This window comes from Streptomyces sp. NPDC034037, assembly GCF_055575715.1.
In genome coordinates, this window is the sequence record NZ_JBVISC010000001.1 from 165,514 (window position 1) to 279,322 (window position 113,809).

The 113,809-nt window shown below is 72.1% G+C and carries 96 protein-coding genes and 1 tRNA gene (2 of these 97 running past the window's edge); 35 read left to right on the forward strand and 62 right to left on the reverse strand.

The window, feature by feature from the left end; all coding sequences use genetic code 11:
- A protein-coding gene (uvrA, locus tag ACZ516_RS00820) for an excinuclease ABC subunit UvrA (protein ID WP_469007874.1) crosses the window boundary here: on the reverse strand, positions 1 to 1,978 show its 5' portion. Its footprint begins 1,154 nt before the window's first position; the window shows 1,978 of its 3,132 coding nt (coding positions 1–1,978); the start codon lies at positions 1,976 to 1,978; the stop codon falls past the left edge of the window.
- 227 nt (positions 1,979 to 2,205) lie between these two features.
- Here uvrA and ACZ516_RS00825 point away from each other — a divergent pair, with 227 nt between their 5' ends.
- Both ACZ516_RS00825 and ACZ516_RS00830 read left to right on the forward strand, forming a co-directional pair.
- Positions 2,206 to 2,898 (forward strand): maleylpyruvate isomerase family mycothiol-dependent enzyme, encoded by a 693-nt coding sequence (locus ACZ516_RS00825; protein ID WP_469007875.1) that lies wholly within the window; start codon positions 2,206 to 2,208, stop codon positions 2,896 to 2,898.
- Positions 2,899 to 2,908: 10 nt separating this feature from the next.
- A complete protein-coding gene (locus tag ACZ516_RS00830; protein WP_469007876.1) occupies positions 2,909 to 3,565 on the forward strand; it encodes an MBL fold metallo-hydrolase in 657 nt (218 codons plus the stop codon).
- A 36-nt stretch (positions 3,566 to 3,601) separates the two neighbouring features.
- Here ACZ516_RS00830 and aroQ read toward each other — a convergent pair whose 3' ends face one another.
- Positions 3,602 to 4,075, reverse strand: coding sequence for a type II 3-dehydroquinate dehydratase (gene aroQ, locus ACZ516_RS00835; RefSeq protein WP_469007878.1), 474 nt, complete (start codon positions 4,073 to 4,075; stop codon positions 3,602 to 3,604).
- A 76-nt stretch (positions 4,076 to 4,151) separates the two neighbouring features.
- Here aroQ and ACZ516_RS00840 point away from each other — a divergent pair, with 76 nt between their 5' ends.
- Positions 4,152 to 5,201, forward strand: a complete 1,050-nt coding sequence (locus tag ACZ516_RS00840; protein ID WP_469007879.1) for a S66 family peptidase — start codon at positions 4,152 to 4,154, stop codon at positions 5,199 to 5,201.
- 41 nt (positions 5,202 to 5,242) lie between these two features.
- Here ACZ516_RS00840 and ACZ516_RS00845 read toward each other — a convergent pair whose 3' ends face one another.
- From ACZ516_RS00845 to ACZ516_RS00870, 6 genes are all read right to left on the reverse strand, one after another.
- Positions 5,243 to 6,343, reverse strand: a complete 1,101-nt coding sequence (locus ACZ516_RS00845) for a calcium:cation antiporter (protein WP_469007880.1) — start codon at positions 6,341 to 6,343, stop codon at positions 5,243 to 5,245.
- Between the two features lie 118 nt (positions 6,344 to 6,461).
- Positions 6,462 to 7,466: a TerC family protein gene (locus tag ACZ516_RS00850; RefSeq protein ID WP_361084429.1), complete on the reverse strand. Its 1,005-nt coding sequence runs from the start codon at positions 7,464 to 7,466 to the stop codon at positions 6,462 to 6,464.
- A gap of 289 nt (positions 7,467 to 7,755) precedes the next feature.
- Positions 7,756 to 9,963: a TerD family protein gene (locus ACZ516_RS00855; RefSeq protein WP_469007882.1), complete on the reverse strand. Its 2,208-nt coding sequence runs from the start codon at positions 9,961 to 9,963 to the stop codon at positions 7,756 to 7,758.
- 83 nt (positions 9,964 to 10,046) lie between these two features.
- The gene (locus tag ACZ516_RS00860) at positions 10,047 to 10,625 is read right to left on the reverse strand and encodes a TerD family protein (protein WP_469007883.1); all 579 of its coding nucleotides are present in this window, start codon (positions 10,623 to 10,625) and stop codon (positions 10,047 to 10,049) included.
- A gap of 165 nt (positions 10,626 to 10,790) precedes the next feature.
- On the reverse strand, positions 10,791 to 12,944 hold the full coding sequence (gene uvrB, locus ACZ516_RS00865; protein ID WP_358586490.1) for an excinuclease ABC subunit UvrB: 2,154 nt from the start codon (positions 12,942 to 12,944) through the stop codon (positions 10,791 to 10,793).
- 62 nt (positions 12,945 to 13,006) lie between these two features.
- Positions 13,007 to 13,912 carry an MHYT domain-containing protein gene (locus tag ACZ516_RS00870; protein WP_358586488.1) on the reverse strand — a complete coding sequence of 302 codons (906 nt, stop codon included), beginning with the start codon at positions 13,910 to 13,912 and terminating at the stop codon, positions 13,007 to 13,009.
- Positions 13,913 to 14,186: 274 nt separating this feature from the next.
- On the opposite strand from ACZ516_RS00870, the gene ACZ516_RS00875 reads away from it, so the two are divergent.
- The 3 genes from ACZ516_RS00875 (at position 14,187) to ACZ516_RS00885 (ending at position 17,137) form a co-directional block, all read left to right on the forward strand.
- Positions 14,187 to 15,083 (forward strand): glycerophosphodiester phosphodiesterase, encoded by an 897-nt coding sequence (locus ACZ516_RS00875; protein WP_358586486.1) that lies wholly within the window; start codon positions 14,187 to 14,189, stop codon positions 15,081 to 15,083.
- 50 nt (positions 15,084 to 15,133) lie between these two features.
- A complete protein-coding gene (locus tag ACZ516_RS00880; protein WP_469007884.1) occupies positions 15,134 to 15,679 on the forward strand; it encodes a methylated-DNA--[protein]-cysteine S-methyltransferase in 546 nt (181 codons plus the stop codon).
- Between the two features lie 189 nt (positions 15,680 to 15,868).
- Entirely contained in the window at positions 15,869 to 17,137 is a 1,269-nt protein-coding gene (locus ACZ516_RS00885) for an MFS transporter (protein WP_469007886.1), read from the forward strand.
- 63 nt (positions 17,138 to 17,200) lie between these two features.
- On the opposite strand, the gene ACZ516_RS00890 is transcribed toward ACZ516_RS00885, so the two are convergent.
- Both ACZ516_RS00890 and ACZ516_RS00895 read right to left on the reverse strand, forming a co-directional pair.
- Positions 17,201 to 17,566: a cupin domain-containing protein gene (locus ACZ516_RS00890; RefSeq protein ID WP_358586480.1), complete on the reverse strand. Its 366-nt coding sequence runs from the start codon at positions 17,564 to 17,566 to the stop codon at positions 17,201 to 17,203.
- A 67-nt stretch (positions 17,567 to 17,633) separates the two neighbouring features.
- Entirely contained in the window at positions 17,634 to 18,068 is a 435-nt protein-coding gene (locus ACZ516_RS00895) for a VOC family protein (RefSeq protein WP_469007887.1), read from the reverse strand.
- 101 nt (positions 18,069 to 18,169) lie between these two features.
- Between ACZ516_RS00895 and ACZ516_RS00900 the strand changes: the two genes are divergently transcribed.
- Together ACZ516_RS00900 and ACZ516_RS00905 are read left to right on the forward strand one after the other, a co-directional pair.
- On the forward strand, positions 18,170 to 19,075 hold the full coding sequence (locus ACZ516_RS00900) for a pseudouridine-5'-phosphate glycosidase (RefSeq protein WP_469007889.1): 906 nt from the start codon (positions 18,170 to 18,172) through the stop codon (positions 19,073 to 19,075).
- 7 nt (positions 19,076 to 19,082) lie between these two features.
- The gene (locus ACZ516_RS00905) at positions 19,083 to 19,988 is read left to right on the forward strand and encodes a carbohydrate kinase family protein (protein WP_469007890.1); all 906 of its coding nucleotides are present in this window, start codon (positions 19,083 to 19,085) and stop codon (positions 19,986 to 19,988) included.
- Positions 19,989 to 20,270: 282 nt separating this feature from the next.
- Here the strand turns inward: ACZ516_RS00905 and ACZ516_RS00910 are convergent, their stop codons facing one another.
- Complete coding sequence (locus tag ACZ516_RS00910; protein WP_469007891.1) at positions 20,271 to 21,101, reverse strand: methyltransferase domain-containing protein; 831 nt, start codon at positions 21,099 to 21,101, stop codon at positions 20,271 to 20,273.
- Between the two features lie 147 nt (positions 21,102 to 21,248).
- Here ACZ516_RS00910 and ACZ516_RS00915 point away from each other — a divergent pair, with 147 nt between their 5' ends.
- Positions 21,249 to 22,394, forward strand: a complete 1,146-nt coding sequence (locus ACZ516_RS00915) for a magnesium and cobalt transport protein CorA (protein WP_358586375.1) — start codon at positions 21,249 to 21,251, stop codon at positions 22,392 to 22,394.
- A gap of 58 nt (positions 22,395 to 22,452) precedes the next feature.
- Here the strand turns inward: ACZ516_RS00915 and ACZ516_RS00920 are convergent, their stop codons facing one another.
- The 3 genes from ACZ516_RS00920 to ACZ516_RS00930 form a co-directional block, all read right to left on the reverse strand.
- Complete coding sequence (locus tag ACZ516_RS00920) at positions 22,453 to 22,872, reverse strand: CBS domain-containing protein (RefSeq protein ID WP_468749508.1); 420 nt, start codon at positions 22,870 to 22,872, stop codon at positions 22,453 to 22,455.
- A gap of 115 nt (positions 22,873 to 22,987) precedes the next feature.
- Positions 22,988 to 23,410, reverse strand: a complete 423-nt coding sequence (locus tag ACZ516_RS00925) for a PPOX class F420-dependent oxidoreductase (protein WP_358586371.1) — start codon at positions 23,408 to 23,410, stop codon at positions 22,988 to 22,990.
- A gap of 60 nt (positions 23,411 to 23,470) precedes the next feature.
- Positions 23,471 to 24,103: a nucleoside/nucleotide kinase family protein gene (locus ACZ516_RS00930; RefSeq protein ID WP_361084461.1), complete on the reverse strand. Its 633-nt coding sequence runs from the start codon at positions 24,101 to 24,103 to the stop codon at positions 23,471 to 23,473.
- 147 nt (positions 24,104 to 24,250) lie between these two features.
- Here ACZ516_RS00930 and ACZ516_RS00935 point away from each other — a divergent pair, with 147 nt between their 5' ends.
- Positions 24,251 to 24,730, forward strand: a complete 480-nt coding sequence (locus ACZ516_RS00935; RefSeq protein ID WP_469007893.1) for an anthrone oxygenase family protein — start codon at positions 24,251 to 24,253, stop codon at positions 24,728 to 24,730.
- Positions 24,731 to 24,742: 12 nt separating this feature from the next.
- Here the strand turns inward: ACZ516_RS00935 and ACZ516_RS00940 are convergent, their stop codons facing one another.
- From ACZ516_RS00940 to ACZ516_RS00950, 3 genes are all read right to left on the reverse strand, one after another.
- Positions 24,743 to 25,540 carry an SAM-dependent methyltransferase gene (locus ACZ516_RS00940; RefSeq protein WP_469007895.1) on the reverse strand — a complete coding sequence of 266 codons (798 nt, stop codon included), beginning with the start codon at positions 25,538 to 25,540 and terminating at the stop codon, positions 24,743 to 24,745.
- Between the two features lie 78 nt (positions 25,541 to 25,618).
- Positions 25,619 to 25,939, reverse strand: coding sequence for a DUF397 domain-containing protein (locus tag ACZ516_RS00945; protein WP_358586364.1), 321 nt, complete (start codon positions 25,937 to 25,939; stop codon positions 25,619 to 25,621).
- A gap of 1 nt (position 25,940) precedes the next feature.
- Positions 25,941 to 26,801 carry a helix-turn-helix domain-containing protein gene (locus tag ACZ516_RS00950; RefSeq protein ID WP_358586362.1) on the reverse strand — a complete coding sequence of 287 codons (861 nt, stop codon included), beginning with the start codon at positions 26,799 to 26,801 and terminating at the stop codon, positions 25,941 to 25,943.
- A 227-nt stretch (positions 26,802 to 27,028) separates the two neighbouring features.
- On the opposite strand from ACZ516_RS00950, the gene ACZ516_RS00955 reads away from it, so the two are divergent.
- Together ACZ516_RS00955 and ACZ516_RS00960 are read left to right on the forward strand one after the other, a co-directional pair.
- A complete protein-coding gene (locus ACZ516_RS00955) occupies positions 27,029 to 27,460 on the forward strand; it encodes an ATP-binding protein (protein ID WP_361084474.1) in 432 nt (143 codons plus the stop codon).
- Positions 27,461 to 27,802: 342 nt separating this feature from the next.
- Positions 27,803 to 28,234 carry a hypothetical protein gene (locus ACZ516_RS00960; protein ID WP_469007896.1) on the forward strand — a complete coding sequence of 144 codons (432 nt, stop codon included), beginning with the start codon at positions 27,803 to 27,805 and terminating at the stop codon, positions 28,232 to 28,234.
- Between the two features lie 35 nt (positions 28,235 to 28,269).
- On the opposite strand, the gene ACZ516_RS00965 is transcribed toward ACZ516_RS00960, so the two are convergent.
- From ACZ516_RS00965 to ACZ516_RS00975, 3 genes are all read right to left on the reverse strand, one after another.
- Complete coding sequence (locus tag ACZ516_RS00965) at positions 28,270 to 28,482, reverse strand: hypothetical protein (protein WP_358586358.1); 213 nt, start codon at positions 28,480 to 28,482, stop codon at positions 28,270 to 28,272.
- Between the two features lie 174 nt (positions 28,483 to 28,656).
- Positions 28,657 to 29,340, reverse strand: a complete 684-nt coding sequence (locus ACZ516_RS00970; protein ID WP_361084478.1) for a DUF899 domain-containing protein — start codon at positions 29,338 to 29,340, stop codon at positions 28,657 to 28,659.
- A gap of 161 nt (positions 29,341 to 29,501) precedes the next feature.
- On the reverse strand, positions 29,502 to 30,587 hold the full coding sequence (locus tag ACZ516_RS00975) for a phosphatidylinositol-specific phospholipase C domain-containing protein (protein ID WP_469007898.1): 1,086 nt from the start codon (positions 30,585 to 30,587) through the stop codon (positions 29,502 to 29,504).
- Between the two features lie 238 nt (positions 30,588 to 30,825).
- Here ACZ516_RS00975 and ACZ516_RS00980 point away from each other — a divergent pair, with 238 nt between their 5' ends.
- Entirely contained in the window at positions 30,826 to 31,320 is a 495-nt protein-coding gene (locus ACZ516_RS00980) for a DUF3574 domain-containing protein (RefSeq protein WP_469007899.1), read from the forward strand.
- A gap of 502 nt (positions 31,321 to 31,822) precedes the next feature.
- Complete coding sequence (locus ACZ516_RS00985; protein WP_358913929.1) at positions 31,823 to 32,407, forward strand: DUF4291 domain-containing protein; 585 nt, start codon at positions 31,823 to 31,825, stop codon at positions 32,405 to 32,407.
- 7 nt (positions 32,408 to 32,414) lie between these two features.
- Here the strand turns inward: ACZ516_RS00985 and ACZ516_RS00990 are convergent, their stop codons facing one another.
- Complete coding sequence (locus ACZ516_RS00990) at positions 32,415 to 34,181, reverse strand: SWIM zinc finger family protein (protein WP_469007901.1); 1,767 nt, start codon at positions 34,179 to 34,181, stop codon at positions 32,415 to 32,417.
- Complete coding sequence (locus ACZ516_RS00995) at positions 34,178 to 37,105, reverse strand: DEAD/DEAH box helicase (protein WP_469007902.1); 2,928 nt, start codon at positions 37,103 to 37,105, stop codon at positions 34,178 to 34,180. The genes ACZ516_RS00990 and ACZ516_RS00995 overlap by 4 nt, the downstream gene beginning before the upstream one ends.
- Positions 37,106 to 37,786: 681 nt before the next feature.
- On the opposite strand from ACZ516_RS00995, the gene ACZ516_RS01000 reads away from it, so the two are divergent.
- The 4 genes from ACZ516_RS01000 (at position 37,787) to ACZ516_RS01015 (ending at position 41,710) form a co-directional block, all read left to right on the forward strand.
- On the forward strand, positions 37,787 to 38,773 hold the full coding sequence (locus ACZ516_RS01000; protein ID WP_469007903.1) for a metallophosphoesterase family protein: 987 nt from the start codon (positions 37,787 to 37,789) through the stop codon (positions 38,771 to 38,773).
- A 13-nt stretch (positions 38,774 to 38,786) separates the two neighbouring features.
- A complete protein-coding gene (locus ACZ516_RS01005) occupies positions 38,787 to 40,118 on the forward strand; it encodes an MFS transporter (protein ID WP_469007905.1) in 1,332 nt (443 codons plus the stop codon).
- Positions 40,115 to 41,134: a TolB-like translocation protein gene (locus ACZ516_RS01010; RefSeq protein ID WP_469007906.1), complete on the forward strand. Its 1,020-nt coding sequence runs from the start codon at positions 40,115 to 40,117 to the stop codon at positions 41,132 to 41,134. Before ACZ516_RS01005 ends, ACZ516_RS01010 begins: the two co-directional genes overlap by 4 nt.
- A gap of 123 nt (positions 41,135 to 41,257) precedes the next feature.
- Positions 41,258 to 41,710: a GNAT family N-acetyltransferase gene (locus tag ACZ516_RS01015; RefSeq protein WP_469007907.1), complete on the forward strand. Its 453-nt coding sequence runs from the start codon at positions 41,258 to 41,260 to the stop codon at positions 41,708 to 41,710.
- A gap of 173 nt (positions 41,711 to 41,883) precedes the next feature.
- Here ACZ516_RS01015 and ACZ516_RS01020 read toward each other — a convergent pair whose 3' ends face one another.
- The 5 genes from ACZ516_RS01020 to ACZ516_RS01040 form a co-directional block, all read right to left on the reverse strand.
- Positions 41,884 to 42,882: a glycoside hydrolase family 6 protein gene (locus tag ACZ516_RS01020; protein ID WP_469007909.1), complete on the reverse strand. Its 999-nt coding sequence runs from the start codon at positions 42,880 to 42,882 to the stop codon at positions 41,884 to 41,886.
- Between the two features lie 816 nt (positions 42,883 to 43,698).
- Entirely contained in the window at positions 43,699 to 44,652 is a 954-nt protein-coding gene (pip, locus tag ACZ516_RS01025; RefSeq protein ID WP_469007910.1) for a prolyl aminopeptidase, read from the reverse strand.
- Between the two features lie 19 nt (positions 44,653 to 44,671).
- Positions 44,672 to 45,862, reverse strand: coding sequence for an MFS transporter (locus ACZ516_RS01030; protein WP_469007911.1), 1,191 nt, complete (start codon positions 45,860 to 45,862; stop codon positions 44,672 to 44,674).
- A 33-nt stretch (positions 45,863 to 45,895) separates the two neighbouring features.
- Entirely contained in the window at positions 45,896 to 46,618 is a 723-nt protein-coding gene (locus ACZ516_RS01035) for a uracil-DNA glycosylase (protein ID WP_358588002.1), read from the reverse strand.
- A gap of 67 nt (positions 46,619 to 46,685) precedes the next feature.
- Entirely contained in the window at positions 46,686 to 48,251 is a 1,566-nt protein-coding gene (locus tag ACZ516_RS01040) for a YfcC family protein (protein WP_469007913.1), read from the reverse strand.
- Positions 48,252 to 48,394: 143 nt separating this feature from the next.
- Between ACZ516_RS01040 and ACZ516_RS01045 the strand changes: the two genes are divergently transcribed.
- Positions 48,395 to 48,892, forward strand: a complete 498-nt coding sequence (locus ACZ516_RS01045) for an RNA-binding S4 domain-containing protein (RefSeq protein ID WP_361081545.1) — start codon at positions 48,395 to 48,397, stop codon at positions 48,890 to 48,892.
- Between the two features lie 222 nt (positions 48,893 to 49,114).
- Here the strand turns inward: ACZ516_RS01045 and ACZ516_RS01050 are convergent, their stop codons facing one another.
- Positions 49,115 to 49,540, reverse strand: coding sequence for a DoxX family protein (locus ACZ516_RS01050; RefSeq protein WP_469007914.1), 426 nt, complete (start codon positions 49,538 to 49,540; stop codon positions 49,115 to 49,117).
- 256 nt (positions 49,541 to 49,796) lie between these two features.
- Here ACZ516_RS01050 and ACZ516_RS01055 point away from each other — a divergent pair, with 256 nt between their 5' ends.
- Positions 49,797 to 50,069, forward strand: coding sequence for a DUF6343 family protein (locus ACZ516_RS01055; protein ID WP_469007915.1), 273 nt, complete (start codon positions 49,797 to 49,799; stop codon positions 50,067 to 50,069).
- A gap of 62 nt (positions 50,070 to 50,131) precedes the next feature.
- Here the strand turns inward: ACZ516_RS01055 and ACZ516_RS01060 are convergent, their stop codons facing one another.
- The 4 genes from ACZ516_RS01060 to rpsA all read right to left on the reverse strand — a co-directional run bounded on the left by ACZ516_RS01060 (position 50,132) and on the right by rpsA (position 53,894).
- Positions 50,132 to 50,521 (reverse strand): tetratricopeptide repeat protein, encoded by a 390-nt coding sequence (locus ACZ516_RS01060; RefSeq protein WP_358911180.1) that lies wholly within the window; start codon positions 50,519 to 50,521, stop codon positions 50,132 to 50,134.
- A gap of 111 nt (positions 50,522 to 50,632) precedes the next feature.
- On the reverse strand, positions 50,633 to 51,232 hold the full coding sequence (gene coaE / locus ACZ516_RS01065) for a dephospho-CoA kinase (protein WP_469007917.1): 600 nt from the start codon (positions 51,230 to 51,232) through the stop codon (positions 50,633 to 50,635).
- 23 nt (positions 51,233 to 51,255) lie between these two features.
- A complete protein-coding gene (locus ACZ516_RS01070; protein WP_358588029.1) occupies positions 51,256 to 52,194 on the reverse strand; it encodes a PAC2 family protein in 939 nt (312 codons plus the stop codon).
- Between the two features lie 188 nt (positions 52,195 to 52,382).
- Positions 52,383 to 53,894, reverse strand: a complete 1,512-nt coding sequence (gene rpsA / locus ACZ516_RS01075; protein ID WP_358588030.1) for a 30S ribosomal protein S1 — start codon at positions 53,892 to 53,894, stop codon at positions 52,383 to 52,385.
- Positions 53,895 to 54,248: 354 nt separating this feature from the next.
- Between rpsA and ACZ516_RS01080 the strand changes: the two genes are divergently transcribed.
- Positions 54,249 to 55,070, forward strand: coding sequence for a class I SAM-dependent methyltransferase (locus tag ACZ516_RS01080; RefSeq protein ID WP_358588032.1), 822 nt, complete (start codon positions 54,249 to 54,251; stop codon positions 55,068 to 55,070).
- 4 nt (positions 55,071 to 55,074) lie between these two features.
- The gene (gene hrpB / locus ACZ516_RS01085; RefSeq protein ID WP_469007918.1) at positions 55,075 to 57,645 is read left to right on the forward strand and encodes an ATP-dependent helicase HrpB; all 2,571 of its coding nucleotides are present in this window, start codon (positions 55,075 to 55,077) and stop codon (positions 57,643 to 57,645) included.
- 18 nt (positions 57,646 to 57,663) lie between these two features.
- Here hrpB and pgfA read toward each other — a convergent pair whose 3' ends face one another.
- The 4 genes from pgfA to polA all read right to left on the reverse strand — a co-directional run bounded on the left by pgfA (position 57,664) and on the right by polA (position 64,043).
- Positions 57,664 to 58,662, reverse strand: a complete 999-nt coding sequence (gene pgfA, locus ACZ516_RS01090) for a cell envelope lipid trafficking protein PgfA (protein WP_469007920.1) — start codon at positions 58,660 to 58,662, stop codon at positions 57,664 to 57,666.
- 19 nt (positions 58,663 to 58,681) lie between these two features.
- Positions 58,682 to 58,816 carry an SPW_0924 family protein gene (locus ACZ516_RS01095; RefSeq protein WP_358584757.1) on the reverse strand — a complete coding sequence of 45 codons (135 nt, stop codon included), beginning with the start codon at positions 58,814 to 58,816 and terminating at the stop codon, positions 58,682 to 58,684.
- Between the two features lie 211 nt (positions 58,817 to 59,027).
- The gene (locus tag ACZ516_RS01100) at positions 59,028 to 60,800 is read right to left on the reverse strand and encodes a lytic transglycosylase domain-containing protein (RefSeq protein ID WP_469007921.1); all 1,773 of its coding nucleotides are present in this window, start codon (positions 60,798 to 60,800) and stop codon (positions 59,028 to 59,030) included.
- 489 nt (positions 60,801 to 61,289) lie between these two features.
- Complete coding sequence (gene polA / locus ACZ516_RS01105; protein ID WP_469007922.1) at positions 61,290 to 64,043, reverse strand: DNA polymerase I; 2,754 nt, start codon at positions 64,041 to 64,043, stop codon at positions 61,290 to 61,292.
- Positions 64,044 to 64,167: 124 nt separating this feature from the next.
- Here polA and ACZ516_RS01110 point away from each other — a divergent pair, with 124 nt between their 5' ends.
- The 9 genes from ACZ516_RS01110 to ACZ516_RS01150 all read left to right on the forward strand — a co-directional run bounded on the left by ACZ516_RS01110 (position 64,168) and on the right by ACZ516_RS01150 (position 74,139).
- Positions 64,168 to 66,447, forward strand: a complete 2,280-nt coding sequence (locus ACZ516_RS01110) for an FdhF/YdeP family oxidoreductase (RefSeq protein ID WP_469007924.1) — start codon at positions 64,168 to 64,170, stop codon at positions 66,445 to 66,447.
- Between the two features lie 76 nt (positions 66,448 to 66,523).
- A complete protein-coding gene (locus ACZ516_RS01115; RefSeq protein WP_469007925.1) occupies positions 66,524 to 67,015 on the forward strand; it encodes a PaaI family thioesterase in 492 nt (163 codons plus the stop codon).
- Positions 67,016 to 67,112: 97 nt separating this feature from the next.
- Positions 67,113 to 67,553, forward strand: coding sequence for a hypothetical protein (locus ACZ516_RS01120; RefSeq protein WP_469007926.1), 441 nt, complete (start codon positions 67,113 to 67,115; stop codon positions 67,551 to 67,553).
- The gene (locus ACZ516_RS01125) at positions 67,544 to 68,143 is read left to right on the forward strand and encodes a Tat pathway signal sequence domain protein (RefSeq protein WP_469007927.1); all 600 of its coding nucleotides are present in this window, start codon (positions 67,544 to 67,546) and stop codon (positions 68,141 to 68,143) included. The genes ACZ516_RS01120 and ACZ516_RS01125 overlap by 10 nt, the downstream gene beginning before the upstream one ends.
- Before the next feature lie 291 nt (positions 68,144 to 68,434).
- A complete protein-coding gene (locus ACZ516_RS01130; protein ID WP_469007929.1) occupies positions 68,435 to 69,682 on the forward strand; it encodes a branched-chain amino acid ABC transporter substrate-binding protein in 1,248 nt (415 codons plus the stop codon).
- A gap of 136 nt (positions 69,683 to 69,818) precedes the next feature.
- A complete protein-coding gene (locus tag ACZ516_RS01135) occupies positions 69,819 to 70,748 on the forward strand; it encodes a branched-chain amino acid ABC transporter permease (protein WP_358584773.1) in 930 nt (309 codons plus the stop codon).
- Positions 70,749 to 70,753: 5 nt separating this feature from the next.
- Complete coding sequence (locus tag ACZ516_RS01140) at positions 70,754 to 72,598, forward strand: branched-chain amino acid ABC transporter permease (protein WP_469007930.1); 1,845 nt, start codon at positions 70,754 to 70,756, stop codon at positions 72,596 to 72,598.
- 3 nt (positions 72,599 to 72,601) lie between these two features.
- Positions 72,602 to 73,423 carry an ABC transporter ATP-binding protein gene (locus tag ACZ516_RS01145; protein ID WP_358584777.1) on the forward strand — a complete coding sequence of 274 codons (822 nt, stop codon included), beginning with the start codon at positions 72,602 to 72,604 and terminating at the stop codon, positions 73,421 to 73,423.
- Positions 73,423 to 74,139 (forward strand): ABC transporter ATP-binding protein, encoded by a 717-nt coding sequence (locus tag ACZ516_RS01150; protein ID WP_358584779.1) that lies wholly within the window; start codon positions 73,423 to 73,425, stop codon positions 74,137 to 74,139. Before ACZ516_RS01145 ends, ACZ516_RS01150 begins: the two co-directional genes overlap by 1 nt.
- Positions 74,140 to 74,269: 130 nt before the next feature.
- Here ACZ516_RS01150 and ACZ516_RS01155 read toward each other — a convergent pair whose 3' ends face one another.
- On the reverse strand, positions 74,270 to 74,929 hold the full coding sequence (locus tag ACZ516_RS01155; protein WP_358584781.1) for an ANTAR domain-containing response regulator: 660 nt from the start codon (positions 74,927 to 74,929) through the stop codon (positions 74,270 to 74,272).
- A 92-nt stretch (positions 74,930 to 75,021) separates the two neighbouring features.
- On the opposite strand from ACZ516_RS01155, the gene ACZ516_RS01160 reads away from it, so the two are divergent.
- Positions 75,022 to 75,104: transfer RNA gene (locus ACZ516_RS01160), tRNA-Leu, on the forward strand.
- A gap of 44 nt (positions 75,105 to 75,148) precedes the next feature.
- Here ACZ516_RS01160 and pyk read toward each other — a convergent pair.
- Together pyk and ACZ516_RS01170 are read right to left on the reverse strand one after the other, a co-directional pair.
- A complete protein-coding gene (pyk, locus tag ACZ516_RS01165) occupies positions 75,149 to 76,585 on the reverse strand; it encodes a pyruvate kinase (protein WP_358584785.1) in 1,437 nt (478 codons plus the stop codon).
- 141 nt (positions 76,586 to 76,726) lie between these two features.
- Positions 76,727 to 77,449 (reverse strand): SIMPL domain-containing protein, encoded by a 723-nt coding sequence (locus ACZ516_RS01170; RefSeq protein WP_469007932.1) that lies wholly within the window; start codon positions 77,447 to 77,449, stop codon positions 76,727 to 76,729.
- A gap of 128 nt (positions 77,450 to 77,577) precedes the next feature.
- Here ACZ516_RS01170 and ACZ516_RS01175 point away from each other — a divergent pair, with 128 nt between their 5' ends.
- Positions 77,578 to 79,380 carry a bifunctional metallophosphatase/5'-nucleotidase gene (locus tag ACZ516_RS01175; protein ID WP_469007933.1) on the forward strand — a complete coding sequence of 601 codons (1,803 nt, stop codon included), beginning with the start codon at positions 77,578 to 77,580 and terminating at the stop codon, positions 79,378 to 79,380.
- 15 nt (positions 79,381 to 79,395) lie between these two features.
- Here ACZ516_RS01175 and ACZ516_RS01180 read toward each other — a convergent pair whose 3' ends face one another.
- From ACZ516_RS01180 to ACZ516_RS01205, 6 genes are all read right to left on the reverse strand, one after another.
- Positions 79,396 to 80,577 (reverse strand): GDSL-type esterase/lipase family protein, encoded by a 1,182-nt coding sequence (locus ACZ516_RS01180; protein ID WP_469007934.1) that lies wholly within the window; start codon positions 80,575 to 80,577, stop codon positions 79,396 to 79,398.
- 77 nt (positions 80,578 to 80,654) lie between these two features.
- The gene (locus ACZ516_RS01185) at positions 80,655 to 82,091 is read right to left on the reverse strand and encodes a lysine N(6)-hydroxylase/L-ornithine N(5)-oxygenase family protein (RefSeq protein ID WP_469007936.1); all 1,437 of its coding nucleotides are present in this window, start codon (positions 82,089 to 82,091) and stop codon (positions 80,655 to 80,657) included.
- Positions 82,088 to 83,503 (reverse strand): pyridoxal phosphate-dependent decarboxylase family protein, encoded by a 1,416-nt coding sequence (locus tag ACZ516_RS01190; RefSeq protein ID WP_361081596.1) that lies wholly within the window; start codon positions 83,501 to 83,503, stop codon positions 82,088 to 82,090. Before ACZ516_RS01190 ends, ACZ516_RS01185 begins: the two co-directional genes overlap by 4 nt.
- Before the next feature lie 274 nt (positions 83,504 to 83,777).
- Complete coding sequence (pepN, locus tag ACZ516_RS01195; protein ID WP_469007937.1) at positions 83,778 to 86,315, reverse strand: aminopeptidase N; 2,538 nt, start codon at positions 86,313 to 86,315, stop codon at positions 83,778 to 83,780.
- 73 nt (positions 86,316 to 86,388) lie between these two features.
- Positions 86,389 to 86,763, reverse strand: coding sequence for a chorismate mutase (locus ACZ516_RS01200; RefSeq protein WP_469008692.1), 375 nt, complete (start codon positions 86,761 to 86,763; stop codon positions 86,389 to 86,391).
- A gap of 116 nt (positions 86,764 to 86,879) precedes the next feature.
- The gene (locus ACZ516_RS01205) at positions 86,880 to 87,788 is read right to left on the reverse strand and encodes a helix-turn-helix domain-containing protein (protein WP_361081599.1); all 909 of its coding nucleotides are present in this window, start codon (positions 87,786 to 87,788) and stop codon (positions 86,880 to 86,882) included.
- Positions 87,789 to 87,931: 143 nt separating this feature from the next.
- Between ACZ516_RS01205 and ACZ516_RS01210 the strand changes: the two genes are divergently transcribed.
- The gene (locus ACZ516_RS01210) at positions 87,932 to 89,686 is read left to right on the forward strand and encodes a glycoside hydrolase family 35 protein (protein WP_469007938.1); all 1,755 of its coding nucleotides are present in this window, start codon (positions 87,932 to 87,934) and stop codon (positions 89,684 to 89,686) included.
- A 41-nt stretch (positions 89,687 to 89,727) separates the two neighbouring features.
- Here the strand turns inward: ACZ516_RS01210 and ACZ516_RS01215 are convergent, their stop codons facing one another.
- Both ACZ516_RS01215 and ACZ516_RS01220 read right to left on the reverse strand, forming a co-directional pair.
- A complete protein-coding gene (locus tag ACZ516_RS01215) occupies positions 89,728 to 92,814 on the reverse strand; it encodes an endo-alpha-N-acetylgalactosaminidase family protein (protein ID WP_469007940.1) in 3,087 nt (1,028 codons plus the stop codon).
- Between the two features lie 150 nt (positions 92,815 to 92,964).
- A complete protein-coding gene (locus ACZ516_RS01220; RefSeq protein ID WP_358577676.1) occupies positions 92,965 to 93,762 on the reverse strand; it encodes a S1 family peptidase in 798 nt (265 codons plus the stop codon).
- 249 nt (positions 93,763 to 94,011) lie between these two features.
- Between ACZ516_RS01220 and ACZ516_RS01225 the strand changes: the two genes are divergently transcribed.
- Positions 94,012 to 94,905, forward strand: coding sequence for a hypothetical protein (locus ACZ516_RS01225; RefSeq protein WP_469007941.1), 894 nt, complete (start codon positions 94,012 to 94,014; stop codon positions 94,903 to 94,905).
- A 9-nt stretch (positions 94,906 to 94,914) separates the two neighbouring features.
- On the opposite strand, the gene ACZ516_RS01230 is transcribed toward ACZ516_RS01225, so the two are convergent.
- The 15 genes from ACZ516_RS01230 to trpC all read right to left on the reverse strand — a co-directional run.
- The gene (locus tag ACZ516_RS01230; RefSeq protein ID WP_469007943.1) at positions 94,915 to 95,778 is read right to left on the reverse strand and encodes a pentapeptide repeat-containing protein; all 864 of its coding nucleotides are present in this window, start codon (positions 95,776 to 95,778) and stop codon (positions 94,915 to 94,917) included.
- A gap of 176 nt (positions 95,779 to 95,954) precedes the next feature.
- Positions 95,955 to 97,556, reverse strand: a complete 1,602-nt coding sequence (locus ACZ516_RS01235) for a DEAD/DEAH box helicase (protein ID WP_469007944.1) — start codon at positions 97,554 to 97,556, stop codon at positions 95,955 to 95,957.
- A 146-nt stretch (positions 97,557 to 97,702) separates the two neighbouring features.
- Positions 97,703 to 97,906: a cold-shock protein gene (locus ACZ516_RS01240; protein ID WP_055556530.1), complete on the reverse strand. Its 204-nt coding sequence runs from the start codon at positions 97,904 to 97,906 to the stop codon at positions 97,703 to 97,705.
- Positions 97,907 to 98,106: 200 nt separating this feature from the next.
- A complete protein-coding gene (locus ACZ516_RS01245) occupies positions 98,107 to 98,943 on the reverse strand; it encodes a carbohydrate ABC transporter permease (RefSeq protein WP_469007945.1) in 837 nt (278 codons plus the stop codon).
- On the reverse strand, positions 98,940 to 99,950 hold the full coding sequence (locus ACZ516_RS01250; RefSeq protein ID WP_469007946.1) for a carbohydrate ABC transporter permease: 1,011 nt from the start codon (positions 99,948 to 99,950) through the stop codon (positions 98,940 to 98,942). The genes ACZ516_RS01245 and ACZ516_RS01250 overlap by 4 nt, the downstream gene beginning before the upstream one ends.
- Positions 99,951 to 100,004: 54 nt before the next feature.
- On the reverse strand, positions 100,005 to 101,270 hold the full coding sequence (locus ACZ516_RS01255) for a sugar ABC transporter substrate-binding protein (protein ID WP_361081610.1): 1,266 nt from the start codon (positions 101,268 to 101,270) through the stop codon (positions 100,005 to 100,007).
- 290 nt (positions 101,271 to 101,560) lie between these two features.
- On the reverse strand, positions 101,561 to 103,021 hold the full coding sequence (locus tag ACZ516_RS01260; RefSeq protein ID WP_361081612.1) for a glutamate synthase subunit beta: 1,461 nt from the start codon (positions 103,019 to 103,021) through the stop codon (positions 101,561 to 101,563).
- Complete coding sequence (gene gltB / locus ACZ516_RS01265; RefSeq protein ID WP_469007948.1) at positions 103,014 to 107,582, reverse strand: glutamate synthase large subunit; 4,569 nt, start codon at positions 107,580 to 107,582, stop codon at positions 103,014 to 103,016. The genes ACZ516_RS01260 and gltB overlap by 8 nt, the downstream gene beginning before the upstream one ends.
- A 306-nt stretch (positions 107,583 to 107,888) precedes the next feature.
- Positions 107,889 to 108,620 (reverse strand): VIT1/CCC1 transporter family protein, encoded by a 732-nt coding sequence (locus ACZ516_RS01270; RefSeq protein ID WP_358697206.1) that lies wholly within the window; start codon positions 108,618 to 108,620, stop codon positions 107,889 to 107,891.
- A 211-nt stretch (positions 108,621 to 108,831) separates the two neighbouring features.
- Positions 108,832 to 109,797 carry a prolipoprotein diacylglyceryl transferase gene (gene lgt / locus ACZ516_RS01275; RefSeq protein ID WP_469007949.1) on the reverse strand — a complete coding sequence of 322 codons (966 nt, stop codon included), beginning with the start codon at positions 109,795 to 109,797 and terminating at the stop codon, positions 108,832 to 108,834.
- 84 nt (positions 109,798 to 109,881) lie between these two features.
- Entirely contained in the window at positions 109,882 to 110,661 is a 780-nt protein-coding gene (locus ACZ516_RS01280; protein ID WP_358583084.1) for a DsbA family protein, read from the reverse strand.
- A 62-nt stretch (positions 110,662 to 110,723) separates the two neighbouring features.
- Positions 110,724 to 111,539 (reverse strand): tryptophan synthase subunit alpha, encoded by an 816-nt coding sequence (gene trpA, locus ACZ516_RS01285; protein WP_469007951.1) that lies wholly within the window; start codon positions 111,537 to 111,539, stop codon positions 110,724 to 110,726.
- On the reverse strand, positions 111,536 to 112,819 hold the full coding sequence (gene trpB / locus ACZ516_RS01290) for a tryptophan synthase subunit beta (protein WP_358583087.1): 1,284 nt from the start codon (positions 112,817 to 112,819) through the stop codon (positions 111,536 to 111,538). Before trpB ends, trpA begins: the two co-directional genes overlap by 4 nt.
- A gap of 136 nt (positions 112,820 to 112,955) precedes the next feature.
- Positions 112,956 to 113,117 (reverse strand): tryptophan biosynthesis modulator TrpM, encoded by a 162-nt coding sequence (trpM, locus tag ACZ516_RS01295; protein ID WP_467464913.1) that lies wholly within the window; start codon positions 113,115 to 113,117, stop codon positions 112,956 to 112,958.
- A 9-nt stretch (positions 113,118 to 113,126) separates the two neighbouring features.
- Positions 113,127 to 113,809 carry the 3' portion of an indole-3-glycerol phosphate synthase TrpC gene (trpC, locus tag ACZ516_RS01300; RefSeq protein ID WP_358583088.1) on the reverse strand. Its footprint extends 127 nt past the window's final position, so the window shows 683 of its 810 coding nt (coding positions 128–810); its start codon lies off the right edge, out of view; it ends in the stop codon at positions 113,127 to 113,129.

A 113,809-nucleotide genomic window follows, 5' to 3' on the forward strand; every position in this document is an offset into this window, starting at 1 on the left:
AGAGGATGTCGTTGACCAACGTCGACTTGCCGGAGCCCGAGACGCCCGTGACGGCCGTGAGGACGCCGAGCGGGAAGGAGACGTCGATGTCCTGGAGGTTGTTCTCCCGGGCACCGTGCACGGTGAGCTGCCGGGCCGGGTCGGCGGGGCGGCGCACGTCCGGGACCGGGATGGACTTCTTGCCCGAGAGGTACTGCCCGGTGATCGACTTGTCGTTGGCGAGCAGCTCCTTCATGGAACCGCTGTGCACGACCTTGCCGCCGTGCTCGCCCGCGCCGGGGCCGATGTCGACCACCCAGTCGGCGACCTTGATGGTGTCCTCGTCGTGCTCGACGACGATGAGCGTGTTGCCCATGTCGCGCAGGCGTACGAGGGTCTCGATGAGCCGGTGGTTGTCGCGCTGGTGGAGGCCGATGGACGGCTCGTCCAGGACGTAGAGCACGCCGACCAGGCCGGAGCCGATCTGGGTGGCCAGGCGGATGCGCTGGGCCTCGCCTCCGGAGAGGGTGCCGGCCGCGCGGTTCAGCGAGAGGTAGTCCAGGCCGACGTCGACCAGGAAGCGCAGCCGTTCGTTGACCTCCTTCAGGACGCGCTCGGCGATCTTCTTGTCGCGGGCGCCCAGCGTCAGCTCGGCGAGGAAGTCCGCGCAGTCGCTGATGGACATCGCGGAGACCTCGGCGATGGACTTCCCCATGACCGTGACCGCGAGGACGATCGGCTTGAGGCGCGTGCCCTCACAGGTGGGGCAGGGCACCTCGCGCATGTAGCCCTCGAAGCGCTCGCGGCTGGCGTCGCTCTCGGCCTCGCTGTGGCGGCGCTTGACGAAGGGGACGGCGCCCTCGAAGGCCGTGGTGTAGACCCGCTCGCGGCCGTACCTGTTGCGGTAGCGCACCTCGATCTGCGTCTTGTGGCCGTACAGCAGGGCCTTCTTGGCGCGCTGCGGCAGGCCGGCCCAGGGCATGTCGGTGGAGAAGCCGAGGGCGTCGGAGAGGGCGCCCACCAGCCGGGCGAAATAGTCCTTGGTGTGGCCGTGCGACCAGGGGTGGATGGCGCCCTCGTCGAGCGACTTGTCCTCGTCCGGGACGATCAGCTCGGGGTCGACCTCCATGCGCGTACCGATGCCCGTGCAGTCGGGGCAGGCGCCGAAGGGCGAGTTGAAGGAGAAGGAGCGGGGCTCCAGCTCCTCGAACGACAGGTCGTCGTAGGGGCAGTAGAGGTGCTCCGAGTACATGCGCTCGCGCTCGGGGTCGTCCTCGGGCAGGTCGACGAAGTCGAGCACGACCATGCCCGAGGAGAGGCCGAGGGCGGTCTCCACGGAGTCGGTCAGGCGGCGCTTGGCGGAGTCCTTCACCGTGAGGCGGTCGATGACCACCTCGATGGTGTGCTTCTCCTGCTTCTTCAGCGTGGGCGGCTCGGAGAGCTGGATCGTCCGGCCGTCGACCCGCGCGCGGGAGTACCCCTTGGTCTGGAGGTCGGCGAAGAGGTCGACGAACTCGCCCTTGCGCTCGCGCACCAGCGGGGACAGCACCTGGAAGCGGCTGCCCTCGGGCAGTTCCAGGACCTTGTCGACGATGGCCTGCGGCGACTGGCGGGTGATGGGCCTGCCGCACTCGGGGCAGTGCGGCTTGCCGATGCGCGCGAAGAGCAGGCGCAGGTAGTCGTAGACCTCGGTGATGGTGCCGACCGTCGAGCGCGGGTTGCGCGAGGTCGACTTCTGGTCGATGGAGACCGCGGGCGAGAGGCCCTCGATGAAGTCGACGTCGGGCTTGTCCATCTGCCCGAGGAACTGCCGGGCGTACGAGGACAGCGACTCGACGTACCGCCGCTGGCCCTCGGCGAAGATCGTGTCGAACGCGAGCGAGGACTTGCCCGACCCGGAGAGTCCGGTGAACACGATGAGGGAGTCACGCGGGAGGTCGAGCGAGACGTTCTTGAGATTGTGCTCGCGCGCGCCACGGACGATGAGACGGTCGGCCACGCCGGTCCGCACCTTTCTAGAGAGAAGTGACAGGGACGAAACCCCGTCTTTCACAGACTAGGGCGAGCCACTGACAACGCCGGGCTGGTTCCCCGGTTCACCTGTGGAACACATCCGGACCGTCAAGAATGCCCGATGCCACGTCCGACCATATAGCACGCACATTCGATTACCGGGGTGACCTGGACACCTTCACCCGGACGTGTGACACAGCTATCGTCGGCCCCATGATTGATCATGTGCGCGACCTGGCGTCTGTACGTGACGCGACCGAGCGGCTGCTCACCGCAGCCGCGGAACTGAACAACGATTCGACCGCCGGCCCGTCACGGCTGCCGGGCTGGACCCGCGGCCATGTCCTCGCCCACCTGGCCCGGAACGCCGACGCGCTGGTGAACGTCCTCGCCGGCCGGCCCATGTATCCGAGCGCCGAGGCCCGGGACGCGGACATCGAGCGGGACGCCCCGAGGGCGCCGGCCGCACACCTCGCCGACCTGCGGGAGAGCGCGGCCCGCTTCGAGGCCGAGGCCGCCGTCCCCGCCGACTGGTCCCGCACCGTCACCCTGCGCAACGGCGTGACGGACTCCGCCTCCCGCGTGCCGTTCCGGCGCTGGGTCGAGGTCGAGCTGCACCACGTCGACCTCGGCGTCGGGTACGAGCTGGAGGACCTGCCGGCGGAGTTCGTCCAGCGGGAGATCTCGTTCCTGACGGCACGCTTCTCGGGGAACCCCGACGTGCCGCCCACCCGCGTCTCGGACGGCACGCGCGCGTGGAGCACCGGTCGCAAGGGCGCTCCGGACGACGCCACCATCACCGTCAGCGGCCCGGCGCCGGACCTGGTCGGCTGGCTCTCCGGCCGCCGCGACGGCTCCGCCTTGACGGCCGAAGCGGGCCTCCTGCCCGCCCTGCCCCCGCTATAGGCTGACGGACATGACGTACAGCGGAGCGGTGAAGGTCGGCGGGCCCGCGGATGTGCACGAGCTGCCGGACCTGATGATTTCGAAGGTCGCGGTCGGACCGATGGACAACAACGCGTACCTGCTGCGGTGCCGGGCCACCGGCGAACAGCTCTTGATCGACGCGGCCAACGACGCCGAGACGCTGCTGACGCTGATCGGTGACGACGGCATCGCGTCCGTCGTCACCACGCACCAGCACGGCGACCACTGGCAGGCGCTCGAAGCCGTCGTCACGGCGACCCGCGCGCGGACGTACGCGGGCCGCGAGGACGTCGAGGGCATCCCCGTGCCGACGGACGTGGCGGTGGACGACGGCGACACCATCCGGGTCGGCCGCGTCGAGCTGACCGCCCGCCACCTGGTGGGCCACACCCCGGGCTCGATCGCGCTCGTCTACGACGACCCGCACGGCCACCCGCACGTGTTCACCGGCGACTGCCTCTTCCCGGGCGGTGTCGGCAACACGTGGAAGGACCCGGAGGCGTTCACGAGCCTCATGGACGACGTCGAGACGAAGATCTTCGGGGCGCTCCCCGACGAGACGTGGGTCTACCCCGGCCACGGCGACGACACGACGCTGGGCGCCGAGCGGCCCCATCTCGCCGAGTGGCGCGCGCGGGGCTGGTGAGACGAGGAGGGTGAACCGGGGGGACGGGGGGACGCGTCACGCGCCGGCGGCCACCAGCGCCGCCACCCGCTGCACGGCGAACGCGTACCCCTGCACCCCGCACCCGGCGATGACACCGTCGGCGCGCTGCGAGACGTAGCTGTGGTGCCGGAACGCCTCGCGCTGGTGGATGTTGGAGATGTGCACCTCCACCACCGGCAGCCCGTCGCAGGTGTTGAGGGCGTCCAGGATCGCGACGGACGTGTGGGAGTAGGCAGCGGGGTTGATGACGATACCCGCGTGGTGCTCGCGCGCCTCGTGGATCCAGTCGACCAGCTCGCCCTCGTGGTTGCTCTGCCGCAGGTCCACCGTGCCGCCGTGCGCGGCCGCCGCCTCGGCACACAGGGCCTCGACGTCGGCGAGGGTGTCGGAGCCGTAGATCTCGGGCTGGCGCTGCCCGAGGAGGTTCAGGTTCGGGCCGTTCAGGATCATGATCGGGGCGGTGGCGAGGCTGCGGGTACCGAGGGTCATGGAGGAGGTCTATCACGCCGGTGGCGTGCGGCAACTCGCGTGCGCCCCCGGGGATCGCGCCCCTACGCTGCTGCGTATGACCATCGAGCCGCTGTATCCGCCCAAGCCCGCGCCCGGTGACCGCGTCGCCGTGATCTCGCCGTCCAGCGGCCTGCCGGAGCTCTTCCCCCTCCCCTTTGAACTGGGCCTGAAACGGCTGCGCGAGGAGTTCGGCCTCGAACCGGTGGAGTACCCCTCGACGCGCAAGATGGGCGCCACGCCCCGGCAGCGGGCCGACGACATCCACGCGGCGTTCGCCGACCCGTCCGTCAAGGCCCTGGTCGCGAGCATCGGCGGCGACGACCAGATCACCGTACTGCCGCACCTGGACCGCGAGTTGATCCGCGCGCACCCGAAGCCCTTCTTCGGCTACAGCGACAACACCAATCTGCTGGCCTTCCTCTGGCAGTGCGGCATCGTCGGCTACCACGGCGCGTCCGTGATGTGCGAGCTCGGCCGGCCGGGCGCGATGGCGCCCCTGACGGAGCGTTCGCTGCGCGCCGCGCTCTTCACGTCCGGGCCCTACGAACTGTCCCCCGCCGAGCGCTACCGCGACGTCGACCTGCCCTGGGAGGACCCCGCCCACTTCGTCGAGGAACCGCCGACCGAGCCCGGTGACGGCTGGTACTGGCACCGCCCCGAGCACGTCGTGGAGGGCCGCTCCTGGGGCGGTGAGCTGGAGATCCTCTCCTGGCTCCTGATGGCGGACCAAGAGGTCTCGCGGGACCTGTCGGCGTACGACGGCTGCGTGCTGTTCCTGGAGACCTGCGAGGAACTGATCAGTGCCGAGCGGGTGTTCCGCATCCTGCGCAACATGGGCGAGCGCGGTTTGCTGCACCGCTTCCCCGCCCTCCTGATGGGGCGGGCCAAGGCCTGGTCCTTCGCCAACCCCCAGGACGCCGAGGCGAAGGCGGCCTACGCGCATGAGCAGCGGGAGGCCGTGCTGCGGGCGCTCGACCTGTACGCGCCGCGGACCATGGCGGTCTTCGACGTGGACCTCGGACACACCGACCCGCAGGTGGTGATCCCCTACGGAGGGTTCGTACGGGTCGACGGGCCGGCGCGGCGCGTCACGGTGACGTACTGAGGCGACCGTTCGGCGACCGGCGCCCAACGGGGGGCCGGGCCCTACGGCGTGACCGCCAGCTCCAGGTACGCGGCGAACAGCACCAGGTGGACGCCGCCCTGGAGCGGGGTGGCGCGGCCCGGGACGACCGTGAGCGTGCCGACGATGACCGTGAGGGCGAGCAGCACCATATGGGTCGCGCCCAGGCCGAGGACGAGCGGCCCGGACAGCCACACGGAGGCGACCGCGACGGCCGGGATGGTCAGGCCGATGCTGGCCATGGCCGAGCCGAGGGCGAGGTTGAGGCTGGTCTGCACGCGGTCGCGGCGGGTGGCGCGCACGGCCGCGATGGTCTCGGGGAGCAGCACGAGCAGGGCGATGATCACGCCGACCACCGCGTGCGGCATGCCGGCGCTCGCCACGCCCGACTCGATCGTCGGCGAGACGCTCTTGGCGAGCCCCACCACGCCGATGAGCGCCAGCGCGAGCAGCCCCAGGCTGACCAGCGCCTGCCGCGAGGAGGGCCCCTCGGCGTGGCTGTCGGCGTCGATGACCTTGCCCTGTTTGGTGAGGGGCAGGAAGTAGTCGCGGTGGCGCACGGTCTGGGTGGTGACGAACAGCCCGTACAGGACGAGCGCGGCGACGGCGGCGAAGGTGAGCTGGCTGGTGGAGAACTCCGGGCCCTGCTTGGTGGTGGTGAACGTCGGCAGGACCAGGCAGAGGGTGGCCAGGGTGGCGACGGTCGCGAGGGCGGCGCCGGTGCCCTCGGGGTTGAAGACGGCGACGCGGTGGCGCAGCGCTCCGACCAGGAGGCAGAGCCCCACGATGCCGTTGCAGGTGATCATCACGGCGGCGAAGACGGTGTCGCGGGCGAGTGTGGAGCTCTTGTCGCCGCCGTCGGCCATGAGGGTGACGATCAGCGCCACCTCGATGATCGTCACCGCGATGGCGAGGACGAGCGAGCCGAAGGGTTCGCCGACGCGGTGGGCGATCACCTCGGCGTGGTGCACGGCGGAGAGCACCGCTCCCGCGAGGACCAGTGTCACCACGGCGACGACCACGCCGGGCAGGTCGCGCCCCCAGGTGAGGGCGAGGAGGACGACCGCGAGGAACGGGACCACGGTCGTCCACCGCATGACGAGCGCCCGGAGCCGAGTGACCATGGTTCGATGCTCCTCCGGGCGCTCGGGTGTCGCTACTCGGTGCCGCCCCCTGGGGCGGGTCGGTCGGGTGCGGGGGCGGGCAGGTGAGGGGTGGGCAGATGAGGGGACGGTCGGGCGGTCAGGCCTCGATGCTGTCCTTCTGGGTCTCCCCCGCGGCCGCGGCCTCGGCCGCCGCCTTCCGCTCCTGCTTCCTGGAGGCGATGAGGCTGGTGATCGTGGTGATCACCAGGACGCCGCAGATCACGGAGAGCGAGAGCGGGATGGAGATCTCGGGGACGTGCACCCCGGACTCGTGCAGGGCGTGCAGGACGAGCTTCACGCCGATGAAGCCGAGGATCACCGACAGGCCGTAGCTGAGGTGGACCAGCTTCCTGAGCAGTCCGCCGATGAGGAAGTACAGCTGCCGCAGACCCATCAGGGCGAAGGCGTTGGCAGTGAAGACGATGTACGGGTCCTGGGTGAGGCCGAAGATCGCCGGGATGGAGTCCATCGCGAAGAGCACGTCGGTGGTGCCGATGGCGAGCATGACGACCATGAGGGGCGTCATGATCTTCTTGCCGTTCCTGCGGATGAACAGCTTCGTGCCCTCGTACCGGTCCGAGACGCCGAACTTCTTCTCGACGGACTTCAGCAGGCGGTTCTCCTCGAACTCCTCTTCCTCGTCGTCGGAGCGCGCCTCCTGGATGAGCTTCCAGGCGGTGTAGATCAGGAACGCGCCGAAGATGTAGAAGACCCAGGAGAAGTTGGCGATGACCGCGGCGCCGGCGGCGATGAAGATCGCGCGCAGGACCAGGGCTATCAGCACGCCGAACAGCAGCACGCGCTGCTGGAGGTGGGAGGGCACCGAGAACTTCGCCATGATCAGGATGAAGACGAAGAGGTTGTCCACGGAGAGGGACTTCTCGGTGATGAAGCCCGCGAAGAACTCGCCGGACGCCTGGCTCTCCCCGGCGACCAGCAGGCCGACGCCGAAGAGCGCCGCGAGGACGATCCAGACGACCGTCCAGATTCCGGCTTCCTTGATCGACACGTCATGGGGCTTGCGCCCGATGAGGAAGTCGACCGCGATCAGGGCACACAGCCCTAGAACGGTCGCTACCCACACGGTCATTGAAACGTCCACTGCGCCTCCGGCGTCGTACGGCTACTGATCAGCGTCGTCGCTGCCGGAGGTCTCTTCCACCCGGGGCGGGCACCGCCGCGCCTCGGGCCGACGCCCCGGGACCGATGGCGGTCCGTATTGACGGGTACGTCGCAGTCGGGAGTACTCCCCTCCGCTGACACCAGAGTACGCGAAACACCAAGGATTGGTAAAGACGATGGCAAACAAAAGCCAAAAGCCCAGTTCGGCGGGGGCCTAAAGTCGCTTTACCGCTACGGCCGCGCCGCTCTTCGCGGGGCGGGCCGCGCCCTCACCGGCCGCCGGTGCGGCGGGCCGTGGCGACCCGGGCCAGGAGCTCTCGAAGGGTCTGGCCGCCGGGCGGGAGGACCGGTGGGTCGTACGTCCAGGTGTGGCCGACCCAGGGATCGGCGAGGTGGTCGTCGGGCACCGGTGTCAGGCGCAGGAGGGCGCGCCACAGCGGGTCGAGCAGCGGGCCGTACTCGGCGGCGTCCTCGCGGTCGGCGACCATCATGAGGTGGACCCCGACGGCCGGGCCCTCGTCCGCGAGGTAGCGCAGCCGGGTCACGGCGCGGTCGTCGAAGCCGTGGGGGAAGTCGTTGACGATCAACAGCTGCTCGGCCGTGTCCAGGTCCGGGGGCAGCGCGTCGGCGGCGCCGCCGCGGATCGCCATCTGCACCAGGTCGACGCGCCGGGTGAGCCGGGCGAGGACCTCGGTGACACCGGCCGCGCCGGACGCCGGGGGCCCGGCGAGGACATCGGCCGTGACCAGCGGGGCGAGGGCGGCCGTCGCGGCGCCCGCCGGGTCGATGACGTGCACCTGGAACTCGCGCGGCGGGTGGACCGCGAGCAGCCGCGCGGCGTGCACGACCGCGGTGTCCATGGCCAGGCGGCGCAGCTCCACGGGGTCGGTGCGGTGGTTGGTGAGGGCCTTGCCGCTGTCGATCCACAGACCGCGCTCCAGCGGCAGCCGCACCAGCATCGGGATGCGCAGGCCGGGGCGCTCGGGGAGGTGGAGGTCGCCGAGGCGCAGGGCCATCGGGACCTCCATGGGCGCGCGGTAGGCGTGCCAGACGGGGCTGCTCCACGCGGCGAACGCCGGGGGCAGGGCGGGTTCGACGACGTCGGCCTCGGCGGTGAGCTGGGCGAGGTCGCGGTCGAGGGCCGCCCTGGCCCGGCCGACGAGGTCGGCGTGCCGGGCGCGGGCGCGCTCGCGGGCGGCGCCACCGGCGCCGCCGATGCGGCTGCGGGGGTCGTCGAGGACCTTGTCCAGCTCCTGCTCCCTGCGGGAGTCGGCGAAATCAACGGCGCTTCGGTAGGCCGCCGTGGTGCGGGCCAGGTCCTCGAACATGCCCCATACCTGGTTGTAGAGCCGCTCGTCCATGGACCAGCCGGTGGCGTCACCCGCGACGGGCTGCGCGGGCCGACCCGGCTCGGCGGGAGGGTTGGCGGGAGGCGGTACCGGGGGCGCGGTGGCCCGGCGGCCCGGGTGCGTGTAGTCGACGGGGCCGCCACCTGCCGCCCTGTCGCCCGCGGTGGCGGGGGCTGCGGGGCTTTCGCCGGCCGGCCGCCGGGGAGGCGGGGCGGAGGGCCCTTGGGCCGGGCCTTGGGGGGCGTGGTCCGGGTGGGCCGGACCCTGGTGGCCGTGATGGGCGGGGCCCTGGTGAGCTGGGTGTTGGGGAGCCTGGGCCTGGCGGGCTGGGTCCTGGTGGGCTTGAGCCTGGCGGGCCGGGCCCTGAAGGCCGTGGTAGGCCGGGCTCTGGGGAGCTGGGTCTTGGTGGGCCGGATCCTGGCGAGCCAGGTTCTGGTGTCTCGGGTCCTGGTGCGTCGGGTCCCGCCGGGCCGGGTCCTGATGGGCGGGGTGGGCCGTGCCCTGGTGGGCCTGGGCCGTGGGGCCTGTGCGGGGGTCTTCGGTGAGGTGGGGCGGGGGCGGGGGCACGGAGCGGGCCAGGCCTTGGGCCACGGTGTCGTCGATGGCGGCCGCCAGTTCGCGGGCCTCGGGCAGGCCCTGGTCGGCGAGCATCTCGGCGAGGCCGCCCGCGTACCCCTGGCCGACGGCGCGGACCTTCCAGGCGCCCTGGCGGCGGTACAGCTCCAGGGCGATGACGGCGGACTCGGCGTCGAGGCCGGTGAGGGTGAAGCCGGCGATCTCGGTGCCGTCGAGGCCGGTGACGGCGACGAAGGGGGCGGCGAGGCCACGGAAGGTGGCCGGACCGGCGACACCGAGAGGCAGCGCCAGCAGGACGTCGACCCGGTGGACGGCGTCCGGCAGGGCGTCGAGGTCCACGGCGAGGCGGTGGTCGGCGGCGGCCTGCCGGGACACCTGGAGGCCCGGCAGGGCGGGCGAGCCGGGGTGGGCCACCCACTCCACGCCGCGCACCTTGCCGTGGGCGTCGCTGAGGGTGGCCCCCGCCACGACCGGCCTGCCGGCCGAGACGCGGATCTCCAGGCGGGACCCGGGCAGCGGGTGGTTCTGCCCCCGCACCAGCTCGGCCGTCATCGCGTTCGTTCCCCCTCGTACGTACGGACGTGCCGCGGCCGGCGCCCCGGAGCGCCGCCGCGTGTCTACAAGTGCGGCAACGGCTACAGGTGCGGCAGCATCGAGGGCATCAGGTCCTGGAAGGTGCGGCCGTTGGCGGGGTTGCCGAGGGCCGTCATCTGCCAGCCCGCGCCCGCGCGGTGGACCTTCGCCATGATCTGGGCGGTGTACTGGCCGCCGCCGTCGAGGGTGTAGCGGGCCAGCTCCTGGCCGTTGGTCTCGTCGACCAGGCGGCAGAACGCGTTCTGCACCTCCTGGAAGGTCTGGCCGGTGAAGGAGTTCACCGTGAAGACGATCTGGTCGATGTGGACGGGGACCCGCTGGAGGTCGACCAGGACCGCCTCGTCGTCCCCGCCCTTGCCGACACCGCCGACGAGGTTGTCGCCGGTGTGGCGCACCGAGCCGTCCTGGCTGACCAGGTGGTTGAAGAACACGACGTCGACCGGCTGCTTGTCGGCGAAGAGGACGGCCGAGGCGTCCAGGTCGATTTCGCGGGTGCGGGTGCCGAACAGGCCGCGGCGCGGGGCCGCCTGCCACCCGAGTCCCATGCGCACCGCGGACAGGGCGCCCCCGTCGTCCTTCTGCAGGCTGATGGCCTGACCCTTGGTCATGTTGACCGTCACGCGCTGTCCCCTCTCGAACTGCCTGGGCAACCGCCTCTCGCGGTTGCCCGGCAGCCTATGCAGTGCGGGTCGCCGCGGTGCCTCGCGGGCCGCACATTGTGGCGGTCCTGCAACAGAGCGGCCGACGGGCCGCTCCCCCCTCCCCCAGCCGTGCTTCCGGGCCCGCTAGGCCTGGCCGGCCTCCTTCATCTGCCGCAGCTCCTTCTTCATCTCCGACACCTCGTCGCGCAGTCGTGCGGCGATCTCGAACTGCAGGTCGGCGGCGGCCGCGCGCATGCGTGCGGTCATCTCCTCGATCTGCTCGGCCAGCTCGGCCGCGGGGCGGTCGGTCGGGACCTGTGCGCCCTTCTTGCCCTTGGCCTTGGCGGAGGTGGCGGCCTTGCCGGCCTTGGCCGCCTCGCCGCCGAGCGCGGGCACCGGCGCCTTGGCGCCCTTGCCCGCCTTCGGCTTGCGGTAGTCGGAGCCGAGCAGCTGTTCGGTGTCGACCTCCTCGCGCGCGATCGCCGACACGATGTCGTTGATCTTCTTGCGCAGCGGCTGCGGGTCGATGCCCCGCTCCTTGTTGTACGCGATCTGCTTCTCCCGGCGGCGGTTGGTCTCGTCGATGGCCTTCTCCATCGCCGGGGTGATCTTGTCGGCGTACATGTGGACCTGGCCCGAGACGTTGCGCGCCGCGCGGCCGATGGTCTGGATCAGGGAGGTGCCCGAGCGCAGGAAGCCCTCCTTGTCCGCGTCGAGGATCGCCACCAGGGAGACCTCGGGCAGGTCGAGGCCCTCGCGCAGGAGGTTGATGCCGACCAGGACGTCGTACTCACCGGCGCGCAGCTCGCGCAGCAGCTCGACGCGGCGCAGGGTGTCGACGTCGCTGTGCAGATAGCGGACCTGGATGCCCAGTTCCAGGAAGTAGTCGGTGAGGTCCTCGGCCATCTTCTTGGTGAGCGTGGTGACCAGGACGCGCTCGTCCTTCTCGGTACGGGTGCGGATCTCGTGCACCAGGTCGTCGATCTGCCCCTCGGTGGGCTTGACGACGACCTCGGGGTCGATCAGGCCGGTGGGGCGGATGATCTGCTCCACGAAGCCGTCGCCGCGCGACAGCTCGTACTTGCCCGGGGTGGCCGACAGGTAGACGGTCTGGCCGATGCGGCCGAGGAACTCCTCCCACTTCAGCGGGCGGTTGTCCATGGCGGAGGGCAGCCGGAAGCCGTGGTCGACCAGGGTGCGCTTGCGGGAGGCGTCGCCCTCGTACATCGCGCCGATCTGGGGGACCGTGACGTGCGACTCGTCCAGGACGAGGAGGAAATCCTCGGGGAAGTAGTCCAGGAGGGTGTTGGGGGCGGTGCCGGGGGCGCGGTCGTCGAAGTGCATGGAGTAGTTCTCCACGCCGGAGCAGGAGCCGATCTGGCGGAGCATCTCCAGGTCGTACGTGGTGCGCATGCGCAGACGCTGCGCCTCCAGCATCTTGCCCTGCTTCTCCAGCTCGGCCAGGCGCTCGGTCAGCTCCTTCTCGATGCCGGTGACCGCCTTCTCCAGGCGCTCCGGTCCCGCCACGTAGTGCGAGGCGGGGAAGACGTACAGGTGGTCGTCGTCGCTGATGACCTCGCCGGTGAGGGGGTGGAGGGTGGAGAGCGCCTCGATCTCGTCACCGAACATCTCGATGCGGACGGCCAGCTCCTCGTAGACCGGGAAGATCTCGATGGTGTCGCCGCGGACCCGGAAGGTGCCGCGGGTGAACGCCAGGTCGTTGCGGGTGTACTGGATGTCGACGAAGCGGCGCAGCAGCTGGTCGCGGTCGATCTCGTCGCCCACCTTGAGCGGGACCATGCGGTCGACGTACTCCTGCGGGGTGCCGAGGCCGTAGATGCAGGAGACGGAGGCGACCACGATCACGTCGCGGCGGGTCAGCAGGGAGTTCGTCGCGGAGTGGCGCAGCCGCTCCACCTCCTCGTTGATCGAGGAGTCCTTCTCGATGTAGGTGTCCGACTGAGGGACGTAGGCCTCGGGCTGGTAGTAGTCGTAGTACGAGACGAAGTACTCGACGGCGTTGTTCGGCAGCAGCTCGCGGAACTCGTTCGCCAGCTGGGCGGCCAGCGTTTTGTTCGGCGCCATCACGAGCGTGGGGCGCTGGAGCTTCTCGATCATCCACGCGGTGGTGGCCGACTTGCCGGTGCCGGTCGCGCCGAGGAGGACGACATCCTTCTCACCTGCGCGGATGCGCCGCTCCAGCTCGGCGATGGCCGCCGGCTGGTCGCCGCTTGGCTGGTACGGACTGACGACCTCGAAAGGTGCCACCGTGCGTTCGATCTTGGATACGGGCCGCATGGAATCCACCGTACGACCCAGCACTGACAACCGGGCCGGATCGGCCGCTCAGCGGTGCTTCCTCACCAGTTCTGCGGCGTGCGCGAGCCGGGCCGTCGGCTGCCGCGGCGGGGTGCGGGGACGCGCCGGAGGCCCGGGCGCCGGTCGGGGTACGAGCGGGCCGGGTGGCGGGGACGGGCCGCGCCGCCGGGAGGAGCGGGCCGGCCGGTCTGCGCGCGGTTCCTGGGGTCCTGGTGGCCGCCCATCACCATCAGCGGGTCGCACATCACGATGACGCCCGCCAGGAGCAGGAAGGCGAGGGGGCCGATCATCATCGGCGCGAGGATCTCGGCGGGCGAGGCACCGGCGGGCTCGGCGCCCGGGCCGTGCAGATGGACGCTGAGGGCGGCCATTCCGGTGTAGTGCATGCCGCTCACCGCCAGGCCCATGACGAGGCTGGCACCGAGGCTCCACAGGAAACCCCTGACCTGTGCGGCCGCCCAGAGCGCGGTGGTGGCGGCGACCATGGCGATCACCACGGACGCGGCGACCGTGAGGGTGTTGTACTCCAGCGTCCCGCGAAGACGCATACCGGCCATTCCCAGGTAGTGCATCGACGCCACGCCAAGGCCCGTGATCGTCCCGCCGGTGAACAGGGCGGTGCCGGTGGCGCCCCGGTAGCCGACGATGAAGATGCCGATGCCGACCATGAGGATGGCCACGGCGAGACTCGCGAAGGTCAGCGCCTTGTCGTAGTGGATGGGCGCCTCCTCGACGGTGAAGCCCATCATCGCCACGAAGTGCATGGTCCAGATCCCGGAGCCGATCGCGGCCGAGCCGAGCGCCAGCCAGCCGGGCCGCCAGGAGTGGGCGAGGAGCAGCGATCTGGTGGTGCAGCGCAGGCCGAGCGCTCCCCCGAGGCAGGCCATGACGTAGGCCACCACAGGTGTGACGACTCCGTAGCTGAACCCGTCGACCGTGCCCTGCATGCGCGGTAGCCCTTCCACCTATGGTGACCAAATGCCCTTGATCGCCCCATTTGCCCTCTGCCGTCGGCCGGCTGAGAGACCGTCGGCTGAGGCTGAGAGTAAAGCTCACTCCGGGACGCCCGACCGATTTTCCGGCAAACAATCGCGTCACCCGCGCGCGGGGTCCTCGACTTCGGCGACTCCGTTCAACGTGTGGCCATCCTGCACCTGTTTTCCGTTGGCCGTGGACTGTCACTCTCGACCGGTCCGCGATCTCACGACGCGAGGAGTACCCGTGTACGCACGCGCTGCCGCTGTCACCACCGCCGCCCTCCTGGGGGCCGGTGCGCTCGCCGTCCCCGCCGCTCCCGCCTCCGCCCGCACTCCTGCGGCGGTGCGCACGGCCGACCACGACAGACCGCTGGTCGTGGCGCACCGCGGGGCCTCCGCCTACGCCCCGGAGAACACCCTGGCGGCCATCGACAAGGCCCGCGACATGGGATTCCGCTGGGTGGAGAACGACGTCCAGCGCACCAAGGACGGCGAACTCGTGATCATGCACGACGACAACCTGAAGCGGACGACGAACGTCGAGGAGGTCTTCCCCGGCCGCGCGCCGTGGAAGGTCGCGGACTTCACCGCCGCGGAGATCGCGCGACTCGACGCGGGCAGCTGGTTCAGCCCGAAGTACGCGGGTGAGCGGGTGCCGACCCTCAAGCAGTACATGCGCCGGGTCTCGCACAACCACCAGAAGCTCGTCTTCGAGTTCAAGAAGCCCGAGCTCTACCCGGGCATCGAGAAGCAGGGCCTCCAGGTGCTGCGCGACACGGGCTGGCTCGACAAGCACCACGTCAAGAGCAAGCTCGTCGTCCAGAGCTTCAGCGCCGACAGCGTGCGGACCGTGCACGCGCTGCGGCCCGACGTGAAGACGGGCTTCCTCGGCACCCCGTCGGTCGCCGACCTGCCCGCGTACGCGAAGTTCTCCGACCAGATCAATTCGACGCACACCTCCATCTCCGCTCCCTACGTCGCCGCGATCCACGCGCTCAAGGGCCCGCACGGCAAGCCCCTGGAGATCTTCACCTGGACCGTCAACGACACCGCCGGCGCGGTGCGCGCCGCGAGCTTCGGTGTGGACGGGATCATCAGCAACGCGCCCGACGTCGTCCGCAGGGCGCTGGAGGACGACTGAGGCACCGCTAGGCGGACGCGTTGTCAGTGGGCGGTCGTACGGTGGTCGGCATGAACGAGGACCAGCGTCAGGCCGTGTGGGCCGTCGTCGGCAGCGACATCGGCCCCCTGCTGCTCACCGCGACCGGTGAGGGGCTCGTCATGGTGGCCTTCCACGCCACGGACGACGTGCGGGACAGGACCCTGGAGCGGCTGGGCACCCGGCTGGGCGCCGAGCCGCTCCACGCGCCGGACTCCCCCTTGCTCGCCGAGCCGATACGCCAGCTCGCGGCCTACTTCGCGGGCGAGCGGCGCGACTTCGAGCTGCCGCTGGACTGGTCGCTGATCTCCGGCTTCAACCGCCAGGTGCTGCGGGAGCTCGCCGCCGGCGTCCCGTACGGGTCGGTGGTGGGCTACGGAGACCTGGCCCGTCGCGTCGGCCAGCCGGGCGCGGCACAGGCCGTGGGCGTCGCGATGGGCTGCAATCCCCTGCCGGTCGTGGTGCCGTGCCACCGCGTGGTGGAGAGCGACGGGGGCATCGGCGGCTTCGGCGGAGGCCTGGAGACCAAGCGGCGACTGCTCGCGCTGGAGGGGGTCCTGCCGCAGCCGCTGTTCTGAGTCCCTGGCAGGGGCCTGCCTCAGCCGCTGTTCTGAGGCCATGGCGGGGGGCCTTCCGCAGCCAGTGGCCTGACGCCGTGGCGGGGGTGATTTCGCGGGTCCGCGCAGAGGGACCGCGGGGATGCTCGCGCGGTGCCGTGCCGACGTAACCCTGTTCCGTGTCCCTCGCGCCCCTGGCACACTGCGTCAGTGACCAACACCGTCGACGCCCCTGACATACCCGCGCCGGAGTCGCTGCCCGCCTTGCGACGCCGCACGACCGCAGTGCTGATGACCAGTCAGATACTGGGCGGGCTCGGGATACCGATCGGCATCGCGCTGGCTCCGGTGCTCGCCACCGAGGTGAGCGGGACGGAGGCGCTGTCGGGCCTCGCGCCCACCGCGTCCGTGGCCGGCACGGCCCTGCTCTCGCTGCCCCTCGCCGCGCTGATGACCTCCCGCGGACGGCGTGCGGGGCTCGTCCTCGCGTATGTGATCGGCGCGTGCGGCGCGGGGCTCGTGGTGCTGGCCTCGGTCGTCGGGAGTTTCGCGCTGCTGCTGCTCGGCATGGCCGCGTTCGGCGCTGGCTCGCTGGCCAATCTGCAGGCCCGGTTCGCCGCGGCCGACCTGGCCGAGCCCGAGCGGCGGGGCCGCGCCATCTCGCTCGTCATCTGGGCCACGACCATCGGCTCGGTGCTCGGCCCGAACATCGCCGCGCCCACGAGCCGCGCCTTCTCCGGCACCGCCATCCCCGAGGAGGCCGGGCCGTTCCTCTTCGCCGCCGGGATCTTCGCCGTCGCCGCGCTGGTGGTGGCGGTGCTGCTGCGCCCCGATCCGCTGCTCACCGCCCGCGCCCTGGCCCCGCGGGAGGACGAGAACGCGCAGAGCCGCTCGCTGCGGGCCGGTGTCGCCGCGGTGGCCGCCTCGCCGATGGCCCGGCTCGCGCTGGTGACGGTGACCGTGTCGCACACGGTGATGGTCTCCATCATGGTGATGACCCCGGTCGACCTGGGGCACCACGGGGCGAGCCTGCAACTGGTCGGCCTGGTGATCAGCGGCCACATCGCGGGCATGTACGCGTTCTCGCCGGTGATGGGCTGGCTCGCCGACCGGTTCGGCCGGCTGTCCGTGATCGGCCTGGCGGTGGGGCTGCTGTGCTGCGCGGCGCTCCTGGCCGGGACGGCGGGGCCCAGTCACGGCCAGACCGCCGCCGGCCTCTTCCTGCTCGGCCTCGGCTGGTCCGCGGGCCTGGTCTCCGGTTCCGCGCTGCTCACCGACTCGGTGGCACAGCCGGCCCGGGCCGCGGTGCAGGGCCTGTCGGACCTGACGATGAACGCGGCGGCCGGCGTCGGCGGTGCGCTCGCGGGCCTGATCGTCGCCCGGGCGAGCTACGGCTGGCTCACCCTCGTCGGGGTCTGCGTCCTGCTGCCGATGGCCGCGCTCACCGTCCGCAGGGCGGTGTCGCCCGGGAAGGCGTGACAGGTCCGCGGGCCGGGGGGCTCGGGGTCGGTGTCAGGGGCAGGGTCAGGCCGAGGGCAGCGGTCAGGGCAGCGTGATGTGGTACGCCTTGCGCAGCGTCTCGTGCACCGTCCAGGTCGTCCGGTCGCCCTCGCGCAGTACGGCCGCGTCACCGGGGCCGATCTCCAGCGTGTCGCCGCCCTCGACCTCGACGGTGGCGCGGCCGCTGACGACCACGAAGAGTTCGTTCGCCTCGGTGTCGGTGACCACGCCCGGCGTGATCTGCCAGATGCCGCGCAGCTGCTTGCCGTCGGCGGACTCCCACAGCACCTTGCCGGTCACCTCGGGGGAACCGGAAACGATCTGTTCCGGATCGAGCGGCTCGGCCTCCAGTTCCACATCCGGAATATGGACGGCAAAAGACGCGACACTCTGATCATTCGTGGTCATGGCCGGTCACCCTAGCCGGGCGCTCGGACGGGACCCGAACGGGGCCCGCGTGGGGCCCCGGCGGACGTCAGCTCTCGTCGTAGTGGCGGGCCTCGAAGATGTTCCCGTCCGGATCACGGAAGTAGAAGCTGCTCGGGGCCTTGCCGAGAGCGCCGAAGGAGTCGTGCGAGAAGTCCGACACCGGCGTGCCGTTCTCCTCCAGGCGGGCGCGCAGCGCCTCGAAGTCGGCCTTCGGGAACGCCAGACAGACGTGATTGACGGGGTGGCCCGCGCTCTTCTCGGCGTCCGGAAGGACGCTCATGCGTTCCGCGAACGTCAGCGGGGCGAGGTCGAAGATGGTCTCCTCATTGACCCGTACGGACGGGAAGGCCGCCTTGCCGGCCGTGAACTGCTCGACGCGCAGGGGCTCCAGGCCCACCGTCTTCTCGTAGAAATCGACTGCCGCCAGAGGGTCGCGCACCCACAGGACGATGTGGTCGAGACGGGTCGTGTTATTTGCCATGCCCCAAGGCTGCTGTCCCGCGCGGTGTCCCGCAAGGGGGTTTGGCGGGGCCCGCCGCCCGCCAGGGATGAGGGGAGACCCGACTGGCAGGAGGCAGGCCCGTGTTGGTGGTGTCCGACGAGGTGCGGGCGGCCGTCGCCCGGCGACGCGCCGTGGTGGCCCTGGAGTCCACGATCATCGCGCACGGCCTGCCGCGGCCGCGCAACCTCCAGGTGGCGAAGGAGCTCGAGGCGGCCGTGCGCGAGGAGGGCGCCGTCCCCGCGACCATCGCCGTCCTGGACGGCAGGCCCCACGTCGGCCTGGACGCGGGGCAGTTGGAGCGGGTCGCGCGCGGGGACGGCATCCGCAAGCTGGGCCACCGCGATCTGCCGCTCGCCGTGGCGACGGGGGCGAGCGGGGCGACCACGGTGTCGGCGACGGCGTCACTCGCCGCGCGCGCGGGCGTGCGGGTGTTCGCGACCGGCGGGCTCGGGGGCGTGCACCGGGGGTGGACGGTGACGCAGGACGAGTCGGCGGACCTGGGGCTGCTCACCCGCACCAGGGTCACGGTGGTGTGCGCGGGCGTGAAGTCGATCCTGGACGTGGGGGCGACGCTGGAGCGCCTGGAGACGCTGGGGGTCGCGGTCGCCGGGTACCGGACGAACCGTTTCCCCGGCTTCTACCTCGTCGACTCCGGGCACGGCGTGGACTGGACCCTGGACAGTCCCGAGGAGGTCGCCGACGTGATGGGGGCGCAGGACGCGCTCGGTGGGCCCGACGCGGCGCTGATCGTGGCGAACCCTGTGCCGTCCGAGGAGCAGCTCGATCCCGCGCTCCACGCGCGCGTGCTGGACGAAGCGCTGCGGGACTGCGAGGAGCGGGGGATCACGGGGCAGGCGATCACGCCGTTCCTGCTGGACCAGTTGACGCGTCGGACCCGAGGGGCGTCGCTGGAGGCCAACCTCGCGGCGGTCCGGGGCAACGTACGGCTCGCGGGGCGGGTCGCCGCGGCCTGGGCCGGGCGCTGAGGTCCGGGTGGCGCCGCGCTCGGCCCAGGGTCTGCTCATCGTCGGGGACGTCGTCACGGACATCGTCGCCCGGCACCGTACGCCGCCGGTGCCGGGCACCGACACGGCCGCCGCCATCCGGACCGTGCCGGGCGGCGCGGGGGCCAATGCGGCGTGTTGGGCGGCGCGTTGGGGTGGGCCCGACGTGCGCCTGCTCGGCCGGGTGGGTGCCGACTCCGCCGCGTGGCACGAGGCGGCCCTCACGCGCGCGGGGGTGTGGCCCCGGCTCGTCGTCGACCCGCGGGCGCCGACCGGGACGGTGATCTGCCTGGTGGACGAGGACGCGGGTGCCGAGCGGACGTTCCTCACGGACAGCGGGGCCGCGCTGCGGCTCTCCCCCGCCGACTGGTCGCCCGAGCTGCTCGACGGCGTGGCGTGGCTGCATCTGTCCGGCTATCTGTTCTTCGCCGGGTCTAGTCGGGCGGCGGCCGGGGCGGCGCTGGCTTCGGCACGCGCGCGTGGCGTGCCGGTGAGCGTCGATCCGGCGTCGGCGTGGTTCCTCGGGGAGCTGGGCGTGGAGCGGTTCCTCGCGGCGGCGGAAGGGGTCACCGTGCTGCTGCCCAGCCGGGACGAGGCGGTCCTGCTCACCGGGCTCCCCGATGCGGCGGACGCGGCGGTGGCGCTCAGCCGCCGGTTTCCCGTGGTGGCGGTCACCTCGGGCGCCGAGGGGGCGGTGGTGGCCCGGGGCGGCGAACTGGTCGGGCGGGTTGCCGCGGTGCCCGCGCGGGTGCGGGACACGACGGGCGCGGGTGACGCCTTCACCGGGGCGTTTCTCGCCTCGCGGCTGGCGGGGGCGGGGCTCCTGGAGGCAGCGACGGAAGGCTGCCGGGCGGGCGGCGAGGCGGTACAGAGGATCGGAGGACGCCCGGCCTGAGGAGCGCGTGCGTCATGGCGCCCGAGCACCGACGGCCCCCGCGCCGGCCGTAATCCGCGCCGCCGCCCCACGCCCCCGCGCAAGTCAGCCCTCCGCGGCGGCCGCCACGCGCATCGCTGCTTCACGCCCCTCCGCCAGTCGGCCCCCCGCGCCCCTTGCGCCGCCTCACGGCTCGACATACGCCTGCGCCAGCCGCCCCCCCCTTACGCGCATAAACTCCCCGCGCCCCGCGAGGGGTGGGCCCCCGCGCCCCTGGAGGCGCGGGGTGGGGCTTTGCGCGGGTTACTGCTTTCTGCCCCACGCCGAGATCAGCGGCGGGGTCGCCACGTCCAACGTCTGTGTGGCGATGTCGGACAGGTGGCCGTCGATGTCGTCCGGGGTCGCCAGGCCCGCCGCGATCAGATCGGGGCGGAGCTGCTGGAGCGTCGCGGTCTCCAGGGCCGCGCAGGCCGGCGAGGCCAGCGGGAAGTACGCGTCGGACTCCACCTGGCGCAGGCCGGCCTCGCGCAGCAGGCGGGGCAGCCGGCGGCCGTACGCGAGGTCGGCGCCGCGCCCGGCCAGCAGCGTGCGCACGGCGTGGCGCAGCCGGTTGGCCGTCTCCTGCGCGGGGCCGTACTCGTCGGGGCAGGCCAGCGGCTGGAGCGCGGGGTCGGCCTCCTCGATCAGGAGTCTGCCGCCGGGCCGCAGCGCCCTGAGCATCGACTTCAGGGCGTGCTCCTGGTCGGCGACGTCGGCCAGGACGAGCCGGGCGTGCACCAGGTCGAAGGATTCGATGGGCGGCGGGTCGGCGGCGACGTCGTGCGTGCGCACCGCGAGAGGTGAGCGCGCGGCCCGGGTCTGCCAGGAGATGTCGATGTCCGTCGCGAGAACCCTGCCGGTGGGGCCGACCCGCTTGGCGAGCCATGAGATCACCGACGTGCCGCCCGCGCCCACCTCCCAGCAGCGCCAGCCGGGTCCGATGCCGAGGCGTTCGATGTGCCCGAACGTCGTGCGGTCGAAGAGGGCGGCGTGGGCGGCGAAGTCCTGCTTCGCCTGGGCCTGGCGGGCGTCGGAGAGCTGACGGGGGTCGGGGAGCTGCCGAGGGTCGAGGAGGTGGCCGTCGATTCGCGTCATGACCGAATTATCACTATTTTCACGCTTGCTCCCGGTAGGCGGAACCGGACATTCCGGAGTGGAATGCTCCGTTCCCACAGGCACCGGCAGAGTCGGCGACCACCCTGGCAGACTGGCACGTCACGTCATCAGCGCGAGGAGCCCCACATGTCGATGACAGGCAACCTGCGGAAGGTCGGGAGCCTGGGCAAGGCCGGAGGTCTGCGGAAGGTCGGCGGCCTGCGCAGAGTGGCCCGCCTGGCCCGGCGCGGCGCGCGCGTCGACCTGAGCCACCCGGCCCGCTCCCCGCTGGGCTCCTCGGTGGTGAACTGCGTGACGTACCGCAAGGGAGTGCGCAGGACCGCGGGCCGGGACCTGGTCGAGTCCGTGGAGGCCGTCCGCAAGTCCGACGACGGCTTCGTCTGGCTGGGGCTGCACGAGCCGACGGAGCAGGAGTTCGCGGGCGTCGCCGACCTCTTCGACCTGCATCCGCTCGCCGTGGAGGACGCGGTGCACGCGCACCAGCGCCCCAAGGTGGAGCGGTACGACCACACGCTGTTCGCCGTCTTCAAGACCGTCTGCTACGTGGAGCACACCGAGCTGACCGCGACCAGCGAGGTCGTGGACACCGGCGAGATCATGGTCTTCGTCGGCCGCGACTTCGTCATCACGGTCCGGCACGGCCGGCACGGCTCGCTCGGCCCGCTGCGCGAGGAGCTGGAGGCCTCCCCCGAGCAGCTGGCGCAGGGTCCGGCCGCGGTGCTGCACGCGATCGCGGACCAGGTCGTGGACGACTACCTCGCGGCGACGGACGCGGTGCAGTCGGACATAGACCAGGTCGAGATGGCCGTCTTCGCCCCGGACGGCGAGCGGCTCGACCCCGGCCGCATCTACCAGCTCAAGCGCGAACTGCTGGAGCTGAAGCGGGCGGTGGTGCCGCTGGGCCGCCCGCTCCAGGTGCTCGCCACCCAGCCGATGCGGGTCATCGCCCCGGAGATACAGGCGTACTTCCGGGACGTGGACGACCATCTGAAGCGGGCCACCGAGCAGATCGCCGCCTTCGACGAGTTGCTCAACTCGATCCTCCAGGCGCACCTGGCCCAGGTGTCCGTCGCGCAGAACGAGGACATGCGGAAGATCACCGCTTGGGCGGCGGTCGTCGCGGTGCCGACGATGGTCTGCGGCATGTACGGCATGAACTTCGATCACATGCCGGAACTGCACTGGCGGTTCGGCTATCCGCTGATCATGAGCCTGGTCGCGACGGCCTGCCTGGCGCTGTACCGGGGGTTCCGGCGCAGCGGCTGGCTGTGACCCCGTCCGCCGGCCGGGCCTGACTCCAGGCGGTCGATCCGGAGCGGGGGCCGGCCGGTCAGCCCTTGGCGTACACGCTCTCGACCCAGCCCGCGAGCTGGTCCTCGTTGAGGTGCTTGGCCAGGTCGGCCTCGCTGATCATGCCGACGAGCCGCTTGTTCTCGATCACCGGCAGGCGGCGGATCTGATGGCCCTGCATCTCCCGCAGGACCTCGTCGACGTCGGCGCCCGAGTCGATCCAGCGCGGGGTGCCCTTGGCCAGGGAGCCGGCGGTCACCTGCGAGGGGTCGTGCCCCATGGCCACGCAGCCGATCACGATGTCGCGGTCGGTGAGGATGCCGCAGAGCCGTTCGCTCTCGTCGGCGATGGGCAGCGCACCCACGTCGAGTCGGCGCATCAGCTGGGCGGCGCGGTCCAGGGTCTCGTGCTCGGGGATCCACTGGGCGCCCCGGTGCATGATGTCTCCGGCGGTGGTCATCGCTGCCTCCCGTGCCGGGCGGTGTCCGGAGCGGCGCGAGCGCGCCGATGGTCCCGGCGCCCTTCATTCTCCCGGGGCCCTCGACGCCCCGCATCCGGAGAGCCGGGCGGGGACCCTAGGGCGTGAACGTCAGGATCTTGTGGGGGATCACCCGGACGATGACCCGGATCTCGTCGTCCTTCTCGGCCGGCGGATCGACGCCCAGGTACTTGTGCGACAGCTCGTGCGGGAGCCGCTTGCCCTCGTCCGGCAGGATCTCGGCGACGCCGCGGATCTCGGCCGAGGAGTAGGGGTTCGCGAGGTCGTAGACCGAGATGCTGATCCGCGGGTCGCGTTCGAGGTTGCGGACCTTCTGGCGGCCGGCGGTGGCGGAGAACAGCACGGCGTCGCCGTCCCGCTTGATCCACACCACGGAGTTGTGCGGCGCGCCGCCGGGGCCGAGCGTGGCGACGCTGGCGAAGTTCTTGGCGTCGAGCAGAGCGCGGACGGATTCGCCTAGGGCGACGGGACGGGGGCTCACCTTGGGGTTCGGCGTCATGATCACACCCTATCTATATGCACGTGCATATAGATAGGGGTTTCGGGGAACTGGTCGGGGTCAGCCGCTCCACGCCGGATGGAGCGGGTCGTCGGCCCGCACCACCACGTCGGCCGTGGCGGCGGGGTCCGCCTCCTCCTCGTACCGCTCGAAGGCCGGAAGCGTCCACCGGTCCCCCTCCGGCGTGCGCCGCCGCAGGGCGCCCGCCGAGAGACGTACGTGCACCGTCAGGTCGAACGGGAACCAGTGGCCGAGCAGCAGCGGGCCGTGCAGCAACAGTACGCCGGTGGGCGGCAGTTCGACGTAGGCGCTGCGGGTCGCCCGGTCGGTCACCGGGTCCCAGAGGTCGGGCAGCACACGGCCGGTGCCGTCCGGATCCAGCGGCCCGAGCACCTCGCGCCACAGGGCGCCGGTGTCGAACCACCCGCTGTAGTACGCCTCCACGTCGCGGCGCCCGTACTCCAGCCGCACCGAGGCGGGCCGCAGGAACCCCTCCTCGGCGACCACGAGCGAGGTCCGGCCGCGCAGGCGCAGCGCGTCGCCCACCCGCCGCGCCAGTTCGCCGGTGCCGCTCGCGGGCGCCCCGTCCACGGCGACGCGGGGCCAGGGGCTCCCGTCGGCCGGTTTCAGGTCGAGCAGGCGGTCGGCGAGGGTGTCGGCCAGGCGTTCCCAGGTGATCGGTTCGAGTCGCACGGACCCATGATGCCGTCAGCCCCCGGCGGTGCTTTTGGACGATCCGGGGCGGCCCGCGCAATTGACTTGTGGTGACACGGGGCGCCGTGGAGGATCGCTCGCGGCCCGCCGTCCCATGTAACGGCCCTACTCACCGCGGGAGTTGCCATGATCGACGGACCGTATTTCGTCCTCACCGTGCTCGGGGCGCTCGCCTGCGGCCTCGTCGCCGGGGTCTTCGCCGCGTTCTCGACCTTCGTGATGAAGGGGCTGGCCGCGCTGCCCCCGGCGCGGGGCATCGCCGCGATGAACGCGATCAACGTGACCGCCGTCGGGCCGGCGTTCATGGCCCTGTTCCTGGGGGCGACGGGGCTCTGCGCGGTGCTCGCCGTCGTGACGTTCGTGCTCTGGCCGCAGGACGGCACCGCCGAGCTGCTGCTCGGGTGCGCGCTGCATCTGTTCGGGTCGTTCGGCGTGACCGTCGTCGCGCATGTCCCGCGCAACGAGGCCCTCGCCGAGGTGGACCCCGACAGCGAGGTGGGCGCGGCGTACTGGCGTGCTTACGTCCGCGAGTGGACCGCCTGGAACCACGTCCGCGGCATCGCCTCCCTCGCGGCGTCGGCGTGCTTCCTGCTCGCCCTGACGTGAACCCGCCCCGCCTCAGACCTTGCGGCCCACCGCCCCGTATCCGGGCGTGGGGCCCTGGCCGGTGTCCGGTGCCCACTCGCCCAGTTCCGGCTTCCACCGGTCGATGACCGTCACTCCGGGGTCCACCATCTCGTACCCCTCGAAGAAGCGCTCCACCTCGGCGCGGGTGCGCAGGGCGAGCGTCATGCCGCGCGCCTTGTAGAGCTCCGCGGCCTGCCGCGCGGTGTCCGGGGTGAAGTCGCCCGTGCCGTGCGACAGCAGCAGGTGGCTGCCGGCGGGCAGGGCCCGCATCAGCCGTTCGACCAGGTCGTAGGCGCCGTCCTCGTCCGAGATGAAGTGCAGCAGCGCGACGAGCGACAGGGCGACGGGCCGGTCGAGGTCCAGGGTCCGCGAGGCCTCTTCCAGGATCTTCCCGGGCTCGCGGAAGTCCGCCTGGATGTACTCGGTGACGCCCTGCGGCGTGGAGCGGAGCAGCGCCTCGGCGTGGGCGAGGACGATGGGGTCGTTGTCGCAGTAGACGACGCGGGTCTCGGGGGCGATGCCCTGGGCGATCTGATGGAGGTTCGGCTCGGTCGGTATGCCCGTGCCGATGTCGAGGAACTGCCGTACGCCCTGTCCTGCGAGCCAGCGCGTGGCGCGCTGCATGAACGCGCGGTTGGCCCGCGCCGTCGTCAGGACCCGCCCGTCCAGGGCGACGAGCTGACGGCCCATCTCCTCGTCGACCGGGTAGTTGTCCTTGCCGCCCAGGAACCAGTCGTACATCCGTGCGGGGTGCGGCTTGCTGGTGTCGATGTACGACGGGTCCGTCATGCGTACTCCAGACGTCGGCGGCGGAGGGGTGGACGGGCGGGAGCGGGGGCAGGAGAGCGCGGGTCAGGAAGGCACGGGTCAGGAGAGCAGGAAGTCCGCCTCGCCCGCCTTCGCTCCCTGGATGAACGCGTTGATCTCCCCGTGCGTGTAGATGAGCGCGGGGCCGTCGGGGTCGGCGGACTGGCGCACCGCCACCCTGCCGTCGGCCAGCTTCATGGCCTCCAGGCAGTTGCCGCCGTTGCCGCCGCTCCACGGCTTGTGCCAGCCGTCGTTGCCGAGGTCGCGGGCGGGCATGCCGTTGTAGATGCGGGACTCCCCGCGCGACTCGGTGCGCGAGTCGTCGCGGGCTCCGGGGGATCGCGGACCGGCTGGGCGGCTTCCGGCTCGGTGTCGGTCCATGTCACAGCTCCTTGCGGACGTCCCGGAGGATGTCCTTCGTGCGTTGTGCCGTGGCGGCCTGCGCCGCCATGCGGTCCATGACCTCCAGGTGGGTTGCCACCTCTTTGCGCGCGTCCAGGTAGACGGCGCCGGTCAGGTACTCGCTGTAGACCATGTCGGGCAGCTCCGCCATGGCGAAGCGGAAGAGCACGAACGGTCCGTACGTTCCGGGGTGCGGGCCCGCCGCGAACGGCGCGACCTGCAAGGTCACATGGGGCATCTCGGTCGCTTCGAGCAGCCGGTCGAGCTGCTCGCGCATCACCTCGGGGCCACCCACCGGCCTGCGCAGCGCGGTCTCGTCCATCACCACCCACAGCCGGGGCGCGTCCTCGCGGGTCAGCAGCGCCTGACGCTCCATGCGCAGCGCCACGTACCGCTCGATGTCGGCGGGCCGGGTCTGGCCGATGGCGCCGGAGCGCATCACGCCGCGCGCGTACTCCTCGGTCTGGAGCAGGCCGGGCACGAAGTGCGGCTCGTAGGACCTGATGAGGCTGGCGGCGCCCTCCAGGCTGACGTACATGCTGAACCAGCCCGGCAGGATGTCGTGGAACCGCTGCCACCAGCCCGGCTTGTTGGCCTCCTCGGCGAGGGCCACGAAGGATTCGGCCTCGTCGTCGGGGACGCCGTAGGCCTTGAGGAGCAGCTGGAGGTACGGGATCTTCAGCGCGACCTCGGCCGTCTCCATGCGGCGCACGGTGGCGGGGGCGACGCGCAGGACCTTCGCCGCCTCCTCGCGTTTCAGGCCGGCGCTCTCGCGCAGGTCCTGCAGGCGACGACCGAGAACGACCTGGCCGACGGTCGGCGCGGACCGCGGTTCGCTCACGTCTCCTACCTCCACCCGACTCCGCTTGCCAACTCACACCCCGCCGAGAGTTGTTGTCAGCAGTGTGCCATGCGCCGTCTCGGAGGGACACGCCACTGTGCACTTTTCAGAGTGGGTCTTGCCAAGGTGTTCGGGGCGGGGCGATAGTGGAGAGCGTGACTCCGCCCGCGCCGTTAGGAACCGAAGCCGCCGAAGGCCGTCTTGGTGTTCTCACCGAGCATCCGCCTGTGAGCGTTGCCGAGGTCTGCGTCAGTTTCGCTCTCGTCCCACGACCCGGCTCCGTAGCTCAGGCCAGACGGCTGATGCTCACGCGGCTCGGCGAGTGGGCGGTGCGGGACGACGACGCCTGCGACGCGGCGGCACTCGTCCTCTCCGAACTGGTCACCAATGCCGTGGTGCACACCGCGAGCCGGCGGATCATCTGCGAGATATGCGCGGACACGGAGAAGCTGCGAATAGCCGTGCGTGACGAAGGCTGCGGTTCAGGGATGCCGCGCCCGGTGCACAGGGGGGCCGACGAGGAGCACGGGAGGGGATTGCTTCTCGTCGACGCGGTGAGCAGTGCGTGGGGCGTCCACGACGCGGGGCCCGGGATCGGGCGAACGGTGTGGGCGGAGTTGCGGCGGACGGCGGCGGCACAGGTGTCGGTGTCCGCGTAGACCGCGGTGGTAGGGCGCGTACGACAACGCGTGCGCGCGGACCGAGCAACGGCGCGTACGACAACGCGTAGGTATGGACCGAGTAGCGGCGCGTGCGGGCACGTACGCGTGAACCTGGTAAGCGGCGCGCACGGCGTGTGCGCGCGGACCGAGTGACGGCGCGCACGGCGTGTGCGCGTGGACCGAGTGACGGCGCGCACGGCGTGTGCGCGTGGACCGAGTGACGGCGCGGCCGGACCAGCGGCGCCGGCGCGTGCGGGAACGCGTGCGCGGGGAAACGGGTGAGTCGAGCGTGGCAGTGATGCGGGCGGGGGGCATGTGAGCGCGGGTACGGTGCGGCCGTTGGAACTGAACACCTTGGTCCGTCTCTCCCGGCGGCGTAGGCACGCCGGGGATCTGCCACCGCCGCCCGTGCGGCTCGACCTGCCGGCGGGGATGACCGAACCGCTCGGCTGCGACGCGGTGGCCGTCCCCGCGTCCCTCGGCCCCCGCCTGATGTCCCGACTGCCCCGCGTGGGGTGCGTGTACGAGGACGGGCCGCGCTGGTGGTGGATCGTTCCCGCGGACTCCGACGTCGCCATGGAGTGGCCCGCGCCGGTCGCCTACTCCGCGGGCGCGGTCGTACGGGACGGCGGGCACCGGCCCCCCGTCCTGATCAACCGGCCGGAGGGCGACGTCCCCTACACCCCGCCGATCCCGCTGTACCTGGCGCTGTGCCGGGCGACGGGGACGACGCCGGGGTGGTCACGGACGGGGGCCGTCCCGCCGCGCTGAGCGGAAGCCGGCTCCGGCGCGCCCTGTGACGCGGGTCACGCCCGTGCCGCGCGGGCCTCCCCGGGCTCGCGCACGATCACCAGGAAGGCGTCCGAGGCGAGGTCCATCACGACCTCCGCCCGCTGCCCCTCCTGGCGGCGGGCGTGGGCGAAGTCCTCCGCGGGCCACGAGCCGCGGGGCCCGCCCGCGGGAAACCTCCGCAGCACCACGCGCCGGTTCACCCTGTCCGCGTTCACGTTCGTGTTCATGCCTGTCCCCCGTGCGGTTCGTCCGGTTCTGCTGTGGAGAACGCGCGTCGGGCCCCCAAGGGCTCGCGACGTAACCGAACCGACACCGAGTCGAGGCGTTTCCAGGGTTCTCCCGGGGTTCTCCCGGGCTTCTGCCGGGGCCGCGCCCCTCAGTCCTGCCGGGGGCCGGGGACCTCAGTCCTCGTACTCGTCGTGGTAGCGCACCCGGGCGCTGCCCGCCGGGGCGCCGAGCGCCGACGAGCGCCCCTTCGGCTCCTCCCACTCCTCCTGGCGGCCGAGCGCGGTGAGGTCCAGGAGGCTGGTCGTGGAGCCGATGCCGTCCAGACCCCGGGCGAACGTCGCGTACGTGTGGTGGATCCGGTCGCCGTCGCGCAGGAAGCAGTTGATCGCGGGCACGTCGTACGGCTCCTCGTCGAAGGACGCCTGGAAGTCGTGGTTGAAGTCGCCGCCGTTGGTCGAATACCAGGGCACCGTCCAGCCCATGCGCGCCTTGAAGGTGAGCAGCGCGGTGTACGGCGCGCGGGAGACGGCGACGAAGTTCGTGCCCCGGGCCCGTAGATGCGAGAGGTGCCCGATCTGGTCGAGGAACGCGGAACAGCTGCGGCAGCCCGCGTCCCACTCCGGGGCGAACATGAAGTGATAGACGATCAGCTGCTCGCGGCCGTCGAAGAGGTCGAGCAGGGTCGCCTTCCCGTCGGAGCCGTCGAAGTAGTACTCCTTGTCGACCTCCACCATCGGCAGTTCGCGGCGCGCGGCGTTGAGCGCGTCGCGCGCGCGGGTGGCGGCCTTCTCCCTGGCCAGCAACCGCGCACGTGCGACGAGCCACTCCTCGCGTGTGACGACGTCCGGAAGTCCCATGGTGTGTCTCCTCCACCCTTCGGGCGCGTACTTCGGCGAAGGGTGGACCGGCGGGGTGCGCGGAACTCATCGCCCGGCGGCGGGAAACACGGGAAAAAGTTGCGGACTCCCTTGCGCCGCAGGTCAGCCGGGTGTCGTACGACCGACCTGTGCGGCCCGGTTCAGCCGCGCGGCAGGACCGTCGAGAGGACCCCCGGCAGCGGGTACCAGTCGGCCGACACGATGCTGGCGTGCCGGCGGGCCAGCAGGGCGACCCGCTCCTGGGCCTGTGCCTCGGTGGGGCGGGTCCCGTCGATGGCGGGGGCCACGTTGTGGGCGTCGGTCATGACGACGAGATAGCGCCGGTCGGCGTACCACCGCGTGTCGATGCCCCCGCCCGCGTACGCGGCGGCGTCCCCGTCGAACACCACGAACCACGGCCGGATCGACGCGTCCGCGTACCGCCCGCGTGGATCGCCCGCCTGCGCGCCCAGCACGGCGGGGAAGGCGGCGGCCCGGTCAAGGCGGCCCGCCGCGGCGAGGTCGCGCAGATGGGTGGCGTACTCGCGGTCGGTCCACAGGGTGTCGGCGGGATTGCCCTGCTCGACGGTGCCGGGGATCAGCTCGACCACGAACTTCCCGGCCAGCTCGGCGCGGCTCGGCCAGCCCTTGTCCCGCACGGCGTCGTCGAGGGTGGCGTGTCCGGCGGCGAGCCGGCCCGGCCGGTACACGGCGTCACCGAGCACGCTCGTCAGGAGCGCGTCGAGGTCGGCGGGGCCGCGCCCGTACCTGCCCTGGAAGCCGTCCTTCAGTTCGACCTTCACCAGGAGGGGCCGGTGGCCGGGGTGGGCGTCGTGCCAGGCCCGTATGTCCCGCAGGCAGCCGGCGAGGCTCTGGTTGCGGGACTTGGTGCGCAGTTCGCCGGGGTTCTGGGCGTTCTCGCAGTTGTTGTCGTTGCCGACCGGGTTGCTGTGCGAGACCCGCCAGCCACCGCCGAACACGTTGGTCCAGACGTCCAGTTCGAGCATCGCCGCGCCCGAGTCGAGGGCGTCGGCGAAGTAGGGGTACTTCGCCTTCTCGTACGCGTTGTGCAGGCCGACGCCGGTCGTGGCCGCGTACGCGGAGTCCGGCGCGGGGTCCTCGGCGCCGACCGCGGTGCCCGTGCCGCCCCCGAGGACGCTCCAGGCGGCGACGGCTCCCACCAGCAGCCCCACCACTTTGCCGCGCACCGCCACGCCCACCGCCCCCTCACGTACCGCTTCCGTCAAGTGAGGGGCACCGTAGGGGAGTCGGGTGACGTGTGGGAAGACGGCGTCTTACGGCTTCGGGCGCCCCGGGCCGAGCGGGACGCGGCTTCGCGCTCTCGCCGCGTCACTCGCCGGGCGGTGCTGGCGGGCCTCGCGGCGTAGCGCCCGGGGCCCGGCGGGCGAGTCCGCTACGGTGTGCGGCCGACAGGGGGCGTTCACCGGGGTGACGTCCTCGCCCGCCGCCGAAAGGGACCGCTTCATGGCCGCAACCCGTCTCTCCCGCCTCACCCGTACCCGACTCGCCGTGGCCGGCGCCGTGACGGCGGCCCTGGCGGTCGGCGCGCCGGCGGCGTACGCCTCGCTGGACGGCGGGTCACGGCCGTCCTCCTCGGCGGCGGCCGCCACGTCGACGGTCGCGCGGGGCAAGCCCTTCACCGAGACCCGGCTGTTCTTCGGCACGGAGCGCCCCGACGGCGGACCGGCGGTCACCGACAAGCAGTTCATGGCCTTCGTCGACAAAGAGGTCACGCCGGGCTTTCCCGACGGACTGACCATCCAGGACGGGCGCGGGCAGTGGCGCGACTCCCACGGCAGGATCGAGCGCGAACGCTCGTACGAACTGATCCTGCTGTACCCGACGGGCGAGGCCCGCGAGCGGGACGCCTTGATCGAGGAGATCCGCAGCGATTACGAGAAGGCGTTCGCGCAGGACTCGGTCGCACGGCTCGACGAGCGAACCCGGGCGGACTTCTGAGCGGGGCTTTTGGGCGGGGGGCTTTGGGGCGGGGCGGGCTGCTGGGCCGGGCAGGCCTCTGGGCCGGGCGGCCCTCTGGGCCCGGCAGGCCTCTCGGCCCGGCAGGCCTCTGGACCGAGCAGGCCTCTCGGCCCGGCAGGCCTCTCGGCCCGGCGGGCCACTGGGCCAGGCAGGCCACTGGGCCGGGCACAATTCTCGGCCGGGCAGGCTTGGGCCGGGCAGGCTTGGGCCGGGCAGGCCTCTGGGCCGGGCAGGCCTCTCGGCCGGGGCGGACCCTGGGCCGGGCAGGCCTCTCGGCCGGGGCGGACCCTGGGCCGGGCAGGCCTCTCGGCCGGGGCGGACCCTGGGCCGGGGACGAACCCTCGACCGGACTGGCCCCTCGGCCGGGCAGGCTTCTCGGCCGGGCGGGCTTCTCGGCCGGGCGGGCTTTGGGGCGGGGCGGGCTTGGGGCGGGGCGCAATTCGCTGGCGGATTGCCGGCCGTACCGCCAGGCTGGGCTGCCATGACGCACCAGATCCGCGCCCTGCACACCGACTCGACCCTCACCGTCTACCAGGCGTACGACCCCTCGATCGGCCTCCCCGCTGCCCGCACCGGCCGCTTCCCCGCCGCCTGGAAACGGGACCGCATGACGTGGATCAAGCCGTCCTTCCTCTGGATGATGTACCGCTGCGGCTGGGCCCTGAAGGAGGGTCAGCAGACGGTTCTGGCCGTCGAGATCACGCGCGAGGGCTTCGACTGGGCGCTGCGCCACGCGTGCCTCTCCCACTACGCGCCCGACGTGCACCCCGACCAAGCCGCCTGGAAACGCGCCCTGCGCGAGTCTCCCGCCCGCGTCCAATGGGACCCGGAGCGCGACCTGCGCCTCGCCCCGCTCCCCCACCGCTCCCTGCAGCTGGGCCTGGCGGGCGAGGCGGCCCGCCGTTACGCGGACGAGTGGACGGTGTCGATCACGGACGTCACCGACCGCGCCCACGCGATCCACGCCCTCGTACGCGACGGCGACCTCACCGCGGCCGCGCGGCTCCTCCCCCTCGAACGCCCCTATCCGACGCCCGGCGACCTCCTGGCGCACCTGGCCGCCTGAGACGCCCTCAGCTCCCGAGCACCGCCGTGAGCGCCCCCACCACGTCCCTGTCCGCCTCTCCCTCCGGCCACCAGTCGTCCGCGCCCGGGTCGCTGCGGTAGGGGTACCAGCGGCCGTCGTGACCGTAGCGGAGCTGGAGGGAGGCGTCCTGGTTCGTCAGGGTGTTGTGGTGGATCGTCATCCGGGGGAGGTCCGCCTCGGCCAGGGCGCCCCGGGCGCGGTCGAAGGGGCCCGCCGGGGGGTCCCAGGGGGTTTCCAGGACCGCCAGGCCCTCCTCGCCGCCCTGCCGCCAGGCCGCCGCCGCCCGGGAGAGGTCGGCCGGGGTGCTGCCCACCGAGCGGGCCAGTGCGGCGAATTGGCGGCTGAAGGTGCGGCGGCCCGTGAGACCGGGATGGGAGGCCGCGAGGCGGACCGCGTCGTGCCAGGGGGAGGCGGCCGTGAAGGGGTCCGTGCCCGCGGTGAGGAAGGCGAGGGCCCGGGCCGCCGCGTCCGTGATCAGGAACTCCAGCGACGCCGCGTCCGGCGCGCCGGGGAGGGAGGGCAGCACCGGAGGCTCGCCCGGGTGCGGCGGGGGCGGCAGCGGGGGCGGGGGCGCCGGGCGGTACTCCGCGGCCAGCGCGTCCCGGGCCGGGATGCCGGGCAGGGGTACGAGGAGGCCTGCCTCCCCGGCCCCGGAGGCGACGGGCGTGGAGTCGGCCGACGGGGTGGTGACGGAGCGGGACGCGGTGGATCCGGGGGCGGTGGACCCGGGGCCGGTGGATCCGGGGGCGGTGGATCCGGGCTCGGTGGACCCCGGGGCAGTGGGCCCGGGCGCGGTGGACCTGAGGGCGGTGGACCCGGGGGCGGGTGACGCGGGGGCAGTGGCTCCCGAAGCAGTGGACCCGAGGGCCGTAGATCCGGGGGCGGTTGACCCGGGAGCAGTGGACCTGAGGGCGGTGGACCCGGGGGCGGGTGACGCGGGGGCGGTAGCCCCCGAGGCAGTGGACCCGAGGGCCGTGGATCCGGGGGCGGTTGACCCGGGCACGGTGGACCCGCGGGCGGTGGACCCGCAGGCAGCAGACCCCGAGGCGGTGGGCCCGGAGTCGGGCGTGATGAAGGCGGGGGTGGCGAGGGTCGACTGTTGTTCCGCCGCCGCCATGCGCGCGTTGCGGCGGGACAGCTCGTCCAGGAGGTCCTGCTCCTCGCCGCCGCGCAGCAGCATCAGGACGAAGGGGTCGGCGTCCAGGAGACGGGCCGTCTGATAGGCGAGGGCGGCGGCGTGCTTGCAGGGGTGCCCCCGGTCCGGGCAGGTGCAGGACGGGGCCAGCTCGCGGGCGCCCGGCAGGAGCGGGACGTCCGCGCGGTCCGCCGCCTCGGCCAGCGCGTGCGGCATGTCCTTGTCGAGCAGCGCCGCGATGTGCGCGGGGTCCGTGGCCACCGCGTCCAGGAAGCGGTCCCAGTGGGCGGGGAGCATCGTCCGCAGGCGGATCTCGGCGCGGTAGGGGCGGGGGCGGCTGCCGTGGACGTACGCCACGATGCGGCCCGGCGCGACGGTGATCGTGTCGACCGCTCCCTGGCGGGCGTACGCACGGCCGCGGACCAGACGGGCCCGGTCCAGGGCGCTCTCCTCCAGCGCGTCGATCCACGCGTTCCCCCACCACGACGTGGCGAAGGGCGCGTGGGGGTCGGGGTGCGCGGGCAGGGCGGGGAAGACGCGGCCGCTGCCCATGCGGCTCGTCTCGCTCATCCCGCTCGCCCGGCCGAGGCCGCCGCCCCGGGGAACACGTCCGTTCACGTCGTCCTCCGCAGGGCCACCAGGTCGGACAGTTCCGCGTCGGACAGCTCGGTGAGCGCGGATTCGCCGCCCTCGCCGAGTACCGCGTCCGCCAACGCCTTCTTCGCCGCGAGGAGTTCGGCGACGCGGTCCTCGACCGTGCCCTCCGTGATCAGGCGGTGCACCTGGACCGGCCGGGTCTGCCCGATGCGGTACGCGCGGTCGGTGGCCTGTTCCTCGACGGCCGGGTTCCACCAGCGGTCGTAGTGGATGACGTGTCCCGCGCGGGTGAGGTTGAGGCCGGTGCCGGCCGCCTTCAGCGACAGGAGGAAGACGGGGACCTCGCCCGACTGGAAGCGGTCCACCATCTCCTCGCGGCGCGCGACCGGCGTACCGCCGTGCAGGAGTTGGTTCGCGATGCCCCGGGACGTCAGGTGCCTCTCCAGGAGGCGGGCCATCTCCACGTACTGCGTGAAGACCAGGACGGCGCCGGCGCTCTCCGACTCCGTGAGGATCGTGTCGAGGAGCTCGTCGAGCAGCTCCAGCTTGCCGGAGCGGGGTCGCCCCGACCGCGTGGTGAGCGCGCCGTCCTTCAGATACTGCGCCGGGTGGTTGCAGATCTGCTTCAGCGCCATCAGCAGCTTCATCACCAGGCCCCGGCGGGCCATGCCGTCGGAGGCCTCGATGCGGGCCAGCGTCTCGCGCACCACCGCTTCGTAGAGCGAGGTCTGTTCGCGGGTGAGGGTGACCGGGTGGTCGGTCTCGGTCTTCGGGGGCAGTTCCGGGGCGATCCCGGGGTCCGACTTCTTGCGGCGCAGGAGGAAGGGGCGGACCAGGCGGGAGAGGCGGGCCAGCGCCTCGTCGTTCTCCGCCCGCTCGCCGCCCTCCACCAGGCGCGCGTGCCGGGCGCGGAACGCCTTCAGGGGGCCGAGGAGCCCGGGGGTCGTCCAGTCGAGCAGGGCCCACAGCTCGGAGAGGTTGTTCTCCACGGGGGTGCCGGTGAGCGCGACGCGGGCCGGGGAGGGGATGGTGCGCAGCGCCTTCGCCGTCGCCGCGTGGGGGTTCTTGACGTGCTGCGCCTCGTCGGCGACGACCAGGCCCCAGGGCCGGGCGGCCAGCTCGGGCGCGCTCGTGCGCATGGTGGCGTACGTGGTGAGCACGAAGCCGCCGGTCAGTCCGGCGAGGCTGCGGCCGGGGCCGTGGAAGCGGCGCACCGGCACGCCCGGCGCGAAGCGTTCGATCTCGCGCTGCCAGTTGCCGAGCAGCGACGCGGGGCAGACCACGAGCGTCGGGGCGGGGTGTGCCCGGTGGAGGTGGAGGGCGATCAGCGTGATCGTCTTGCCGAGGCCCATGTCGTCGGCGAGGCAGCCGCCGAGGCCGAGCGAGGTCATGCGGTCCAGCCAGGCCAGGCCCCGCAGCTGGTAGTCGCGCAGGGTCGCGTGCAGGCCGGGCGGCTGGTCGAGGGCGTCGAGGTCGTCCGTCACCCGCTCGCGCAGCCGCGCCAGGGCGCCGATGGGCACGGCGGGCACCTGTTCGCCGTCGACCTCCGCCGTGCCGGTGAGGGCGACGGACAGGGCGTCCACCGGGTCGAGCAGGCCGAGGTCGCGCTTGCGTGCCTTGCGTACGAGTTCGGGGTCGACCAGGACCCACTGGTCGCGCAGGCGGACGACGGGGCGGTGCGCCTCCGCCAGCAGGTCGAGCTCCGCCTCGGTCAGCGGCTCGGCCGGCTGGTCGCCGAACGCCAGCTGCCAGCGGAACTGGAGCAGTTGCTCCGTCTTGAAGAAGTCGAAGTTGTCGGCGGCGGTGCCGGGCGCGGGGCGGACGACCGCCGTCGCGGTGAGGCCGCGGGTCAGCTCCCTCGGCCAGTGCACGGCCACCCCCGCCGCGCCGAGCCGGCCGGCCGCGGCGCCCAGCAGGTCGTACAGCTCCTCCTCGCTCAGCGGCAGCACGTCGGGGCGCGGCCGCTCCAGGAGGCGGGCGAGCGGCGGCCACACGCGGGCGGCGCGGCGCAGGGCGAGCAGGGTGTCGACCCTGGCCCGCGGGCCGAAGTGGCCGGCGGCTTCCGCCCAGAGTCCGGGCACGTCGGTCACCAGTGAGGGGTCGGCGAGGCTGTGCACCTGGACGACGGCGGCCGCGGGGCTGGCCACCGCCGCGCGCGGCACGCCTTGGCGGGCGTCGCCTCCCTCGCCCCCGGGCGACCCTTGCGCACCGGAGCGGCCTCTTCCGGCCCCTTGGACCCCTTGGGCCTCTTGGGCCTCGGCGCCCGGCAACGCCTCCGCGTCGGGGCTCGGCTCGTCATCCCCCCGGTCGAACACCTCGTGCGCCCGCAGGTCCAGCCGCAAGGACACCCGGACCCCGGCGTCCATGCCGGCCGCGACCTCCGCCGCCCACTCCCGGGCGCCCGACAGGCGCTGCGGCTCGCGCGCCGCGAAGGGTGCGCCGACCGCGTACGCGGCCGCGGGCGTGCGGGGCAGGGCGTCCACCACCGCGTCCACGAAGGCCCTGACCAGGGCGAACGGCTCCGGCAGCAGCAGCGGGCCGGCGCCCGGCAACGGCACGGCGTGCCCCTCGGCGGGCAGGGCCGCGGCGATGGCACGCAGGTGCGTCACATCGGCCTCGTCCAGCGGGCCCGCCCGCCACGCGTCGAGGTCGCCCGCGGTGAGGCCGGGCAGCAGTCGACCGCGCGCGGCCAGGTGCAGCGCGTGCCGGGCGGCCGCGGCCCAACAGGCGGCGGCCGGGTGCGGGTGAGCGGCACGCAACAGAAGCGGCACGGCCTCCCCCACCGGCAGGAACAACGCGGACACGGTCCGGGAACGGGCACCTTTGCCGTGCCGCCGAGCCACAACAAGCTCACCCCGCCGAGCCTCGGACACCCCGGCGCCCACCACGCCCCGCCCGGCGCCAGCCGCGCCCGCGCCAAGACCATCCCGCCCGCCACGGGACACCCCCGCACCGGGACCGTCCGACCCAGCACCGGACCCACCCGCGCCAGAACCGTCCCGCCCGACGCCAGACACCCCGGCACCCGACCCGCCCCGCCCGACACCAGCCGCGCCCGCGCCAAGGCCACCCCGCCGGCCACTGGACGCCCCCGCACCGAGACCGTCCGACCCAGCACCGGACCCACCCGCGCCAAAACCACCCCGCCCGGCGCCGGGCGCCCCGGCGCCAAACGCCCCCGCCCCAAACCCGCCGTCCCCCTCGCCGCCCCCCGGCAGCTCTCCTCCGTCCGGCCTCCAGAACGCGACTCGGCCCTCCCTCGGTGCTTCCGCCGGGAGGAAGACCGCCGCGCAGGTGCGCACGAGGGAGGCCTGGTCGGGCGTCATCGCCGTCGCCACCCGCACCGTCTCCGCCGTCATCGCCGCCACCTCCCTCAGCCCCTGCTCACGCCACCGATCCCCTGCTTTCGCCACCCTAGGCGAGACCACTGACAACCCGACCGGACGTCCCTCGGGCCACCCGTCCGGCGCAGCCCGACGCCCCTGGAAAGCCGCTCAAGCACTCCCTCCCCGCACTGGAAGGAAAGTTTCCTAACAATTGCCGTCCATGTTATTGACGCGCACATGTCCGATCGCCAGGATTCCCCGAGACGGCCCGGCACCCCCACGCCAACCGAGGAGACGGACATGTCGTCCACCCCCCGCGTCACCCCCACCCGCACGCCCAACTCCCGCTCGCACAGGGCACGTTGGGGCATCCCCGTCGCCATGGGAGCCTCGCTCGCCCTCGTCGGCGGCGTGCTGCTCTGGTCCCCGGCCGGGCAGGCCGAGGCCGACGCCGCCACGGCCGCCTCCCCCGGCGCCGGGCCCCGCGCCGGCTTCACCGCGGTCGCCGCCGGTGACATCGCCGAGCAGTGCACCGCGAGCAGCAGCAGCTGCAAGCACCCCAAGACGGCGGCCCTGGTCAAGCAGATCAACCCGTCCTTCGTGATGACCATGGGCGACAACCAGTACGACGACGCGCGCCTGAAGGACTACAAGAACTACTACGACAAGACCTGGGGCGCCTTCAAGAGCAGGACCCGCCCCGTCCCGGGCAACCACGAGACGTACGACCCGGCCGGCCCGCTCAAGGGCTACAAGTCCTACTTCGGGTCCATCGCCTACCCCGACGGCAAGAGCTACTACAGCTTCGACCAGGACAACTGGCACTTCATCGCCCTCGACTCCAACAGCTTCGACGACGAGGACCAGATCGACTGGCTCAAGGACGACCTCGCCGCCAACTCCAGGAAGTGCGTGGCCGCGTACTGGCACCACCCGCTCTTCTCCTCCGGCGAGCACGGCAACGACCCCGTGGGCCGCCCGGTGTGGAAGCTGCTGCAGCAGCACAAGGCCGAGCTGGTGCTCAACGGCCACGACCACCACTACGAGCGGTTCGCGCCGCAGAACGCGGACGGCAAGGCGGATCCGAACGGCATCGTGGAGCTGCTCGGCGGCATGGGCGGCGCCCACCCGTACGACATCGAGGAGGTGCAGCCCAACAGCCAGAAGCGGATCACCAAGACCTTCGGTGTCGTCAAGCTGAACTTCACCGACACCGGGTTCTCCTGGAACCTCGTCGCCGCGGACGGCTCGACGAAGGACACCAGCCCTTCGTACGCCTGCCGCTGAGAAGACGAGCGCCATGTACCTGGCCACCACCGACGCGGTCGCCAAGGCCTCGGAGAAATCCGGGGCCCGGCGCGGCCGCGTCGCCGGACCCGTCCTCGCGCTCGGCGCGGTCAGCCTGGTCACGGACATCTCCTCCGAGATGGTCACCGCCGTCCTGCCGCTCTACTTCGTCCTCCAGCTCGGCCTCTCCCCACTGCAGTTCGGCTTCCTCGACGGCCTCTACAACGGCGTGACCGCGCTCGTGCGCCTGGCCGGCGGGTACGCCGCCGACCGGGGCGGACGCCACAAGCTCGTCGCCGGGAGCGGCTACGCACTCTCCGCGCTCTCCCGGCTCGGCCTGCTCCTCGCGGGCGGTGCCACCGCCGGCATCGGCGCGGCGCTCGCCGCCGACCGGATCGGCAAGGGCGTGCGGACCGCGCCGCGCGACGCGCTCATCTCGCTGAGCAGCCCGCCCGACGCGCTCGGCCGCGCCTTCGGCGTGCACCGGGCGATGGACACCACGGGCGCCCTGCTCGGGCCGCTGGCCGCGTTCGCCCTGCTGTGGGCGACCGCTGACGCGTACGACGCCGTGTTCGTCGTCAGCTTCTGCTTCGGGCTGCTGGGGGTGCTGACGCTGGTCGCGTTCGTGCCCGGCCACCGGGAATTCGCGCCTGGCCACCGGGAATTCGCGCCCGGCCACCGGGAGTTCGTGCCGGGGCAACGGAAGCAGGCGGCCTCGGGGCCGGTGAACCCCCGAAAAGGGGCCGGCCCGACTCCGCCGCGCGCCAAGGTGGTCGACCTGCTCCGCGTCCCGGCCTTCCGGCGCGTCCTGTTCGCCGCCTCGCTGCTCGGCGCGGCCACCATCGGTGACGCGTTCCTCTATCTGCTCCTTCAGCGGCGGCTCGACTTCGCCGTGTCGTGGTTCCCGCTGCTCCCGCTGGGTGCCGCCGCGGTCTATCTGCTGCTCGCCGTACCGGCGGGGCGGCTCGCCGACCGCGTCGGGCGCCGCGTGCCCTTCCTCGCCGGGCACGTGGCGCTCCTCGGCGGGTACGTCCTGCTGCTCGCACCCACCGACGGGCGGCTGCTCCTCGTCGGCGTACTGCTCCTCCTCGGCGTCTTCTACGCCGCCACCGACGGCGTCCTCATGGCCCTGGCGGCACCGTTCGTGCCGGGTGAGCGCCGGGCCTGCGGGATGGCCGTGCTCCAGACCGGGCAGGCCCTCGCCCGGCTGGCCGCCGCCGCCGGATTCGGCGCGGCCTGGACGCTGTGGGGCGTCGGGCCGGCGCTGACCTGCGCGGTCGTCGCCCTGGCGGTGGCGCTCGCGGGCGCGGCCGTGCTGCTCCCTCGTACGGAAAGGCCCTCATGACCGTGTCCGCTCCCCTCACCCGGCGCTCGCCGCGCTCCCGGATCGTCGCGGTCACCGTGGTCGCCGCCGTCCTCGTGGGCGTCGCCGTCGCGTACACCCTGCATGCGGCGCAGCGCGCCCGGTCGGCCGACACCACGTCGGCGTTCGGCCTGGACACGGGGCAGCTCTACTTCCGGAGCACCGAGGCGGGCGCGGGCCGCGTCGCCCGGCTCCCCGTGTCCGGCGCGGCGGCCCGCAAGGACGCCCGCACCACCGGTGGCCCGTCCTGCGAACGGTTCTACGCCGCCGCCCGCACCGGCCTGTGCCTGCAACGCCGCTCCGGGATACCGCCCAAGGCGTACGCGGTCGTCCTCGACGCACGGCTGCGCGAGAAGCGCCGCATCGCGCTGACCGGCATCCCCAACCGGGCCCGCGTCTCCGCGTCGGGCCGGATGCTGTCCTGGACGATGTTCGCCACCGGCGACTCCTACGCGGGCTCCTCCTTCTCCACCCGCACCTCGATCCTGGACACCCGCACCGGCTACCTCGTCAAGAACATGGAGGAGATCCCCCTGACCCTGCGCGGCCGCCGCTACCACGCCCCCGACGTCAACTACTGGGGCGTGACCTTCGCCGAGGACGACAACCGCTTCTACGCGACCGTCTCGACCAAGGGCCGCACCTACCTCGTGCGGGGCGACATGCGGAAGTGGGCGGCCACCGCGCTGCGCGAGAACGTCGAGTGCCCCTCCCTCTCCCCCGACAACACCCGCCTCGCCTTCAAGAAGCGCGTACGGAAGGGGACTTCACACCCGTGGCGGCTGTACGTCCTCGATCTCCGTACGCTGCGCGAACATCCGGTCGCCGAGCGGCGGAGCGTCGATGACCAGGCCGCCTGGCTGGACGACCACACCCTCGCGTACGCGCTGCCGGGCGAGGGGGGACGGAAGTCGGACATCTGGTCGGCGCCGGCCGACGGCTCGGGGAAGGCCGCGCTGCTGGTGCCGGGCGGGAGCTCACCGGCGGCGGTGCGCTGAGCCGGCGTGGCGCCGGTGGGGTGGACGTCCCCGGGGGCGCGGGCAACCGGTGCGGTGGGCGCCCCTCGGGGGCGCGGGCAAAAGGGGATGCGGCGCGCCCCCGGGTTCGCACATGATCGCTCCATGACCACCCCGATCGACCTGCGCCCGGCCACCGCTTCCGACGCCGCCGCCGTCACCGACGTCTACCTGCGCTCCTACGACGCGGCGCTGCCGACCGTGCGGCGGGCGCACTCCGACGCCGAGGTGCGGCAGTTCTTCGAGTACGTCGTCGTGCCGGGCGGCGGCACCTGGCTCGCCCGGTCGGCGGGCGAGGCCGTCGGCATGATGGTCCTCGACGGGGACGAGCTGAGCCAGCTCTACCTCGCCCCCGAGTGGCGGGGGCAGGGCATCGGCGACCGGTTCGTGGAACTGGCCAAGGACCGCAGCCCCGAGGGGCTCTGGCTGTGGACGTTCGAGATCAACGCCCCGGCCCGGCGGTTCTACGCCCGCCATGGCTTCACCGAGGAGGAACGCACGGACGGCTCGGCCAACGAGGAACATGAGCCGGACATCCGCTGCGTCTGGCGCCCCTAGGGCGTGTGGTGAAAGTCCCGTCTGCCTGGCGACGCCTGGCACGCACCCTCGCCGCGTTGTCGGGATCACCCCGATACCACCAGTATCGGGGCGACCCTCCGCCTTGCGAGCGCACGCACCAGACGCCGCCAGGCCCGCCCTGCGGGCGGACGACGCTACTTTCACCACACGCCCTAACTTCGCGCCCGGCGGGCGAGGCCCAGCGCGTACTCCGGCCACCACTGGCCGGCCTGTGGGCCGCCCCGGCAGGTGCCGTCGGACTCGCCGGGGCGTTTGATCCACAGGTACGCGTCGAGGGCGGGGTCGCCGGTCGCGGTGGTGGGCGGGGTGCCGAGCGCGCGGTCCGGCGGATTGCACCAGGCCTCGGTGCCGGTGTAGGGGCCGTTGCCGTTGCGGCTGCTGTCGACGACGAAGTGCTTGCCCCCGCCGAGCGCCGCGGCGACCCGGTGCCCGTACTCCGCGCTGACCTCGTTGGTGTGGAAGTTGGAGACGTTCAGAGCGAAGCCGTCGGCCTCGTCGATGCCGGCGCTGCGCAGCGGGGCGACCAGGCGCTGCGCCTCGGGGATCCAGCCGGCGTTGCCCGCGTCGAGGTACACCTTGGTGTGCGGGCGGCTCTTGAGGCGTCGTACGGCGTGGGCGAGCAGTTCGTAGCGCTCGGCGGCGTCCGCCCCGGGGCAGCCCGCCACCATGTGGGCGACGGCGTCCGGTTCCACGATGACGTACGCCTCCGAGGTGCCGAGGCCCGAGGCGAACTCCTCGATCCACCCGCGGTAATGGGCCGCGTCGCGGGCGCCGCCCTTGGAGTAGGCGCCGCAGTCGCGCTGCGGGATGAAATAGGCGACGAAGACGGGGGTGTGCCCCGTGATGGCCGCCGCCTGCGCGTGGGCCCGTACGACGGCGCCGGGCGCCTCCTCGCCCGGCCACACGGCCTGGGGCCGCGTCGCGATGCGGTCGATGAGCAGGGCGTCGTCGAGGCGTCCGGCCGCGCGCCACTGGGCGGCCTGCCGGGCGGCGTAACTGGTCGGGTCGACCCAGAAGACGGGTGCCGCCCCGGGCGGGGCACCCGCCGCCGTGCCACCGGTGGCGGCCGCGCCGAGGAGGAGGGCGGCGGCGACGATCAGTCGGGAGAGCGGGAATCGGGGGCGTGCGCGGCGAGAGGACGGCAGGGTCACCGGGCGGCTCCGGGCGGTCGGCGCCGGACCTGCCCGGCGCGGTTCCCCGGAGTCTGCGGGCGCCCCGCCCCCGGCCACGGCCGAACCCCCTCCGGAACCCGAAAAAACCACTCTCCCGGCGGCGTGTCCAACACGCCGCCCGCCCCAGACCGGCTCGCCTAACCCGGCCGCCGGACTGACGTCCCTCGCCCGGCCAGCGGGCCGGTGGGCCGGTGGGCCGGTCGGCCGGTGGGCTCGTCGGCCCGTTGGCCGGTGGGCCAGTGGGCTCGTGGGCTGGCCCACCCGTGGGCTGGCGGGCACATCGGCCTGGCCCCTGTCGGCCCCTGGGCTGGTGGGCCGGCGGGCCGGTGGGTCCCTGGGCCGGTGGGTCCCTGGGCTGGCGGGCTGGTGGGCCGGCGGGCACGTCGGCCGGTGAGCCCGTGGGCTGGTGGGCTGAGCCCGTGGGCTGGCGGGCACGTTGGCCGGTGCGCTCGTCGGCCTGGCGCCTGTCGGCCCCTGGGCTGGCGGGACGGTGGGCCGGTGGGTCCCTGGGCCGGTGAGCCAGTGGGCTGGCGGGCACGTCGGCCGGTGGACTCGTCGGCCTGGCGCGGCACGTCGGCCGGTGGGCCCCTGGGCCGGTGGGCCCCTGGGCCGGTGAGCCCATGGGCCGGCGGGCACGTCGGCCGGCGGACTCGTCGGCCTGGCCCCTGTCGGCCCCTGGGCCGGTGGACTGGCGGGCTCCTCGGCCTGGCGGTCCGTGGGCCGGTTGGGCCGGCCGGCTAAGTCTTCGGCCGGCCGGGGCTGGTCGCGGGCCCGGAGGGCTCGTCGGTGGGGGCGTCAGTTCGGGCGGAATCGGTCCGCCGCCCTCGTCAGTTCCGCCGCGATCCCGCGCGCCCCCGCGTTGTGGCCCGCTTCGTCCACGAGGACCAACTCCGCCTCCGGCCAGGCCCGCTGGAGCCGCCACGGGGTGCCGAGGAGGTTGCCGAAGTCCAGGGTGCCCTGGACGATCACGCCGGGGGTGCCCCGCAGGGAGGCGGCGTCGCGCAGCACGATCCCGTCGCCGCCCAGCCAGTGGTCGTGGGCGAAGTAGTGCGTGACGGTCCGGGCGAAACCGGCCCGGAAGGCCGCGTCCTCATAGCGGGGCACGGAACGCGGCGGCGCCGGCACGCACGCCGTCTCCCAGTCCGTCCAGGACCGCGCCGCGGCGGCCCGCACCGCCGGATCCGGCGACTCCAGGAGCCGGTTGTAGGCGGCGGCGAGGTCCCCGTCCCGGTCCTTTTCCGGCGCACCCCCGCGAAAGGCCCGCCACGCCTCGGGGAAGATCTTGCCGAGGCCCCGCGTCAGGAGGGCGACCTCGGCGCGGCTGCCCGTGGCGAGCCCGGTGAGGATCAGCTCCGAGACCCGGTCCGGGTGCGTCTGCGCGTACCGCAGTCCGAGCACCGACCCGAACGACACCCCCCACACCAGCCACCGCTCGATGCCCAACTGCCGCCGCAGCAGTTCGAGGTCGGCGATCAGGTGGGGGGTGGTGTTGACGCTCATGTCCGTCGCCGGGTCGCTCGCGTGCGGCGTGGAGCGGCCGCTGCCCCGCTGGTCGAGCAGCACGATCCGGTAGGCGTCGGGGTCGAAGTACCTGCGGAAGAACGGCGTGCAGCCGGAGCCGGGCCCGCCGTGCAGCACCACCGCCGGTTTGCCGAGCGGATCGCCGCAGGTCTCCCAGTACACGTGGTTGCCGTCGCCGACGTCGAGCATGCCGTGGTCGTAGGGTTCGAGGTCCGGATAGAGGCCCATCGCGGCACCCTAGGGCGTGTCAGAGCGCCTTCGTGTTGCGCATCCGCCCGTAGGCGTAGACGCACCCGGCGAGCGCGAGGTCGGACAGCAGCATGAAGCCGATGGAGTACGAGTCCTTGGCGCTGTAGATGGCGCCCATGACCAGCGGTGGGAGGAAGCCGCCGAGGCCGCCCACGGCGCCGACGATGCCGGTGACGGAGCCGACCTGCGGTTGCGGGGTGACCTGGGAGACGAGCGCGAAGACGCTGCCGCTCGCGGTGCCGAGCCCGGCGGCCATGACGAGGAAGCAGATCGTGCCGATCGGGTACAGCTTCGGGTCGAAGGCCTGGACGACGGCGAAGAGCGCGACCACGGCGAGGGCGACCGAGGTGACGGTGGCCGGGTGGATCCGGTCGGAGAGCCAGCCGCCGACGGGCCGGAAGACGACGGTGACGAGCGCGAACCCGGCCGCCTTGGTCCCTGCGTCGGTGGGCGAGAGGTCGTACCAGGTCTTCAGATACGTCGGCAGGTACACCCCGAAGGCGACGATGCCGCCGAAGCCGATGGCGTACAGCGCCGACAGCTCCCAGGTGACCCGCAGCCTGCTGGCCTGCCCGAGCCGGGTGGTGAGCGCGCTGGTGGGCACGGGCCGGTCAGGGCGGTCGGTGATGAGCAGAGCGGCGAGCACCGCGAAGGCGGCCAAGGCGATCGCCACGACGACGAAGGGCAGGTTGTCGCCGTGCTCGGCGATGCGCGGCGTGAAGTAGCCGGAGAGCGCCACGCCGCCCATGCCCATGCCGAAGACGCCGAGCGCGAAGCCCCTGCGGGCGGGCGGGAACCAGGAGTTGACGAGCGGGATGCCGATGGCGAACGTCGTCCCGCCGAGGCCCAGCAGGAAGCCGACGCCGAGCATCGCGAGGTAGCTGTTCCGGGCGGGGATGATCAGCAGGACCGGCACGATGGTCAGCGCCGAGACGAGCGGGAACATCAGCCGGGCCCCGTAGCGGTCGGTGAGGGCGCCGACCGGCACGCGGCCCAGCGAACCGACGATCACCGGCACGGCGACCAGCAGCGACTGCTCGAAGGAACTCAGCGCGAGGCGGTCCTTGAAGTCGCTGCCGAGCGGCGCCACGAGGTCCCACGCCCAGAAGGTGAGCGTGAAACCGACGGTCGCCACGGCGAGGTTGCGGTAGGCGGCCGGTGAGGGCTTGGCCGCGAGAGTCTCGTCCACGTCCTCACGCTAGGAATCCCCACCCGGCACGGCTCACTGTGCTGGGCCATCCGGGTGCAGCCCCGCCTCGACGGCGGCCGTGCGCAGCACGTCGCGCAGCATCGCGGGCGTGAGCCTGCCCGTGAAGGTGTTGCGCTGGCTGACGTGGAAGCAGCCGAACAGGTCGAGGCCCTCCCCGGTGGGGCCGCCGGGCAGGACGACGTGCGCCCCGTGGCCGAACGCCGGCCGGGGCCGCGGCACCTCCCAGCCCGCCGCCGTGAAGGCGGGCAGCGCGGCCTGCCAGCCGAAGCCGCCGAGGACGACGACCGCCTTGAGCGTCGGCGCGAGCAGCTTCAGCTCGCTCACCAGCCAGGGGCGGCAGGTGTCGCGCTCCTGCGTGGTGGGCTTGTTCTCGGGCGGCGCGCAGTGCACGGGCGAGGTGATGCGGGTGCCGTGCAGCGTCAGGCCGTCGTCGGCGCTCTCGGCGGTGGGGCGCGAGGCCAGGCCGACGTCGTACAGCGCCGGGTAGAGGAACTCGCCCGAGCGGTCACCGGTGAACATCCGGCCCGTGCGGTTGGCGCCGTGCGCGGCGGGCGCGAGGCCGATGATCAGGAGCGAGGCGTCGTGCGGACCGAAGCCGGGCACCGGGCGGCCCCAGTACGTCCAGTCCGCGAAGGCGGCGCGTTTGGTGCGCGCGACCTCCTCGCGCCAGTCGACGAGGCGGGGGCAGGCGCGGCAGCCGGTGATCCGCTCGTCCAGTTCGCTCAGGCCGTCCATGCCCTCCACCGTACGTAACGTACGTACGGGCAAGTCACGGCGCCCCCAGTGCCGGACGTACGCAGGGTCAGGACAGTGCGGCCCCCAACGCCAGGAATCCGCAGATCAGTACGGCCAGTACGGCGAGCAGCGGCCACACGAACCGCAGGTACCGGTCGTAGCCGACCTTCGCGAGCGCGACGCCGCCGATGGTCACCGCGGTCGTCGGCACCCACAGGTTCATCCAGCCGCTGGCCGACTGCCAGGCCGTGACGACGACGGCGCGGGGGACGCCGGCGAAGTCGGCGAGCGGGGCGAGGATCGGCATGGCCAGCGTGGCGTGACCGGAGGTGGAGGGGATCAGGAAGGCCAGCGGCAGGTTCACGAGGAAGACGATGACCGCGAACAGCCCGGACGAGGTGCCCTTGACCATGCCCTCGATGGAGTGCAGCACGGTGTCCGTGATCTTCGAGTTGTTCATGATCGTCGTGACGCCGCGGGCCAGCAGGATGACCAGGGCGGGCGAGACGAAGTCGGCCGCGCCCTGGACGATCGTCGAGCTGAGCCGCTGCTCCCCCATCCGCGCGACGAGCCCGACGAGGACGGCCGCACACAGGAACAGGGCCGCCAACTGGGGGAAGGACCAGCCCAGTTCGAATCCGTACGGGGTGGCGTCCGCGTCGCCGGTGAGCGCGCTCGACCAGGGCACCACCGAGAAGATCATGAAGGCGAACACGAGCGCGGTGACGACGAGCACGGCCTTGTGCAGCCCGGTCAGCCGCGGCACCTCGGCCGTGCCGGCGGTGCCCCGCTCGCGGTCGCGGGCGTCGTGGTCGCCGGGCAGGAAGCCGGACAGGGACCGCTCCGGGTCGCGCTGGACGCGCCGCGCGTAACGGATGACGTACGCGACCGTGACGCCGGTCAGGACGAGCCACATGGCGCAGCGCAGCACAATGCCGTCACCGAGGGAGATGTCGGCGGCGGAGGAGGCGACGCCCGTGGCGAAGGGGTTCACCGTCGAGCACAGGACTCCGACGCCCGCGCCGAGGATGATGACGCCGACGGCGGTCATCCGGTCGTAGCCGAGGGCGAGCATCAGCGGCACGATCAGCCCGTAGAAGCCGAGCGTCTCCTCGGCGAAGCCCTCGACGGTGCCGAGGACGGAGAAGACGACCATCACGCCGGCGATGAGCAGCGCCCCGCGCTCGCGCAGCCGGTGCGCGAGCCGGCCGATGCCGCGGTCCAGCGCCCCGGTCGCGAACACGACGGTGATGAAGGCGCCGATGGCGAGCACGAAGAGGAACACGCCCGCGCTGCCGTACAGCGAGCCGGCGTTGTCCGGCGCGACCAGCGAGGTCTTCTCGTCCTGGATGCCGTAGAGGCCGTTGACGGGAGAGAGGAACAGGTCGTTCAGGCGGTCGACGAAGGACTGCCCGGAGCCCACCCGGTGATAGGTGCCCTGTACGGGGGCGCCGGAGTCGCCCCGGTCGTACTGCCCGGACGGGACGAGGAAGGCGAGCAGCCACACGGCGACGGTGACGACGGCGAGGACGGTCAGCGCGCTGGGGAAGGTGAACTTCCGCCGCCCGCGCCTCCCCGAGGGGCCTTCGGCCGGGTCCCCGCCGACCGGCGTCTTGGCTTCGAAGGACGGCATGGGCAGCACCCCTGGGAGTCGTACGACACATCCGGACCGTTTTGTCGCTGTTGGTCCGGATTATCGACGGCGGTGCTCAGCGGTTTCCGGACGGCTCGCCGGGAGCCGGCCATGGTGCGCGGAAGCCGGACTAAGGTCGGGGCATGGCTTCGGAGACTTCAGGAGGCGGCACGGACCGCACGCCCGACGACGCCGGTGCGGGCAGCGCCACGGCGACGAGCGCCCAGGCGGGAGAGTCGGGCGCCCGCGCGAAGGAGACGCCGGCGGGCGGGGGCACGGTGCGCGTCGACAGCTGGATCTGGTCGGTCCGCCTCGTCAAGACGCGCTCGATGGGCGCCGCCGCCTGCAAGGGCGGCCATGTGCGGGTCAACGGTGACCGCGTCAAGCCCGCGTACGGCGTGCGCGTGGGCGACGAGGTACGGCTGCGGCAGGCGGGCGGCCGGGAGCGGGTCGTCGTGGTCAAGCGCCTCATCCGCAAGCGCGTGGGCGCGCCCGTCGCCGCCGAGGCGTACGTGGACAACAGCCCGCCGCCCCCGCCGCGCGAGGCCGTCGCCCCGGCCGGCATCCGCGACCGGGGCGCGGGCCGCCCCACGAAGCGGGACCGCCGCGAGATGGAGCGCCTGCGGGGCGTGGAGGGCTGACAGCTCGGGCCTGGAGGGCTGACAGCTCGGGTGAGGTGGGCCGACAGCGCAGGCCCGGTGGGCCGACAGCGCGGGCCCGGTGGGCCGACAGCGCAGGCCCGGTGGGCCGACAGCGCAGGCCCGGTGGGCCGACAGCGCAGGCCCGGTGGGCCGACAGCGCAGGCCCGGTGGGCCGACAGCGCGGGCCCGGTGGGCCCTTCTCAGGCGCGAGGGCCGGCACCTTCAGGCGCGGAGCCGGGTGACCAGCTTCGTCGTCTCCTCGCGCCGCGCCCACGCGATCCAGGCGAGCGGCACGATCAGGACCAGCGGCGTGGCCGCGTTCTCCCCGCCGAACGCCGTCACCGTCACGATGAACGCGCCGACCATCAGGCCGATGAACGCCGTCGCGGCGAGCGAGGACAGCAGCGGGAGCAGGAGCGCGACGCCGCCGAGCAGTTCGAGGGCGCCGATGGTGTACATGCCGGGCGCGCCCCAGCCGAGCTTGTCGAAGCCCTCGACGGCGGTGGGGTGCGCGATCAGCTTGGGCACGCCGCTCGCCACGGCGAAGAACCCGCCGAGGACCACTTGCAGGGTGCGCAGCGTGATGCGGGCGGCGCGACCCCGGGGAGCGGTACGGACGGCGGGGGCGGCGGTGGCGATGGCGGCCATGGGGTCTCCTCGGTGAGCGGTCGGGCGGGCCGGCGCCCCGAAAGGCCGCGGGCCGCCGCGCTGTGCTGCTGTCACCGGTATAGACAGGCCACCCACCGGGAACTCATCGCTCTCGCACGGACTTTCGCGAAAATGTCGATCAACCCGTGCCGCCGCCCGTTCCAGTCCCTCGCCCTCCGTCCCTCGCCCTCCGTCCCTCGCCCTCCGTCCCTCGCCCTTCGTCCCTCGTCCCCCGTCCTTATCCTGGGAGGAGGAGATGACGCTCATGATGCGCACGGGCAGTGAACCCTCGACCGCACGCAGTCCCCTGCGGATGCGTTTCTGGTTCAGCGTATGGGGCCTGGTGTGGGCCGCCTTCGGAACGGTCGCCTTCGCGCTGGCCGGGCGGGCCGGCTGGACGGTGGCGTGCGGGGTGCTGCTGGTGGTGGTCGCGGCCGACCTGACCTGGGTGGTGCACCGCATCCGCCAGGGCCCGCACTACCAGCCGGGCCGCGACATCCCCCCGTACGACCCGCCGGACGCTTCCTGACCCGGCCGACGGGCGCGGGCGGCCGGACCGGAAGGTCCCCCCAGGCCGCTCCGCGAGGCCGGTCAGCCCCGCTCCTCGAAGCGGGCCGCCGCCAGATAGTCGGGCTGGGGGTCCAGGGCCGCCGCCAGACGGAAGTGGCGCCGCGCCTGATCGGGGCGGGCGCCGCGCTCATAGGTGCGGGCCAGGGCGAAGTGCGCGAAGGCGTTGTCCGGCTCGCGCTCCAGCACGATGCTGAACTCCAGCTCGGCGGCGCGCAGCTGCGCGGCGGCGAAGAAGGCGCGCGCCCGCAGCAGCCGGGCCGCCGTGTTCTCCGGGTGGGCGGCGATGACCGTGTCGAGCAGCTTCACCGCGCCCCGGGGGTCCCGGGCGGCCAGGAGCTGCTCCGCCGCGCGGAAGTCGATGACATGGGTCTCGGGGGTCGTGTCGGGCACGCTGGGCTCCTTCCCTCGCATCCCTGTCTCAACGCCCGCCGCAGCCGCCCCTATTCCGCGCCGGGGCGGCCGCGCGGACACCCCGGGCAGGGGCCGTGCGGACACCCCGGCAGAGCGGTACGTTCTACGGCCCTACGCCCGTGCCCTGCGCACGAGGTCCGCCCAGACCGCGTCGACGCGCTCCCGCAGCCCCTCCAGCGGGCCGTCGTTGTCGATCACGACGTCCGCGATCTCCAGCCGCTTCTCCCGGGTGGCCTGCGCTGCCATGCGCGCACGGGCGTCCTCCTCGCTCATGCCGCGCAGCCGCACGAGGCGGTCCAGCTGCGTCTCGGGGCTCGCGTCCACCACGACCACGACGTCGTACAGCGGCGCGAGGCCGTTCTCCGTGAGCAGCGGCACGTCGTGGACGACGACCGCGTCCGGCGGCGCGGAGCGTTCCAGCTCGGCGGAGCGGGCGCCGACCAGGGGATGCACGATCGAATTGAGGACGGCCAGCTTCTGCGGATCGGCGAAGACGAGCGCGCCGAGCGCGGGCCGGTCCAGGGAGCCGTCCGGCGCGAGGATCCCGCGTCCGAAGGCCTCGACCACGGCCGCCAGGCCGGGCGTGCCGGGCGCCACGACCTCGCGCGCAATCTTGTCGGCGTCGATCAGCACCGCACCGGACGCGACGAGCAGCCGCGAGACTTCACTCTTGCCGGCGCCGATTCCGCCGGTCAGACCCACTTTCAGCATGACCGGCAGCTTAGGGCCCGCACCTACGCGTCGCCCTCCCGCTCGGCGAGAAAGCGTTCGAATTCACGGCCGATCTCGTCGGCGGACGGGATGTCGGCCGGTTCGGCGAGCATATTCCCACGCTCCTGGGCGCCCGCAGCCGCGTCGTACTGGTGCTCGAGGCCCTGGATGAGGGCGACCAGCTCCTCGTCGCCCTCCTGGATCTGCCGGTCGATCTCGGTCTGCGTGCGGTGCGCCTCGGTGCGCAGGCCGTGCGCGACACCGGGCAGCACCAGGCCGGTGGCGGCGGTGATCGCCTCCAGGACCGTGAGCGCCGCGTCGGGGTAGGCGGAGCGCGCGATGTAGTGCGGCACGTGCGCGGCCACACCCAGCACGTCGTGACCGGCCTCCAGCAGGCGGTACTCGACCAGGGAGGCCGCGCTGCCCGGCACCTGCGCCTCGTCGAACGGGCTGCGGTGGCCCGGGACCAGGTCCGTGCGGTTGCCGTGCGGGGTCAGGCCGACGGGGCGGGTGTGCGGCACGCCCATGGGGATGCCGTGGAAGTTCACCGAGAGGCGCACGCCGAGCCGTTCCACGATCTGCTGCACGGCGGCCGCGAAGCGCTCCCACTCGACGTCCGGCTCGGGGCCCGACAGCAGCAGGAAGGGCGCGCCGGTGGCGTCCTGGACGAGGCGGACGTCGAGCGTCGGCACCTCGTAGTCCGTCCAGCGGTCGCGGCGGAAGGTGAGCAGGGGGCGGCGGGCGCGGTAGTCCACGAGCCGGTCGTGGTCGAACCGGGCCACCACCTGCCCGGGGAGGCTGTCCGTGAGCCGCTCGACGATCTGCTCGCCGGTCTCGCCCGCATCGATGTATCCGTCGAAGTGGTAGAGCATGACCAGTCCGGCCGACTCCTGGGCGAGCGCCATGTCGACGACGGCGAGGCCCTTCGGCTCCCATGCGTACAAACCCTGCGGATCAAGCACTGTGACCGCTCCTCCTCGTGTTCGTAACGGAGAACGCACACAGGGCCACGGGCATTCCCGCGTTCAAACTCCTGCACAGGAGCGCCCGTCAGGGGCACTGCCGGCACCCGCCGTACAGCACTGCGGGCCCGCACTCCCGAAGGAGTGCGGGCCCGCAGTGTTCAGCTACTACCGCCTAGAGGCGAGCCTCAGCTCTGGCCGCCGGCGAGCTTCTCACGCAGCGCGGCGAGCGCCTCGTCCGAAGCCAGCGCGCCGGAGTTGTCGTCCGACTCCGAGGAGTACGAACCGCCGCCGCCACCGCTGGACGCGGCCGGAGCGGCGCCGGCCGGAGCCGCCGCACCCTCGGCCTCGGCCTGGGCGTCGGCCTCGCGGGACTTGATGACCTGAGCCTGGTGCTGCTCGAAGCGCTGCTGCGCCTCGGCGTACTGGGTCTCCCAGGCCTCGCGCTGGGTCTCGTAGCCCTCGAGCCAGTCGTTGGTCTCGGGGTCGAAGCCCTCGGGGTAGATGTAGTTGCCCTGGTCGTCGTAGGACGCGGCCATGCCGTACAGGGTCGGGTCGAACTCGACGGCCGACGGGTCGGCGCCGAAGGACTCGTTGGCCTGCTTCAGCGACAGCGAGATCCGGCGACGCTCGAGGTCGATGTCGATGACCTTGACGAAGATCTCGTCGTTGACCTGGACGACCTGCTCCGGGATCTCCACGTGGCGCTCGGCCAGCTCGGAGATGTGGACCAGGCCCTCGATGCCCTCGTCGACGCGCACGAACGCACCGAACGGAACGAGCTTGGTGACCTTACCGGGAACGACCTGCCCGATCTGGTGCGTACGGGCGAACTGCTGCCACGGGTCTTCCTGCGTCGCCTTGAGCGACAGGGAGACACGCTCGCGGTCCATGTCCACGTCGAGAACCTCGACGGTGACTTCCTGACCGACCTCGACGACCTCGGAGGGGTGGTCGATGTGCTTCCAGGAGAGCTCGGAGACGTGGACGAGACCGTCGACGCCGCCGAGGTCCACGAACGCACCGAAGTTGACGATCGAGGAGACGACGCCGGAGCGGACCTGGCCCTTCTGCAGGGTCGTGAGGAAGGTCTGGCGGACCTCGCTCTGGGTCTGCTCCAGCCAGGCACGGCGGGACAGGACCACGTTGTTGCGGTTCTTGTCCAGCTCGATGATCTTGGCCTCGAGCTCCTTGCCCACGTAGGGCTGGAGGTCGCGGACGCGACGCATCTCGACCAGGGAGGCCGGCAGGAAGCCACGGAGGCCGATGTCGAGGATGAGACCACCCTTGACGACCTCGATGACGGTACCGGTGACGATCCCGTCCTCTTCCTTGATCTTCTCGATCGTGCCCCAGGCACGCTCGTACTGAGCGCGCTTCTTGGACAGGATGAGACGGCCTTCCTTGTCCTCCTTCTGGAGAACAAGGGCCTCGATCTCGTCGCCGACCTTGACGACCTCGTTCGGGTCGACGTCGTGCTTGATCGAGAGCTCGCGGCTCGGGATAACGCCTTCGGTCTTGTAACCGATGTCGAGCAGGACCTCGTCCCGGTCGACCTTCACGATGACGCCGTCGACGATGTCGCCGTCGTTGAAGTACTTGATCGTCTCGTCGATCGCGGCGAGGAAGGCTTCCTCGTTACCGATGTCGTTGACCGCTACCTGCGGGGTGGTGGCGGTGGTCTCGGTGCTGCTCGTCATGTGGGTTAGGGCTCCGGTACGGACATTGAAGTCGTAGGTACTGCAACGCCGGGAGCCGATTTCGCTCTGCAGAAGCCGGACAGCCAAGGAAGCGCGGCTTCCGGCAAGGGAAGGCGCCTCGACAACCGAGGGGACATACAACAGACGCGAGCGCAGCCTGCTAGGTCTGAGGAGCGCAGGCTCGCAGCGCAACTTGTAGCATACGGGGGCGGCCGGACAGGGTCAATGCGCGAAGGCGTACACCCGGGGCGGAACGCCGCATACCCGGCACAAAACCTGTCGCCTGAGGCCACAGCGGCCGCACGGCGCCCCCTTCGCGACGAGACGCGACGCGGGATACGGAAGATTACGACGATGGAGCCGATCATCCAAGAGTCCGAGCTGCCCGAACCCGAGGCCACCCGCCGTGACGCGAATGTCACGGAGAGCAGTCGCGCCAACCGCTCCTGGTGGGACCGGAACGCCGACGAGTACCAGAACGAGCACGGCACCTTCCTCGGGGACGACCGCTTCGTGTGGGGACCCGAGGGACTCGACGAGGTGGAGGCCGAGCTGCTCGGTCCGCCGGAGGACCTCAAGGACAAGGACGTCCTGGAGATCGGCGCCGGCGCCGCCCAGTGCTCGCGCTGGCTCGTGTCGCAGGGCGCGCGGCCCGTCGCCCTCGACCTCTCGCACCGCCAGCTCCAGCACGCGCTGCGGATCGGCGGCTCGGTGCCGCTCGTACAGGCCGACGCGGGAGTGCTGCCCTTCAAGGACGCCTCCTTCGACCTGGCCTGCTCCGCCTACGGAGCGATGCCGTTCGTCGCCGACCCGGTGCTGGTCCTCAAGGAGGTGCACCGGGTGCTGCGGCCCGGCGGCCGTTTCGTCTTCTCCGCGACCCACCCCATCCGCTGGGCGTTCCCGGACGAGCCCGGCCCGGAGGGGCTCACCGTGGCGGCCTCCTACTTCGACCGCACTCCCTATGTGGAGCAGGACGAGGAGGGCAACGCCGTCTACGTGGAGCACCACAGGACGATCGGCGACCGGGTGCGGGACATCGTGGCGGGCGGTTTCCGCCTCGTGGACATCGTGGAGCCGCAGTGGCCCGCCTGGAACACCCAGGAGTGGGGCGGCTGGTCCCCGCTGCGCGGAAACCTGATCCCGGGGACGGCCATCTACGTCTGCGTACGAGACTGAGCGGGTGATCCACGACCCCGCCGGCCCCGCCGCCCTGGACCTGCCCGTACGCGACGCGCTGCCCCGCCTCTCCTCCGCCCTGGAGGGGCCGGGCAGCGCCGTGCTGTGCGCACCGCCCGGCACGGGCAAGACGACGCTGGTGCCACTGGCGCTCGCGGGCCTGATCGACGTGCCGGGCGCCTTCGAGGGCGTACGCCGGGTCGTCGTCGCCGAGCCGCGGCGCATCGCCGCGCGGGCCGCCGCCCGGCGGATGGCGTGGCTGCTCGGCGAGAAGGTGGGGCAGAGCGTCGGCTACACGGTGCGCGGGGAGCGGGTGGTGGGCCCACGCGCGCGCGTGGAGGTCGTCACGACCGGTGTCCTGCTCCAGCGGTTGCAGCGGGACCAGGAGCTGGCCGGCGTGGACGTGGTGATCCTGGACGAGTGCCATGAGCGGCACCTCGACGCGGACACCGTCGCCGCCTTCCTGGTGGACGTGCGGGCGGCCCTGCGGCCCGAGCTGCGGCTGGTGGCCGCGTCCGCGACGACCGACGCCGAGGGGTGGGCGCGGGTCCTCGGGGACGCGCCGGTGGTGGAGGCGCGCGGGACCGCGCACCCCGTGGAGGTCGTGTGGGCGCCGCCCGCCCGGCCGGTGCGGCCGCCGCACGGGATGCGGGTCGACCCGGCGCTGCTCACGCATGTGGCGTCGGTGGTGCGGCGGGCGCTGGCCGAACGGGACGGGGACGTCCTGTGCTTCCTGCCCGGCGTCGGGGAGATCGCACGCGTGGCCGGGCAGTTGGGCACCCTCGGGGACGTGGAGGTGCTCCAGGTGCACGGGCGGGCGCCGGCCGCCGTGCAGGACGCGGTCCTCGCCGGGTCGGCGGGGCGGCGGGTCGTGCTCGCCACGTCCGTGGCCGAGTCGTCGTTGACGGTGCCCGGGGTGCGGGTGGTCGTGGACGCGGGCCTCGCGCGCGAGCCGCGGGTCGACCACGCGCGCGGGCTGAGCGCGCTGGCGACCGTGCGGGCCTCGCAGGCCGCGGGGCGGCAGCGGGCGGGCCGGGCCGGGCGTGAGGCGCCGGGGGCCGTCTACCGGTGCTGGACGGAGGCCGAGGACCGGCGGCTGCCCCGCTTCCCCGCTCCGGAGATCAAGCTGGCGGACCTCGCCGCGTTCGCCCTACAGGTGGCGTGCTGGGGCGATCCGGACGCCTCCGGGCTCGCCCTCCTCGATCCTCCGCCGGGTGGCGCGATGGCGGCGGCGCGCGAGGTCCTGACGGCGGTCGGCGCGGTGGACGGGGCCACGGGCCGGGTGAGCGCACGGGGCACACGGATGACGCGGGTGGGCCTGCATCCCCGGCTGGCGCGGGCGCTGCTGGACGCGGTGCCGCGGGTGGGCGCGCGGCGGGCCGCCGAGGTCGTGGCCCTCCTGAGCGAGGAGCCGCCCCGCGAGTACGGCGACGACCTCACCGCCGCGTGGCGCTCCGCGCGGCAAGGCGGCGACGGGTACGCGGCGCGCTGGCGCACCGAGACGCGGCGCCTGGCCTCGGCGGCGGAGGCCTCCGCCGGGCGGAGCGCTCCGGAGGCCGGGGGCGTGTCCGACGAGAAGGCGGCCGGGATCGTCGCGGCCCTGGCGTTCCCCGAGCGGGTGGCCCGGGCGGTGGGCGGCGGGGTCTGCCTCATGGCCAACGGCACCCGCGCCGAGCTGCGGCCGGGCTCGTCGCTCGCGGGGGCCGAGTGGATCGCCGTGGCCGTGGCCGACCGGCCCGTGGACGCCGGGCACGCGCGCGTGCTGCTGGGCGCGCAGATCGACGAGGAGACGGCACGCGCCGCCGCCGCGCCGCTGCACTCGGAGCGGGACGAGGTGGCCTGGTCCGGCGGCGATCTGGTGGCGCGGCACGTGGAGCGCCTGGGGGCGCTGGAACTGGTGGTGCGGCCCCTGCGGAACCCGGACCCCGACCTCGTACGAGAAGGACTGCTCGCCGGGCTGCGCGAGGAGGGCACCGGGCTGCTGAAGTGGTCCCGGGGCGCCCAGGAGCTGCGGGAGCGGCTGGCGTTCCTGCACCGGCACCTCGGTGCGCCCTGGCCCGACGTGGCCGAGGACGCCCTGCACGCGCGCGTGGACGAGTGGCTGGAACCCGAGCTGTCCAAGGCGCGGCGCCGGTCCGATCTGGGCCGGATCGACGCCGGGCAGGCGCTCTCGCGGCTGCTGCCGTGGGCGACCGGCGAGGCGGCCCGTCTCGACGAGCTGGCGCCGGAGCGCCTCGAGGTGCCGAGCGGGTCCCGGATCCGGCTCGACTACTCCGACCCGGACCGGCCCGTGCTGGCGGTGAAGCTGCAGGAGATGTTCGGGCTGGCCGAGACCCCGCGGATCGCGGGCGGCCGGGTGCCGGTGCTCGTCCATCTGCTGTCCCCGGCGGGGCGCCCGGCCGCCGTCACGGCCGATCTCGCCTCCTTCTGGCGCGAGGGCTACCGCGCGGTGCGGGCGGAGCTGCGCGGCCGCTATCCGAAGCATCCGTGGCCGGAGGACCCGGCGGCGGCCGAGCCGACCCGCTACACCAAGGCTCGCCAGGCGCGCCGGGACGCGGACGCCCGGAACGCCTGAGGCGTGGGGCCCAGGTACTCAGGGCGTGTTGGGCCGCGGGTCGGGGTCGCTCGCCGCTGTCGGGCGCGGGGTGCCCGGCCTGCGCCCGCGTGCTTCCAGCCACAGGGAGAGCGCGAGCAGGAGGAGGCCGAGGGCGAGGAAGCCCCAGGGGAGGTAGGAGGTCAGCAGGAGGACCAGGACGCGCTGGGACCTGACCTGGTCGACGGTGCTCTCGACGTAGTCCTCGCGCATCTTCACGTGCCCGGCGAAGACCGTGAGCCTGTCGCGTCCGCCGAGGAGCGAGCCGCCGCGCAGTTCGTTCTTCTGGATCTCCTCGCCGTAGACGGGGGCCCCGGTGGTCGGCTCGACCCAGAACCTGCGGACCGTGGTGTACCAGCGGGTGGTGCCGGTTTCGGCGAGGGCCTCGGGGGTGATGCCCTTGACCGGCATCGTCTTGGGGAAGGGGACCTTCGTCCAGGGGATGGTCTGCTCGAAGTAGTAGACCCGCACGCCCCGGAAGGTCCGTTCTCCTTTGTAGTGGATGGGTCGGGTGACGCGGGCCTGCGCGTCGAAGTACGCGTAGTCCCGTTTCTCCGTCAGGAAGGGCCACTTGAACTCGATGCCCTCGCGCTGGACGGGGTCCCCGTCGACGGATTCGCCGGGGGCGTGCACCGGTTGCTGGCTGTGCGCGTCGAAGATGTAGCGCTCGGGGATCTTGGAGACCATCTTGCCGTCGGAGTCCTGGACGTAGGAGAGCGCGTCCCAGACGACGACGTCGCGGTCGGTGCTCTTCTCGATCTTCTCCGAGGCCTCCACGTTGCCCTTGAGGGTCTGCACGATGGTCACTTTGTCGACCTTCTCGGCCTTCATCGAGCCGTAGTCGATGAGGGTGGGGTTCCGCGCCTCCAGGACGGCTTCCTGGTACTGGTTCGGCGGGATCTTCGCCAGGCGCGGGAAGGCGTACCAGCGCACGAGCGGGGACATGGCCGCGCAGAACACGGCGAGGGCGAGCAGGACGAGGCTGGCCTTGCGGCGCATCGCGGCGGCCTCCCTACGTCTATGGGTGTGCGGGGACGGTGGTGAGCAGCGGCTCGGGCGACGTCTCGCCGGACGGGGCGCCGATCGCGGTGATCGTCAGGACGAGGGCGAGCGCGACGGCGAGACCTGCGGCGGCGGCGATGAGGGCGCGCATGCGGGGCCTTTCGGGTCGCTCGGCGGCGGCCGGAACTGATAGGCCGTCAGGTCGGGCACGGTAGCAACGCGCGGGCGAGATGAGAACACGTCGCGCGACGGGCGATCGGGCCGCCCGCCGCGCACCGTCGCGGCGCACGACAGGGGACCGCCCCCGCGCCATGGTTGGCGCGGGGGCGGTCCTGGGGAGCCCTGGAGGGCTCCGGGGCCGGTCAGGCGGCCGGAGTGCTCGGCGTGGCCGGGGTGGTGGGGGTCGCGGGGGTGGTAGGGGTCGTCGGGGTGGTCGGGGTTGTCGGCGTGGTGGCCGCGGCGGTCACCTTCAGCTCGACGGTGAGGGTGGCCCCGCCGACCGTGACGACGCGCAGCAGATACGTGCCTTCCGCGTCGCCCGCGTACAGTCTCGGCAGGGTCAGCCGGCCGTTCGCGTCGGTCTTCAGGCCCTTGAGGGTGCGGAGCGGATTGCCGTTCGCGTCCTTGAAGTAGGGGCCCTTGTCGTTGGCCGTCGTGTCCGTCGCGGACTTGACCAGGGTGGCGCCGGCCACGACACCGGCGGCGGCCCGGCCCTTGTACGTGGCCTTGACCGCGACCCGGTCGGCGAACTCCTTGCCCTGCTCGCAGACCAGCGGCTCGTCGCCGATCCTGGCCAGCGCGTCCGCCTGGCGCTCGGTGACCTTCGCGCCGAAGTCCAGGCCGGTCAGCGTGCGGCCCACGACGGTGGCGCGCACGGTGAACTGGCCTGTCTTCTCGCCCGCCTTGATGACCGGGGCGGTGGCGCGGCCGGTGGCGGACGTCGTCACGACGACGCTCCTCGCGCCGCCGTCGAAGCGGGCGTCCGTGTCACCGGCGATCCTGAACTTCACCTTGACCTTGGCGACGGCCGAGCCCGACTTGGCCTCCGCGCGCACCTGGACGCGCTGGGCGAAGGTCTCGCCGGCCGTCGCGGCCAGCGTGCCGGTGCCGGCGTCCTTCAGGCGGGCGACCCGCTCGGTGGGCGTGGGGGGCTCGGGGTCGGGCTTGTGGCCGCCGTTACCCGGCCTGCCGCCACCGCCGTTGTCCGGCTTGTCGCCGTTGCCGGGCCGGTAGGTGCCCGTCATGTCCCTGTTGCCGGACGGGTCCTTGCCGGAACCGGTGCTGCCGGGCGTCAGGACCGGGTTGAGACCCGGGCCGCGGCCGTCGCTGCGGTCGTCCGGCAGGACGCCCTTGCCGTCGGGGACCTCGTGGGTGCCCTGGCGGTAGTACTCCAGCCACGACAGGACCGTGTTCAGGTACTCCGTGGAGTGGTTGTAGCTGAGGATCGCCTGGTGGAGGTCGTCCTCGACCGCGAGGTCACGGCCCGTGCCGCAGAGGTAGTGGCCGGCGGCGAGCGCCGCGTCGTAGATGTTGTTGGGGTCCTTCTCGCCGTCGTTGTTGCCGTCCTGCCCCGAGGTGGCCCACGTCGAGGGGATGAACTGCATCGGGCCGACCGCGCGGTCGTGCGTGCGGTCGCCGTCGTAGGCGCCCTGGTCCGTGTCGGTGATCTTCGCGAAGCCGTTGCCGTTCAGGACCGGGCCGAGGATCGGCTTGAGCGTCGTGCCGTTCGCGTCGACGCGGCCGCCGCGGGCCTGGCCCGACTCGACCTTGCCGATGGCGGCGAGCAGTTGCCAGGGGAGGTTGCAGCCGGGTCTGGTCTCGGCCAGCGCCGACTCGGCCTTTTTGTAGGCGTCCAGGACGGTGGCCGGCAGGCCCGCCTCCACGTCCTTGTCGCCGCCGTTGGGGGCGAACGGCGGTACGGGGCTCTTGAGGGACGGCAGATCGGTGTAGTACGGCGAGTCGCCGGTGGCGGACTCACCCGCGGGCGGGGTGTCCGACGCCCCCGCTGTCTGCCCGTCGCGCGGTACGTCCGTCACGCCCGGGGCCTGCGATGCGGCCAGCGCCGCGACGGCCGCCGCGGCCACCGCGCTGGTCACCGCCCCTCTGCGCAGTCGCCTGCCGATTACCGGCGCCATGACCGAGCCACCCCTCCCCTTATGCAGCTTATGCAGCCTGTTGCGAGCCGTCTCCGCCTCCGTACGCGGTCGCTTTCGTACGCGCGTGCTCCCCGGCGGGATGGCTCTGGCGACACTACGACAACTTGCGGTGCCCGGGCACCTGTTCGTGCCCGGTTTTTACCGGTTGGCCAACAGGCCGCGACAGGGCTGTTACGCCAGGGGCCTCCGGCCGGGCGTCCGGCCCCTCGAAGTCGCCCTGGGGCGGGGCGCACCGTCCGGGGCCGTGGCCTTGCGGTGTCCTCTGCGGCTGCGTTGTGGTTGCTCGCGCCGTTCCCCGCGCCCCTTCAGGGCGCTCCCCCGACCCCGGGTCAGGGGCGCGAGGAACTGCGCGACCAGCCACGTCCGACCCGCACGAAGGGGAAGCCCCCAGCCCCCCCAAGGGGCGCGGGGAACTGCGCGGCTAGCCCCCACCCAGCCGCACGAACACCGATCCCCGGCCCGGGAGGGCTAGTGCGCGGCGGATTCCCAGTTCGGGCCCACGCCTACCGAGACGTCCAGCGGGGCCCGCAAGGCCACCGCGCCGGCCATCTCCCGGCGGACCAGCTCCTCCACCTTCGCCCGCTCCCCCGGAGCGATCTCCAGGACGATTTCGTCGTGGACCTGGAGCAGCATCCGGGAGTCGAGCCCCGCCTCGGTCAGCGCGCGGTGCACGTTCAGCATGGCGATCTTGACGATGTCGGCGGCCGTGCCCTGGATCGGGGCGTTCAGCGCCATCCGCTCGGCCATCTCGCGGCGCTGGCGGTTGTCGCTGTTGAGGTCGGGGAGGTAACGCCGGCGGCCCAGCATCGTCTCCGTGTACCCCGTGGCACGCGCCTCGTCGACCGCGCGGCGCAGATAGTCCCGCACCCCGCCGAACCGCTCGAAGTACGTGTCCATCAGGGCCCGCGCCTCACCCGCGTCGATGTTCAGCTGCTGGGAGAGGCCGAACGCGGACAGGCCGTAGGCCAGGCCGTACGACATCGCCTTGATCTTGCGCCGCATCTCCGCGTCCACGGCGTCGCGCGCCACGGAGAAGACCTGCGAGGCGACGGTGGTGTGCAGGTCCTCGCCGGAGGTGAACGCCTCCAGGAGGCCCTCGTCCTCGGAGAGGTGCGCCATCACGCGCAGCTCGATCTGGCTGTAGTCCGCCGTCATCAGCGACTCGAAGCCCTCGCCGACGACGAACCCGCGGCGGATCGCCCGGCCCTCGTCGGTGCGGACCGGGATGTTCTGGAGGTTGGGGTCGGTCGAGGAGAGCCGGCCCGTGGCGGCCACCGTCTGGTTGAACGTGGTGTGGATGCGGCCGTCCGCGGCGATCGACTTGATCAGGCCCTCGACGGTGACGCGCAGCTTCGCCTGCTCGCGGTGGCGGAGCATGATGACGGGCAGTTCGTTCTCCGTCTGGGCGGCGAGCCAGGCCAGCGCGTCGGCGTCCGTGGTGTAGCCGGTCTTGGTCTTCTTCGTCTTGGGGAGGTTCAGCTCGCCGAAGAGGACCTCCTGGAGCTGCTTGGGCGAGCCGAGGTTGAACTCGTGGCCCGCCGCCGCGTGCGCCTCCTTCACGGCCTGCTGCACGGCGCCCGCGAACTGCTGCTCCATCGCCTCCAGATGGGCGCGGTCGGCCGCGATGCCGTGCCGCTCCAGGCGGGCCAGGAGCGTGGACGTCGGCAGTTCGACGTCCGTCAACAGGTCGCTCGCGCCGACCTCCTGGAGCTTCTCGCCGAAGGCGGCGCCCAGGTCGAGGACGGTGCGGGCCTGCGACATCAGGTGGTCGGCCTCGGCCCGGTCGTCCTCCTCCGTGCCGAAGGCGAGCTGGCCGTCCCCGGCGGAGGCGGGCGCCAGCTCGCGGCCCAGGTACTCCAGGGAGAGCGCGTCCAGGGCGAAGGAGCGGCGGCCCGGCTTGACCAGGTACGCGGCCAGGGCGGTGTCCATGGTGACGCCGGCCACGCTCCAGCCGTGCTCGGGGAAGACCCGCATCACGGACTTGGCGTTGTGCAGGACCTTCGGCTTGTCGGCGTCGGCGATCCACGCCGCGAACGCGTTCTCGTCGGCCTCGTCCAGGGTGGTCGGGTCGAACCAGGCGGCCGCTCCGCCGGCCGCGGCGAGCGCGATCTCGGTGACGGTGCCCGAACCGAGCCGCCAGGTGTCGACCGTGGCCATGCCGAGGACCGCCTTGCCGTGCTCGGCGAGCCAGGGGGCCAGCTCGCCCGCGCCGAGCACCGCGCCGTCCAGCTCGACGCCGGGTGCCGCCGGGGCCTGCTCGGCCTCCTCGGCTCCCGGGTCGACGGCGAGGAGCCGCTCGCGCAGCGAGGGGTTACGGATCTCCAGGGTGTCCAGGACCATGGCGAGCGCCGTGCGGTCGTAGGGAGCGCGCGCCAGGTCGGCGACCGTCTTGGGCAGCTCGACGTCGCGGACCATCTCCGTGAGGCGGCGGTTGAGCTTGACCGACTCCAGGTGATCGCGGAAGTTCTGCCCGGCCTTGCCCTTGACCTCGTCGGCGCGCTCGACCAGGTCGGCGAACGAACCGAACTGGTTGATCCACTTCGCGGCGGTCTTCTCGCCTACGCCGGGGATGCCCGGGAGGTTGTCCGACGGGTCGCCGCGCAGCGCCGCGAAGTCGGGGTACTGGGCGGGGGTGAGGCCGTACTTCTCCGTGACCTTCTCCGGCGTGAAACGCGTCAGCTCCGAGACGCCCTTCGTCGGATAGAGCACCGTCACGTGGTCGGTGATCAGCTGGAAGGAGTCGCGGTCACCCGTGACGATCAGCACGTCGAAGCCGGCCGCCTCCGCCTGCGTGGCGAGCGTGGCGATGACGTCGTCCGCCTCGAAGCCGTCGACGGCGAAGCGCACCGCGTGCATCGCGTCGAGCAGCTCACCGATCAGCTCGACCTGGCCCTTGAACTCGTCCGGGGTCTTGGAGCGGTTCGCCTTGTAGTCCGGGAACTCCTGGGAGCGCCACGTCTTGCGGGAGACGTCGAACGCCACCGCGAAGTGCGTGGGCGCCTCGTCACGCAGGGTGTTCGCCAGCATCGAGGCGAAGCCGTAGATCGCGTTCGTCGGCTGGCCCGTCGCGGTCGTGAAATTCTCCGCGGGCAGCGCGAAGAACGCCCGGTAGGCCAGGGAGTGCCCGTCCATGAGGAGCAGGCGCGGGCGCTGCTCGCCTCCCGCCCCGCCGGCCTGGGTCGCCGCGGACTCGGACTTCTTCTTCGATGCTGTTTCTGCCACGCCCCCGATCCTGCCACGCCGCACCGACAGTCCCGCCCCGTCCCGGCCCACGGCCGGGCATTGTCACCGGCGCGTGGGAGGATCGATGACGTAGCTCACGTACGTGCTCGAAGGGGAGCCGACCATGGCAAGCAAGCCGCCCAAGGGCGATCCGGTCCAGGACGCGCCGCAGGTCGCCGAGGCCCGGCACGCGGCGGCGGGGCTGCCCGCCATCGGTCACACGCTGCGGATGGCACAGCAGCAGATGGGGGTGCGCCGCACCGCGCTGACCCTGCTGCGGGTCAATCAGAAGGACGGCTTCGACTGCCCCGGCTGCGCCTGGCCCGAGCCGGAGCACCGCCACAAGGCGGAGTTCTGCGAGAACGGCGCGAAGGCGGTCGCCGAGGAGGCCACGCTGCGCCGCGTGACGCCCGACTTCTTCGCCGCGCACCCCGTCGCCGACCTCGCCACCCGCAGTGGCTACTGGCTGGGACAGCAGGGCCGCCTCACCCACCCCATGTATCTGGCGGAGGGCGCCGAGCGCTACGAGCCTGTCAGCTGGGAGCGGGCCTTCGACATCGTCGCCGAGGAGCTGGCGGCCCTGGAGAGCCCCGACGAGTCCGTGTTCTACACCTCGGGCCGCACCAGCAACGAAGCGGCGTTCCTCTACCAGCTCTTCGCCCGCGAGCTGGGCACGAACAACCTCCCCGACTGTTCGAACATGTGCCATGAGTCGTCCGGCTCCGCGCTGACCGAGACGATCGGCGTCGGCAAGGGCAGCGTCCTCCTGGAGGACCTGTACCAGTCGGACCTGATCATCGTCGCCGGGCAGAACCCGGGCACGAACCACCCGCGCATGCTCTCCGCCCTGGAGAAGGCGAAGAACAACGGCGCGAGGATCATGACGGTCAATCCGCTGCCCGAAGCGGGCATGGAGCGCTTCAAGAACCCGCAGACCCCCCAGGGCATGCTCAAGGGCACCGCCCTCACCGACCTCTTCCTGCAGATCCGCCTCGGCGGCGACCAGGCCCTCTTCCGCCTCCTGAACAAGCTGATCCTCCAGACCGAGGGCGCGGTCGACGAGACGTTCGTACGCGAACACACCCACGGGTACGAGGAGTTCGCCGCCGCCGCTCGCGACGCCGACTGGGACGACACCCTCCGGGCCACCGGCCTGGACCGGGCCCGCATCGAAGAGGCCCTCGCCATGGTCCTCGCCTCGAAGCGCACCGTCGTGTGCTGGGCGATGGGCCTGACCCAGCACAAGCACTCCGTGCCGACCATCCGCGAGGTCGTCAACTTCCTTCTGCTGCGCGGCAACATCGGCCGCCCCGGCGCCGGCGTCTGCCCCGTGCGCGGCCACTCGAACGTGCAGGGCGACCGCACGATGGGCATCTTCGAGCGGCCCGCGCCCGCCTTCCTCGACGCCCTGGAGAAGGAGTTCGGCTTCGCGCCGCCCCGCCGGCACGGCCTGGACGTCGTGCGCGCCATCCGCGCCCTGCGCGACGGCGAGGCGAAGGTGTTCTTCGCCATGGGCGGCAACTTCGTGTCGGCCTCCCCCGACACCGAGGTCACCGAGGCGGCCATGCGCAAGGCGCGCCTGACCGTGCACGTCTCCACCAAGCTGAACCGCTCGCACGCCGTCACCGGCGCGCGCGCCCTGATCCTGCCCACCCTCGGGCGCACCGAGCGCGATGTGCAGGCCGGCGGCGAGCAGTTCGTCACCGTCGAGGACTCCATGGGCATGGTGCACGCCTCCCGGGGCCGCCTGGAGCCCGCGAGCGAGCAGCTGCTGTCCGAGCCCGCCATCGTGTGCCGCCTCGCGCGCCGCGTCCTCGGCCCCGGCTCGCGCACCCCCTGGGAGGAGTTCGAGAGGGACTACGCCGCCGTCCGCGACCGCATCGCCCGCGTCATCCCCGGCTTCGAGGACTTCAACGCGCGCGTGGCGCACCCCGGCGGCTTCGCCCTGCCGCACGCCCCGCGCGACGAGCGCCGCTTCCCCACCGCCACCGGCAAGGCCAACTTCACGGCCGCGCCCGTCGAGTATCCGGCCCTGCCCGAGGGGCGGCTGCTGCTGCAGACCCTGCGCTCCCACGACCAGTACAACACCACCATCTACGGCCTGGACGACCGCTACCGCGGCATCAAGAACGGCCGCCGCGTCGTCCTGGTCAACCCCGAGGACGCCGGGAGGCTGGGCTTCGCCGACGGGACGTACGCCGACCTGGTCGGCGAGTGGCAGGACGGCGTGGAGCGCCGCGCCCCCGGCTTCCGCGTCGTGCACTACCCGACGGCCCGCGGGTGCGCCGCCGCCTACTACCCCGAGACCAACGTCCTGGTGCCGCTGGACGCCACCGCCGACACCAGCAACACCCCTGCCAGCAAGTCCGTCGTCGTACGCCTGGAACAATCGGCGCTCGACTGAGCGTTCGCTCAGCGACAGGTCGAGCAACAGCAGTCGAGCGACACCGGGTGTCGACGAACGAACGGAGCCGGGCCCCATGGGTGAGCAGCACAGCGTGAAGTTCCCGCAGGAGATCATCGACGAGTACGCCTCGCTCGGTGTCGACCTGCCCTCCCTGTTCTCGGCGGGCCACCTCGGCACCCGCATGGGCGTCCAGATCCTGGAGGCCTCGGCGGAGCGGGTCGTCGCCACCATGCCGGTCGAGGGCAACACCCAGCCGTACGGCCTGCTGCACGGCGGCGCCTCCGCGGTCCTCGCCGAGACCCTCGGCTCGGTCGGCGCGATGCTGCACGGCGGCAGCAAGAAGCTCGCCGTCGGCGTCGACCTGAACTGCACGCACCACCGCGGTGCCCGCTCCGGTCTGGTCACCGGCGTGGCGACGCCCGTGCACCGCGGCCGCTCCACGGCCACGTACGAGATCGTGATCAGCGACGAGCAGGGCAGGCGGGTGTGCAGCGCGCGGCTGACCTGCATGCTGCGGGACGTCCCCACCGAGGGCACGCCGGAGCCGGCCGGCGCCGACGGCTGATTCCCCCGACGGGCGGGCCCGCACGGGCCGTCGGGATGTGCGCGGTGGGCGCGGCGGCGGTCTGGCGCGGGCGCGGGCCGCGGTCTAGCGTCGGCGCATGCGGCACCGGATGCGGCTCAGCGCGCTCGCCCTCGCGCTCCCGTTGACCCTCGGCACGGGCTGCGGCGGCCCCGCCGCGGAAGGCGCAGGGAGCACGGGGAGCGCCGGGAGCACCACCAGTTCCGTCGGCGGCGGCCCCTCCCCCGGCGCCACCTCCCCCGCCGCGTTATGCACCGCGCTCGTCACCGAGTGGGCCCGGCAGCTCTACGCCGCGGACGGCTCGGGCGGCCCGAGCAGCTCGGGGGGTTACGGCGACTACCAGTCGATGGGCCTGTCGAACGGGCAGTACGCGATCCTGCGCGACGTCCTGGACGCCGCCCGCGCCGAGCGCCGACGGCAATCCGCCGCCGCCGGACGGAAGTTGATCGACCGGCAGGCGCGGAAGCGGTGTGCCGAGCGCCACCGCGACGGCGGGCCGAGCGGCGGGCCGTGGACGTGAACGCCATCGGCCCGGTCGAGCCGGGCGAGGACACCTACGACCACGAGACGGTCGCCCGCGAGCCGGCGCCGCCCGATCCGCGCCGGCGCCGCAACCGCCGCCGGGCGTTCGCCGCCACCGCGGCCGTGCTCCTCGTCGGGGCCGGGACCGGCCTCTACGTGACGCGTCCGCAGCCGCCGCCCGCCCCGCCCCCGCCCTGGCCGTCGCAGAGCGTGTCGGTGACGTACACCGACGAGATGTCCCGCCCCCGGGCCGGTGAGCGGGCCTTCACCTTCGCCGTCCGGGTCACCCAGTGGTCCGGGCCCCCGGTCTCCCTGCTGAGGGTCGCCCAGCCCTCGGCGGCGCTTTCGGTACGCACATCGCCCGGCACCCCATTCACGGTGAAAACGGGAACACCCCGGAAGTTGATCATCACGGTGCACATTCGCGAATGCGGAGAAGTGCCACGGAATGTCAGGCTCCCTTTCCTGGAGGTGACGCTGCGTAATGCGCGGGCAAAGCAGCGGCAGAGTTACATCCTGGGTCCGGAATACGCCAATGACCTTTCCGGCGCGCTGAGCGCCGCATGCCCGCGAACACGCACGTCATGAGCCAAACACCTTTACGCTCCTGCCGCCTGTCCTGGAGATTCTCACCATGTGGATACGCCGAGATCCACCGAACAGGGTCGTATTCGTCCTCAACCGCCCCCTGCGTTCCAGCCCGGAATACTCCGTGGCATAACAAGAGCGTCACAGCCTTGGTCCGACCACTCCACTGGGCACAAAGGCGCCCTTAGAGTCACGGCCAGTCACCGCGCCCACCGGATTCCCGTCAGTTCGGTTCCGCGCTCGACTCGGCGTTCCAGCAAGGGACAGCCGTGCCAGGGGAAAGGACTGATCGTGCGTCAACGTTCGCTCATAGCCATCACCGCTGCACTCACCGCCGGGGCTCTGACCCTGACCGCCTGTGGCTCGCGCGACGACAAGGACAAGGAGAGCGCCGAAGGCGGCGGCACCACCGTGGTCATCGGCGTCGACGCGCCGCTGACCGGTGACCTCTCCGCGCTGGGCCTCGGCATCCGCAACTCCGTCGAGCTCGCCGCCAAGCAGGCCAACGCCAAGGACTACGTCGATGGCATCACCTTCAAGGTGCAGTCCGCGGACGACCAGGGCCAGCCCTCGTCCGGCCAGACGAACGCCACCAAGTTCGTCGCCAACAAGGAGCTCCTCGGCGCCGTCGGCCCGCTGAACTCCTCCGTCGGCGAGTCCATGCAGAAGGTCTTCGACGACGCCAAACTCGTCCAGGTCTCCCCCGCCAACACCAACCCGGCCATGACCCAGGGCCAGGACTGGAACGGCGGCAAGAAGGTCCGCCCGTACAAGGCCTACTTCCGCACCGCCACCACGGACGCCATCCAGGGTCCCTTCGCGGCGCAGTACCTGTACAACAAGGCCAAGAAGAAGCGGGTCTACGTCATCGACGACAAGAAGACCTACGGCGCCGGCCTCGCCGCCACCTTCAAGGACGAGTTCACCAAGCTCGGCGGCAAGGTCGCCGGCACCGAGCACGTCAACCCGGACACCAAGGACTTCGGCGCCGTCGCCACCAAGATCAAGAACTCGAACGCCGACGTCGTCTACTACGGCGGCGAGTACCCGGCCGCCGGCCCGCTCAGCAAGCAGATGAAGAAGGCCGGGGCCAAGATCCCGCTCGTCGGCGGCGACGGCCTCTACAGCGCCGACTACATCAAGCTCGCCGGCAAGGACGGCAAGGGCGACTACGCCACCTCCGTCGGCCAGCCCGTCGAGCAGCTGCCCTCCGCCAAGGAGTTCATCGCCAACTACAAGAAGGCCGGCTACAAGGAGGCCTACGAGGCCTACGGCGGCTACTCCTACGACAGCGCCTGGGCCATCATCGAGGCCGTCAAGAAGGTCGTCGAGGACAACGACGGCAAGCTGCCCTCCGACGCCCGCGCCAAGATCGTCGACGCCATGCAGGACGTCTCCTTCGACGGCGTGACCGGCAAGGTCGCCTTCGACGAGTACGGCGACGCCACCAACAAGCAGCTCACGGTCTACCAGGTCAAGGACACCGCCGACCCGGCCAAGGGCTGGAAGCCCGTCGAGTCCGGCACCTACACCGGCTGACCCACCCCCGCAGCACGACACCGCCGCGCGGAGCGCTGCCCGACAGCGCCCCGCGCGGCGTCGCATCCGACGCCGCGACGACGACCGTCGCAGCGGTGCCGTACCCGTCGCTTTCGAAAGACTCGGAGGACCTGCGGTGCACGAACTGCCGCAACAGCTGGTCAACGGCCTGCTACTGGGATCCATGTACGGCCTGATCGCCATCGGCTACACAATGGTCTACGGCATCGTCCAGCTCATCAACTTCGCCCACGGCGAGATCTTCATGGTCGGCGGCTTCGGCGCCCTCACCGTCTGGCTCTGGCTCCCCGGCTCCACGACCATGTGGGTGGCCATCCCCCTCATGCTCCTGGGCGCCGTCATCGTCTCCACCACCATCGCCATCGGAGCCGAACGCTTCGCCTACCGGCCCCTGCGCGGCGCCCCGCGGCTCGCCCCGCTCATCACCGCCATCGGCCTCTCCCTCGCCCTCCAGCAAGCCGTCTGGGCCTGGTACCCGAACGCCAAATCCTCCCGCACGTTCCCCGAGATCCCCGGCGACTCCATCCACCTCGGCAGCGTCACCATCCAGCCCGGCGACCTCTTCCTCGTCGCCGCCGCACCGATCTGCATGTTCGCCCTCGGCTGGTTCGTCATGAAGACCCGCGTCGGCCGCGGCATGCAGGCCACCGCCCAGGACCCCGACACCGCCAAACTCATGGGCGTCAACACCGACCGCGTCATCGTCGTCGCCTTCGCCCTCGGCGCCGCCTTCGCCGGCATCGCCGCCGTCGCCTACGGCTTCCGCTACGGCGAGGTCAACTTCCGCATGGGCTTCCTGTGGGGCCTCAAGGCCTTCACCGCCGCCGTCCTCGGCGGCATCGGCAACATCTACGGCGCCATGATCGGCGGACTCGTCCTCGGCGTCGCCGAAGCCCTCGCCACCGCCTACATGAACAACATCCCCGGAATGGACAAGCTCGGCGGCCAGTCCTGGGCCGACGTCTGGGCGTTCGTACTCCTCATCGTCGTCCTCCTCGTCAGACCCCAGGGCCTGCTCGGCGAGCGTGTCGCGGACAGGGCGTGACCACCATGACCACACAGACCACAGCGGCCGGTGCCCCCCGCCCCCGCGAGGAGAACGCCCCCACGGGCCTCATCCCGCTGCCCGCCGGACCCGCCCGCGCCATGGCCACCGGCGGCGGCGCCCTCACCGTCGTCTCCGCCTTCCTCGCCTGGACGTGGACCGCCGCCTTCCCCGGCGACCTCACCGTCTACGGCTACCCCGGCGGCCTCCAGTGGCTCGTCCTCATCACGGGCGCCCTCACCACCCTCATCGGCCTCGCCTCCTACGGGATCAAGGGCGTCCGCGCCCTCACCCCCGGCAACGCCGACGCCGCCCTCAAATACGCGGCCCTCGCCGCCTTCACCACCGCCTGGTACACGGTCCTCGCCATCAGCACCAAGCTCGGCGGACTCGCCAACCTCGAACCCGGCGGCTGGATCGCGGCCCTCGCCACCCTCACCGCCCTCACCGGCGCCCTCGCCCTGCCCTTCGAACGGCCCCAGACCTACCCGGTCGACCCCGAGGACACCGGCTGGGTCCAGTTCAAGCACCGCCTGCGCAACGGCCTGACCATCGCCAAGGGAGCCTTCGCCGCCGAAGCGCCCCCCACCCCGCGCAAGCTCCCCTCGTACCTCGAGATCCTGGTCATCGTCGCCGCCCTCGCCACCGGCCTCCTGGTCTTCACCTACGGCATCGGCACCGAGTACGACGAACTCTTCATCGGCTTCCTCCTCTCGGTCGCCCTCGGCTTCGCCGCCCTCACCAAGGCCGGCCTCGTCGCCCAGGTCTCCGTGTACACCGCACGCCACCGCAACGTCACCCTGATCGGCGCGTTCCTCGCCGCCGCCGCCTTCCCGTTCACGCAGAACGACGACCAGTACGCCACCATCGGCGTCTACATCCTCATCTTCGCCACCGTCGCCCTCGGCCTGAACATCGTCGTCGGCCTCGCCGGCCTCCTCGACCTCGGATACGTCGCCTTCCTCGGCGTCGGCGCCTACGCCGCCTCCATGGTCTCCGGAGCCCCCAGCTCCCCCTTCGGCATCCACCTCCCCTTCTGGGGAGCGATCCTCGTCGGCGCCGCCGCCTCCCTCGTCTTCGGCGTCCTCATCGGCGCCCCCACCCTGCGGCTGCGCGGCGACTACCTCGCCATCGTCACCCTCGGCTTCGGAGAGATCTTCCGCATCGTCGCCATGAACAGCGACGGCGCCTCCGGACCCGACATCACCAACGGGTCCAACGGCATCTCCTCCATCCCGAACCTGAAGATCCTCGGCTTCGACCTCGGCCTGGAACACAGCATCGGCGGCTTCACCATCGGCCGCTTCGCCAACTACTTCTTCCTGATGCTGCTCATCACCCTCGTCGTCGTCCTCGTCTTCCGGCGCAGCGGCGACTCCCGCATCGGACGGGCCTGGGTCGCCATCCGCGAGGACGAGACCGCCGCCCTCGCCATGGGCATCAACGGCTTCCGCGTCAAGCTCATCGCCTTCGCCCTCGGCGCCTCGCTCGCCGGCCTCGCCGGCACCGTCCAGGCCCACGTGACCTACACCGTCACCCCCGAGCAGTACCAGTTCGCCAACACCGTGCCGCCCAACTCCGCCTTCCTGCTCGCCGCCGTCGTCCTCGGCGGCATGGGCACCATCAGCGGACCCCTGGTCGGCGCGGCCCTGCTCTACCTCATCCCCAACAAGCTCGCCTTCCTCGGCGACTACCAGCTCTTCGCCTTCGGCCTCGCCCTCGTGCTCCTCATGCGCTTCCGCCCCGAAGGCCTCATCCCCAACCGCCGCCGCCAACTCGAGTTCCACGAAGCCGAACTCGCGCCCGGCGAGACGCCGCCGCCCGCAGTCCTCAGCAAGACAGGGGCCTGACCCATGACCACCGACACCACCGAAAAGGGCCAGGCCCCCGACACCCCGGCCGGCCGGACCGTCCTCGACGCCCGCGGCGTCACCATGCGCTTCGGCGGCCTCACCGCCGTACGCTCCGTCGACCTCACCGTCAACAGCGGCGAGATCGTCGGCCTCATCGGCCCCAACGGCGCCGGCAAGACCACCTTCTTCAACTGCCTCACCGGCCTCTACGTCCCCACCGAGGGCGAGGTCCGCTACCAGGGCCGGGTCCTGCCCGCCAAGTCCTTCAAGGTCACCGCCGCCGGCATCGCCCGCACCTTCCAGAACATCCGGCTCTTCGCCAACATGACCGTCCTGGAGAACGTCCTCGTCGGCCGGCACACCCGTACGAAGGAAGGCCTCTGGTCGGCGCTCCTGCGCGGCCCCGGCTTCCACCGGGCCGAAGCCGCCTCCAAGGCCCGCGCCATGGAACTCCTCGACTTCGTCGGCCTCGCCGACAAGGCCGAACACCTCTCGCGCAACCTCCCCTACGGCGAGCAGCGCAAGCTGGAGATCGCGCGGGCCCTGGCCAGCGAACCCGGCCTGCTCCTCCTGGACGAGCCCACCGCCGGCATGAACCCCCAGGAGACCCGCGCGACCGAAGAGCTCGTCTTCGCCATCCGCGACATGGGCATCGCCGTCCTCGTCATCGAGCACGACATGCGCTTCATCTTCAACCTCTGCGACCGCGTAGCCGTCCTCGTGCAGGGCGAGAAACTCATCGAAGGAAGCAGCGAAACGGTCCGCCAGGACGACCGCGTCATCGCCGCCTACCTCGGCGAACCCTTCGAGGAGAACAACTGATGACCGCACTCCTTGAGGTCGAGGACCTCCGCGTCGCCTACGGCAAGATCGAAGCCGTCAAAGGCATCTCCTTCACCGTCGAGGCCGGCAAAGTCGTCACCCTCATCGGCACCAACGGCGCCGGAAAGACCACGACGCTGCGCACGCTCTCCGGACTGCTCAAGCCGGTCGGCGGCACCATCAAATTCGACGGTAAAACACTGCGGAAATACCGGGCGGACCAAATCGTCTCCCTGGGCCTCGCCCACTCCCCCGAGGGCCGGCACATTTTCCCCCGCATGACCATCGAGAACAATCTCCGCCTCGGCGCCTACCTCCGCTCCGACAAACCGGGCATCGAAAAGGACATCGCCCGCGCCTACGACCTCTTCCCCATCCTCGGGGAACGCCGGAAGCAGGCCGCGGGCACCCTCTCGGGCGGCGAACAGCAAATGCTCGCCATGGGGCGCGCCCTCATGTCCCAGCCGAAACTCCTCATGCTCGACGAGCCCTCCATGGGCCTCTCGCCGATCATGATGCAGAAGATCATGGCGACCATCGCCGAGCTCAAGGCCGGCGGCACGACGATCCTCCTCGTCGAGCAGAACGCGCAGGCCGCGCTCTCCCTCGCCGACGAGGGCCACGTCATGGAGGTCGGAAAGATCGTCCTGTCCGGCACAGGCGCCGACCTCCTGCACGACGAGTCCGTACGAAAGGCCTACCTGGGCGAAGACTGACCCCGGCCTCCCCTCCCCCGTGGGGGGAGATCCACGAGGAGAGGCCCGCACCCCCGATCCGGGGCGCGGGCCTCTCCTCACACCTTCACACCTTCATACGTGCGCACTTTCGTGCGTCCGCCGCTGCGGGCTAGCCCTTCGCCGCCTTCTTCTCCTCGGCGTCCTCGATGACCGCCTCCGCGACCTGCTGCATCGAGAGCCTGCGGTCCATCGACGTCTTCTGGATCCAGCGGAACGCGGCGGGCTCGGTCAGGCCGTACTCCGTCTGGAGGATCGACTTCGCCCGATCCACCAGCTTCCGCGTCTCCAGCCGCTGGGAGAGGTCGGCGACCTCCTTCTCCAGCGTCTTCAGCTCCGCGAAGCGCGAGACGGCCATCTCGATCGCCGGCACGACGTCGCTCTTGCTGAACGGCTTCACCAGGTACGCCATCGCGCCCGCGTCCCTCGCCCGCTCGACGAGGTCGCGCTGCGAGAACGCGGTCAGCATCAGCACCGGGGCGATGGACTCCTCGGCGATCTTCTCGGCCGCGGAGATGCCGTCGAGGACGGGCATCTTCACGTCCAGGATCACGAGGTCCGGCCGGTGCTCGCGGGCCAGCTCGACGGCCTTCTCGCCGTCACCGGCCTCGCCCACGACGCTGTACCCCTCTTCCTCCAGCATCTCTTTGAGGTCGAGCCGGATCAGGGCCTCGTCCTCGGCGATGACGACGCGGGTCGTCAGCGGAGGCACGTGCGACTTGTCGTCGTCGGACACGTCGTCTACGGGCTGGGGCGACTCGGGGGCGGTCACGGGGGGCTCCTCGTTATGGCAGGTGCGCTGCCCTAGCAGGGTACCTAGCTGCGACGGGACGCGGTCACCCGGTACACTTCCGGCAGCGCCTGGCCGGGTTGGTGGAACGGTATACACGGAGGTCTCAAACACCTCTGCCCGAGAGGGCTTGCGGGTTCGAATCCCGCACCCGGCACATCCGGAAAACGGAGATCCACGTTCAGTGGATCTCCGTTTTTGCTATTCGTGGTCGTCGCTCTCGCCGATGCGGTGGACCCGGACCAGGTTGGTGGAGCCGGAGACGCCGGGTGGGGAGCCCGCCGTGATGACGACGACGTCGCCCTTCTCGCAGCGGCCGATCTTCAGGAGCAGCTCGTCGACCTGTTCGACCATCGCGTCGGTGGAGTCGACGTGCGGGCCGAGGAAGGTCTCCACGCCCCAGGTGAGGTTCAGCTGGGAGCGCGTCGCCGTGTCGGGGGTGAAGGCGAGGAGCGGGATGGGCGAGCGGTAGCGGGAGAGGCGGCGGACGGTGTCGCCGGACTGGGTGAAGGCGACGAGGAACTTGGCGCCGAGGAAGTCGCCCATCTCGGCGGCGGCGCGGGCGACGGCGCCGCCCTGGGTGCGGGGCTTGTTCCGCTCGGTGAGGGGCGGCAGGCCCTTGGCGAGGATGTCCTCCTCCGCCGCCTCGACGATGCGGCCCATGGTGCGGACCGTCTCGACGGGGTATTTGCCGACGCTGGTCTCGCCGGAGAGCATGACGGCGTCGGTGCCGTCGATGACGGCGTTGGCGACGTCGGACGCCTCGGCGCGCGTGGGCCGGGAGTTGTCGATCATCGAGTCGAGCATCTGGGTGGCGACGATGACCGGCTTGGCGTTGCGCTTGGCGAGTTTGACGGCGCGCTTTTGGACGATCGGGACCTGTTCGAGGGGCATTTCGACGCCGAGGTCGCCGCGGGCGACCATGATGCCGTCGAAGGCGGCGACGATGTCCTCGATGTTGTCGACCGCCTGCGGCTTCTCGATCTTGGCGATGACGGGGAGGCGGCGGCCCTCTTCGTCCATGATGCGGTGGACGTCCTCGATGTCGCGTCCGCTGCGGACGAAGGAGAGGGCGATGACGTCGCATCCGGTGCGCAGGGCCCAGCGGAGGTCTTCCTCGTCCTTGTCGGACAGGGCGGGGACGGAGACGGCGACGCCGGGGAGGTTGAGGCCCTTGTGGTCGGAGACCATGCCGCCTTCGACGACGGTGGTGGTGACGCGGGGGCCGTCGACGGCGGTGACCTCGAGGGTGACCTTGCCGTCGTCGACGAGGATGCGTTCGCCGGTGGTGACGTCCTGGGCGAGGCCGCCGTAGGTGGTGCCGCAGTGCTGGCGGTCGCCCTGGACGTCCTCTTCGACGGTGATGGTGAAGGTGTCGCCGCGTTCAAGGAGTACGGGGCCTTCGCGGAAGCGGCCGAGGCGGATCTTCGGACCTTGAAGGTCGGCGAGGATGCCGATGCTGCGGCCGCTCTCCTCAGAGGCCTTGCGCACGCGCTGGTAGCGCTCCTCGTGTGCGGCGTGGGTGCCGTGGCTGAGGTTGAAGCGGGCCACGTCCATTCCGGCGTGGACCAGGGCTTTGATCTGCTCGTACGAGTCGGTGGCGGGACCCAGGGTGCAGACGATTTTCGCTCGGCGCATGGTTCGAGCCTAGGGCTTACCGGCGAGTAGGGAATTGGTCGGGCGTGACTACTCAACAACCTTTGGGTGAAGGGGTGTTGACAAGCGTTGAAGTGTGCGGGCGTTCGCTCCGATGAGCGGTTTACGGGGGCGGGCGGTGCCTCAGGCTCCCAGTTCGGGCGGGACCATGGTGAAGCGGGCGTTGACCTGTGCGTAGACGTGCTGGCGTTGCGGTTCGAGGTCGAGGGGCGCGGCTTCGGGGGTGAAGTCGGCGGCGCCGCCGTAGGCGATGGAGCGCATGGCGCCGGCGGGGGCGCCGCCGTAGCCGGGGAGGGGGGTGTTCTCCGCGCCGATGTCGGCGAGTTCGACGAGGGCGGCGAGGCGGGTGCCGAGCGCTTCGGCGTACTCGCGGGCGCGTTGGACGGCTTCGTGGACGGCCTGCCGGCGGGCCGTGCCGTGGGTGGGCGAGTCGGGGCGCAGGGCCCACCAGGGGCCTTCGACGTGGGTGAGGTCGAGGTCGGCGAGGCGGGTGGTGAGTTCGCCGAGGGCGGTGAAGTCGGTGAGTTCGGCGGTGAGGTGGACGCGGCCGTGGTAGGCGCGGATGCGTTCGCCGCGGCCGTGTCTGGTGAGTTCGGGGGTGATGGAGAAGGCGCCGGTCTCCAGTTTCTCGACGGCGTCGCCGTAGGTCTTGATGAGGTCGAGGGCGGTGGTGTTGCGTTGGGTGAGGTCGTTCAGGGCGTCGCGGCGGTCGGTGCCGCGGGCGGTGAGGGTGATGCCGATGCGGGCGATCTCGGGGTCGACTTCGAGGTGGGCTTCGCCGCGGACGGCGACGCGGGGGGCGTCGGGGGTGCCGTAGGGGGTGTGCGGGGGCGGTGTGGTTTCCATGCGGCCACTCTCCCAGCAGGCGGGGGCACCGGACAGTCACCGGATCGCAACCTGTGGGGTCTGTTGCGGGTGTGGCTCGCGGGGTCAGAATCTACGCGCGTTACCACGGTCGACCGAGGAGTACAGAAATGCCGCTGAACCGCAGGAAGTTCCTGGGCACGTCCGCCGTCACCGGCGCGGGTGTGGCCCTGACCGGGGCGGCCGTGGCGCCGTCCGCCGCGCAGGCGAAGGGGGAGACCGGTCGGCGGGAGAAGCGGTACTCCTTCACGGTGCTGGGCACGACGGACCTGCACGGCAATGTCTTCAACTGGGACTACTTCACGGACAAGGAGTTCGACGACAAGGACCACAACGACGTGGGCCTCGCGAAGATCTCGACGCTGGTGAACGAGGTCCGTGCGGCGAAGGGCCGCCACAACACGCTGCTCATCGACGCGGGCGACACCATTCAGGGCACGCAGCTGTCGTACTACTACGCGAAGGTGGATCCGATCACCGCCGCGCGCGGCCCGGTGCATCCGATGGCGCAGGCGATGAACGCGATCGGGTACGACGCGGCGGCGCTCGGCAACCACGAGTTCAATTACGGGATTCCGGTGCTGCGCAAGTTCGAGGAGCAGTGCGACTTTCCGCTGCTCGGGGCGAACGCGCTGGACGCGAAGACGCAGCGGCCCGCTTTTGCGCCCTATTTCATGAAGCGGCTGCGGACCCCGCACGGCCGTGATGTGAAGGTGGCGGTGCTCGGGCTGACCAATCCGGGGATCGCGATCTGGGACAAGGCGAATGTGCAGGGGAAGATGACGTTCCCGGGCCTTGAGGAGCAGGCCGCGAAGTGGGTGCCGAGGCTGCGCTCGATGGGCGCGGACGTGGTGATCGTGTCGGCGCACTCCGGTTCCAGTGGCACGTCGTCGTACGGTGATCAGCTGCCGTACGTGGAGAACGCGGCGGGGCTCGTGGCCGAGCAGGTGCCGGGGATCGACGCGATCCTGGTGGGACACGCGCACACGGAGATCCCCGAGTACTTCGTGGAGAACAAGGCGACCGGCAAGAAGGTCGTGCTGTCGGAGCCGCTGAAGTGGGGGCAGCGGCTGACGCTGTTCGACTTCGATCTGGTGTGGGCCAAGGGCCGGTGGACGGTGGCGAAGGTCGGCGCGAAGGTCCTGAACTCCAACACAGCGGCCGAGGACAGGAAGATCACGGGGCTGCTGGCCGACGAGCACAGGAAGGTCGTCGCCTACGTCAATCAGGTCATCGGCACCTCGACGGCGGCGATGAGCACGGCCGAGGGCCCGTACAAGGACGTGCCGATCATCGATCTGATCAATGAGGTGCAGCGGGAGACGGTGACGCAGGCGCTGCGGGGCGGGGCGTACGGGGCGCTGCCGGTGCTGTCGCAGGCGTCGTGTTTCTCGCGGACGGCGCGGATTCCGGCGGGCGAGGTGACGATCAAGGACGCGGCGGGGCTGTATCCGTTCGAGAACACGCTGGAGGCGCGGCTGCTCACGGGTGCTCAGCTCAAGGACTATCTGGAGTTCTCCGCGCGCTATTACGTGCAGACGCCGGCGGGGGCGCCGGTGGATCCGGCGAAGCTGACGAATGCCGACAAGATTCCGGATTACAACTATGACGCGGTGTACGGGGTGACGTACGAGATCGACGTCGCGAAGCCGGTGGGCTCCCGCATCGTGAAGTTGTCGTTCGAGGGCAAGGACATCGATCCGCGGGCCCAGTTCGTGCTGGCGGTGAACAATTACCGGGCGAGCGGCGGCGGCAATTTCCCGCACGTGGCGGGCGCGAAGCAGGTGTGGGCGAATTCGGAGGAGATCCGGAACACGATCATCGGCTGGGTGAAGGCGAAGGGGACGATCGACCCGGGCCAGTTCGCGTCGGTGGACTGGCGGCTGACCCGGGACGGGGTGCCGGTGTTCTGAGGGGGTGCCGGTGTTCTAGAGGTCCAGGGCGGCGAGGTCGACGGAGTCGGCGAGGGCCTGGGCGCCCGCGTCGTTGACGTGCAGGCCGTCGCCGCAGTCGTAGTCGTCGCGGATGCGGTCGGGGTCGGCCGGGTCCGCGACGGCGGCGGCGAAGTCGGCGTAGCTGTCGAAGGGGCTGTCGGCGCCGCGGATCCAGTCGTTGACCTCGCGGGCGACGGCGACGCCTTCGGGGGTGGAGTAGCCCTCGTACACGGTGTCCTTGTAGGGGCCGACGGTGGTGGCGACGGCGGTGAGGCCGGCGGCGTGGATGCGGTCGGCGAGTGCGGTGAGGCCCGTGATGAGGTCGGCGGCCGTGGGGATGGGCGCGGTGGCCGGATAGGCCTCCTGGCCGGGCAGGCCGAGGTCGTTGAGGCCGAAGTGGATCAGTACGTGGGTGACGCCGGGCACGTCGAGGGCGTCCCGTTGGAGGCGGGCCAGGGCGTGTTCGCCGATCTCGTCGGTGAGCAGGCGGTTGGCGGAGATGCCCTGGTTGACGACCCAGCCGCGGCGGCCGGCGTCGCGCAGGCGCCGGTTGAGCAGGTCGGGGAAGCGGTGGTCGGTGTCGGTCGTGGTGCCGGCGCCCTCGAACCAGGAGTCGCCGAAGGCGACCGCGACGGCGGTGCCGGCGGGGGCGAGGACGTCGGCGCCGGTGAGGAAGTGCCGGGTGGCGAGTTCCTCCAGGCCTTCGGTGCCGGCGAGGGTGGGTGCGGTGAGGGCGTTGCCGGGGACGGCGTAGCCGGTGCGCAGGGGGACGGCGGAGTAGGTGGCGGGGCCGGTGTGCTCGGGGAGCCAGAGGGTGATCGCCAGTTCGTCGCCGGCGGCGACGGGCCGTTCGAGGGGGTCGGTGATGACTTCCTCGCCGGCGGGGACGGTGAAGTCCGTCGCGCCGTCGAGGCGCAGGGGGGTGTCGCTGTCGGGGTCGATGGCGCTGTCTTGGGTGCGTATGGCGAGGTGGGCGCCGCCGACGCGGAGGGGTTCCTTGCCGTAGCGGTTGCTCAGGCGCACGCGCAGGGCGCTGCCGCCGCCGTCGAGGCGGATGACCTGGCGGAGGGTCTGCGCGGCGAAGGAGCGCGGCTCGAAGAGGTCGAGGCTCTCGTGGGGGCTGACGACGGCGGAGCGGAAGGCTGCGGTCCAGGAGGCCTGCGAGTCGATGGTCATGATCGTCTGAACGGGCCGGGAGGGGCGGGTATTTCGTCGTGGGGTAGTTTTCTCGGCCAATGTGCGGCGGCCGGGGGTCAGTTCTTGAGGGGTACGAGGGGTGAGCGCTGTTCCTGGTCGCGGCCGGCCGGGTGGGAGCGGTCCTCGGGGGTGTGGAGGCCGAAGCTGGTGAAGGCGGTGCGCCGGGGCAGCGGGTAGGGGTTCTTGCCGGTGAGGCTGTTGAGGATGGTGGCGCTGCGCCAGGCGGCGAGGCCGAGGTCGGGGGCGCCGACGCCGTGGGTGTGGCGTTCGGCGTTCTGTACGTAGATGTTGCTGCCGGTGCCGGTGATGGAGGGGTCGAGGACGAGGCGGTACTGCTCGTCGACGCGGGGGCGGGCGGAGGAGTCCTTGCGGATGTAGGGGTCGAGGCCGGCGAGGAGCTGGTCGAGGGGGCGTTCGCGGTAGCCGGTGGCGAGGACGACGGCGTCGGTGGTGAGGCGGGAGCGGGTGCCTTGCTGGAGGTGTTCGAGGTGGAGTTCGACGCGGGTGGTGGCGACGCGTCCGGCGGTGCGCACGCGGACGCCGGGGGTCAGGACGGCGTCGGGCCAGCCGCCGTGCAGGGTGCGCTGGTACAGCTCGTCGTGGATGGCGGCGATGGTGTCGGCGTCGATGCCCTTGTGCAGTTGCCACTGGTGGGGGACGAGGCCGTCGCGGACGGCTTCGGGCAGGGCGTGGAAGTAGCGGGTGTAGTCGGGGGTGAAGTGTTCGAGGCCGAGCTTGGAGTACTCCATGGGGGCGAAGGCCTCGGTGCGGGCGAGCCAGTGGATCTTCTCGTGTCCGGTGGGGCGGGCGCGCAGCAGGTCGAGGAAGATCTCGGCGCCTGACTGGCCGGAGCCGATGACGGTGATGTGTTCGGCGGCGAGCAGGCGTTCGCGGTGGTCGAGGTAGTGGGCGGAGTGGATGACGGGGACGGCGGGGGCTTCGGCGAGGGGTTTGAGGGGGTCGGGGACGTAGGGGGCGGTGCCGACGCCGAGGGCGATGTTCCTGGTGTGGGTGCGGCCGAGGGCCTCGGCTTCGCCGTCGGCGTCGAGCTGGGTGTAGTCGACCTCGAAGAGGTCGTGTTCGGGGTTCCAGCGCACGGCGTCGACCTGGTGGCCGAAGTGGAGTCCGGTGAGGTTGTCGCTGACCCAGCGGCAGTAGGCGTCGTATTCGGCGCGGCGGATGTGGAAGCGCTCGGCGAAGTAGAAGGGGAAGAGGCGTTCGCGTGTCTTGAGGTAGTTGAGGAAGGTCCAGGGGCTCGCGGGGTCGGCGAGGGTGACGAGGTCGGCGAGGAAGGGGACTTGGAGGGTGGCGCCGTCGATGAGGAGGCCGGGGTGCCAGTGGAAGTCGGGCCGCTGGTCGTAGAAGGCGGTGTCGAGTTCGCCGAGGGGCTGGGCGAGGGCGGCGAGGGAGAGGTTGAAGGGGCCGATGCCGATGCCGACGAGGTCGCGGGGGTCTTCGGGGGTGGTGCGTGCGGGTTCGGGGGTGGCGGTCATCGGGGGGTGGTTCCTTCCGGGCGTTCGGGTGCGGGGGTGGCGAGGTCGAGGAGCGCGGCGAGGTCGTCGGCCCGGGTGTGCGGGTTGAGGAGGGTGGCCTTGAGCCATCTGCGGCCGCCGAGGTCGGCGCGGCCGAGGACGGCGGTGCCGTCGGTGAGCAGCTTCCTGCGCAGGTGGGCGATGTCGGTGTCGTCGGCGTCGCGGGGGCGGAACAGGACGGTGCTGATGGCGGGTGTGTCGTACAGCTGGAAGCGGGGGTGGGCCCGGACGAGGTCGGCGAACCGCCGCGCCTGGTCGCAGACCTGGTCGACGAGGGCGCCGATGCCGTGGCGGCCGAGGGCCTTGAGGGTGACGGCGATCTTCAGGACGTCGGGGCGCCGTGTGGTGCGCAGGGAGCGGCCGAGGAGGTCGGGCAGGCCCGCGTCGGTGTCGTCGTCGGCGTTGAGGTAGTCGGCGCGGTGGGTGAGGGCGGCGAGGTCGCGGGGGTCGCGGACGGCGAGCAGTCCGGCGGCGGCGGGCTGCCAGCCGAGTTTGTGCAGGTCGAGGGTGACGGTGTGGGCGCGTTCGATGCCGCGCAGGAGGGTGCGGCGGCTGTCGCTGAACAGGAGTCCGGCGCCGTAGGCGGCGTCGACGTGCAGGCGGGCGCCGTGGGTCGCGCACAGGTCGGCGATGGTGTCGAGGGGGTCGATGAGTCCGGCGTCGGTGGTGCCGGCGGTGGCGGCGACGAGGACGGTGTGCCCGGCGGCGGTGAGGCCGGTGAGGGTGTGGCCGAGTGCCGTGGGGTCGAGGGTGCCGGTGGGGGCGGGGACGGTGACCGGTGCGGGCAGGCCGAGGAGCCAGGCGGCGCGGGCGAGGGAGTGGTGGGCGTTCGCGCCGACGACCAGGCGCGGGGGGCCGCCGGAGCCGGTGGGGGCGCGGGTCTCGCGGGCGAGGAGGAGGGCGAGCTGGTTGGACTCGGTGCCGCCGGTGGTGATGAGGGCGTCGGCCTCGGGGTGGACGAGGGCGGCGAGGGCGCGGGTGACGAGTGCTTCGAGGGCGGAGGCGGCGGGTGCCTGGTCCCAGGAGTCCATGGAGGGGTTGAGCGCGGAGGCGGCCAGGTCGGCGGCGGTGGCGACGGCGAGCGGCGGGCAGTGCAGATGGGCGGCGCACAGGGGGTCGGCGGGGTCGGCGGCGCCTTCGGCGAGTGCGTGGACGAGGGTGCGCAGGGCCGTTTCGGGGCCGGTGCCCCGCTCGGGCAGGAGGGGTTCGGCGGCGGCGCGCAGGCGGTCGGTGACGGCCGCGGGGCCGCCGGCGGGCAGCGGGCCGTTGCGGGCGGCCGCGCCGTCGCGCAGGGCGTCGAGCGTGGCCGCGAGCAACGGCCGCAGGGCGTCGGGGCCTTGGGCGCCCCCGGCGAGGGGAGGCGGGCTGCTCATGGCGTGTCCTTCGGGTGTGCGCGTACGGGATCACCAGCCTGTACGCCACTTGGGCGGCACGAGCGCATACTTCGGCGAACCGAACCCGAAAGTGGTACTGCCGTGCGGAGAGGACGTGGTGGCGCGGGACGGGGTGCTAGGCGGCGTCCGCGCTGTCACGCCCCGCCCGGGCTCGTCCAGAGCCCGGACGGATGCCACGCGTCAGGCCCGCACCCGTAGACCCGCGTCAGGCCCCGCCCGTAGACCCGCGTCAGGCCCCGCCCGCAGACCCGCGTCAGGACTGGGGCGGCCCCTGGCGGACGCGCAGGGCCCGCGCGAGGTCGTCCAGTTGGTCGGTGAGTTTGCGGCGCAGGGCGGGGACGGGGTCCGCGTCGCGCAGGCAGCGCTCGCCCAGGCGCAGGGTCTCGGCCTCGACGAACAGGGCGGGGAAGGCCCACTGGCCCACCACCTCGGCGACGGCGGGGCCGCGCCGGGCGGCGACGGCGACGGCGTCCTCGTAGTAGCGCGGGACGTACTCCCGTACCAGCTCGGCCTGTTCGGGCTGCCAGAAGCCCTGGGCGGTGGCCTTGAGGAGGTGGTTGGACAGCTCGTCGGAGCAGAACATGGCCTCCCAGGCGGCGCGCTTGGCGGCGGCGTCCGGCAGCGCGGCCCGGCAGCGGGCGGCGCCCTCCTGGCCGGTGGCGCTCGGGTCCCGCGCCAGCTCGGCGGCGATGGCCGCCTCGTCGGTCGCGTCGAGGGCGGCGAGCCGGGCGAGGACGCGCCAGCGCAGTTCCGGGTCGAGTTCGGGGCCGCCGGGCACGGTGCCCTCGTCCAGCCAGGCCTGGAGGGGGCCCGGCTGGGTGATGACGTCGACGGCGGTGCGGACGGCGGTCAGGCGCAGCCCCGGGTGGGAGCCGTCCTCGGTGCGCCGGATCAGGTCGCGGCAGAGTTCGCCGAGGGTGGTGAGGGCGGCGGGCCGGTCCTGGGGGCGGGTGTAGCGGGCGAGGACATGGGCGGTGGCGAAGGCGAGGACGCCCTGGACGACGGCGAGGTCGCTCTCCTCGGGGAGGTGGGCGCGGGCCGCCGCCAGGTAGGCGCCGCCGTCGAGTTCGCCGTCGCGGACCAGGTCGCGCAGGGTGTTCCACAGCACGGCGCGGGTCAGCGCGTCGGGGACCCCGGACAGGTCGCGCAGGGCGGTGTCCCGGGAGGTGTCGTCGAGGCGGATCTTGGCGTAGGTGAGGTCCTGGTCGTTGGGGACGATCAATGCGGGGCGGCCGCCGTCGCGGGGCGCGGCGGGTTCGGCGGAGGGGATGTCGGTCTCGTAGCGCTCGCGCAGGACGAGGCCGGGGCCGCCGGAGAGGTCGCGGTCGTAGACGCCGACGACGACGCGGTGGGGGCGCCCTTCACCGTGGGCGCCGGGGCCCGCGTCGCGGTCGAGGGTGAGGGTCCATTCGCGTCCGGCGTGGACGACCTTGGAGGTGAGGGTGTCGACGCCGGTGGTGCGCAGCCAGGCCTCGGCCCAGGCGTGGACGTCCCGGTCGGTGGCGTGGGCGAGGGAGTCGATGAAGTCGGCGAGGGTGGCGTTGGCGAACTTGTGGCGCGCGAAGTGGGTGTTGATGCCGGCGAGGAAGTCCTTCTCGCCGAGCCAGGCGACGAGCTGGCGCAGGGCGCTCGCCCCCTTGGCGTAGGAGATGCCGTCGAAGTTGAGCATCGCGGAGGCGGTGTCGGGCACGGCGTCGGGGGCGGGGGCGACGGGGTGGGTGGAGGGGCGCTGGTCGGCGTCGTACCCCCAGGATTTGCGGGCGACGGCGAAGTCGGTCCACGGGTCCTTGAAGCGGGTGGCCTCGGCGGTGGTCTGGAAGCCCATGTACTCGGCGAAGGACTCGTTGAGCCAGATGTCGTCCCACCAGGCGAGGGTGACGAGGTCGCCGAACCACATGTGGGCCATCTCGTGGGCGATGACCATGGCGCGGGTCTGCCGCTCGGTGTCGGTGACGGCGGAGCGGAAGACGAACTCGTCGCGGAAGGTGACGAGGCCGGGGTTCTCCATCGCGCCCGTGTTGAACTCGGGGACGAACGCCTGGTCGTAGGAGTCGAAGGGGTAGGGCTCCTCGAACTTCTCGTGGTAGCGGTCGAAGCAGGCCCGGGTGATGTCGAGGATCTCCTCGGCGTCGGCGTCCAGGAAGGGGGCGAGGGAGCGGCGGCAGTGGATGCCGAAGGGCAGCCCGCGGTGCTCGGTGCGCACGGAGTGGTAGGGGCCCGCGGCGACGGCGACGAGGTAGGTGGGGATGCGCGGGGTGGCGGCCGCGCGCCAGGTGCCGCCGCCGAGGTGTTCGGTGATGCCGTTGGCGAGGACGGTCCACTCCTCGGGGGCGGTGACGCTCACCTCGAAGACGGCCTTCAGGTCGGGCTGGTCGAAGGCGGCGAAGACGCGCTGCACGTCCTCCATGAACAGCTGGCTGTAGGTGTACGTCAGACCGTCGCTGGGGTCGGTGAAGCGGTGCATGCCCTCGCCGGTGCGGGAGTAGCGCATCGCGGCGTCCACGCGCAGCTCGTGCTCGCCGGCGGTGAGATTCTCGAGAGGGAGGCGGCCCTCGGTCAGGGCCGCCGGGTCGAGGGGCCGTCCGTCGAGGGTGGCGGAGCGCAGCTCGGCGGGCTTGAGCTCGACGAAGGTGGCGCCGTCGGCGCGGGCGCTGAACCGGATGACGGTGCGCGAGTCGAAGGTGTCGCCGGTGGCGTCGGCCGCCCGGCTCAGGTCGAGCTCGACGGTGTACCGGTGGACGTCGATGAGCTGGGCTCGGGTCTGCGCTTCGTCGCGCGTCAGTGCGGGCATGGGCCCATGCTGCCCGATGGCGGGGGCATCGGTGAAGGTCAGGGCCGTGTGCGCCGTGCCGGCGGGGGGTGTCTCAGGAGGACTTGGCGATCGTCTCGTGGTGGCGGATCACCTCGGCGATGATGAATGTGAGCAGCTTCTCGGCGAAGGCGGGGTCGAGTTTGGCGTTCTCGGCGAGCTGGCGCAGGCGGGCGATCTGGCGGGCCTCGCGGGCCGGGTCGGCGGGCGGCAGGTGGTGGTTGGCCTTGAGGTGGCCTACCTGCTGGGTGCACTTGAAGCGCTCGGCGAGCATGTGGACGACGGCGGCGTCGATGTTGTCGATGCTGTCGCGCAGCCGGGACAGTTCGGTGCGCACGGCCTCGTCCGCGCCGGCGTTCGCGCCCGCGTGCGCCTGCCCCTGCCCCTGCGCCTGCGCGCCCGTCTGGTGTCCGCCCGGCTGTCCGACCATCTGTCCGTCCGGCTGTCCGCCCGGCTGTCCGCCCGGCTGTCCGTCCGGCTGCGCGCCCCGCTGGCCGCTCGGGTCGTTCGCGTCGCTGGTGTGACTGGTGTTCATGGGCCACGAGCCTACGTTGCCTCTTCGGCGTCCTCGGCCGGAGAGGAGCGCAGCATCGGCGGGTGGTCGGGGTCCGGGATCTGCTGGGACCAGCCGCCGGGGACGGTGCGGCCCTGCTGGCGGCGGAAGCGTATGGGGGCGGTGCCGACGCGGCGGGTGAAGAGGCGGGAGAAGTAGGCGGGGTCGTCGTAGCCGACGCGGCGGGCGACGGCGGCGACGGGCAGTTCGGTGGCGGCGAGGAGTTCCTTGGCGCGGCCGAGGCGGATGCCGAGGAGGTAGTCCTTGGGGCTGCAGCCGGCGCCGCGGCGCACGGCGGTGCGCAGTTCGGCGGGGGTCATGCCGTGGCGTGCGGCGTGTTCGGCGACCGACAGGGGCCGGAAGGCGTCGCGGGCGAGGGCCTGCAGGACGGGGTCGCCGTCGGGGGCGATGTCGGCGCGGGCGCGGCGCAGGGCGACGAGGAGTTCGTGGACGGCGGCGCCCGTCTCGACTTCGAGGAGGGGGTTGCCGCGGCGGGCGGCGCGGGCGATGCGGCCGACGGCGGCGCGGGCGCCCGCGGCGTCGGAGAGCGGGACGACGGGGCGGGTGGGCTCGATGTAGCCGAGTTCGGTGTACGTGGTGGTGGCGGGGCCGGTGAAGTCGACGAAGCACTCGTCCCAGCCGGTGCCGGCGTCGGGCCCGTAGTGGTGGCGTACGCCGGGGGTGAGCCAGATCAGGGCGGGCGCGGTGACCGTCGTGCGGCTGCCGTCGGGGCCGCGGAACCAGCCGCCGCCCGCGCTGATGACGACGGCCACGTGGTGGTCGAGGGTGCGGGGGCCGACGGTGGGCAGGAGGCCGTGCTGGAGGCCGACGCCGAGGCAGACGAGGCCGAGTCGGTGGTGGGCCGGGCTGGGAGTGAAATACCGCATCCACGTGTGGTACATCCGCGTGCCCCTTCCGGTGCGGGCCGGGTCCGGGGCCCGGCCGGGGTGTCTCGCTGCGTCCAACCGGACCCGATCTTTGTCCATGGACCCCGCCGCCCGCCAGAGGTGATCGTGGTCGGGCGTCGGGTGAGGGGGAGGACACGGTGGACGGGTTCGGGGTCGGCGAGGACTGTTTCGAGGTGGACGGGCGGCCGGTGCGGCTGCTGTCGGGCGCGCTGCACTACTTCCGGGTGCACGAGGAGCAGTGGGGGCACCGCCTCGCGATGCTGCGGGCGATGGGGCTCAACTGCGTGGAGACGTACGTCCCGTGGAACCTGCACGAGCCGCGTCCTGGCGCGTTCCGCGACGTCGAGGCGGTCGGCCGCTTCCTGGACGCGGTGCGGGAGGCGGGCCTGTGGGCGATCGTGCGGCCGGGTCCGTACATCTGCGCGGAGTGGGAGAACGGCGGTCTGCCGCACTGGCTGACGGGTCCCCTCGGGGCCCGGGTGCGGACCCGGGACGAGGCGTATCTGGGGCCGGTGGAGCGGTGGTTCCACCGGCTTCTCGCGCAGGTCGTGCCGCGTCAGTACGGGGGTCCCGGCGGCGGCCCGGTGATCATGGTGCAGGTCGAGAACGAGTACGGCAGCTACGGCTCGGACCAGGTGTATCTGCGCCGCCTCGCCGCTGTGCTGCGCTCGGAGGGCGTCACGGTCCCGCTGTTCACCTCGGACGGCCCCGAGGACCACATGCTGACCGGCGGCTCGCTCCCCGGGGTGCCGGCGACGGTGAACTTCGGCTCCCGGGCGCGCTCCGGCTTCGCGAGGCTGCGCGCGCACCGCCCGACGGGCCCGCTGATGTGCATGGAGTTCTGGTGCGGCTGGTTCGACCACTGGGGCGCGGACCCCGTCGTGCGGGAGGTGGACGACGCCGTGGCGACGCTGCGGGAGATCCTGGAGTGCGGGGCGTCGGTGAACCTGTACATGGCGCACGGGGGCACGAGCTTCGCGGGCTGGGCGGGGGCCAACCGGGGTGGCGGCGCGCTGCACGACGGGCCGCTGGAGCCGGACGTCACGTCGTACGACTATGACGCGCCGATCGACGAGCGGGGCCGGCCGACGGAGAAGTTCCGGCGCTTCCGGGAGGTCCTCGCGCGCTACGCGGCCGAGCCCTTGCCCGAGCCGCCGCCGCCCCCGCCGGTCCTCGGCTCCCCCGCCGCCGCGGCCCTGACGGACTGGTCGTCGCTCGACACGGTCCTGGACCACCTCGGCACCCCGGAGACGGACCATGCCGTACCGCCCACCTTCGAAGAGCTGGACGTGGACCGGGGCCTGGTGCGCTACACCGTGACGGTGCCGGGGCCGCGCGAGCCGTATCCGTTGGGCGTGCGGGGGCTGCGCGATCTCGCGGTGGTGTACGTGGACGGGGAGCGCGCCGGTGTCCTGAGCGAGGAGGAGCCGGTCCTCGCCGGGCCCGTGGCGGGGCACGCGCGCGTGGAGCTGTGGGTGGAGTCCCTCGGCCGGGTCAACTACGGGCCGCGCCTGGGCGAGAGCAAGGGGATCACGGGCGGCATCCTGCACGAGCGGCAGTATCTGCACGGAGTGCGGGCGCGGGGCCTGCGGCTCGACGCGTTCGACGTGCCGTCGGCGGTGGGGGCGGTTCCCGTCTCGGGCGCCGGGGAGGGCCGCCCCGGCCTGTACCGGGGCACGGTCGAGGTCACCGGCCCCGGCGACGCGTCCCTGGAACTCCCGGGCTGGACCCGGGGGTTCGCGTGGATCAACGGCTTCAACCTGGGCCGCTACTGGTCGATCGGCCCGCAGCGGTCGCTGTACGTGCCGGGCCCCGTGCTGCGCGAGGGCGCCAACGAGGTGTGGGTGCTGGAGCTGGAGGGGGCGGACGGGTCGGAGATCACCCTGTCCTGAGCCGCCCGCCCCGGCCGGGCCCCTCAGAGCTCCGCCCCCGCTCAGACCTCGGTCACCTCGAAGGCGTCCAGGACGAACTCCGCCGTGCCGTCGTCGCCGGTCTTGCGCAGGCCGACCCAGGCCTCCCCCTCGGCGGGGGCGGTGAACTCGTAGGTGAGGGTGGTGGGCGCGGTGGCGACGGGGAGGTCCTCGCGGTCGGTCTCGCGGGGTGCCGGTGTGTCGACGGCGGTGATCCAGGCGTACTGGCCCGCCTTCTCGTTCTCGTAGCGGAAGGTGACGCGGTAACGCTTTCCGGGGGCGAAGCGGACGGTGTGGGGCACGGTGCGGTAGACGAGGCCGGTGTTCTCGCCGCGCGACTTCAGGGATTCGGTGCCGTCGATGACGTCGTCGATCGCCTTGCCGTTCCAGCCGCGCTGCGTATAGGGCGCGTGGCGCCGGGCGATGTGGGTGCGCGGGTCGGTGACGCCGCCCGCGTCGCCCTTCACGAACGGGCCCCAGCCCTGCGGGACGTGTTCGAAGTCCTCGTGGACGAGGGTGGCGCGGGGCCGCTCGGCGGGGCGCCGGGCCGCCACGACACGTACGTTGTCGAAGCGCACCCGGGCCCGGCCCGCCTCCGCGCGCAGGGTCAGCTCGGCGGTGCCGCCGCCCTCGGGGACGGTGAAGAAGGTGAACATGCGCTGGAAGCGGGTGCCGTGCTTGCGGTCGGCGGCGACGAAGTTGCCCGCGGTGGAGGTCTCGGTGAAGTTGGCGGCGACGACGCCGTCGGCGGTGCGGACCTCCAGGGAGGCCTTGCGCCGCTCCCCCGCTCGCTCACCGACCTCGACCTGCACGGAGGCCGCGTAGGTCCCGGCCCGCAGCCGGGCCAGGCGCTGGGTGACCCGGGCCTCGGCGCCCGCGCCGATGACCAGTTCGTGGTCGCCGAGGGCGCTGCGCCGCACGGTGGCGGGCCCGGTGACCCGCCGGCCCGTGAGGGAGCCGGAGTGGAAGCCCGGGTCGTACAGGGGTGTGCCCTGGCCCCACTTGGGGTCCGGCGGGGCCGCCGCCCGTTCGCGGTAGAGGACGTAGGGCTGCTTCGGCTCGGCCCGGAGGGTGACTTCTCCGTCCGTCACGGGGACGTACGACTCGAAGACGCGGCCCTGGTCGGTGAGCCGGTACAGGGCGACGCGGGAGCGGCTCGCCCAGGAGCGCGGGAGGTGCCATGTGCCGGTCCCGCCGTCCGGGTTGTAGTGGTACAGCTTGGCGGGGTCCGTGGCCTCGCGGGGCTCCCAGGGCAGCAGGTAGCGGCCGTCGTCGTAGACGAGGTGCCCGTCGGTGGTGATGCGCCGTTTTCCCTCGTCGGCGTCGGAGACGGTCGTCCGCGTGGGGCCGAAGAAGGTGATCTCGTGGTCGTCCCAGGTCTTGATGGGGTACGCCTGGAGGTACTTGGCGGGCAGCGAGTGGGTCCAGATCAGGTCGTGGAAGGCGTGCCAGTCGGTCTTGCCGACCCAGCCCTCGAAGTTGCCCATGCGGGCGATGCCGAGGAGGGTGGGCCACTTGTCGGCGAAGACGTCCTTCTGGTGGTTGCGCACGAAGCGGATCAGGCGGGAGTTGATGCCGCGTGAGGTGTCGCCGCCGTAGTCGGTCTCGGCGGCCCAGTGCGACCAGACGGCGGAGCGTTCGAGGCCGTGGCCCCACTCGGTGGTGAGCGTCCAGCCCTGTGCGCGCAGCGCCCGCTGGAGGCGGTCGGAGGTCCAGCCGGACTCGCGGAACACGTCGATGTACAGGGTGTTCAGGCCCTCGTCGGTCTGGGCGCGCAGGTCGGCGAAGCGCTTGACGATGTCCCCGGAGACCAGGTCGCGGCGCTGGTCGATGCGGTAGCTCTGGTCGAGCCAGTCCCACTGCTCGTCGTTCTTGTCGACCAGCTTCTCGGAGAAGGCGTGGGCCACGGGGTAGGACTCGGTGGCGTTGACGTGCACACCGAAGTCGCTGTTCCACTTCCTGCCCTCGCGGACCAGGGTGTTGAGGTCGTCCAGGCCGCCGGCGCGGGTGTTGTAGTGGCCGGCGTAGTCGGGGTGGGCGGAGTCGTGGCCCTCGGACTGGTAGCCCTTGAGGAGCGTGTACTGGCGCAGCCCGTCGGTGGCGAGGTGGATCCGCTTGACCTCGTCGAGGGTGGCCAGGAACGGGTTGGTGGCCTGGGAGGCGAAGTTGAACGGGATGTGCGGGACGACCCGCAGGTGCTGCTCGTCGGCGCCGAGCGGCGTCACCATGATGTCGCGGAAGGCGATCGCGGCATCCTGCCAGTCGACCACCCCGTCGCCGTTGCGGTCGCCGGTGATCACGACGGTGGCGTACGGCAGGGGCTCGGTGGCGTCCAGGGGCGCGGTGGCGGCGCGGTGGGTCCACTGCCCCGGCGTCAGCCGGGCCTCCACGCGGCCGTCGACGTGCGCCGTCTCGTGCCACAGGCGGCCGTTCTCCCAGGTGGTGCCCGCCGCCGAGGTCGGCCTGTCGTAGCAGGTGTTGGTCTCGACGGCCCCGCCGAGCCGGTCGTGCGCGACGACGGCGTACGCGCATCCGCCGGGCGCTCGGGCGGGCGTGTCCCGGGCCGGCCGGACCAGGGTGTCGCCGCTCCCGGCCCGGTCGAGCCGCACCTGGGCGGCGAGGAGGGCGGCGCCAGGCTGGTCGTCGCGCACGGACAGCAGGGCGAGGCCGGGGATCCGCAGGGTGCCCACCCGCAGGGCGTCGGTGTCCGCGATCCGCGTGACGCGCCAGTGGACCCGGTGTCCCTCGACGGCGATCTCTACGTCGATCCGGGTGCCGCCGGCGAGGGCGAGCGTGTAGGAGACGCGGGATCGGCCCACCGACGCGGTGACCTGAGGGGTGTGCTCGCTCTCGTCGATGAGGACGGCGGTGACGGCGTCGGCCCGGCCGTACAGGACGGCGCCGCTGGCGCGGTCGGTGTAGGAGACGACACAGGGGAAGTCGCGGGCGACGCGCACGTCCAGGTGGTCGGAGCGCAGGACCACTTCGGCGGCGGGCGGCCCGGCGGCGAAGGCAGCGGCGCCCGGGGCGAGTGCGGCTCCCACCCCCGCGAGCGCCCCGGTGGCGACGACGGCTCGGCGGCTCGGGCCTGACGTGTCCGACGGCGGCATGCGGCACCCCTGTCATGGGTCGGAATCGGTGCCGATCACGATGCGCCGGGCGGGGTGGACAAGCCCATGGACTGAGGAGGGAGAGGACTTGGACTTACGTACGTGCGGGGCGCCCGTGGTGGACGCCCCGCATGTCGGTGCGGCGGAAGGTCACAGACCCGCGGCCGCGCTCTCTATGTTCGCGGCGAAGGTGGAGACCTCGGTGTAGACACCGGGGAAGTTCGGCCGCGCGCAGCCGTTGCCCCAGCTGACGATGCCGACCTGGACGTAGGCACCGGTCTCGTCCTTGCGGAACATGGGGCCGCCCGAGTCGCCCTGGCAGGTGTCGACGCCGCCCTGGGCGAGGTAGCCGGCGCAGATCTCCTCGCCGGGGGTGAGTTCGGCGCCGTACGCGGCCTTGCAGTCGGCGTCGCTGACGAAGGGGACGGTCGCCTTGAGGAGGTAGCGCTGCTGGGCGCCGCCTTCCCGGGCGGCGCCCCAGCCCGCGACGGTGAAGTTGCCGTTGTTGTACCGGGTGTCCTTGGCGATCTTCAGCGTGGGCAGGTCGATCGGCTTGGCCAGCTTGATGAGCGCCCAGTCCTTGCCCTTGCCGTTGTAGCCGGGGGCCTGGAGGACCTTGGTGGACTTGACCTTGATCGCGGAGGTGCTGCGCAGGTCGACGACGCCCGCGGTGGCGGTGATGCTGGTGTTGGCGCCGGAGCCGTCCACGCAGTGGGCGGCGGTCAGCACGATGTCCTTGGCGTACAGAGCGCCGCCACAGCCCATCGACAGCCGGACCATGAACGGGAACTCGCCCTGCTTGGCGGTGGTGCCGCCGACGACGCTCTCGCTCGGCCGGGGGCCCGGCTCGGGAGCGGCCGAGGCGGCCACGGGCTGCAGGCTGAGGGCGGCGAGCGCGATTCCACCGAGGGTGGCGGCTCTCTTGACTCCACGCGGCTTGGTCTTCAACGGACTTCCCTTCGTGGGGTTTCGTGGGGGGCGGTGCACGCCATGGGCTCCCATCGACCACACGGATGGCATGAGCCCGCCAAAAGCGTTGTCCCGGATTATGGAGATCGGCGTCCGCTGAGTACAAGGGGCTGTTTCCGGCCAGGAGGCGGCGCGCGAAGCCCCCGCCCGCCCTGGGCCGTGGGCCCCAACACCCGTACAGTGAGGGCGAGTCGGGGTACCCGGCGGGTGGCGTCAGGGGGTGCGGGCGTGACGGTCGGCGGCGGTCCTGTCGTACACGGCTACCCCCACCTGGAGACCGTGCGCGCCGCCGTCACCGCACTCCACAAACGCCTGTCGTACGACACCGTCCACGCCTTCGACACCAGCGTCACCCCCGCCGACGTGGCCCTCGGCGACCAGGACGACCTGTATCCGGGCGTGCAGCGGGTGGCCCGCGAGATGGTGCGGCACTTCCGCCTGCCCGACGCCCGGATGATCGTCGGCTTCCGCGAGATGACCCACGCGGCGAACGTCGAACTGACCGCCGGCCCCGAGTACTTCCTCGAACTCAACGACCGCTTCCGCACGCACCGGCGGGACATCGGCGCGGCACTCGCCCACGAGGTCGCGCACGTGTACCTGCACCGCCTCGGCCTGTCCTTCCCCGGCACGCGCGACAACGAGATCCTCACCGACACCGCCGCCACCTATCTGGGCGCGGGCTGGCTGCTCCTGGACGCCTACCGCGAGGACGGCGCCTCCTCGCAGAAGCTCGGCTACCTGACCCCCGAGGAGTTCGGCTACGTCCTCGCCAAGCGGGCGCTGGCGTTCGGCGAGGCGCCGGAGACGTGGTTCACCAGCGCGCAGGCGTACACGGCGTACACCAAGGGCCTCGCCCGGGCCCGCCGCGACGAGCGGCAGCCACCGCTGGCGGCTGCGGGCTGGGCGGACAGGCGGCGGTACGCGAAGGACCGGCGGCACGCGCGTGAGCACGGCGTGCGGGCGGCCGGGGCGGCGTACGCGTTCACGCCCGACGGGCCCGGCGCGCTGCGGGTGTCCTTCCCCTGCCCCACGTGCTTCCAGCGGATCCGCGTCCCGGCGCGGGGCCGGGTCCGGGCCCGGTGCACTCTGTGCCGCACCGTCCTGGAGTGCGACGCCTGAGACGCGCGGCTAGGGCGTGTCCGACCAGTGGCCGGGGCGGGCCAGGGCGCCGGGGAGCTTGGTGCGCTCGTCGCCCCCGGCCGCGTTCACCTGCGACTGCGTGAGGAACAGGGCGCCGGTGAGGTCGGCGCCCCGCAGGTCCGCGTCGCGCAGATCGGCGCCGATCAGGTCGGCGGTGCGCAGGTCCGCGTCGCGCAGGTCGGCGGCGATCAGGCAGGCGCCGCGCAGGGTGGCGCCCCTGAGGTCGGCGCCCTTGAGCCGGGCGCCGAAGAGGTCCGCCCCTCGCCGGTTCTTCTTCTTGCCGCCGACGCCCTTGCGTACGAGTTCACTGGTGCGCAGGAGAAGGACGTTGACGTCCTCGCGGTGGGCGGCGACATCGGTGGCGGCGACGGCTTCGGCGCTGCCCCGGGTGAGCTCCTCGGTCCTGGCGAGGGCCTTCTCCAGGTCGGGGCGGATCGGCTCGGCCCGCGGCAGCGTGCGCGCCTCGGCCAAGTACCAGAGCAGTTCGTGGAGTTGCCGCATGATCGGGAACACCTCGAACATCTGCCGGGCGGTGGCGGGCTCCGCGCGCCAGTCGCGGCCGCCGAAGGTGCCCTGCGAGACGTGCTGCCCGGCGCCGAAGCAGTCGTACACGGTGCAGCCCCGGAAGCCCTTGCCGCGCAGCTCGCGGTGGATGCCGCAGCGGAAGTCCGCCTGGAGGTTGGTGCAGGGCTTGCCCGCGTCCTTGTCGACGGCGAAGTCGGAGGACGCGGAGAAGGCGAGGGCCACGCAGCAGAGCCCGAAGCAGTCGCCGCACTCGGCGCGGAGCCCGGCACGGCCGTCCTGATCGTCCCCGAGCAGGTCCAGCACGAGCGGATCACGCTCCGACTTCATCGAACGTCTCCTTGTCGGACTTCGTACGGTACGGCGGTGGGACGGTGCGCGGACGGACGAGGTGGGGTGGCACTCCCGCCCTACCCGGCGTGGTCCACCCGGGGCAAACGGGTGGGTGGGTGGGAGAAACCCGCCGCGGAGCGGCGGGAAACCCCCCACGGCGGGAAGCCGAGAGATTACGCGGCGCTACGACGCCCCCCTTGGGCCCCGCCCCCGGCCCGCCGAGGCGCCCGACGCCGCCCCTGCCCGGAAGCCGCAGCCGCACCAGCACCGGCACCGGCACCGCCTCCGCCGCCCCCGCTACGGGGCCGCCGACGCCGCTGCGAAGTGCCACCCGCCGGCTGCTGCGGAGCGGGCGTCTCGATGACGACGGGCACCCCGGAAGGCTCCCGCGCCCCGGTGATCCGCACCAGTTCCTCGTCGGAGGAGCTGATCCGGGCCGTCCGCGGGCTGATCTCCGCGTCGGACATCAGCCGCGTCATGTCCCGCTTCTCCTCGGGCAGCACGAGCGTGACGACGCTGCCGGACTCCCCGGCCCGCGCGGTACGCCCGCCCCGGTGGAGGTAGTCCTTGTGATCGGCGGGCGGGTCGATGTTGACGACGAGGTCGAGGTCGTCGACGTGGATGCCGCGCGCCGCGACGTTCGTGGCGACCAGCGCGGTGACCTGCCCGGTCTTGAACTGGTCGAGCGTGCGGTTGCGCTGCGGCTGGGAGCGGCCGCCGTGCAGGCCGGAGGCGCGTACGCCGTTGGCGAGGAGCCGCTTGGTGAAGCGGTCCACGGCGCGCTTGGTGTCCAGGAACATGATCACGCGGCCCTCGCGGGCGGCGATCCGCATGGCGACGGCCTTCTTGTCCGTCTCGTCGGCGACGTAGAGCACGTGGTGCTCCATCGTCGTGACGGCGCCCGCGGAGGGGTCGACGGAGTGCACGACGGGGTCGCTGAGGAACATCCGGACGAGCCGGTCGATGTTCTTGTCCAGCGTCGCGGAGAACAGCATGGTCTGGCCGCCCCGCTCGACCTGCTTGAGCAGCGCGGTGACCTGCGGCATGAAGCCCATGTCGGCCATCTGGTCGGCCTCGTCGAGGACGGTCGTGCGCACCCGCGACAGGTCGCAGTCGCCGCGCTCGATGAGGTCCTTGAGGCGGCCGGGGGTCGCGACGAGCACTTCGGCGCCGCGGCGGAGCGTGCCCGACTGCTTGGTGATCGACATGCCGCCGACGACGGTGGCCATGCGGAGGTTCACCGAGGTGGCGTACGGCGTGAGGGCGTCCGTCACCTGCTGGGCCAGCTCGCGCGTGGGCACCAGGACCATGGCGAGCGGCGACTTCGACTCGGCGCGGTGCCCGGCGGTGCGGGCCAGCAGGGCGAGGCCGAAGGCGAGGGTCTTGCCGGAGCCGGTGCGCCCGCGGCCGAGGATGTCACGGCCCGCCAGGGAGTTGGGCAGGGTGGCCGCCTGGATCGGGAAGGGGGCGGTGACGCCCTGGGCGGCCAGCGTCTTCAGGAGGGCCTCGGGCATGTCCAGGTCGCCGAAGGCCTCGACGGCGGGCAGGGCCGGGGTGATGCTCTCCGGCAGCGCGAACTCGCCGCCCTGGGCCGGCTTCGGCTTACGGCTCGCGGGCTTCTTCGCCGCGTGCGCGGAGCCCTTCGCCTGAGCCCTGGCCGAGCCGCCGGCCTGGCCCCTCGCGGAGCCGCCGGCCTGGCCGTTCGGCCTGCCCTTGCCCGCGGGGCTCGCGGAACGCTTGCGGGCGGGGCGTGCGGGGCGGTCGGAGTTGTTCATGCAGTGATGCCTTCCTGGTCGCTGGACTTTTCCGGACCTCTGAGCCTTCGGTGCGGCTCTGGGCCCGTAGGGCCCGATGACAGCGCAAGCCGAGGCCCGCACCTTCCGGTGCGGGCCTCGGCTCTGAGGTTCGCGCGCTGCGACGATCAGGCAGGAACGATGTTCTCGGCCTGGAGGCCCTTCTGGCCCTGGGTGACCTCGAAGGAGACCTTCTGGCCCTCCACGAGCTCACGGAAGCCGGAGGACGCGATGTTCGAGTAGTGGGCGAAGACGTCGGGGCCGCCGCCGTCCTGCTCGATGAAGCCGAAGCCCTTTTCCGAGTTGAACCACTTAACGGTGCCGGTTGCCATGTCAATCTCCTCAACAGGGGCAGAGTATGGAGAATCACGGAATTGCGATCTCCAGCGCTGCAATGACCCCATACCGGAGAGAACCGGTAAAACAATTACGCGCCCTCGGAGCATTCCCGTCAGGCGTACATAAAGTCATGGGTACCAAAACTGCAACACATAACTTTAACACGCCCGGCGGAGCGGTTGTTCCCGGGGCCTCAGCCCTTGACCGCGCCCGCCGCCAGGCCCGAGCCCAGCTTCCGGTGCACGACCACGAAGAAGATCATCACCGGCACCGTGACCAGCGTGGAGCTGGCCATGACCGGACCCCAGGACGTCGAGTTCTCCCCGAAGAACTGGTAGATGCCGACGGCCGCCGTGTACTTGTCGCTGCCCTTCATGAAGGTGTAGGCGAAGACGAACTCGTTCCACGCCGTGATGAAGGCGAAGATCGAGGTGGCGACCAGGCCCGGCGCGACCAGCGGCAGCAGCACCGACCAGAACATCCGCGGCCAGGACGCCCCGTCGATGTACGCGGCCTCCTCGACCTCCTTGGGCACGGTGGCGACGAAGCCGCGCAGCGTCCAGATCGCGAAGGGCAGCGAGAGGGCGATGTAGACGATGCTCAGCCCGAGCAGGGAGTTGAGCATGTCGTAGTCCCGCATCTGGATGAACAGCGGGATGACGAGGGCCTCCAGCGGCACCATCTGCACGATCAGGATCATGATCAGTACGGAGGTGCGGAAGCGGAACTTGAAGCGCGCCACCGCGATGGCCGCGAAGAGCGAGAGCACTCCGGCGGCGACGATCGTGGCGAGCCCGACGAGCGCCGAGTTCAGCAGGTACGTACCGAAGTCGCCCTTGTCGAAGACGAACGCGAAGTGTTCGAGGCTGATGCCGCTCGGCAGGACGTCCGAGCCGCGGGTGAGCGCCTTCGGGTCGAGCGCCGTGGAGATCATCCAGTAGACGGGGAAGAACGTGAAGACGAGGAGCGCGACGACGGCGGCCGGCAGGCCGACGCGGCTCGCGAGGGTGGTGCGGTGGCGGGCCGTCACAGGTCCTCCTCCCCCTGCCGGAACAGCGTGCGGATGTAGACGACGGTGATGATCAGGAGCAGTACGGTCAGCAGCACCGCGGCTGCGGCGCCCGCGCCGTAGTCGTTCTTGGCGAAGGCCTCGATGTAGGAGTAGACCCCGAGGTTGTAGACCTCCGGGTTGGAGCCGTCGCCGCCCGGCATCAGGTAGACCTGGGTGAAGACCTTGAAGTCCCAGATGGTGGAGAGGATGGTCACCACGAGGAAGACCGGCTTGATGGTCGGCACCGTGATGTTCCAGAACCGCTGCCAGGCGTTCGCGCCGTCCAGCTCCCCCGCCTCGTACAGCTCCTTGGGGATCGTCATGAGTCCCGCGAGGACGGTGATGGCGACGAACGGGAAGCCGTGGTGGATGACGTTGAGGGTGGCGATGGCGTAGAACGGGCCGCGCTCGGTGAACCAGTTGGTTGTCTCCGGGTCGATGAGGCCGGCGGCGCCCGCGAGCTGGCTGACCATGCCGTCCTGCGGCTGGAAGAGCCAGATCCACACATACGTGCCCGTCACCGCGGGCATGGCCCAGGCGGCGAGGATCGCGATCGAGCAGATCAGCCGCCAGGTCGGCCCGAGGCGGTTGAGGAGCAGCGCCACGAGCGTGCCGAGGGCTACGGTCAGCCCGACGCAGGCGACGGCGAAGAAGACGGTGTTGGGCAGGACGGTCTGCCACAGCAGGTCGCTGCCCAGCAGGTCGCTGTAGTGGTCGAAGCCGGTGAACGTGCCCGTTCCGCCGCCGAACTTGACCTCGTAGTCCTGCAGGGAGAGCTTGCCGACCTGGACCAGCGGCCACAGCAGCAGGCCGGCGAGGACCACGAGGGCGGGGGCGAGCAGGAGCCAGGGGCGGGTGAGGGTGGTCAGGCGCTTGCGGCGGCGGGCGCCCTCGGCGTCGCCGCCGGGCCGCGGGGCGTCGCGGCGGACCGGTGCCTTCGGTCCGCCGCCGACGAGCGTGTCCTTCACGACAGTCGCGTCCTTCACAGTCGCGCCTCGTCCTTCACAGTCGTGCCTTTCACGGTGCCGGAGCCGCCCTCGTCACTTGTCCTTGGCGAAGATCGCGTCCATGTCCTTGGCCGCCTTGTCCGCGGCTTCCTGGACGGACGCCTTGCCGGTGAGGATCGACTGGACCATGCCGGGGATGACCTTGGAGGCCTGGATCTCGCCGTAGGCCGTGGTCTTGGGGACCGTGGCGCCGGCCTCCAGCATCTGCCGGGCGAACGGCTCGACCAGCGGGTCCTTCTTGGCGGCGATCTTCTTCAGCTCGGAGTTCTGGCCGGGGAAGTAGTTCGTCTGCTCGGCCCACTTGGCGGCGAACTCACCGGTGGTCAGCATCTTGACGAACTCCCAGGCCAGCTCCTTCTTGTCCGTGTTGAACGTGGACAGGTAGGAGCCGCCGAGGAAGGACTTGCTCATGCCGCCGTCCCGCCCGGGGATCGGCACGGCGCCGAGCTTGCCCTTGAGCGACGGGTTCTTGTCGATGATCGCCTTGGGGGTCCAGTTGCCGCCGATGGACATGCCGATCTGGCTCTTGTTCCAGGCCTCGCCGACCTCCTTCTCCGTCCAGGTGTTGACCTTGGCCGGGGAGACCTTGTCCTTGGTGGCGAGGCCGGTGTAGAACTCGATGCCCTTGACGGCCTCGGGCGAGTTGATGCCGGACTTCCACGAACTGCCCGACCCGGTGGCCAGTTCGCCGCCCGCGCCCCACACGAAGGGGGTGGCGAACATCTCCGCGCCGCCGGCCACCGGGAAGGCGACCAGGTTCGGCTCCTTCTCCTTGAGCGTCCTCGCGGCCGTGCGCAGCTCGTCCCACGTGGTCGGGGGCTTGATGTGGTGCTTGGCGAAGAGGTCCTTGCGGTAGACGATCGAGCGGACGCCCGCGTACCAGGGCATGCCGTACTGCTTGCCGTCGAGCGTGCCCGCGTCCTTGAGGCCGGCGACGAGGTCGTCGCCGAGGCCGGACTTCTTCACCTCGTCGGTGACGTCCACGAGCGCATCCGTCTTCGCGAACTGCGGCACCCAGGTCGTGCCGACCTCCGCCACGTCGGGCACCTGGTCCTCGCCGCCCTCGATGGCGGTGGTGAACTTCTTCTGGGCGGTGGCCCACTGCTGGTACTCGACCTTGATCTTGGCGCCGGTCTTCTTCTCGAAGGCCTTGCCCGCCTCGTCGAAGAACGGCCGGGCGTCGGGGTTGGTCCCCTCCATGATCCATACGGTGAGGGTCTTGCCCTTGCCGTCGGTGGCCTTGCCGCCCTCGTCGCCGTCATCGCCGCCGCACGCCGTGGCGGTCAGTCCGAGACTCATGGCGATAGAAACAGCCGCGATGACACGTCGCTTCATGCCGGCCCCCTCCAAGGTTGCGATTGGTGGGAGCGATTGTGGTCACACACCGCGGAGGCGGTCTAGACCCATTGGGATAAGCGGCCGAACCGTAATGACGGTTGCGGGTGACGCAACATGCGCACGTGCCATTGCGCACCATGCAACACACGCGTCCCGTACAACGCCACGGCGCCCGCCCTGGTCCGGTCGGGGACAAGGCGGGCGCCGCTTCAGTTCCGTACGCCGTTGTACGGGACGTATGGGGGTTGGGGTTACGCCATCAAGGCGCGGTCCGTCGGGCGGATCGGGGCCGGAAGATCACTCGCACCGGTGAGGAAGCGGTCGACGCCGCGGGCCGCCGAACGGCCCTCCGCGATGGCCCAGACGATGAGCGACTGGCCCCGGCCGGCGTCACCGGCGACGAAGACGCCGGGGACGTTGGTCTGGAAGTCGGCGTCGCGCGCCACGTTGCCGCGCTCGTCCAGCTCCAGGGCGAACTGGTCGACCAGGCCGTTCTCGCGGTCGGTGCCGGTGAAGCCCATCGCGAGGGTGACGAGCTGGGCGGGGATCTTGCGCTCGGTGCCCGGCTTCTGGGTCAGCTTGCCGTCGACGAACTCGACCTCCACCAGGTGGAGGAACTGGACGTTGCCGTCCTCGTCGCCCTCGAAGTGCGTGGTCGAGACGGAGTAGACCCGCTCGCCGCCCTCCTCGTGCGCGGAGGTGACCTTGTACAGCATGGGGAAGGTCGGCCACGGCTGGTGCGGCGCGCGGTCCTCGCCGGGCCTCGGCATGATCTCCAGCTGGGTGACCGAGGCCGCGCCCTGGCGGTGGGCGGTGCCCACGCAGTCCGCGCCCGTGTCGCCGCCGCCGATGACGACGACGTGCTTGCCCTCGGCGGTGATGGGGGGCGCCACGAAGTCGCCCTCCTGCACCTTGTTGGCGAGCGGCAGGTACTCCATCGCGAAATGGATGCCGTTCAGGTCGCGGCCCGGGACGGGCAGGTCGCGCGAGATGGTGGCGCCGGCGGCGATGACGACGGCGTCGTAGCGCTTGCGCAGCTTCATCGCGTCGATGTCCCGGCCGATCTCCACGCCGGTGCGGAACTTGGTGCCCTCCGCGCGCATCTGCTCGATGCGGCGGTTGATGTGCCGCTTCTCCATCTTGAACTCGGGGATGCCGTAGCGCAGCAGGCCGCCGATGCGGTCGGCACGCTCGTAGACGGCGACCGTGTGGCCGGCCCGGGTCAGCTGCTGGGCGGCGGCCAGGCCCGCGGGGCCCGAGCCGATGACCGCGACCGTCTTGCCGGAGAGGCGCTCGGGGGCCTGGGGCGCGACGTCGCCGCGGTCCCACGCCTGGTCGATGATCGAGACCTCGACGTTCTTGATGGTGACGGGCGGCTGGTTGATGCCGAGCACGCACGCCGACTCGCACGGGGCCGGGCACAGGCGGCCGGTGAACTCCGGGAAGTTGTTCGTGGCGTGCAGGCGCTCCTGCGCGGCCGACCAGTCCTCGCGGTAGGCGTAGTCGTTCCACTCGGGGATGAGGTTGCCGAGCGGACAGCCGTTGTGGCAGAAGGGGATGCCGCAGTCCATGCAGCGCGAGGCCTGCTTGGAGATGATCGGCAGGAGCGAACCGGGGACGTAGACCTCGTTCCAGTCGCGGACGCGCTCCTCGACCGGGCGGGTCCTGGCGACCTCACGGCCGTGGTTCAAAAAGCCCTTGGGATCAGCCATTGGTCGCCGCCTCCATCATCTTCTCGGTGATCTCGGTCTCGGAGAGACCGGCTCGCTCGGCGGCGTCCTTGGCGGCGAGCACTGCCTTGTACGTGCTGGGGATGATCTTGCTGAAGCGCTCCACCGCCACGTCCCACTCGGCGAGCAGCTTCCCGGCGACGGTCGAACCCGTCTCCTCCTGGTGGCGGCGCACCACGTCGTGCAGCCACTGCTTGTCGGCGTCGGACAGCTCCTCGACGGCGCCCAGGTTGCCCGCGTTGACGTTGTCCCGGTCCAGGTCGATGACGTACGCGACACCGCCGGACATGCCGGCCGCGAAGTTGCGCCCGGTCTCGCCGAGGATCACCGCGTGGCCGCCGGTCATGTACTCGCAGCCGTGGTCGCCCACGCCCTCGGAGACCACGGTCGCGCCCGAGTTGCGCACGCAGAAGCGCTCACCGGTGCGGCCCCGCAGGAACAGCTCGCCGCCGGTCGCGCCGTACGCGATGGTGTTGCCGGCGATGGTGGAGTACTCGGCGAGGTGGTCGGCGCCCCGGTCCGGGCGGACCACGATGCGCCCGCCGGACAGGCCCTTGCCGACGTAGTCGTTGGCGTCGCCCTCCAGGCGCAGGGTGACACCGCGCGGCACGAACGCGCCGAACGACTGGCCCGCCGAGCCGGTGAAGGTGATGTCGATGGTGTCGTCGGGCAGGCCCGCGCCGCCGAACTTCTTCGTCACCTCGTGGCCGAGCATGGTGCCGACCGTGCGGTTGATGTTGCGGATGGCGACCTGGGCGCGCACGGGCTGCGCGTCGGTGGCGCTGGGGGCGGCGAGCGCGTCGGCGGAGAGCCTGATCAGCTCGTTGTCGAGGGCCTTCGCCAGGCCGTGGTCCTGGACCGCGATCTGGTGCCGGACGGCGCCCTCGGGCAGCGAGGGCACGTGGAAGAGCGGCTGGAGGTCCAGGCCCTGCGCCTTCCAGTGCTTGACGGCCCGGTCGGTGTCGAGCAGCTCGGCGTGGCCGACGGCCTCCTCGATGGAGCGGAAGCCCAGCTCGGCGAGGAGTTCGCGGACCTCCTCGGCGATGAACTCGAAGAAGTTCACCACGTACTCGGCCTTGCCGGAGAAGCGCTCGCGCAGCGCCGGGTTCTGCGTGGCGATGCCGACGGGGCAGGTGTCCAGGTGGCAGACGCGCATCATGACGCAGCCGGAGACGACGAGCGGGGCGGTCGCGAAACCGAACTCCTCGGCGCCGAGCAGCGCGGCGATGATCACGTCGCGGCCGGTCTTCAGCTGGCCGTCGGTCTGGACGACGATGCGGTCGCGCAGCCCGTTGAGCAGCAGGGTCTGCTGGGTCTCGGCGAGGCCCAGCTCCCAGGGACCGCCCGCGTGCTTGAGGGAGGTCAGCGGGGAGGCGCCGGTGCCGCCGTCGTGGCCGGAGATGAGGACGACGTCCGCGTGGGCCTTGGAGACACCCGCGGCGACCGTGCCGACGCCGACCTCGGAGACCAGCTTCACGTGGATGCGGGCCCGCGGGTTGGCGTTCTTCAGGTCGTGGATGAGCTGGGCGAGGTCCTCGATGGAGTAGATGTCGTGGTGCGGCGGCGGCGAGATGAGGCCGACGCCGGGCGTCGAGTGACGCGTCTTGGCGACCCACGGGTAGACCTTGTGGCCGGGCAGCTGGCCGCCCTCGCCGGGCTTGGCGCCCTGGGCCATCTTGATCTGGATGTCGTCGGCGTTGACGAGGTACTCGGAGGTCACGCCGAAGCGGCCGGAGGCGACCTGCTTGATGGCCGAGCGGCGCGCCGGGTCGTACAGGCGGTCCGCGTCCTCGCCGCCCTCACCGGTGTTGGACTTGCCGCCCAGCTGGTTCATGGCGATGGCGAGGGTCTCGTGCGCCTCGCGGGAGATCGAGCCGTACGACATGGCGCCGGTGGAGAACCGCTTGACGATCTCGGAGGCCGGCTCGACCTCGTCGATGGGGATCGAGGGCCGGTCGGACTTGAAGCCGAAGAGGCCGCGCAGCGTCATGAGCCGCTCGGACTGCTCGTTCACGCGGCCCGTGTACTGCTTGAAGATGTCGTAGCGGCGGCTGCGCGTGGAGTGCTGGAGGCGGAAGACCGTCTCGGGGTCGAACAGGTGCGGCTCGCCCTCGCGGCGCCACTGGTACTCGCCGCCGATGTCCAGCGCGCGGTGCGCCGAGGGGACGCCGGAGGCCGGGTAGGCCTTGGCGTGCCGGGCGGCGACCTCCTGGGCGATGACGTCGAGACCGGCGCCGCCGAGCTTCGTCGTCGTCCCGCTGAAGTACCGCTCCACGAAGGCCTGGTCCAGGCCGATGGCCTCGAAGACCTGGGCGCCGCGGTAGGAGGCGACGGTGGAGATGCCCATCTTGGACATGACCTTCAGGACGCCCTTGCCGAGGGCGTGGATGAGGTTGCGGATGGCCTGCTCGGGCTCGATGCCGGGCAGGAACGTGCCGGCGCGGACGAGGTCCTCGACGGACTCCATCGCGAGGTAGGGGTTGACGGCCGCGGCGCCGTAGCCGATGAGGAGGGCCACGTGGTGGACCTCGCGGACGTCGCCCGCCTCGACCAGCAGGCCCACCTGGGTGCGCTGCTTGGTGCGGATGAGGTGGTGGTGGACGGCCGAGGTGAGCAGCAGCGAGGGGATCGGCGCGTGCTCGGCGTCGGAGTGCCGGTCGGAGAGCACGATCAGGCGGGCGCCGGCCTCGATGGCGGCGTCGGCCTCGGCGCAGATCTCGTCGATGCGGGCGGCGAGGGCGTCGCCGCCGCCGCCCACCCGGTAGAGGCCGGAGAGCGTCGCGGCCGTCATGCCGGGCATGTCGCCGTCGGCGTTGATGTGGATGAGCTTGGCCAGCTCGTCGTTGTCGATCACCGGGAAGGGCAGGGTGACGCTTCGACAGGAGGCGGCGGTCGGCTCCAGGAGGTTGCCCTGGGGGCCCAGGCTGCTGTGCAGCGAGGTGACCAGCTCTTCGCGGATGGCGTCCAGCGGCGGGTTGGTGACCTGCGCGAACAGCTGGGTGAAGTAGTCGAAGATGAGGCGCGGGCGCTCGGACAGGGCCGCGATGGGGGTGTCCGTGCCCATGGAGCCGAGCGGCTCGCCGCCGGTCTTGGCCATCGGCGCGAGGATGATCCGCAGCTCTTCCTCGGTGTAGCCGAAGGTCTGCTGGCGGCGCGTGACCGAAGCGTGCGTGTGCACGATGTGCTCGCGCTCGGGCAGGTCGGACAGCTCGATCTCGCCGGTTTCCAGCCACTCCTGGTACGGGTTCTCGGCGGCGAGGGCGGCCTTGATCTCGTCGTCCTCGACGATGCGGTGCTCGGCGGTGTCGACGAGGAACATCCGGCCGGGCTGGAGGCGGCCCTTGCGGACGACCTTGGCCGGGTCGATGTCGAGGACGCCGACCTCGGAGCCGAGGACGACGAGGCCGTCGTCGGTGACCCAGTAGCGGCCGGGGCGCAGGCCGTTGCGGTCGAGGACCGCGCCGACCTGGGTGCCGTCGGTGAAGGTGACGCAGGCCGGGCCGTCCCAGGGCTCCATCATCGTGGAGTGGTACTGGTAGAAGGCGCGCCGGGCCGGGTCCATGGAGGCGTGGTTCTCCCAGGCCTCCGGGATCATCATCAGGACGGAGTGCGGCAGGGAGCGGCCGCCGAGGTGCAACAGCTCCAGGACCTCGTCGAAGGACGCGGAGTCGGAGGCGTCCGGCGTGCAGATGGGGAAGACGCGGTCCGGCTTCCGGGTGCCGAAGAGGTCGGAGGCGAGCTGCGACTCGCGGGCCCGCATCCAGTTGCGGTTGCCCTTGACGGTGTTGATCTCGCCGTTGTGCGCCACGAAGCGGTACGGGTGGGCGAGCGGCCAGCTCGGGAACGTGTTCGTGGAGAAGCGGGAGTGGACGAGCGCGACGGCCGTGGCGAAGCGGCGGTCGGACAGGTCGGGGAAGAACGGCTCCAGCTGGCCGGTGGTCAGCATGCCCTTGTAGACGATGGTGCGGGCGGAGAGCGAGGGGAAGTAGGTCCCGGCCTCGCGCTCGGCGCGCTTGCGCAGCAGGAAGGACTTGCGGTCCAGTGCCAGGCCGGTGCTCTCGCCGTCGGCGACGAAGACCTGCCGGAAGACCGGCATCGTGGAGCGGGCGGTGGCGCCGAGCAGCTCGGGGGCGACGGGCACGTCGCGCCAGCCGAGGACGGTCAGGCCCTCCTCGGCGGCGATCGTCTCGATCTGCGAGACGGCCGCGTCGGTGGTGCCGGCGGTGTCGACGGGCAGGAACGCGATGCCGACGGCGTAGGCGCCGGCCTCGGGCAGTTCGAATCCGGCCACCTCGCGCAGGAACGCGTCAGGCACCTGGAGCAGGATTCCGGCGCCGTCGCCCGAGTCGGGCTCGGAGCCGGTGGCGCCGCGGTGTTCGAGGTTGCGCAGTACCGTCAGCGCCTGTTCGACCAGCTCATGGCTGGCAACACCGGTCAAGGTGGCCACGAAACCGACACCGCAGGCGTCGTGTTCGTTACGGGGGTCGTACATCCCCTGGGGGGCGGGGCGACCGTCCATGGGCGACCAGGCGTGGGTACGCATCGGCACTCCCGTCGTCGTCGAGGCAACTACAAAGGGCGAGGGACGACGTTGGCCCTGGCGAAATTTCGTGCAGGTTACATGATGGAACGCTTCTCGAAAAGCGGATAGTTCGTTCCACCATGTGGACACCGCTCGCGAAGGTGGGAGCGGCCGGATGGGGCCTCTACGGTCAGATCCATGGCCGAAGGCCCAGAGCGCCGCCGGCTTCGTTGCCCGCAGCGCTTACGGCTCATGCCCGGTGGTCATCGATCCGAAACCGCCGAGTAACGGCTACTTATGCAAGGTCCCGTATAGGCCTGCGAGGGCTCATCCTACGGCCGTACCGAACAGACTGCCCAGGGCGTACGTCACACCGGCCGCCGCGCCGCCGAGCGCGAGCTGGCGCAGACCGCTGAACCACCAGGAGCGCGCGGTGACCTTGGCGACCACCGCGCCGCAGGCGAAGAGGCCGATGAGCGCGAGCAGCAGCGCGGGCCACAGCACGGTGGCGCCGAGCAGGTAGGGCAGGACGGGGAGCAGGGCGCCCAGCGCGAACGAGCCGAAGGAGGACACGGCGGCCACGGTCGGCGAGGGCAGGTCGCCGGGGTCGATGCCCAGCTCCTCGCGGGCGTGGATCTCCAGGGCCTGCTCGGGGTCCCTGGAGAGCTGCCGGGCGACCTCGCGGGCCAGCCGGGGCTCGACGCCGCGCGACTCGTACAGCTCGGCCAGCTCGCGCTCCTCGTCCTTGGGGTGCTTGCGCAACTCCCGCCGCTCGATGTCCAGTTCGGCCTGGACCAGCTCGCGCTGCGAGGCGACCGAGGTGTACTCCCCCGCCGCCATGGAGAAGGCTCCGGCGGCGAGCCCCGCGAGGCCGGTGATGACGATGGTCTGCTGCGCGACCGAGCCGCCCGCGACACCCGTCATCAGCGCGAGGTTGGACACCAGTCCGTCCATCGCGCCGAAGACGGCGGGACGCAGCCAGCCGCCGTTGACATCACGGTGGGTGTGGTTGTCGCGGTGCGCCTCGTGCAGCGTCGCTTCGGTCTCGATGATCGCCATGGTGTGGACCCCCTCAATGCTTGGACGAAGTCGAAAGTACGCCCGAAATAAATCTCTCGCCAGCAAGGAAGGCCGTACTTACCTGCGCAAACGCGGTTCGGCGGGGGCGGCCGGGCCCTGGCGCGACGCCCTCGCCGACCCAAGAGCGAGGGGCCGCCGGATCGGGTGATCCGGCGGCCCCTCGGGGAACGAACGTACGGGCGGTGCGGCCTCAGCTCTTCTCGGCGGCCTCGGAATCCTTCTTCGCCGAGTCCTTCTTCGCCGGGTCCTTATCGGCGGCCTCCTCGGTGCCCTCGGCCTCTGCCGAGTCCTTGGTGAGCTTCACGGGCTCACCGTCGCCGCCACTGCCACTGTCACTGGCACCGTCGGGTTCCACGACCGCCTCGCGCCCGGGGCGCTTCTTCGCCGACAGCACGAAATAGATCACGGCCAGCACGAAGACCACGATCGCGGTCCAGACGTTCAGCCGCAGACCGAGGATGTGGTGCGCGTCGTCGACCCGCATGTACTCGATCCAGCCGCGCCCGGCGCAGTACGAGGCGACGTACAGCGCGAACGCCCTGCCGTGCCCGAGCCGGAAGCGGCGGTCGGCCCAGATGACCAGGAGGGCGACGCCGACGCACCACAGGGACTCGTACAGGAAGGTGGGGTGGTAGGTGCCGGGGAGCCGGCCGTCCTCCGCCGAGGTGATCTTCAGCGCCCACGGCACGTCCGTGGCCTTGCCGTACAGCTCCTGGTTGAACCAGTTGCCCCAGCGGCCGATGGCCTGGGCCAGGGCGATGCCGGGGGCCAGCGTGTCGGCCCAGGCCGGCAGCGGGATGCCCCGGCGGCGGCAGCCGATCCACGCGCCGACCGCGCCGAGCGCGATCGCGCCCCAGATGCCGAGGCCGCCTTCCCAGATCTTGAAGGCGTCCACCCAGTTACGGCCCTCGCTGAAGTACAGCTGGTAGTCCGTGATCACGTGGTAGAGGCGACCGCCGACGAGGCCGAACGGCACGGCCCACACGGCGATGTCGGCGACGGTGCCGGGCCGGCCCCCGCGGGCGACCCACCGCTTGTTGCCGAGCCAGACGGCCACGAAGACGCCGATGATGATGCAGAACGCGTAGCCGCGCAGCGGAATGGGGCCGAGTTCGACCACCCCGCGCGAGGGACTGGGGATGTAGGCAAGGTCCATGGCAGGTCCGACGCTACCGTGCCGGGCGGTGGCGACGGCAACCAGCCCGGCTACGGCTCCATAACGGGCCTCGCGGCCCTCTCCTCAGCCCTTGTCGGCGTCCTGCACCAGTCGGCGCAGCTTCTGCGGGGTGAGGGGGTTCCGCTGGTCGCTGAAGATGTTCTTGCCGTTGAGCAGCACGGTGGGGGTGCCCTGGAGCTTCGCGTCCCGGAAGGCCTTGTTCGACTTGGTGACCCACTTGTCGTGGGCGCCGTCCTCCACGCACTTCTTGAAGGTGTCCGTGACCAGGCCGTCCACCTGACCGGCGAGCTCGATCAGCTTGTCGTTCTTGGCGAAGGCGTCGTCCGTCTCGGCGGGCTGGTTCTTGAACAACACGTCGTGGTAGGCCGGGAACCTGCCCGCGTCCTGGGCGCACGCCGCGGCGTTGGCCGCGCGCAGGGAGCCGCTGCCGCCCATGTTCCCGTCGATGAGCGTGGCCAGGTGGTACTCCACCTTGAGCTTGCCCTGGTCGGCCAGGTCGTGGACCGTCGAGCGGTAGGCGTCCTCGAAGCCCTTGCAGGCCGGGCAGCGGAAGTCCTCCCAGATGGTGAGGGTGGACTTCGCGTCCGCCTTGCCGAGCGGGAGCGTCAGCTCGTCCTGACCGGTCGCCCCCTTGGGGACGGCCACCGGCCCCGATGTGTCCTTCTCGTCGTCCCCGGACCCGGCGGCGAGCAGGCCGACCACGGCGGCGAGGCCGAGGACGCCGACCACGGCGGCGCCCACGATCAGCGCCCGGCGCCGCTTGTCGCGGGCCTTCTGCCGCTCTCGCTCTTCCGTCAGCCGCTCACGGGCCGATCGCTTTGCCTCACGGTTCTTCTCACTCACACCCCGCCAACGAACCGGGGAGGCGCGAGCGCGCCTCCCCGGTCCAGGTCCACCCGTACGAGTTACGCCTTGCCGCGCACCCCGTCGGCCAGCTCGGCCGCGAGCGCGCGCACGGCGGCGAGTCCGGCGGGCCCGTCCGCGGCGTCCAGCATCCGCTGCACGAACGCGGAGCCGACGATCACCCCGTCGGCGAAGCCCGCGACCTCGGCGGCCTGCCGGGCGTCGGAGACGCCGAGCCCCACGCAGACCGGCAGGTCGGTGGTGGCCTTGGTGCGCCGCACCAGGTCCTGCGCCTGTTCGCCGACGGAGGCGCGGGTGCCGGTGACGCCCATCAGCGACGCCGCGTAGACGAAGCCGGAGCCCGCCGCCGTGATGGTGGCGAGCCGCTCGTCCTTGCTGCTCGGCGCGACGACGAAGACGGTGGCGAGGTCGTGCTTGTCGGCGTGCTCGCGCCACAGCGCGGACTCCTGGACGGGCAGGTCGGGCAGGATGCAGCCGGCGCCGCCCGCCTCGGCGAGTTCGGCGGTGAAGCGCTCGACGCCGTAGCGGTCGATGGGGTTCCAGTACGTCATGACGAGCACCGGCTTGCCGGTCGCCTCGTGGGCCTCGCGGACGGTGCGCATGACGTCGCGGATCTTCAGGCCGCCGCGCAGGGCGATGTCGTCGGCGGTCTGGATGACCGGGCCGTCCAGCACCGGGTCGCTGTGCGGCAGGCCGACCTCGACGACGTCGGCACCGCCGTCGAAGACCGCCTTGACCGCCTCGATGGCGCCGTCGACCGTGGGGAAACCGGCGGGCAGATAGGCGATGAGCGCGGAGCGGCCCTCGGCCCTCGCGGCCGCCAGGGTGTCGTTCAGCAGTCGGATGTTGCCGCTCACTTGGCGTCTCCCTCGATCTCCGCGGTGGCCGCCGCGTCGGCCTCGACCGCGGCGTCCGTGTCGTACAGGTCGAAGTAGCGCGCGGCGGTGTCCATGTCCTTGTCGCCGCGCCCGGAGAGGTTGACGACGATCAGCCCGTCCTCGCCCAGCTCCTTGCCGACGTCGAGCGCCCCGGCGAGCGCGTGGGCGCTCTCGATGGCCGGGATGATGCCCTCGGTGCGGGAGAGCAGCCGCAGCGCCTGCATGGCCGCGTCGTCGGTGACCGCGCGGTACTCGCCGCGGCCGCTGTCCTTGAGGTAGGCGTGCTCGGGGCCGATGCCCGGGTAGTCCAGGCCCGCCGAGATCGAGTACGGCTCGGTGATCTGGCCCTCCTCGTCCTGCAGGACGTAGGAGCGGGAGCCGTGCAGGATGCCCGGCTCGCCCGCGGTCAGGGTGGCCGCGTGCTCACCCGTGTCGACGCCGTGCCCGGCGGGCTCGCAGCCGACGAGGCGTACACCGGCGTCGGGGATGAAGGCGTGGAAGAGGCCGATGGCGTTGGAGCCGCCGCCCACGCAGGCGACGGCGGCGTCGGGCAGCCGTCCCGCGCGCTCCAGGATCTGCCGCCTGGCCTCGACGCCGATGACGCGGTGGAAGTCGCGGACCATGGCGGGGAAGGGGTGCGGGCCCGCGACGGTGCCGAAGAGGTAGTGGGTGCGGTCGACGTTGGCGACCCAGTCGCGGAACGCCTCGTTGATGGCGTCCTTCAGCGTGCGGCTGCCGGACTTCACGGCGACGACCTCGGCGCCGAGCATGCGCATGCGGGCCACGTTCAGGGCCTGGCGCTCGGTGTCGATCTCGCCCATGTAGATGGTGCAGTCGAGGCCGAAGAGCGCGCAGGCGGTGGCCGTGGCGACGCCGTGCTGGCCGGCACCGGTCTCCGCGATGACGCGGGTCTTGCCCATCCGCTTGGTGAGCAGGGCCTGGCCGAGCACGTTGTTGATCTTGTGCGAGCCGGTGTGGTTGAGGTCCTCGCGCTTGAGGAAGACGCGGGCGCCCCCGGCGTGCTTCGCGAAGCGGGGGACCTCGGTGAGGCTGCTGGGCCTGCCGGTGTAGTTGACCAGGAGGTCGTCGAGCTCCGCGGCGAAGGCGGGGTCGCTCTTGGCCTTGTCGTACTCGACGGCGACCTCGTCCACGGCGGCCACCAGGGCCTCCGGGATGAACTTGCCGCCGAACGCGCCGAAGTAGCCTTCGGCGCTCGGGACTTGACCCTCGGGGTCCGGGATGAAGAACTCGCTGGGCATGGCTGATTCCTCGCTGAGGCGTGGGTTGGCGTCTGTCTCGCGTACGCCTTGTCGCCGCTGCCGTTCCAGGACTCAGCGCGACTGCGGCCCGTCGTGGGCTGCTCGCGCGGTTCCCCGCGCCCCTTTCAGGGGCGTTTCAGCTCGCGGCGTCCAAGGCGCCGCGTCGCCATCGCATCCCGGGGATCTGGCCCGGCTCCGAGCCGATGTGGTAGCGCACGCGCCTGCCCCGCACACGGCGTGCGGGGGCCCGGCAGCCGCGGGGGCGGCAGCCGGGGGCCAGACGGGCGGAGATCGGCATCGGGAGGGGTCAGCTCCGTCCGTGCCGCAGCGCGGGGTGGGCGCCGGCGGCGACCAGGTCGGAGACCGCGGCCTTCGGGTCGCGGCCGGTGACCAGGGACTCGCCCACGAGCACCGCGTCGGCGCCCGCGTTGGCGTACGCGATCAGGTCGTGCGGGCCGCGCACACCCGACTCGGCGATCTTGACGACGCTGTCCGGCAGCTCGGGGGCGATCCGCTCGAACACCGTGCGGTCGACCTTGAGCGTCTTCAGGTCGCGGGCGTTGACGCCCACGACGCGGGCGCCCGCGTCCACGGCGCGCTCGGCCTCGTCCTCGTCGTGCACCTCGACGATCGGCGTGAGGCCGATCGACTCGGCGCGCTCGATGAGGGACTCCAGGGCGGGCTGGTCCAGGGCGGCCACGATCAGCAGCGCGAGGTCGGCGCCGTACGCCCGGGCCTCCCACAGCTGGTACGAGGTGACGATGAAGTCCTTGCGCAGCACCGGGATGTCGACCTTGGCGCGGACGGCCTCCAGGTCGGCGAGCGAGCCGCCGAAGCGGCGCTCCTCGGTGAGCACGGAGATGACGGCGGCGCCGCCCGCCTCGTAGTCGGCGGCGAGCCCGGCGGGGTCGGCGATCGCGGCGAGCGCGCCCTTGGAGGGGCTGGAGCGCTTGACCTCGCAGATGACCTTCACGCCGTCACCGCGCAGGG

What these genes read in the sequence shown, in the direction of transcription:
- ACZ516_RS00825 (WP_469007875.1), top strand. Translation starts at nt 2,206, where the DNA reads ATGATTGATCATGTGCGCGACCTGGCGTCTGTACGTGACGCGACCGAG.
- ACZ516_RS00830 (WP_469007876.1), top strand. Translation starts at nt 2,909, where the DNA reads ATGACGTACAGCGGAGCGGTGAAGGTCGGCGGGCCCGCGGATGTGCAC.
- aroQ (WP_469007878.1), bottom strand. Translation starts at nt 4,075, where the DNA reads ATGACCCTCGGTACCCGCAGCCTCGCCACCGCCCCGATCATGATCCTG.
- ACZ516_RS00840 (WP_469007879.1), top strand. Translation starts at nt 4,152, where the DNA reads ATGACCATCGAGCCGCTGTATCCGCCCAAGCCCGCGCCCGGTGACCGC.
- ACZ516_RS00845 (WP_469007880.1), bottom strand. Translation starts at nt 6,343, where the DNA reads ATGGTCACTCGGCTCCGGGCGCTCGTCATGCGGTGGACGACCGTGGTC.
- ACZ516_RS00855 (WP_469007882.1), bottom strand. Translation starts at nt 9,963, where the DNA reads ATGACGGCCGAGCTGGTGCGGGGGCAGAACCACCCGCTGCCCGGGTCC.
- uvrB (WP_358586490.1), bottom strand. Translation starts at nt 12,944, where the DNA reads ATGCGGCCCGTATCCAAGATCGAACGCACGGTGGCACCTTTCGAGGTC.
- ACZ516_RS00870 (WP_358586488.1), bottom strand. Translation starts at nt 13,912, where the DNA reads ATGCAGGGCACGGTCGACGGGTTCAGCTACGGAGTCGTCACACCTGTG.
- ACZ516_RS00880 (WP_469007884.1), top strand. Translation starts at nt 15,134, where the DNA reads ATGAACGAGGACCAGCGTCAGGCCGTGTGGGCCGTCGTCGGCAGCGAC.
- ACZ516_RS00890 (WP_358586480.1), bottom strand. Translation starts at nt 17,566, where the DNA reads ATGACCACGAATGATCAGAGTGTCGCGTCTTTTGCCGTCCATATTCCG.
- ACZ516_RS00895 (WP_469007887.1), bottom strand. Translation starts at nt 18,068, where the DNA reads ATGGCAAATAACACGACCCGTCTCGACCACATCGTCCTGTGGGTGCGC.
- ACZ516_RS00910 (WP_469007891.1), bottom strand. Translation starts at nt 21,101, where the DNA reads ATGACGCGAATCGACGGCCACCTCCTCGACCCTCGGCAGCTCCCCGAC.
- ACZ516_RS00915 (WP_358586375.1), top strand. Translation starts at nt 21,249, where the DNA reads ATGTCGATGACAGGCAACCTGCGGAAGGTCGGGAGCCTGGGCAAGGCC.
- ACZ516_RS00920 (WP_468749508.1), bottom strand. Translation starts at nt 22,872, where the DNA reads ATGACCACCGCCGGAGACATCATGCACCGGGGCGCCCAGTGGATCCCC.
- ACZ516_RS00925 (WP_358586371.1), bottom strand. Translation starts at nt 23,410, where the DNA reads ATGACGCCGAACCCCAAGGTGAGCCCCCGTCCCGTCGCCCTAGGCGAA.
- ACZ516_RS00935 (WP_469007893.1), top strand. Translation starts at nt 24,251, where the DNA reads ATGATCGACGGACCGTATTTCGTCCTCACCGTGCTCGGGGCGCTCGCC.
- ACZ516_RS00940 (WP_469007895.1), bottom strand. Translation starts at nt 25,540, where the DNA reads ATGACGGACCCGTCGTACATCGACACCAGCAAGCCGCACCCCGCACGG.
- ACZ516_RS00945 (WP_358586364.1), bottom strand. Translation starts at nt 25,939, where the DNA reads ATGGACCGACACCGAGCCGGAAGCCGCCCAGCCGGTCCGCGATCCCCC.
- ACZ516_RS00965 (WP_358586358.1), bottom strand. Translation starts at nt 28,482, where the DNA reads ATGAACACGAACGTGAACGCGGACAGGGTGAACCGGCGCGTGGTGCTG.
- ACZ516_RS00970 (WP_361084478.1), bottom strand. Translation starts at nt 29,340, where the DNA reads ATGGGACTTCCGGACGTCGTCACACGCGAGGAGTGGCTCGTCGCACGT.
- ACZ516_RS00980 (WP_469007899.1), top strand. Translation starts at nt 30,826, where the DNA reads ATGGCCGCAACCCGTCTCTCCCGCCTCACCCGTACCCGACTCGCCGTG.
- ACZ516_RS00985 (WP_358913929.1), top strand. Translation starts at nt 31,823, where the DNA reads ATGACGCACCAGATCCGCGCCCTGCACACCGACTCGACCCTCACCGTC.
- ACZ516_RS01000 (WP_469007903.1), top strand. Translation starts at nt 37,787, where the DNA reads ATGTCGTCCACCCCCCGCGTCACCCCCACCCGCACGCCCAACTCCCGC.
- ACZ516_RS01005 (WP_469007905.1), top strand. Translation starts at nt 38,787, where the DNA reads ATGTACCTGGCCACCACCGACGCGGTCGCCAAGGCCTCGGAGAAATCC.
- ACZ516_RS01010 (WP_469007906.1), top strand. Translation starts at nt 40,115, where the DNA reads ATGACCGTGTCCGCTCCCCTCACCCGGCGCTCGCCGCGCTCCCGGATC.
- ACZ516_RS01015 (WP_469007907.1), top strand. Translation starts at nt 41,258, where the DNA reads ATGACCACCCCGATCGACCTGCGCCCGGCCACCGCTTCCGACGCCGCC.
- pip (WP_469007910.1), bottom strand. Translation starts at nt 44,652, where the DNA reads ATGGGCCTCTATCCGGACCTCGAACCCTACGACCACGGCATGCTCGAC.
- ACZ516_RS01035 (WP_358588002.1), bottom strand. Translation starts at nt 46,618, where the DNA reads ATGGACGGCCTGAGCGAACTGGACGAGCGGATCACCGGCTGCCGCGCC.
- ACZ516_RS01040 (WP_469007913.1), bottom strand. Translation starts at nt 48,251, where the DNA reads ATGCCGTCCTTCGAAGCCAAGACGCCGGTCGGCGGGGACCCGGCCGAA.
- ACZ516_RS01045 (WP_361081545.1), top strand. Translation starts at nt 48,395, where the DNA reads ATGGCTTCGGAGACTTCAGGAGGCGGCACGGACCGCACGCCCGACGAC.
- ACZ516_RS01050 (WP_469007914.1), bottom strand. Translation starts at nt 49,540, where the DNA reads ATGGCCGCCATCGCCACCGCCGCCCCCGCCGTCCGTACCGCTCCCCGG.
- ACZ516_RS01055 (WP_469007915.1), top strand. Translation starts at nt 49,797, where the DNA reads ATGACGCTCATGATGCGCACGGGCAGTGAACCCTCGACCGCACGCAGT.
- ACZ516_RS01060 (WP_358911180.1), bottom strand. Translation starts at nt 50,521, where the DNA reads ATGCGAGGGAAGGAGCCCAGCGTGCCCGACACGACCCCCGAGACCCAT.
- coaE (WP_469007917.1), bottom strand. Translation starts at nt 51,232, where the DNA reads ATGCTGAAAGTGGGTCTGACCGGCGGAATCGGCGCCGGCAAGAGTGAA.
- rpsA (WP_358588030.1), bottom strand. Translation starts at nt 53,894, where the DNA reads ATGACGAGCAGCACCGAGACCACCGCCACCACCCCGCAGGTAGCGGTC.
- ACZ516_RS01080 (WP_358588032.1), top strand. Translation starts at nt 54,249, where the DNA reads ATGGAGCCGATCATCCAAGAGTCCGAGCTGCCCGAACCCGAGGCCACC.
- pgfA (WP_469007920.1), bottom strand. Translation starts at nt 58,662, where the DNA reads ATGCGCCGCAAGGCCAGCCTCGTCCTGCTCGCCCTCGCCGTGTTCTGC.
- ACZ516_RS01095 (WP_358584757.1), bottom strand. Translation starts at nt 58,816, where the DNA reads ATGCGCGCCCTCATCGCCGCCGCCGCAGGTCTCGCCGTCGCGCTCGCC.
- ACZ516_RS01100 (WP_469007921.1), bottom strand. Translation starts at nt 60,800, where the DNA reads ATGGCGCCGGTAATCGGCAGGCGACTGCGCAGAGGGGCGGTGACCAGC.
- ACZ516_RS01110 (WP_469007924.1), top strand. Translation starts at nt 64,168, where the DNA reads ATGGCAAGCAAGCCGCCCAAGGGCGATCCGGTCCAGGACGCGCCGCAG.
- ACZ516_RS01115 (WP_469007925.1), top strand. Translation starts at nt 66,524, where the DNA reads ATGGGTGAGCAGCACAGCGTGAAGTTCCCGCAGGAGATCATCGACGAG.
- ACZ516_RS01120 (WP_469007926.1), top strand. Translation starts at nt 67,113, where the DNA reads ATGCGGCACCGGATGCGGCTCAGCGCGCTCGCCCTCGCGCTCCCGTTG.
- ACZ516_RS01140 (WP_469007930.1), top strand. Translation starts at nt 70,754, where the DNA reads ATGACCACACAGACCACAGCGGCCGGTGCCCCCCGCCCCCGCGAGGAG.
- ACZ516_RS01145 (WP_358584777.1), top strand. Translation starts at nt 72,602, where the DNA reads ATGACCACCGACACCACCGAAAAGGGCCAGGCCCCCGACACCCCGGCC.
- ACZ516_RS01150 (WP_358584779.1), top strand. Translation starts at nt 73,423, where the DNA reads ATGACCGCACTCCTTGAGGTCGAGGACCTCCGCGTCGCCTACGGCAAG.
- pyk (WP_358584785.1), bottom strand. Translation starts at nt 76,585, where the DNA reads ATGCGCCGAGCGAAAATCGTCTGCACCCTGGGTCCCGCCACCGACTCG.
- ACZ516_RS01170 (WP_469007932.1), bottom strand. Translation starts at nt 77,449, where the DNA reads ATGGAAACCACACCGCCCCCGCACACCCCCTACGGCACCCCCGACGCC.
- ACZ516_RS01175 (WP_469007933.1), top strand. Translation starts at nt 77,578, where the DNA reads ATGCCGCTGAACCGCAGGAAGTTCCTGGGCACGTCCGCCGTCACCGGC.
- ACZ516_RS01180 (WP_469007934.1), bottom strand. Translation starts at nt 80,577, where the DNA reads ATGACCATCGACTCGCAGGCCTCCTGGACCGCAGCCTTCCGCTCCGCC.
- ACZ516_RS01185 (WP_469007936.1), bottom strand. Translation starts at nt 82,091, where the DNA reads ATGACCGCCACCCCCGAACCCGCACGCACCACCCCCGAAGACCCCCGC.
- ACZ516_RS01190 (WP_361081596.1), bottom strand. Translation starts at nt 83,503, where the DNA reads ATGAGCAGCCCGCCTCCCCTCGCCGGGGGCGCCCAAGGCCCCGACGCC.
- pepN (WP_469007937.1), bottom strand. Translation starts at nt 86,315, where the DNA reads ATGCCCGCACTGACGCGCGACGAAGCGCAGACCCGAGCCCAGCTCATC.
- ACZ516_RS01200 (WP_469008692.1), bottom strand. Translation starts at nt 86,763, where the DNA reads ATGGTCGGACAGCCGGGCGGACACCAGACGGGCGCGCAGGCGCAGGGG.
- ACZ516_RS01205 (WP_361081599.1), bottom strand. Translation starts at nt 87,788, where the DNA reads ATGTACCACACGTGGATGCGGTATTTCACTCCCAGCCCGGCCCACCAC.
- ACZ516_RS01215 (WP_469007940.1), bottom strand. Translation starts at nt 92,814, where the DNA reads ATGCCGCCGTCGGACACGTCAGGCCCGAGCCGCCGAGCCGTCGTCGCC.
- ACZ516_RS01230 (WP_469007943.1), bottom strand. Translation starts at nt 95,778, where the DNA reads ATGAAGTCGGAGCGTGATCCGCTCGTGCTGGACCTGCTCGGGGACGAT.
- ACZ516_RS01235 (WP_469007944.1), bottom strand. Translation starts at nt 97,556, where the DNA reads ATGAACAACTCCGACCGCCCCGCACGCCCCGCCCGCAAGCGTTCCGCG.
- ACZ516_RS01240 (WP_055556530.1), bottom strand. Translation starts at nt 97,906, where the DNA reads ATGGCAACCGGCACCGTTAAGTGGTTCAACTCGGAAAAGGGCTTCGGC.
- ACZ516_RS01255 (WP_361081610.1), bottom strand. Translation starts at nt 101,270, where the DNA reads ATGAGTCTCGGACTGACCGCCACGGCGTGCGGCGGCGATGACGGCGAC.
- ACZ516_RS01260 (WP_361081612.1), bottom strand. Translation starts at nt 103,021, where the DNA reads ATGGCTGATCCCAAGGGCTTTTTGAACCACGGCCGTGAGGTCGCCAGG.
- gltB (WP_469007948.1), bottom strand. Translation starts at nt 107,582, where the DNA reads ATGCGTACCCACGCCTGGTCGCCCATGGACGGTCGCCCCGCCCCCCAG.
- ACZ516_RS01270 (WP_358697206.1), bottom strand. Translation starts at nt 108,620, where the DNA reads ATGGCGATCATCGAGACCGAAGCGACGCTGCACGAGGCGCACCGCGAC.
- lgt (WP_469007949.1), bottom strand. Translation starts at nt 109,797, where the DNA reads ATGGACCTTGCCTACATCCCCAGTCCCTCGCGCGGGGTGGTCGAACTC.
- trpB (WP_358583087.1), bottom strand. Translation starts at nt 112,819, where the DNA reads ATGCCCAGCGAGTTCTTCATCCCGGACCCCGAGGGTCAAGTCCCGAGC.
- trpM (WP_467464913.1), bottom strand. Translation starts at nt 113,117, where the DNA reads ATGCCGATCTCCGCCCGTCTGGCCCCCGGCTGCCGCCCCCGCGGCTGC.